This window comes from Micromonospora sp. NPDC049836 (genome assembly GCF_044465125.1).
GTDB lineage: Bacteria > Actinomycetota > Actinomycetes > Mycobacteriales > Micromonosporaceae > Micromonospora.
This window is the reverse complement of the sequence record NZ_JBITLH010000002.1, coordinates 282,364-397,706: the sequence shown is the minus strand read 5'-3', so window position 1 is coordinate 397,706 and position 115,343 is coordinate 282,364. Positions and strand designations below refer to the sequence as shown.

35 protein-coding genes and 1 pseudogene (2 of these 36 only partly in view) are annotated in these 115,343 nt (G+C 75.5%); 15 read left to right on the top strand and 21 right to left on the bottom strand.

All coding sequences use genetic code 11. From position 1 onward, the window contains the following. From ACIBPB_RS05820 to ACIBPB_RS05765, 12 genes are all read right to left on the bottom strand, one after another. Window positions 1-1,072 carry the 5' portion of a hypothetical protein gene (locus ACIBPB_RS05820; RefSeq protein ID WP_396838406.1) on the bottom strand. The gene continues 1,487 nt to the left of window position 1, outside the view, so the window shows 1,072 of its 2,559 coding nt (coding positions 1-1,072); it begins with the start codon at window positions 1,070-1,072; the stop codon falls past the left edge of the window. A 4-nt stretch (window positions 1,073-1,076) separates the two neighbouring features. Then, complete coding sequence (locus ACIBPB_RS05815; protein ID WP_156313290.1) at window positions 1,077-1,235, bottom strand: DUF6760 family protein; 159 nt, start codon at window positions 1,233-1,235, stop codon at window positions 1,077-1,079. Further along, on the bottom strand, window positions 1,232-1,681 hold the full coding sequence (locus ACIBPB_RS05810; RefSeq protein ID WP_357313293.1) for a hypothetical protein: 450 nt from the start codon (window positions 1,679-1,681) through the stop codon (window positions 1,232-1,234). The genes ACIBPB_RS05815 and ACIBPB_RS05810 overlap by 4 nt, the downstream gene beginning before the upstream one ends. Window positions 1,682-1,685: 4 nt before the next feature. Further along, window positions 1,686-2,129: a phage tail protein gene (locus ACIBPB_RS05805; RefSeq protein ID WP_046571933.1), complete on the bottom strand. Its 444-nt coding sequence runs from the start codon at window positions 2,127-2,129 to the stop codon at window positions 1,686-1,688. Between the two features lie 24 nt (window positions 2,130-2,153). Continuing rightward, complete coding sequence (locus tag ACIBPB_RS05800) at window positions 2,154-3,689, bottom strand: phage tail sheath subtilisin-like domain-containing protein (protein WP_357313298.1); 1,536 nt, start codon at window positions 3,687-3,689, stop codon at window positions 2,154-2,156. Window positions 3,690-3,823: 134 nt separating this feature from the next. Beyond that, entirely contained in the window at window positions 3,824-4,360 is a 537-nt protein-coding gene (locus tag ACIBPB_RS05795; RefSeq protein WP_357313301.1) for an SUKH-4 family immunity protein, read from the bottom strand. Next, window positions 4,361-8,227 (bottom strand): hypothetical protein, encoded by a 3,867-nt coding sequence (locus ACIBPB_RS05790; RefSeq protein WP_396838405.1) that lies wholly within the window; start codon window positions 8,225-8,227, stop codon window positions 4,361-4,363. Window positions 8,228-8,300: 73 nt separating this feature from the next. Beyond that, window positions 8,301-9,107, bottom strand: coding sequence for a DUF4157 domain-containing protein (locus tag ACIBPB_RS05785; RefSeq protein ID WP_396838404.1), 807 nt, complete (start codon window positions 9,105-9,107; stop codon window positions 8,301-8,303). Between the two features lie 117 nt (window positions 9,108-9,224). Then, window positions 9,225-11,246, bottom strand: coding sequence for an AAA family ATPase (locus ACIBPB_RS05780; protein ID WP_396838403.1), 2,022 nt, complete (start codon window positions 11,244-11,246; stop codon window positions 9,225-9,227). Window positions 11,247-11,248: 2 nt separating this feature from the next. Next, complete coding sequence (locus tag ACIBPB_RS05775; RefSeq protein WP_396838402.1) at window positions 11,249-11,875, bottom strand: DUF4255 domain-containing protein; 627 nt, start codon at window positions 11,873-11,875, stop codon at window positions 11,249-11,251. A 3-nt stretch (window positions 11,876-11,878) separates the two neighbouring features. Then, window positions 11,879-15,589, bottom strand: coding sequence for a VWA domain-containing protein (locus ACIBPB_RS05770; protein ID WP_396838401.1), 3,711 nt, complete (start codon window positions 15,587-15,589; stop codon window positions 11,879-11,881). A gap of 115 nt (window positions 15,590-15,704) precedes the next feature. Then, on the bottom strand, window positions 15,705-16,328 hold the full coding sequence (locus ACIBPB_RS05765) for a response regulator transcription factor (protein ID WP_046564307.1): 624 nt from the start codon (window positions 16,326-16,328) through the stop codon (window positions 15,705-15,707). A 159-nt stretch (window positions 16,329-16,487) separates the two neighbouring features. Here ACIBPB_RS05765 and ACIBPB_RS05760 point away from each other — a divergent pair, with 159 nt between their 5' ends. Then, window positions 16,488-17,822 carry a hypothetical protein gene (locus tag ACIBPB_RS05760; RefSeq protein ID WP_396838400.1) on the top strand — a complete coding sequence of 445 codons (1,335 nt, stop codon included), beginning with the start codon at window positions 16,488-16,490 and terminating at the stop codon, window positions 17,820-17,822. A gap of 118 nt (window positions 17,823-17,940) precedes the next feature. Further along, the gene (locus tag ACIBPB_RS05755) at window positions 17,941-19,599 is read left to right on the top strand and encodes an FAD-binding dehydrogenase (RefSeq protein WP_396838399.1); all 1,659 of its coding nucleotides are present in this window, start codon (window positions 17,941-17,943) and stop codon (window positions 19,597-19,599) included. Between the two features lie 170 nt (window positions 19,600-19,769). On the opposite strand, the gene ACIBPB_RS05750 is transcribed toward ACIBPB_RS05755, so the two are convergent. Together ACIBPB_RS05750 and ACIBPB_RS05745 are read right to left on the bottom strand one after the other, a co-directional pair. After that, window positions 19,770-22,514: an AAA family ATPase gene (locus ACIBPB_RS05750; RefSeq protein ID WP_396838398.1), complete on the bottom strand. Its 2,745-nt coding sequence runs from the start codon at window positions 22,512-22,514 to the stop codon at window positions 19,770-19,772. Window positions 22,515-22,912: 398 nt separating this feature from the next. Next, a complete protein-coding gene (locus ACIBPB_RS05745) occupies window positions 22,913-23,695 on the bottom strand; it encodes a thioesterase II family protein (protein WP_396838397.1) in 783 nt (260 codons plus the stop codon). A gap of 895 nt (window positions 23,696-24,590) precedes the next feature. On the opposite strand from ACIBPB_RS05745, the gene ACIBPB_RS05740 reads away from it, so the two are divergent. Beyond that, window positions 24,591-25,232 (top strand): hypothetical protein, encoded by a 642-nt coding sequence (locus tag ACIBPB_RS05740; protein WP_396838396.1) that lies wholly within the window; start codon window positions 24,591-24,593, stop codon window positions 25,230-25,232. Between the two features lie 8 nt (window positions 25,233-25,240). Here ACIBPB_RS05740 and ACIBPB_RS05735 read toward each other — a convergent pair whose 3' ends face one another. Continuing rightward, the gene (locus ACIBPB_RS05735; protein WP_396838395.1) at window positions 25,241-28,015 is read right to left on the bottom strand and encodes an AAA family ATPase; all 2,775 of its coding nucleotides are present in this window, start codon (window positions 28,013-28,015) and stop codon (window positions 25,241-25,243) included. Between the two features lie 208 nt (window positions 28,016-28,223). Between ACIBPB_RS05735 and ACIBPB_RS05730 the strand changes: the two genes are divergently transcribed. From ACIBPB_RS05730 to ACIBPB_RS05710, 5 genes are all read left to right on the top strand, one after another. Beyond that, on the top strand, window positions 28,224-29,033 hold the full coding sequence (locus ACIBPB_RS05730; protein WP_396838394.1) for an NAD-dependent epimerase/dehydratase family protein: 810 nt from the start codon (window positions 28,224-28,226) through the stop codon (window positions 29,031-29,033). A gap of 26 nt (window positions 29,034-29,059) precedes the next feature. Continuing rightward, window positions 29,060-30,265, top strand: a complete 1,206-nt coding sequence (locus tag ACIBPB_RS05725) for a nucleotide disphospho-sugar-binding domain-containing protein (RefSeq protein WP_396838393.1) — start codon at window positions 29,060-29,062, stop codon at window positions 30,263-30,265. Window positions 30,266-30,332: 67 nt separating this feature from the next. Beyond that, window positions 30,333-31,130, top strand: coding sequence for an SDR family oxidoreductase (locus tag ACIBPB_RS05720; RefSeq protein ID WP_396838392.1), 798 nt, complete (start codon window positions 30,333-30,335; stop codon window positions 31,128-31,130). A gap of 136 nt (window positions 31,131-31,266) precedes the next feature. After that, window positions 31,267-38,235 carry a SpvB/TcaC N-terminal domain-containing protein gene (locus tag ACIBPB_RS05715; RefSeq protein ID WP_396838391.1) on the top strand — a complete coding sequence of 2,323 codons (6,969 nt, stop codon included), beginning with the start codon at window positions 31,267-31,269 and terminating at the stop codon, window positions 38,233-38,235. A gap of 38 nt (window positions 38,236-38,273) precedes the next feature. Beyond that, on the top strand, window positions 38,274-43,085 hold the full coding sequence (locus tag ACIBPB_RS05710; RefSeq protein ID WP_396838390.1) for a neuraminidase-like domain-containing protein: 4,812 nt from the start codon (window positions 38,274-38,276) through the stop codon (window positions 43,083-43,085). 109 nt (window positions 43,086-43,194) lie between these two features. Here the strand turns inward: ACIBPB_RS05710 and ACIBPB_RS05705 are convergent, their stop codons facing one another. Further along, window positions 43,195-44,619 (bottom strand): acyl-CoA carboxylase subunit beta, encoded by a 1,425-nt coding sequence (locus ACIBPB_RS05705; protein WP_396838389.1) that lies wholly within the window; start codon window positions 44,617-44,619, stop codon window positions 43,195-43,197. Between the two features lie 392 nt (window positions 44,620-45,011). On the opposite strand from ACIBPB_RS05705, the gene ACIBPB_RS05700 reads away from it, so the two are divergent. From ACIBPB_RS05700 to ACIBPB_RS05675, 6 genes are all read left to right on the top strand, one after another. Then, window positions 45,012-45,296 carry a DUF5988 family protein gene (locus ACIBPB_RS05700; protein WP_396838388.1) on the top strand — a complete coding sequence of 95 codons (285 nt, stop codon included), beginning with the start codon at window positions 45,012-45,014 and terminating at the stop codon, window positions 45,294-45,296. 57 nt (window positions 45,297-45,353) lie between these two features. Beyond that, entirely contained in the window at window positions 45,354-46,745 is a 1,392-nt protein-coding gene (locus tag ACIBPB_RS05695) for an AMP-binding protein (protein WP_396838387.1), read from the top strand. 74 nt (window positions 46,746-46,819) lie between these two features. Continuing rightward, the gene (locus tag ACIBPB_RS05690) at window positions 46,820-47,671 is read left to right on the top strand and encodes a metallophosphoesterase family protein (RefSeq protein ID WP_396838386.1); all 852 of its coding nucleotides are present in this window, start codon (window positions 46,820-46,822) and stop codon (window positions 47,669-47,671) included. Next, window positions 47,668-48,387: a 4'-phosphopantetheinyl transferase gene (locus ACIBPB_RS05685; RefSeq protein ID WP_396838385.1), complete on the top strand. Its 720-nt coding sequence runs from the start codon at window positions 47,668-47,670 to the stop codon at window positions 48,385-48,387. The genes ACIBPB_RS05690 and ACIBPB_RS05685 overlap by 4 nt, the downstream gene beginning before the upstream one ends. A 111-nt stretch (window positions 48,388-48,498) precedes the next feature. Further along, the gene (locus ACIBPB_RS05680; RefSeq protein ID WP_396838384.1) at window positions 48,499-48,798 is read left to right on the top strand and encodes a hypothetical protein; all 300 of its coding nucleotides are present in this window, start codon (window positions 48,499-48,501) and stop codon (window positions 48,796-48,798) included. Next, a complete protein-coding gene (locus tag ACIBPB_RS05675; protein ID WP_396838383.1) occupies window positions 48,798-49,286 on the top strand; it encodes a hypothetical protein in 489 nt (162 codons plus the stop codon). Before ACIBPB_RS05680 ends, ACIBPB_RS05675 begins: the two co-directional genes overlap by 1 nt. 213 nt (window positions 49,287-49,499) lie before the next feature. On the opposite strand, the gene ACIBPB_RS05670 is transcribed toward ACIBPB_RS05675, so the two are convergent. The 4 genes and pseudogenes from ACIBPB_RS05670 to ACIBPB_RS05655 form a co-directional block, all read right to left on the bottom strand. Next, window positions 49,500-50,120, bottom strand: a complete 621-nt coding sequence (locus ACIBPB_RS05670) for a TetR/AcrR family transcriptional regulator (RefSeq protein ID WP_396838382.1) — start codon at window positions 50,118-50,120, stop codon at window positions 49,500-49,502. Between the two features lie 367 nt (window positions 50,121-50,487). Continuing rightward, window positions 50,488-62,073 (bottom strand): annotated as a pseudogene (locus ACIBPB_RS05665) (SDR family NAD(P)-dependent oxidoreductase); the annotation flags it as partial. Window positions 62,074-62,099: 26 nt separating this feature from the next. Next, window positions 62,100-84,134, bottom strand: a complete 22,035-nt coding sequence (locus tag ACIBPB_RS05660; protein WP_396838381.1) for an SDR family NAD(P)-dependent oxidoreductase — start codon at window positions 84,132-84,134, stop codon at window positions 62,100-62,102. A gap of 12 nt (window positions 84,135-84,146) precedes the next feature. Further along, a complete protein-coding gene (locus ACIBPB_RS05655) occupies window positions 84,147-113,498 on the bottom strand; it encodes an SDR family NAD(P)-dependent oxidoreductase (RefSeq protein ID WP_396838380.1) in 29,352 nt (9,783 codons plus the stop codon). Between the two features lie 197 nt (window positions 113,499-113,695). Here ACIBPB_RS05655 and ACIBPB_RS05650 point away from each other — a divergent pair, with 197 nt between their 5' ends. Next, complete coding sequence (locus ACIBPB_RS05650; RefSeq protein ID WP_396838379.1) at window positions 113,696-114,877, top strand: cytochrome P450; 1,182 nt, start codon at window positions 113,696-113,698, stop codon at window positions 114,875-114,877. 59 nt (window positions 114,878-114,936) lie between these two features. Here ACIBPB_RS05650 and ACIBPB_RS05645 read toward each other — a convergent pair whose 3' ends face one another. Beyond that, window positions 114,937-115,343: the end of an NAD(P)/FAD-dependent oxidoreductase gene (locus tag ACIBPB_RS05645; protein WP_396838378.1), read on the bottom strand. The gene runs 934 nt beyond the window's last position; only the last 407 of its 1,341 coding nucleotides appear in the window; the start codon falls outside the window, past its right edge; it ends in the stop codon at window positions 114,937-114,939.

Below are 115,343 nucleotides of genomic sequence, written 5' to 3'. Positions count from 1 at the left end.
GGGCCAGGGGGAGGGCGGTGTCGCTCGGCGGCACCCGGGCGGCCACCGCGGCGTCGACCGGGGCGGGCGGGCGGCGTGGGCCCGCCGCACCGTCGGGGGCGCGCTGTGCCGTCGGGACGTCCGTGGGCCCGGTCGCGGACGGTGTCGGGCCGGGCAGGGGAGACACGATCGGCTCGCCGAGACCGAGCCGGCGGTGCGGCCGCGCCGCCTCCCCCGGAAGGCGCTGCACGGGCAGGTCGACGGTGGCCGGTCCGGCGGTGGCCGGTGCCGTGACCCCGGCCGCCGGTCCGCCCACGTCGGCGCCGCCGGCCGGTCCCGGCAGGCCGGCCGGCGGGAGGTCCTGGCCCAGGGTGGGTGCCGCCGGCGGGCCGGCCGGTTCCGCCGGTCCGGCCGGCCCGGGGACCGGCTCGGCGGGCGGCTCCCCGGCGCCCACCGGGGCGTCGACGGTGGGCAGGTGCAGCTCCACGGCGGGCGGCGGAGCGGTCACCAGCCGGCTGACCGGCACGGGTTCCAACGCCACCGGCCGGGCCGGCGGCAGGGCACCCGCCGGTGCTGGCCCGTCCGGCCCGGCCAGGGCCGGTCCGGCACCGGTCCCCGCCGACGGCGGGCCGGGGGTCGGGAGGTCGCCGACCCGTCGTTGCACCGGCGTGGCGAGCCGGCCGCCCCGCGCCGGCGGGGTGGCGAGCGGCAGCGGCGTCGCGACGTCGGGGGACGGGAGTGCGGCCGGCTCCGGCTCGGGCCGGCCCGGCTCCGGGGCGGGCAGAGCGGCGTCGTGCAGCACCCCCGACGGCTCGGCCGCGCCGACGAGGTGACCGAGGGGGGCCAGGTAGGACGGATCTCGCCAGGCGGTCAGCGCGCCGGTGAACGTCTCCGGCAGGTTCAGCCGTGGCTCCGTCGGGGTGACCCGCTGGATCGGCGGCAGTGCCTGCCAGGCCGGCGGCTCACTGCGGCCGGCCGCGCCGGCCGGCTCCGGGGGCGCTGCGGCGCCGGGTCCCACCGGGGCCGGACCGGGGGTCGCGTCGGCGGCGGACCGCTGCACGGTCCGCTGCGATCGCCGGCGCCACGGCCACATCGGGTCACCGTCCCTGACTGATCCGGGTGTTGATGCTGGCGATCTCGGCCACGTACCGCAGCCGTTCGCCGTGTTCCAGGTCGAGGATCTCCTCGAGTGACCAGTGGAGGTGGTAGGCGACGTACGCGACCTCGGCGTAGATGCGGTCGGCCGCGTACGTCACGATTCCCCCAGGCGACCACCGGCGAGGTCGACCGCGAACCGGTGCCGGCACTCGGGACAGACCACGCTGGCCCGGGTGTGGCCCTCGCTGTTGATCCGCCGGTACATGTCCTGCAGGAACGCCAGGTCGGAGGCGAACAGGTCCTCCACCACGCCGGGATGCACGTCCACCACCGTGCCGATCCGGGTGATCACCCGGCTGAGCAGCACCACGGTCAGGTACGGCGGGTTCTCGCGTACCCGGTCGTCGCGCAGCGGCACCAGCTCGTCCCGGGCCGTGGCCAGCCGCATCACCCCGTCCCGGTGCACCGTGCCGGCCCCGTCGACGTATCCGCGGGGCAGCTCGAACGGGAACTCCGTACGCAGCGTCTCGCGCCGTGGGGCGACGGCCGGTGCCTCGGCCTGCTCCGGGCCGGGCGGCGGGACGAGGGACGAGGTGCGGCGCATCGGACTACTCGACCTCCATCGCCTCGTACGTCACCACGAGCTTCTCGGTGAGCACGCTGGTGTCGCCGGCCTTGAGCGAGCTGATCTCCAGGCTCTTCGCCCACGCGTTGGTGAGCTTGTACCGCTTGATCGGCATGCCCTCGTAGTCGAAGACGATGATCGCGCCACCCTTGCGGGCGTCGCCCATCTTGCCGAACCGGCAGTCCTTGATCCACTTCTCGAAGCTGTTGTCGGAGGTCAGACCCCGGGTGAGGGTGACCTCGCCGGCCTTCGGCGCGCCGGGCGCCTTGCGCACCACGAACTTGCCGTCGGCGGTGTTCGACTTGTACTCGATGACGTCCTGCTCCATCTTCAGGCCGGTCACCTCGGTGATCTGCCGGATGACGATGCTGTCCACCTCCAGGCCGAACGAGTGGCCGACGGCGGAGTCGAAATCGGGGAGCGGCACGACTGCCTCCTCACGCTACGGGGACTACTCGTTGACCAGGCTGGTGCCACCGGACATCTGGGCCAGCTGGAAGATCACGAACTCGGCGGGCTTGACCGGCGCCACGCCGATCTGGCACACCACCTGGCCGGCGTCGATGCTCTCGGCGGGATTGGTCTCCCGGTCGCACTTGACGAAGAACGCCTCGTCCGGGGTGAGCCCGAACAGCGCCCCCCGCCGCCACTCGTTGACCAGGAACGCGCTGATGGTGCGCCGGATGCGTGCCCAGAGCATGTCGTCGTTGGGCTCGAAGACCACCCACTGGGTGCCGTTGAGGATCGACTCCTCCAGGTAGTTGAAGAGCCGCCGGACGTTCAGGTAGCGCCAGGCCGGGTCGGAGGAGAGGGTGCGCGCGCCCCAGACCAGGATGCCCCGGCCCGGGAAGGCCCGGATGCAGTTGATCCCGAGCGGGTTGAGCAGCTCCTGCTCGGTGCGCGTCAGCTGGGTCTCCAGCGCCACCGCGCCCCGGATCACCTCGTTGGCGGGGGCCTTGTGCACGCCCCGCGTGCCGTCGTTGCGCGCCCAGACCCCGGCCAGGTGCCCCGACGGCGGCATGAACCGGTTGGTGCCGGTCACCGGGTCGAACACCTTGATCCACGGGTAGTAGAGGGTGGCGTACTTCGAGTCGTACCCGGCCTGGTCGGTGCGCCACTCCTTGACCTGCTGCGGCGACAGGCCGGGCGGCGGGTCCAGGACGGCCATCCGGTCACCCATCAGCTCGCAGTGGGCGATCATCGCGGACTGCACCGCCTTCACCGACTCGAGGTCGATCGCGCCGCGCTGGTAGGCACCCATCAGGTCGGGCACCGCGACCATGGTCACCTCGTCGACCGCCTCCAGGCCGCCGAAGCCGGTGCGCTCCGCCGCGTCGCCGACGTACTCGTCGGCGGAGACGTTCTCCGGCGCGCTCACGGTGGGCGGGGCGGCGCTCAGCGCGACCTCGCCGCCGCGCGGCCGGGCGAGCTGCCCGGTCGGCGCCGCCTCCTCGATGGTGATCAGCTTGGACCGTTCCCGGACCACGGCGACCACGTTCTCCTTGCCGCGCTTGGTGGTCACCGACTCGAACGTCTCGACGACCTGCCCGCCCCGCTTGACCACCAGGTTGAACCGGTCGTCGCCGGCACCCTCCGGTGGATCGGCGACCTCGACGGTCAGGTCCTCGGGGGTGCCCTCGGGCAGCGCGCGGGCGACCACCCGGTAGGTGCCCAGGATCGCGGTCGGCTCGGGTGCCGGCGGCAGTGCCTCGTCGCTGGCCCGGTCGCCGCCGACCCGCACGATGTACGCCGCGCCGCCGCCCTGCATGAAGTATCCGTAGACGGCGTGGCCCAGGTAGCAGTCCGGGGCGAACTCGCCGAAGATCTGCGAATACTGGCTCCAGTTGGTCACCAGCGTCGGGGTGTTGAACGGCCCCTGCGCGGCGAAGCCGACGAAGGCGGCGACCGCCGTGCCGACGCCCTCGATCGGGCGGGAGCCGGACTCCACCTCCTCGACGTACACGCCCGGCGCCAGGTAGTTGGGCATCACGCCTCCTCGTCCCTCAGGGTCGAGACGAGCGTCCCGCGTACCCGGGCCCGGTCACACGTCCGGGCGGACGCGTGATCGGGAAGGGTTGCCTGCCCGTAGGGGCAGCGCCGGTGCCGGGGTGGGCACCCGGGTCACTCGGCGTTGGCGGCCACGTCGGCGAGGAAGGCCGACCAGGCCGGCTCCGCCGCCGGCGCGGACGGCGGGTCCAGCTCGCGCAGCCAGCCGGGCAGCTTGTCCGGCAGCCGGTCGGCCAGCTCGCGGCGGCTGCGGCGACGGACCTCGCCGGCCACCGCGGCCAGCAGCCGGACGAACGCCTCGAGGCTGCTCGCCATGGGGCGGGAGCCGAAGGAGCGGTGCACCTGCCGCACCGCGCCGGTCCGCCCGTCCACGGCCAGCATGGCCTGGCCGGCGTTGCCCAGCAGGTAGAGGTCGTCGACGCCGTCGGGGACCGGCTCCTCGAGGGCCCGGTAGACCTGGCCGACCGTCCGGATCCGTTCCGGCAGGTCGAAGTCGATCTCCAGCACCTCCAGGAACGACTCGGGGATGCCCACCTCGCTGAGCGTCCGCCGGGTGTCCGGGTCGGTGATCCCGGCGGGTACCACGTCCTCCGGGACGGTCACGATCTCGTCGTCGGGGAACCAGCTCTCCAACTCGCGGCGCTTCAACACCTAGCCCTTCCTCACCTTCAGCTTCTCGTCGACCTCGTCGAGCGCCGCCTTGAGCCGGGTGTTGCGGCGTTCCAGGATGGTGCGCTGCTCGGCGGTCCCCCGGCCCCGGACGTCGTCCTCGTCGAGCACGTCCACCTCGATGCCCGCGTCGCGCAGGATCGCGACGCCGGCCTTGCCCGCGTTGTACGTGCCGGACACCTCGGTGACCCGTTCCGACCGGTTGCCGAAGACCGACATCCGCCCCCACAGCCGACCGAGCCGGTTGGTGCCCTTGAGCTGTCCCTGCTCCACGAAGAGCCGGATCAGCTCGCCGTGGTCGTCCATGTTCGACTTGGGCACCTCCTGGGCGCCCTTGTAGAGCGAGGCGAACTTCATCGCCACCCGCACCGAGGAGGCCGACCCGCGCAGCTCCCGGGTGAACCGGGCGATGTAGCTGGCGCAGTTGATGCAGCTGCTCTTGCTGACGTTCATCAGCATGCGGACGTGTTCGAAGAGCGGGATGTCGGTCCGCCGCCGGCGGGCCGCCAGGGCGGCGACGATCTCGTTGCGCCGCCGCTCCCAGCTGCCGTGGAAGTGGTTGGCCACCTGCTCCTCGGCGTGCGCGCCCTGCTGGCTGTCGGTGAGCGCCAGTTCCCGCTGGCTGGCGCCGCTGCTCAGGATCGCGGTGAGTTCGGCGGGGGAGTCGGCGCTGAAGCTGCCGCTGGCCGCGGTGGTGCTGGAGGCGAAGCTCGTCGCGGTCACCTGCTCCACCCGCAGTTCCTCCGGCGGCACCGGGACGTCCACCGACGCCTTCTTCTGCGACCGGGTGGTCGGGTTGACGCTGGCCTCGACGGTGAACTCGTGGTTGCCCAGCGGCACCACCTCGAGCCGCTTGACCCCTCGGCCCTGCCACCGGGTGTAGACCGCGTCGAGGGCGCCCGGGACCTGGCTGACCGGCACCTGGGTGATCGCCCGGTACCCGTCGTCGGCGGCCTGCCGCGCGACGCGTTCCTTCTCCCGCGCGGTGGTCGGCTCACCCCCGGCCGCCCGGCCACCCCGGCGGGCGCGCAGCTTCGCCCAGAGCTTCTTGCCCAGCCCGACGATCTTCCCGACCACCCAGTCGACGGCCTTCATCACCGGCCGGCTGAGCGCCTGGAAGAACTTCTTGACCTTCTCGGCGATCCCGCCGATGCCGAGGATCGCCGCGAGCGCCCCGATCAGCACCGGCACCGAGCGGGCCAGCGCCTTCTCGATCAGCGCCGGCACCCCGCCCGCGCCGCCACCGGCGATCGCGACGATCGCGTCGAGGACGGAGTTGACGAACTCGAGGATCTGCGCGCCCTGGTTGACGATGAACGAGACGAAGTCGATGATCATTTTGACCGCGCGGACGAACGCGGACGCCGGGTTGAGCAGCGAGATGATCCAGGTGATGCCGGCCATCAGGATGGTCGGGATCAAGTACTCGCTGATTTTCGAGAAGAGGTTGGCCTTGAGGTCGCCGACCTTCTCCTGGATCTCCTCCCACAGCCCGCCGAGGCCCTGCGCCTGCACCTTCTGCACCAGCGGCACGGACTGCTCGACGGCACCCATCGCCGGCTCGGGCACGCCCTTCTGCACGATCCGGCCGCGGATGGTGGCCCAGGTGAGGCCGAGCAGCGAGCCGATCATCATGACGATGCCGCGCAGGTCGAACTTCGCGGGCAGTTCCAGCCCGGCCCCGGACATCGCGCCGGTGAGCCAACCGACCAGGCCCTTCTTCAGGTGCTCGCCGATGTTGGCCAGGAACCCACGCAGGCCCGCACCGACGGCGCTGACCAGGTTGCCGAGGAACCCGATCGGATCCTTGATGATGGCCATGACCGCCTGGGCGGCCTTGGCCAGCACGCCCAGCAGCATGTCCTTGAGCTGGAGGATCGTCTTGATCACTCCGGCCACGGCGTCGACCGCCTTGGCGACCAGGCCCTTGTTCTTCTCCTTCTCGGCGGCGATCTCCTCGTCGACCGCGGAGAGCGCCTCGTTGTACTTCGTGGCGAGGGTCTGCACCAGCTCGGTGCCCTTGTTGTTCACCGATTCGGTGAGATCGTCGAACTTGCCAGCGAACTCCCCGGCCGCCTCCTGACCGATCGCCCGCAGGTCGGCCGGGAGCTTCTTCACCTCGGCCTGCAACTGCTGCCGGCCGGCCGCGATGCGCTGCTTGGCCCGGGTCAGCTCCGCCCCGATCAGGTCCGCGACGCCGGAGATCACCTGCTGCATCCGGTCGACGTAGCCCTTGCGGGCGGTGACGAAGATCTGGTTGGCCTCCTCGGGCAGGCCGGCGAACTTGTCCTTCAGCCACCGGCCCTTGCCCAGCAGGCCGGAGTACCGCTTGTCCTTGTACTCGTCCATCCGCCGCTGGTGCTCGGCGGTGAACGCGTCCCGCGCCGCCTTCTCGCCCGCGGTGAACTTCTCGTCGACCTTCTTGTCCAGGCCGGAGAGGATGTCCTCGACGTCTTTCTTCGTGGCGTCGAAGACCTTCTGCAGGGTGGCCGTCACCGCGGCCCGCCGGGCCTCGTCGGCGGACTTCGCCTGCTCCTTGCCCGCCCCGACGGACTGTCCCGCCTTCCCGCGCTGGGAGGCGAGCGCGGTCATCGCGGCCGCGCCGGCCGCGCCGGCCGCCGCCTTCGCCCCGTTCAGCGTCTGCGCCTCGGCGGCGCGTACCTGCCCCGGCGCGGTCGCGGCGTGCTGTTCGACCGCGCTCTTCTCCTTCAGCGCCCCGGTGAACTCCGGCTCGTTCGAGCGGGCCAGCTGCTCCTCCGTGACCTGGGCGTCGGCCATCTGCTGGTCGACCTGCTTCGGCCCGGCCGAGAAGTCCGTCGCCTCCGGCGGCGCCTTGTCCGGTACGGCCTTCGCCGGGTCCGGCGTGCCGGGCGTGCCGGGCGGCTTGTCGGCGGTCAGCGGGGTGACCGGCTTCTCGACCGCCTTCGAGGTGTCCGGGGGCGCCTTGGTGGTGGTCTCGATGGGACCGGCCGACGCCTTCTTGCCGTCGGTGACCTGGCCCTGCACCTGCCCCTTGACCGCCTCGGCCTTCCCCGACCCGCCGAACTTGTCGGCCTCGTCGAGGTTCTTCGGCGCCTGGGCCGCGATGGCCTCGTTGACCGCCCGGACGAAGGCCGCCTTGTCGAACTCGCCCGGCTTCGCGGCGTTCATCTTCTCCGCGTTGGCCGCCTTGCCCTGGGCCTCCCTGTCGTCCTGCGGGGGCTTCGCCGCGCCCTGCGCCTTCGCCGCCTCCGATCGGGCCGGCGGGTGGGCGGCGAGCAGCTTCTGCTTGCCCCGCACGTCGGCCTTCAGCGCCGCGAACTTCGGATCCGCCGCCGGCCCCGGCCGCTGCACCGCGCCGGCGTCCGTGGCCAGCCGCTGCACCGGCGCCGGGCCGGTTTCGGTGGCGACCCGCTGCGCCGGGGCCGTCGGTCCGCCGAGCGCCGGTCCGGCGGCCAGGGTCGGGTCGGTCTCGGTGGCCAGCCGCTGCACGGGGGCCGACGGGCCGTACAGGTCCGGTCCGGCGGGGACGGTGACCGGCGCGGAGGTGGGGCCGGCGCTGGTCGGCCCGCTCGCCGCGACGGTCGGGACGGCGGAGCGCTGCACGGACCCGGCGGCGGCGCGGCCGGCGCCGGACGCGGGCCGCTTCGCGGCGGGGGTACGCGGGGCGGCGGCGCGCCGCTGGGCGACCAGCGCCGCCACGGCCCGGTTGCCGGCCCCCGCCTGCAACCGCTGCACGGCGGCGCGGCTCAGTGGTCGCTCGGCCGGCTCGCGTACGCCGGTGGCGGCTTCGGCGTCGGCGGCCGCGCGTGGCGGGGCGGGCGCCGCGCGGTGCGGGGTCCCGCCCCGCTCCTCGGCCGGTGCCTTCACCTCACACCTCCCGGTCGGGGCGGGTCCACCAGTGGCCCAACGATTCGCCGACGCCCAGGTCGCTGGTCGGCCGCTACTGCTCGGCGGTCTCCTCTTCCTCCCCGCCGGCCTCCTGCCGCTGCACGTACGTCTGGGCCGACTCGTCCTCCTCGGACATCTCCTCGGCGCGCTGCACCGGCGGGTGGTCGGGCCCGTCGTGGTCGACCGCGCGCTGCACGGCCGGCGCCGGCGCGGCGGCGGCCGGGGCGGCCGTGGCCGGGCTGGCCGCCGCTGCCGGGGCGGCCGTGGGCGGAGCGGACATCAGCCGGTCGGCGGTGGCGACCGCCTCCCGCTCGAACCGGTCGGACGGGTCACTGACCTTCACCCCGCCGCCGGTGTCGGTGCCGTCCACCGGGCCGCTGCGCTGCTGCACCACGTGCGTCAGCTCGTGGGCGAGCACGTGCTGCCCGGCCGGGGAGGCCGGGTCGTAGCCGCCGCGCTGGAAGACGATGTTGGAGCCCACCGTGTAGGCCTGCGCGTTGACCGCGCGCGCCGAGTCGTGCGCGGCCTGGTCGGTGTGCACCCGGACGTCGCCGAAGTCCTGCCCGCCGAAGCGGGCCTCCATGTCCGCCCGGACCTCGGGGGCCAGCGGCGTGCCGCCGCCGGAGGTGACCACGTCGTGCACGGGTGAGCGCGGCGCGGCCGGCTCCAGCAGCTCACCGACGGCCTGGTTGCCGACGGCCCGCTGCAGGCCGAGCAGGCCGGGTGCGCCGAGCACGTCGGGGCGGCCGGCCGCGGCGGCCGCGTACATCAGGGACTCGCTGTCCCGCTCGGGACCGGTCGGCCGGTCACCGGCCGGGCGTACCGCCCCCTCGGAGTCGAACTCACGGTGTCCGCGCATGGTCTACCCCCTCGGGCCGGGCCTGCTTCGACCGTGCACCCCGCTCGCCCGACCGGCCAGCGCCGGCCGACCCGCCGTGAGGGCAACGCCGGTTGCCCGAAAGGGCACCGGGACGGCTCAGCCCACGGCGAGCGGGAGCCACCGGCCGAACTCGCTCTCCAGGGTCAGCCGGCCGAGCTTGCGGTACTCCCGCCCGACCGCGCCGATCAGCTCCGCCATCCCGACCGGCCGCCCGGCCCCGGCGGCCAGATAACCGGCGGTCACCGCCGCCGACCGGATGTGCCCGCCGGCCAGCTCGAACGCGCCGGCCAGGAAGTCCAGGTCCAGGTCGGGGGCGCGCGGCGCCCGCTCGCCCAGGCAGCGGTCCCAGAGCGCCCGCCGGGCCGCCTCGTCGGGCACCGGGAAGTCCACCACCACGTCCAGCCGCCGGGTGAACGCCTCGTCGAGGTTGGCCCGCAGGTTGGTGGCGAGCACCGCCAACCCGTCGAAGGTCTCCATCCGCTGCAACAGGTACGCGCTCTCGATGTTGGCGTACCGGTCGTGCGCGTCGCGCACCTCGGAGCGCTTGCCGAAGATCGCGTCGGCCTCGTCGAAGAGCAGCACGCCGTTCACCCCGGCCGCCTCGGCGAAGATCCGCTCCAGGTTCTTCTCGGTCTCCCCGACGTACTTGTCCACCACGGTGGCCAGGTTCACCGTGTACAGGTCCAGCCCCAGGCTGGCGGCCACCACCTCGGCCGACATGGTCTTGCCGGTGCCGGAATCCCCGGCGAACAGCGCGGTCACCCCGTGCCCGCGCCCGCCGCCGGGGCGCATCCGCCACTCGCGCAGCACCCGGTCCCGGTGCCGGGCCCGCCCCGCCAGCTCACGCAGCAGCGACAGCGTCGGGGCCGGCAGCACCAGGTCCGCCCAACCGACCTCCGGGACGATCCGCCGGGCCAGCCGTTCCAGACCGGCCGCGTTCTGGGTACGCGCCCCGGCGCGCAGGTGCGCCTCGCCGACCGGTTCGCCGGCCGCCGTGGCGAGCTGCACCGCCACCGTGGCGGCCCGCCGGATCGCCGGGGCGCCCAGCACGAACTGCGCGGTGGCGCCGGCCGGGTCCAGCCCGTCGGCCAGCCCGTCGGGCAGGGCGGCCCGCCACACCGCGGCCCGCTCGTCGGCGGTCAACGGCGCCACCTCCACCTGCAACGGCGCCAGCGCCGTCCAGGCCGGGTCCCACGGCTGCGCCCCGTACGCCAGCACCGGCGCGCCGGCCGCGGTCAGCCGGGACCAGACCGCCCACGGCTCGTCGCCCTGCACCGGCCCCACCACCAGACCCGCCCCGGTGAGCACGGCCTCCCGGACCAGGGCGGTGGCCAGCTCCGCCGGCTGCGGGTCGGCGGCCAACCGGGGCAGGTCCACGACGATCGCCCGATGCCCGGCACCGTCGAGGGCGGCCACCGCCAGCGCGGTCGCGCTGCCGCCCGGCCGCTCCCGCAGGTACGCCAGGCGGGCCCCGGCCCGGTCCAGCGCCCGGCCGAGCGGCGCCGCGCCGGGCGGGAGCGGACCGGCCGGGGTGGCCGGTTCGGCCAGGCCGACCAGCAGGGGCTCGGGGGCGTCCGCGCCGAGCAGCCAGCCGCCCACCCGGTCCGGCACCCACAGCCCGCGGCTGAGCACCGGCCGGTCGGGGGAGTCCACCCGCAGCAGCGCCAGGTCGACCAGCGGCGCGCCGGCGGCGAGCCGGAGCCGGGCCGGCGCGGCCGACTCGGGCAGCCCGCACAGCCGCAGCGCCAGCCCGACCGAGGGGCGGCGGCGGGTCACGTCGTCGTTGAGGTAGCCGTAGAACTGCTCGAACCGGCTGTCCACGTCGGGCGCGAGCGCCACCAGCAGCAGCGCCTCGTCCAGCGGGGTGAGCCCGGCCGCGGCGGCCAGCGCGGCCAGCCGGTCGTCCCCCGGCGCCGCCGTCCGGTCGCCGGCCGGCCACGGCTCGAACGGGTCGCGGGCCGCGGCCAGCGCCGCGTCCACCGCCTCGTCGGAGAGGTAGAGCCCACGGAACGGGTCGTCCGGCTGCGGATCGCTCTCCCGGCGGCGGGCCACCGCGGCGCGTACCGCCCGCTCCAGGTGTTGCAGCCGGCGCAGCAGCGCCGCCGCGTGGCCGGCCACGGTCAGCCGCCGGCGCGGGCCGGGCGGTGCCGCACCCGGTCGCCGGTGCCGTCGATGGTCCGGTCCGCGACGTCGGCCACCACGCCCTCGCGGGCCGGCGGCCCGACCGGCACCTCCCGGCCGCTGTCCACGGGCGTGCTGACCACCAGGTCCAGGGAGGGTTTCAGCTCGCCGCCCAGCGCCGTCCAGACGTCGGCGAAGGCACGGTCCTCCGGCGGCGGCAGCGCGACCGTCATCGGCACCGGCATCCCGGTCGTGGCCACCGAGCCGGTCAGCACGGTCGGCGGTACGGCGTCGAAGCGCAGGAAGCACAGCAGCAGCGCGGAGAGCAGCCGGTGCTCGTCCTCCGGTCGCTGCGTCCAGGCGGTGACCAGGTAGGAGAGTTTGATGTACCGGGGCGGGGCGATCCGCCGGACCACCTGGCCGCGCTCGTCGTACTCGTTGATCAGGCCGCGCGAGCGGCGGCGCAGGTCCTCGCGGATGTCGTAGAGGTAGAGGTTGACGGTGGGCGCGTTGCGCCGGGCCGCCCACTCCTTCGTCGGCGCCTCCAGCACGATGTCCACGCTGGAGCTCGGCAGCGCCTCCTCGCGGACCAGCCGGCGCAGCGCGTCGTCGATCTCGTGGATCACCGGTCACCCCCGGCCGCTGAAGACCGGCGGGCCGAGGTCGCGCGGCACCACCAGGAAGGGCTCGGGCGCGCGTACCGGGGCGAAGGGCCGGCCCGCGACCCGGCCGGCGGTCAGGTCCCGCAGGCCGAGGGTGTCCTTGCGCAACACCAGCACCGGGGTACGGAAGCTGCCGTCCGCGCCGACGGTCACCGTGTCCGGGGTGGTGGTGATGCCCGGCGTCCAGCTCAGCCGCACCCGTGCGCCGGGCGGGAAGTCGGCGCCGATCGCGGTGGTGACGAAGCCGGGCGGGCCGATCGCCGGGTCGAGCCGGACCCGGGGCGCCAGCACCCGGACCGGCGCCTGCGCGACCCGGCTGGCCGGCACCTGCCGGACGGTGGCGGTGAGCCGCCCGGTGACCGTGGCGGTGACCGCCGCCCGGGCCGGCAGCAGCACGGTGACCACCTGCTGGGCGCCGGGACCGAGCGTGCCGAGCCGGCAGAGCCGGAGGCCGGCGTCGCACCGCGGGTCGGCGGTGGTCAGGGGCAGCAGCGGGGCCGGCGGGGCGACGTCCAGCCAGACGTTGTCGGCCGGCAGCCGGGTGGCGTTGCGCACCGTGAAGGTGACCGGCAGCGGGTCGCCGCCGAGGTAGCCGGGCAGGCCGCCGACGGAGACCGCGAGGCTCAGGTCGGGCACCGGCAGCCGCTGGAAGGCCGGTTGGCTGCCCACCGCGCGGATCACCGGGGTGGCCGGGCCGCCGCGCCCGGGCAGCACCACGATGTCGGTCGGCTCGGCGGCCCGCAGACCGGGCGACTCGGGGCGGCTCAGCGCCACCGCGATCCGCCGCCCGTCCGGTGACCAGGCCGGGTCCGCCACCGTACGGCCGGCCCGGTCCGCGGCGGCGAGCGGATGCCGCGCGTCGGCGCCCTCCGGCGTCACCACGCACAGGTCGAAGGCGCTGTCGGCGAAGGCGACCGCGGCGCCGTCGGGCGACCAGGCCGGAGCCCGGTCCGCCGAGCGGCTCGGGCAGGCCGGACCCACCCGCGCGCTGAGGTCCCGCTGGTCGGTGACGGTCAGCGTGCCGCCGGGACCGGCGTCGAGGCCGGCCAGCCAGATCCGGCTGCCCTGGGTCGCCGGCTCGGCGACCACGACCAGCGCCGTGTCGGACCCGGTCCGGCCGGCGCCGTCGGTCGCCGTGCAGGTCACCACGGTCTGCCCGACCGGGAACAGGGATCCGGAGGCCGGCACGCAGCGCACCGGCAACGGCCGGCCGGTGGCGTCCACGGCCGAGGCCTGGTAGCTCACCCGGGCGCCGTCCGGTCCGGCCGGCGCCACCCGTACGTCGTCGACGCGGACCAGCGGCAGGCCGGGTGGGACCACCCGCACCACCAGCTCCTGCACCGCGTCCGCGCCGGCCTCCGGCGGGTCGAGGTCGAAGCGCACGGTGCAGCGCAGCACGGTGCCGGGGACCGCGCCCGGTGCGAGCGTGACGGTCTCCCGGAAGACCGCCGGCTGCCCGGCGGGGACCCGCGCGGGATCCGGGTCGAACCCGACGGAGAGCCCGTCCGCGCAGGTGGCGGCCGGCCGGACGGTGACCGTGAGCTCGCGGATGGCGCGCTGCACCGCGTCGATCATCCCGCCCGGGTCGCTGTCGTCGGTGAGCCGGCCGCCGGTGGCCGCGGTGATCCGCCCGGCCGCCCCGTCGTAGTTCAGGCCGCGCTCGAAGTCGGCCCCGACGATCGGTACGCCGATCAGCGCGATGCCGGCGGCCTGCAACTCCCGGGTCAGGTCGGCCTCGGCGATGCTGCCCTCCTCGGGCGGCGGCACGGTCTTGTCCACGCTGTCGGTGTCGCTGATCAGGACCACCACCCGGCTGCTGTCCGGGCGGAAGCCGATCCGGTCGTTGCGGGCCAGCTGCCGCAGCGCGTAGAACCAGTTCTCCACGCCGTACGGGCTCTGCGCGGTGAGCCCGTCGACGGCCCGGCGCACGGCCGCGTCGTCGGCGGTCACCGGCTGGCGGGGGAAGTACATCAGCGGGTCGTGGCCGCCCTCGCCGTCGACCCCGCTGAACGTGGCGAGCCCGAACCGGGCCTCCGGCTGGCTGCTCCGGACGTTCTCGATCACCTCGGGCAGCCGGGCCCGGAGCTGCTGGATGACGCTCGAGCCACCCTCGCCGGGCTGGGCCATCGAGGCGGTGTCGTCGACCAGGAAGACGATGTCCGGCCGGGGCGGGATCTCCGGGGTACGCACCGACTGGGTCACCGTGAAGGTGCTCCCCGGCAGCGCCGGCCGGTCCACGACCGGGGTCTCCAGGTCGCTGTCGCGCGTCGTGGCGTACCGGGCGAAGGCGAGCTGCCGGCCGTCCGGCGACCAGGCCGGCTCGGCGTCGCTGCCGCGCAGGTAGCCGGGCATCGGCACCTCGGCGAGCAGGCGCGCGTCGGCGACCGCGACGACCAGGATCCGGGACGGCTCGTCGCTGTCGGCCGGTTGGCGGCTGAAAGCTATCGCGTCGCCCGCCGGGGACCAGGCCGGATCGGTGTCGCGGTCGCCGTCGGCGGTGCCCGGCGGGGCGAGCACCTGCGGGTCGGCGCCGGTGGCGTCGGCCACCACGATGCGGGCGCCGCCGTCGGCCCGGTCGGCGCTGTAGGCCAGCCGGGTGCCGTCCGGGCTGAACGCCGGCCCGGTCTCGTTCCGCCCGGGCCGGGCGGTGTGGTCCCGGCGGTCGCCGCCGGTGGCGTCGGCGCTCCACACGTCGGTGCTGTCGGCCTCGTCGGTGCCGGTCCAGAGCAGGTCGGCGCCGCGCCAGGCCGGGTCGTGCTGCGGCAGCGGTCCGGTGGCGACCGGGGTGACCCGGCCGTCCCGGAGCAGGTACACGTCGCCGGCCGGGTCGTCGCGGGTGGTGGTGAAGGCGAGCCGGGCGCCGTCGCCGGACCAGGCCGGCTCGGCGGCGTCGCCGGGGCCGGGCACCGCGCGGCTCACCGGCCCGCCGGTGGGTGCCACCGTGGCCACGGTACGGACGTCGGGGGTGCCGGCCGGGGCGAACCGGTTGGTGGTGAGGGCGATCCGCCGGCCGTCCGGTGACCAGGCGGGTTGCCCGTCGGCGGCCGGCCCGTCGGTGATCCGGACCGGGGCGCCGCCGGCGGCGGGGACCACCCAGATGTCGCCGGCGAGGTCGGCGCGGGTGCTGGCGAACGCGATCCGGCCGCCGTCGGGGGACCAGGTCGGCCAGCTGTCCTCGGCCGGGTGGTCGGTGAGCCGGCGCAGCCCGGTGCCGTCGACACCGATCACCCAGATGTCGGCGTTGCCGGCCCGGTCGCTGGTGAAGGCGACCCGTCGGCCGTCGGGGGAGAGCACCGGCTGCCCGACCGTGCCCGCCCCGCCGACCAGCCGGGCCGGTGCCGCACCCGGCCGGCGCAGGTAGAGCGCACCGTTCCGGTCGGCGCTCCCGTCGGCCGCCCGCCGGCCCACCCAGACCAGCCGGCCGGCCCGGGCGTCGGCGTCCTGCTCGGCGTCGCCCCGCTCGGCGCCGGTGAGCAGCGGCCGGGCCGGGCCGGTGCCGCCGCCGGCGACCAGCAGGGTCGGGCGTTCGGGGCTGGTGTAGCCCAGGCGGTATCCGGCGTCGGCGGCCGGCGGCGGGGCCGGCGCGGGCGGCCCCGGCGGCTCCGGCGCCGCGGCCACGGCCGGCCCGGCCAGCAGGCCGAGCACCACGACTACCCAGCGGCGGCTGCCCCAGCGCACGACACCTCCCGTGGTCACACGTGTCGCCACCACCGTGGCGGGCGGGCGGCGGTGGGGTGGTGCCGGTCGGTGCCGGCCTGGGGGCAGCGCGGGCTGCCCGAACGGGCAGCCCGGCTCAGATCAGGCCGTTGCGCAGCGCGTACGCCACCGCGTGGCAGCGGTTGCGCAGGTGCAGCCGGTTCGTCACGTCGTGCAGGATGTTCTTGATGGTCCGTTGCGAGTAGGACAGCCGGCTGGCGATCTCGGCGGTGTCGAACCCGTCGGCGACCAGCCGCAACACCTCCACCTCCCGCTCGGCCAGCCCGGAGAAGGTCAACCCGCGCGGCCCCAGCACCTCCCGCTGCAACGCCCCGACCTGCTGCAACAACCGGCCGAGCAGGTCCGGCGGCACGGCGCCCTCGCCGGCCGCGGCGGACCGGATCACCGCGACCAGCCGGTCCGCGCTCGCCTCCGACCGGCGCACGATCCCGGCCACCCCGTGCTCCACCGCGGCGACCAGACCGGCGTCGTCGGCCTGCGTCACCACCAGCACCAGGGCCGACCGGGACCGGCTGCGCAGCGCGCGCAGGGTGCGCAGGGTCGGCTCATCGATGCTGTCGCTGACGATCACCGCGACGGCCGCCTGGTCCGCTTCGGACTCGTCGAGCAGCAGCACCTCCGGGCGGGGCCGGAGCTGGCTGACCACGCCGGCCCGGGAGATCACATCGGTGGAGTAGAGGTGGATCGGTAGACGGCGCATCGGCTCCCCCAGCAGCGCTCGGTCGGACGGATGTCGCGCCGAGTATCGCCGCCGGCACCAATCGTGCAGTCAACGTGGGCTCAACGGCCCTCCCGGGTTGCCCGAAGGTCTTCCTCTACGCCTGATTGAACCGGGCCGGACGCTCCTAGAGTCGCGGCCATGACCACGGACGCCAACCTGGACGCCGACCTCGTCGAGGTCAGCCCGGGCAGCGCGGCGAGCTGCCGGCTCGACATCCGCAACGCCGGGCCGATCGTGGAGTCGTACGTGATCGAGGTGCTCGGCGAGCCGGCCGGCTGGACCACGGTCGAGCCGTCGACCGTCGCGGTCTACCCCGGCGCCACCGAGTCGGTCGCCGTCCGGTTCCACCCACCCCGTGCCCCGCAGGTGGTGGCGGGCGAGCGTCCGTTCGCCGTGCGGGTGAGCCCGACCGAGACCCCGGACGCGCAGGTCGTCCCGGAGGGCGTCGTGCGGGTCCTGCCCTTCGCCGAACTCGCGCCGGAGATCCTGCCCCGCACCTCCCGGGGCCGGCGCGGCGGCCGGCACGAGCTCTCCGTGGCCAACCTGGGCAACGTGCCGCTCGGGCTGGCGCTCACCGGCAGCGACCCGGACAACCGGCTCGCCGTCGCGATCCGTCCGGCGCAGCTCACCGTGGCCCCCGGCGAGGCCGCCTTCGTGCAGGTGCGCGCCCGCACCCGCCGGCTGCTCTGGCGCGGCCACCCGGTCACCCTCCCGTTCCAGGTCGGGGTCGCCTCCGACGAGACGCCGCCGGCCACGCTGGACGCCGCGACCGTGCAGGAGCCGGTCCTGCCCCGGGGCCTGCCCCGGGTGCTGGCGGCGTTGCTGGTGCTGGCCCTGCTCGGCGCGGGCCTCTGGTACGCGCTGTTGCGCCCGACCGTCAAGTCGCTGGCCGAGGAGGCCGCCCAGGAGCAGGTCGCCCCGGTGGCGCAGCAGGCCAGTGCCGCCGACAACCGCGCCCAGCAGGCGGACAGCAAGGCTCAGCAGGCGGTCGACGCGGTGGCTCCGGGGGCGCGCCCGTCGCTGCCCGCGCCGAGCAATCCGGCCCGGCCGCCCTCGCCGAGCCCCAGCGCCCGCGCCGGCGTGCCGGCCATCCCGGACGGCGGTGAGTCGTTCAGCCGGCGACTCGCGGTCACGACCGGCACCGGCAGCTCCCGCACCGACCGCTACACGGTGGCGTCCCGGCGGGTGTTCGTGCTCACCGACATCTTCCTGCAGAACCCGCAGGGCGACGAGGGACGCCTCGATCTCGTGGTGGACGGCACGACCGTGCTGACCGTGGCCCTGAACAACTTCCGCGACCTGGACTACCACATGGTCTCGCCGATCGAGGTGCCCGCGGGCCGGGTGATCAGCCTGCGGGCGACCTGCCGGCGCGCCGGCACGGCCCTGGACGGCGCCGGGGGCGGCGGCGGCCAGTGCCGCGACTTCGCCCTGCTCAACGGCTACACCCGCAGCGCCGCCCCGGCGACCTGACCGGGCGCCCCGGCGGCCGGGCGAGGGCCTCCCCGTCCGGCGCGACCCGAACGTCACGAGGGCGGATCCCGCGTACCCCGGCCGGGGGTTTCCGGGCCCCGGTAACTACCGTCGGGGCGTGGACACCGATGTGATCGTGGTGGGGGCGGGCCTCGCGGGCCTGGTCGCCGCCGCCGAGGCCGCCGACGCCGGCCGCCGGGTGCTGCTGCTGGACCAGGAGCCCGAGCAGAACCTCGGCGGCCAGGCGTGGTGGTCGTTCGGCGGGCTCTTCCTGGTCGACTCGCCCGAGCAGCGGCGGATGGGCATCCGGGACTCGGTCGAGCTGGCCTGGCAGGACTGGACCGGCAGCGCCGCGTTCGACCGCCCGGAGGACCACTGGCCGCGCCGGTGGGCCGAGGCGTACGTGCACTTCGCGGCCGGGGAGAAGCGGTCCTGGCTGCGCGCGCAGGGCCTCCGCGTCTTCCCCGTGGTCAGCTGGGCCGAGCGGGGCGGCGGGGCGGCGCACGGGCACGGCAACTCGGTGCCCCGGTTCCACGTGACGTGGGGGACCGGGCCGGGTGTGGTCGAGCCGTTCGCCCGCCGGGTGCGCGCCGCCGTCGAGCAGGGCCGGATCCGGCTGCTCTTCCGGCACCGGGTCGACGAGCTGGTCACCAGCGGCGGCGTGGTAACCGGCGTGCGGGGCGCGCTGCTCGCGCCCGACGACGCGCCCCGGGGCCGGCCCACCTCGCGCACCGTGGTGGGCGACTTCGGGTACGCCGCCCAGGCGGTGATCATCACCTCGGGCGGGATCGGCGGCGACCACGACCTGGTCCGGCGGGCCTGGCCGGCCCGGCTGGGCACCCCGCCGGAGCGGATGGTCACCGGGGTGCCGGCGTACGTCGACGGCCGGATGCTGGCCATCACCGAGGCCGCCGGCGGTCGGGTCATCAATCCCGACCGGATGTGGCATTACACCGAAGGGCTGCGCAACTGGGACCCGGTCTGGCCCGGCCACGGCATCCGGATCCTCCCCGGCCCGTCCTCGCTGTGGCTCGACGCGACGGGCCGGCGGCTGCCGGCGCCACTCTTCCCCGGCTTCGACACCCTCGCCACGCTGCGCCACCTGCGGGCCACCGGGCATGACTACAGCTGGTTCCTGCTCACCCAGAAGATCCTGGAGAAGGAGTTCGCGCTCTCCGGCTCCGAGCAGAACCCCGACCTGACCGACCGCAGCGTCCGGCAGGTGCTGCAGCGGGTCCGCCCCGGCGCGCCGGGGCCGGTGGAGGCGTTCAAGCGGCACGGCGCCGACTTCGTGGTCGCCGACCGCCTGCCGGAGCTGGTCGACGGGATGAACAAGCTGGCCGCCGCGACGGGCGGCCCGCAGCTCGACGCCGCCGCGCTGTGCCGGCTCGTGGAGGCCCGGGACCGGGAACTCGCCAATCCGTTCGGCAAGGACGCGCAGCTGCAGGCCATCCGCGGCGCCCGGCGCTACCGGGGGGACCGGCTGATCCGGGTGGCCACCCCGCACCGGTTGCTCGACCCGGCGGCCGGCCCGCTGATCGCCGTCCAACTGCACGTGCTCACCCGCAAGACCCTCGGCGGGCTGCACACCGACCTGTCCGGCCGGGTGCTGGGCGCGGACGGCGAACCGCTCGGCGGGGTGTACGCCGCCGGCGAGGTCGCCGGGTTCGGCGGCGGCGGGATGCACGGGTACAACGCGCTGGAGGGCACCTTCCTCGGTGGGTGCCTCTTCTCCGGGCGTACCGCCGGGCGGGCCGCCGCAGCCGAGGTCGCCTGAGCCTGCCGCGGACCGGCCCTCCGGGCGTACCGCCGGGCGGGCCGCCGCGGCCGACGTCGCCTGAGCCCGCCGCGGACCTACCTCCGGGCAGGACCGACCGACCGTGACCGACGAACCATGACCGACCGACCACGACCGACGGACCGCCCCACCCGGGCCGGCGGCTCCGGTCAGGACGGGCCCGAGGAGGCCGCGCCGAGCCGGTACGGCAGGTCGGCCCGGCGGCGGACCCGCAGCTTGCGGTAGACCCGGGTGAGGTGCTGTTCGACGGTGCTGATGGTGACGGAGAGCTGGTCGGCGATCTCCCGGTTGGTGAGGCCCTGGGCGGCGAGGGTGGCGACCCGGCGTTCCGCCTCGCTGAGCGCGGCGACCTGCTCGGCGTCGACCCGCAGCGCGGCGCCGCCGCCGTCGTCGTGGGTCCGCCGCCCGGAGCCGGGGAAGCCGCCCTGCTCGGCGACCTGACGCGCCCGGCGGGTGGACATCCGGCCCTGGATGGTGTTGCCGACCGCCTGGTGCGCCGCCGCCTCGTCGTTGAGCGCCCGCACCAGGGCGAGCCGGTCCCCGGCCGCCTCCAGGATGTCCACCGCCTCGCGTAGCAGCGGCAGCCGCTCGGGCAGCGGGCTGACGGCCGCCGCGACCAGCAGGGTGAGCCCGCGGCTGCGGCTGCGCCGGTCGCCGACCATCCGCATCTGCTCCTCGGCGAGCCGGGCGGCCTCCGTGGCCCGGCCCAACGCCAGGTAGACCCGGGCCGCCTCGGTGCGCCAGGGGACCAGCGCGGGCAGGTCGACCTCCCAGGCCCGCATCAGCTCGCCGCAGGTGTGGAAGTCGACCAGCGCGGCCTCCGGGCGTTGGGTGGCGGCGTAGTAGCGGCCCCGGGCGTGCAGGAAGTGCAGGCCGAACGGAGTCTGGAAGGTCGCCGGTGGAACCGGCTGGTTGACCAGTTGAGCGGCCTCGTCCAGGCGGCCGGTGGAGACCAGGGTCAACACCCGGGTGGCGACCGGGCCGCCGATCGCCACCCCCCAGCCGTCCCGGCCGACCAGCGTCAGCGCCCGCTCGGACTCGGCGGCGGCGACCCGCAGGTCGCCCTCCCGGCGGGCCGCCTCGCCGTGCAGCGCCGCCAGGATCGCCTGCCAGGTCGGCGGGAGCGCCGCGCCCCGTCCACCGACCAGCCGGGCGGCCCACCGTGCCGCCCGGTCGGCCCGGTCGTCGCAGATCAGCGCGATGAGCGCCGCGGTCAGGTCCACCGGGTTGAGCTGGTCGTGCCGGCGTTCCAGCAGCTGTTCGAGTTGCCGGTGCCGGCCGCTCACCCCGTCGACGGCGGCGAAGAGCAACTCGGCCGCCCCGCCGTCCGGAGTGGCCTGCGGCGGCGATCCGCAGGCGTCGCCGAGCAGTCGACGCAGCCGCCGCCCGACCGCCGGGTACGCGTACGCGAGCAGGTTGCGGGCGCGCGACAGCAGGCGGGTGGTGCGCGGGTCGTCGGCGGTGAACCGGGCGTGCCGAAGCACCTCCATGGCCTCGTCCACCCGACCGTGCCAGAGCAGCTGTTGGGCGGTGGTCACCCCGGCTTTCGCCTCGAACCCGACCTCCGGGGCCACCGCGACCAGCGCGGCCAGGTGCCGGGCGGCCAGTGACGGGTCGAGCTGCCATTCGACGCTGCTCAGCATCACCTTGAGCGTGGTCCGGTCGGCCGCCTCGGTGGCGCCGGTGTGGGCCAGCTCCAGCAGGTCGAGCGCGCGGTGCAGCTCGCCGTCCGCCACCGCCTGCCGGGCGGCCCGCCGGAGCACCGGCACCGCCCAGCTCTCCGGCGGTGTGCCGGCGGCGACGAGCTGCCGGGCCACCTCGGCCGGGTCGGCGCCCTCCCGGTGCAGCAGCTCGGCGGCGCGCCGGTGCTGTTCCGGCCCCTCCTCGGCGATGAGGTGACGCAGCACCGCCTCGCGGGCGGCCGGGTGGCGGAAGCGGCCCTCCCGCAGCAGCCCGGACGCGGTGAGCAGGTCCAGCGCGGAGCGTGCCGCCGCGGCGTCGACGTCCGCGAGCCAGCCCAGGGTGGTCGGCCGGCTCGCGTCACCCAGCACGGCGAGCGCTCGCGCCACCCGCAGCGTGGCCGGCGTGCCCCGGTAGAGGCAGTCGAGCAGGGCCTCGGTGAAGGCGTCCCCGATGACGACCGACCCGGGTCGGCCGTCCCGGCTGTTGCGGGTGTCCTCCACGAGCGCCTTGACCAGCAGGGGATTGCCTCCGCTCACCGCGTGGTGCGCGGTGGCCAGGGCCGCGTCGAGCAGCCCGTCGGTGTGCTGGGCCAGCAGCATGGCGACCCCGTCGGCGGAGAGCAGTTCCAGCGGCAACAGCAGCCGGCGGGGCGCGTCGATCAGCGCCGCGTACGCGGCGTCGGCGCCGGGCGAGGCGGCGAGGAAGAGCAGGATCGGCTTGTCGGTGATCCGCCGGCCCAGCTCGACCAGGCAGTGCACGGAGGCGAGGTCGGCCTGGTCGACGTCGTCGACGGCGATCACCAGCGGGTTGGCGCGCGCGGCGCGCAGCACCTCGGCGCAGACCCGGTCGACCAGCGACGGGTCGGCCCGGTCCGGCGACCCGTCGATGGTGCCGAGCGCGACGGTGCCAAGAGCGACGGTGCCGAGCGCGATGGTGCCGTCGAGGAAGCGGGCGGCGGAGGCGAGCGCCGGCTCCTCGGCGCCACCGGCGAGCAGTTGCCGGATGACGCCGTAGGGCAGCCCGGCCTCGCGCCGTGACCCGGTGGCGAGCAGCAGGGTGGCGCCGGCGTCCCGGGACTCGGCGGCCAACGCGGACAGCAGCGCCGTCTTGCCGGTGGCGGCCGCGCCCACCGCCACCACCTGCCGGCCCTGGCCGGACAGCGTGTCCCGCAGCGCCGTCCGCAGCCGCGACAGCACCGCATCCCGTTCCACCAGCCCCACGGCAGCCCCCCAGGTTGCGCTCAGGCGGGGGGAACGGTTCCGCCGACACGGGTGCTCCGCCGCCGAGAGGCGGCCCCCGGAAGGCGTTATTCACCTCCCCACTGCGGCGCAATTCCGGACGTTATGAAGCGGTCCGCAGGTCGGTGAATGCAACCGAACTGCGGGCGGCAAAACAATTCCTCCCCAGGACGATCATTCTGCCACCGTGCCAGTGGGTGGGCAACCGACGTCGGATTGTTGTCGATGCACGGAATGCGGTCGACAAATGAACGAGGTGACCTTTCCGTCGACAGCGGACACGTCGCATTTCTCGGTCTTGGGTGTGGTGCCCGGTCGGGATCGATCCCGCTCACCGGGTGCGGCGTGCGCGACACCGCGCCGGGTCGGGATCAGTCCCGCTCGCCGGGGGCGGCGTGCGCGACACCGCGCCGGGCCGTGGCCGCGGCCAGGGACCGGCGCAGCGCCCCCAGCAGCACCGGGGCCGACTCCCGCAGGAAGAAGTGCCCGCCGGGGACCGGCTGCAGCTCGAACCCGCCCGTCGTGTGCCCGGCCCACGGCGCGGCCTCGGCGGGCGTCATCAACGGATCCCGGTCGCCGACGAACGCCGCGATCGGCGTCGGCAGTGGCGCGTCCGGGACGTGCCGGTAGCTGTGGCACACCCGCAGGTCGTCACGGAGCAGGTCGATCGCGGCGTCGCGCCATTCCGGGTAGTCGAGCAGCATTTCCGACATGCCGCCGATGCGGACCAGCAGCGCGGCGAGATCGTCGGCCGCCATCCCGGGCACGTCGGTCAGCAGTCCCGGGCGTTCCGGGGCCGGATAGGCGCCGACCGCGAGCAGCGTCGGCAGCGCGGCCCCCCGGTCGCGCAGCCGGCGGGCCACGGCGTACGCCAGCAGCGCGCCCATGCTGTGCCCGTAGAAGGCGAACGGCGGGCGGAAGTGGTCCCCGAGTTCCCGCACCAGGTCATCGGCCAGCCCGGACATGTCGGTGGCCCGGGGCTCGGACAGCCGGCCCTCCCGGCCCGGCAACTGCACGGGCAGCACCTCCGCCCGCGGCCCGAGCCCGCGCTGCCAGGTGCCGAACGCGGCCGCCGAGCCGCCGGCATGGTGGAAGCAGAACAGCCGCAGCCCGTCGGTGGCGGCCGGGGCGCGCAGCAGGTACGGGGTCAGCATGCTCGCTCCGTTCCGCCCCGGGGGCGCGGACGCGCCCCGCCCGAGGCCCACGACGTATCGAGGTCGGTCACCGGACCGCCTCCTTCCCTGTCGATCGGGGTCGACCCGGCGATGGTGGCCCGGCCCGCCAAAGCCGCCCCAAACGGGGCCGGCGGGATCCAGTCTGGACGGTCGGCGCGAGTACCGCGCTGGGTGTCCGGCCGGCTACTTTCCGGTAGTCAGTGCTGGTTGACGAGCCCACAAATTCGCCATAGGCTGACCGCATGGCGGCAATTCGTACGTTCGGCCCTTAGTACGTCGGCCAAACTATGAATTCACGGTCTTCGTCCGCAGTAGACCCCGAGGCGCGGCAAATGGGGCGGCCTCGCCCTCGGGACCACCATCGCGGTGGTGGAATGGTCGGCTGACGGCGCGCTTGCCCGTACCGACCTGGCGGGGAAGGCTCCGACCGCGATTCGCGCGGTCGGTAGGAATTCCCCGCCCGCTGACCCCGCCGGCCCTCCCACGCACACGCGGCGGGAGGTCCTGCACGCCCCGGACCGGCGCGCCGGTCACCACGATCGCCGCGGACCGGTCGACGCTGCCCGGCCGGCGGGCGGGTGGCCGCGCGGGAACAGGGGAGGACTGGCATGGCCGACATCCGCGCCCGGCGGGACGGACGCAGCGCGTGGGCGGGCCCGCAGCCGGCGTCCGGGCCCCGTGCCGGCCGGCGGCGGGCCCGGGCCGCGACCGGCCGGGTCGGAGATCCGTGCGGGTACCACGACACCGGTGTCCGGACGGACCACCGCCGGGCCGGACGCCACCGGGACTCCGCACCGGCCCGACCGGGGACGATGCCACCGGCCCCGGCCGGGGCGACCGGTGTGGACGGCGGACACCGCCCAGGGCGCAGGTCGTGAGGCCGGACCCGGTCGAACTGGACGAGGTGATGGACCGGCTCGCCGCCGCCCGGCTGTGGGCGGTGCGCCGGGTGCCCTCGGCGGCCACCGCCGTCCTGGCCGTGATCACCTCGGTGCGCCCGGCGCGCGACGTCGGCCCCGGCATCGCCGTCCCCGACCGGCGCCTGGCGGCCTTCCCGGCCGATCCCCGCTGGGTGGCGTACGTGGATCCGGTGACCGCCCTGCTGACTCCAGTCGACGAGCTCGGCTGGCGACTGCTGCACCAGGTGGGGCACCTGGTGCGTGGGCACGCCAGGCGGTCGCCGCTGCGGCCCGGCGCGGCGATCGGAGCCGACCCCCGGCTGGGGCGCCGCTGGCGGGTCGCCGCGGACGCGGAGGTCAACGAGGAACTGGCCGGGCACGGGCTGCGGCCGCCGCCCGGTCAGCCGACGGCCGCGGCGCTGGGACTGCCGCCCGGCCGTACCGCGCAGGAATACCTGGCCCTGCTGGCCCGCGACGGCCGGGATCCGGCCGTGGCCGGCGACTGCGGCAGCGCCGCCGACGGCGTCCGGCGCCCCTGGGACGACACCGCGGTCGCCGGCCTCGACGCGCTCACCCGGGCGGCGCTGCGCCGGGCCGGACCGCGCCGGCCCGGCTGACCAGCCCGTCAGCCCCGGCGACCGCCCTCGGTCTGCAACTCCCACGGCAGGTCGGTGCGGCGCCGGACGTTGAGTTTGCGGTAGACCCGGGTCAGGTGCTGCTCGACCGTGCTGATCGTGACGAAGAGCTGGTCGGCGATCTCCCGGTTGGTGTGCCCGGACGCCGCCAGGCCGGCCACCCGCCGCTCCGCGTCGCTCAGGTCGGTCACCCGTTCCTCGGGCACGACGGGCAGCGCCTCCTCCGTGACGTCCACCCGCACCGTCGCCGGCAGCAGCCGCCGTACGCTGGTCTCCGCCCCGCACTCGCGCGCCCACAGCTGCGCCTGGCGCGCGGCCGCCTCGGCCTGCGGCCGGGCGCCGAGCAGCTCCTGGGTGCGGCTGATGTCGGCGAAGACCATGGCCAGGGTCAGCCGGTCGCTGGACGCCTCGAAGTGGGTCAGCGCCTCGTGCAGCAGGGCCAGCCGTTCGGCCGGCGCGACGGCGGCGGCCATCACCCGCAGGGTCAGCCCGCGCGTCCGGTGCTGCCCGGGCGCGAGCAGGTCCAGCTGCTCGCGCAGCAGCTCCCGGGCCGGCTCGGGCCGGCCGAGCGCCAGCAGGGCCAGGGCGGCGTCGCTGCGCCACGGCAGCATCGCCGGCTCGTCCCGGCCCCACCGGCGCAACATCTCCCCGCACCGCTCGAAGTCCGCCAGGGCGGCCGAGGCGTCCCGGGCGGCCAGGTGGTAACGCCCCCGGGCGTGCAGGTACGTCAGGCCGAACGAGGTCTGGAACAGCCCCGGGGGCATCGCCACCCCGAGGCACGCGGCGGCCTCGTCCAGGTTGCCCAGCCCCACCGCGGTCAGGATCAGCGTGGCGATCGGGATCGCCAGGGCCACCCCCCAGCTGGCCGCCGGCAGCAGCTTCAGCGCGTCGTTGGCCTGCTGCTGCGCCTCCCGCAGGTTGCCCTGCCGGCCGAGGATGCCGGCCCGCATCGCGGTCAGCAGGGCCTGCCACGTCGGTGCCCGCCGGTTGTCGACGGCCCGCAGCAGCCGGCCGCACCACGAGTCGGCCTTCTCCAGCTCGTCGGCGTACATCAGGGTGGCCAGCGAGGTCACGATCGTGCCGAGGGTCAGCTCGTCCGGGTCGCACTTGGCCAGCAGCTGCTCGGACCGGGCCACGCCGTCGCCGTGCGGCGCGGCGTCGGCCAGCGCGTCCACCCGGTGCAGGGTCGGGTCGGCGAGCACCCGCGCCGGGCGTACCAGGGCGGAGCGGGGCTGATGATTCTCCAGCAGGCGGCCCAGCTCGGGGAAGGCGTGGCCGAGCCAGGGGCGGAGCGCCGCGATGGTGACCGCCGCCTCGCCGCTGGGCGGGCCGGGCCGCTCCACCAGCCGGGTCAGCGCCGCGCGCGCGGTGTCCAGCTGACCCGACCAGAGCAGGAACTCGATGACGATGGCCTCGTGCCGGCCGCTGATCAGCCCCTGCCGCAGCGCGTCGACCAGGTCCGGCAGGTGCCGGCTGGCGGTGCCCGGGTCGATCCGCCACTCCACGGCGGCCAGCGTGGTGCGGATGGCGGCCCGCTGCCGTGCGTCGGAGCACTGGGCGTCGGCCAGGCGCAGGCAGCTCAGCGCCAGGTCCAGCTCGCCGCGGGCGAGGGCCTGCTCGGCGGCGTCGGTGAGCACCCCGATCGTCCACTCCGCGCTCGGATGGCCGGCGCTGACCAGGTGCCGGGCGGTCTCCAGCGGCGGATCGCCCTGCCGGTGCCGCAGGACGGCGGCGCGGGCGTGCAGGTTCACCAGGTCCTCGGGGTCGAGGGTCTCCAGGACCGCGGCCCGGGCGCGGGGATGCCGGAAACTGTCGAAGCCGAGCAGGCCGGCCGCGCGCAGCGCGATCATCGCCTCGTCGACCAGCACGGAGTGCACGTCGAGCAGGTCGGCGACCAGCGCCGCGTCGTTCTCGTCGCCGAGCAGCGCCACGCCCTGGGCCACCCGCCGGACGATCCCGTCGGTGCGGTGCAGGCAGGAGAGCACCGCGCGGGTGAACCCGTCACCCACCAGCAGCCCGGCCGCCGGTGCGCCGGCGGGGCGCCGGTTGTCCAGCAGCAGTCCGCGGGCCAGCAGCGGATTGCCGCCGGTGAGCGCGTGCGCCTCGGTGGCCACGCCGGGCCGCTCCCGCATCCCCGGCACCTCGGCGAGCAGGGCCGCCAGACCCGACCGGGACAGCGGGACGAGCCGGATCCGCCGGCAGTGCGGCATCCGCAGCAGCTCACCGCGGAGCGCCGAGCGCCCCGGGTCGGCGTCGGCGGAGAGGGTGAACACCAGCATCACCCGGCCGGTGCTGGCCCGGCGGGCCAGGAACAGCAGGGTGGTCAGCGAGGAGACGTCGGCGTACTGGAGGTCGTCGACCACGATGACGATCGGCCGGGCCTGGGCCAGGGTGGCCAGCTCGCTCCACAGGCCGTGTAGGACCGCCGGGCGGACCTGGTGCGCGTCGTCGGCGCCGTGCATGTGCAGCGTGGCGGTCAGCACCGCGTTCTCGGTGAGCTGGCGCAGCGGCGCCGAGTGCGGCTCGGCCTGCCGCATGAGCTGGGCGACCACCCCGAGCGGGCGGTCCCGGTGGCCGCGGGTGGCGGTGGCCGAGAGCAGCACCGCGCCCCGCTCGCTCGCCGCCCGGGCGAAGGCCTGGACCAGGTCGGTCTTGCCGACCGCCGTGGGGCCGCTGACCAGGACGACCCGACCGTCGCCGCCGGTGGTGCTGGACAACTCGCCGATCAACGAGTTCAGCTCGTCGGTCCGCTCGATCAAGGTCATCCTCGAACGCCCCCGGTCGACCCGTTGTTGTTCCTCCGTTGCGGCTCGCAAAGAGTGACCGCGCGACAGTGCCGAGTGAAGTCTGCCCGCCGCGTGTTTCCACCGCAATACCCGTCGATGGCTGTCACCGTACGTCGGTTCGGCAAGCCGGCGGCCCGCGCACCGCCCGCCGGACGGGCCCGTCGGCGGCGGGTGTTGGGTCGGCTTTGTGGATCCTTCAGGTCCCGATGGTCCGCTCGGCGACGACACCGCGGCGATCGGCGAGGGGCGGACGGGCATGGAGGTGGTGGGGCGGGGTTTCCTCGGCCGCGGCCTGGCCCGCCTGGCCGACGCGCACCCGGACGTGACCGTCCTGGCCGCCGGGGTCTCCAGCACCCGCACCGCCACCGCCGAGGAATACCACCGTGACCGGTGCCGGGTCGCCGAGGTGGCCGCGCGGTGCCGGCGCGACGGCCGGCTGCTGGTCTACCTCTCCTCGGCCGCGGCCGACGTGTACGGCGCGCCCGGCTGTCCGGGCCGGGAGGACGAGCCGGTCACCCCGCGCTCGGCGTACGGGCGGCACAAGCTCGGCCTGGAACTGCTGGTGCGCGACTCGGGGGTGCGTCACCTCACGCTGCGCCTCGGTTACGTGGTCGGCCCGGGCCAGCCGGACCACCAGCTGCTGCCCTTCCTGACCCGGGCGGTCCTCGCCGGGCAGGTCGACGTCTTCCGTGGCGCGCACCGGGACCTGATCGCGTTGGACGACGTGGTGCACATCCTCGACCGCCTGCTCGCCGCCGGGGTGGCCGGCCAGGTGGTCAATGTGGCCTCCGGCCGGGCGGTGCCGGTGGAGGACATCGTCGACCACCTGGAGCGGCGGCTCGGCGTGCACGCCCGGCGGCGCCTGGTCGGCGGCCACCAGCGGTACCGGGTCTCCCTGGCGAAGCTGCGCCGGCTGCTGCCCGACCTGCCCGAGTTCGGGCCGCTCTACTACCGGGACGTCATCGACCGGCACCTCGCCCTGAGCCGGTCGGCCTGACCGGCCGCCCCACCGAGGAGGTACCCGTGCGAGTCCTGTTCATCCCGATGGCCTGGTCCAGCCACTACTACCCGATGGTGCCGCTGGCCTGGGCGTTCCGCGCCGCCGGGCACGACGTGCGGGTGGCCGGGCAGCCGCCGGTGGTGGAGCCGGTGCTGCGCTCCGGGCTGGTGGTGGCGCCGGTCGGCGCCGGCTACGACCTGATGGCCGGCGTGGCCGGCCTCAACGACCGGATCCGGCAGGCCCGGGGCCGGATGCCGGCCAGCGTCGAGGGCATGCGCGCGCTGCCCCCGGAGGTGCTGCGCGACTTCCGCAACCTCCAGTACGTCCCGCACGTGGCGGCCGCCACCGCGATGGCCGACGAGCTGGTCGAGCTGGTCGACCGCTGGCGCCCCGAGCTGGTGGTCACCGACCCGGTGACGCTGGTCGGGCCGGTGGTCGCGGCGGCCGCCGGCTGCCCGCTGGTGCACCACCTGTGGGGCCCGTACATGCCGGGGCTGGACCACTTCCCGGGGCTGGGCACCGACCCCGGCGAGTGGCCCGCCGAGCTGCGCGCGCTCTACGCCCGCCTGGGCGTGCCCGAGCGGCCCCGGTACGCGGCGGCCACCGTCGACCCCTGCCCGGCCAGCCTGCAGAGCGTCGACCTGCCGGACCGGATCCCGGTGCGCTACGTGCCGTACAACGGCTCGGGCGCGGTGCCGGCCGGGCTGGTCGAGCCGGCCGGCCGTCCCCGGGTCTGCGTGTCCTGGAGCATGTCGAACACCCGGGCGGTCGGCGCCGACGGCTTCCAGGTCCCGGAGATCATCGCCGCGCTGCGCCGGCTGGACGTGGAGATCGTGGTCACCGTCAAGGAGTCCGACCGGGCGGCGCTCGGCGAGCCGGGCGCCGGGGTGCGGCTGCTGACCGAGACGCCGCTGCACCTCATCCTGCCCGGCTGCGCCGCGGCCGTGCACCACGCCGGCGCCGGCACCATGCTCACCGCCGCGGCCTGCGCCGTACCGCAGGTGATGGTGACGCCGGTGCCGGATCAGACGTTCAACGCCGAGCGGCTCGCCGCCACCGGCGCCGGCGTCGCCCTGAAGGCCGACGCGACCACGGTGGACGACATCGCCGCCGCGGTCTCCACGGTGCTCGCCGACCCGGGCTGGGCGGGCGCGGCCGCCCGGCTGCGGGCCGAGATCGCCGCCCAGCCGAGTCCGGCCGAGGCGGTGTCCACGCTGACCCGGCTGTGAGCCGGCGGCGCACGCAGATGGGGAGCTGGTTCGTGGCCGTGCGCCCGGACCGAAGGAAGGGGTCGACGTGACGGAACGACAGGTCTTCGCGCCGGATGCGCTGGCCGGGCAGGTCGCGGTGGTGACCGGCGGCGGCACCGGCATCGGGTACGGCATCAGCCGGGCCCTGCTGCGGCACGGCGCCACCGTGGCGATCGCGTCGCGCAACGCCGAGCGGCTCGCCGCCGCGGCCGAGACGCTGAAGGTGGACACCGGTGGCACCTGCGTGGCGGTGCCCTGCGACGTACGCGAGGAGGGGGCCGTGCGGGCCCTGGCCCGCAGCGTCCGCGAGCAGCTCGGCCCGGTGTCCCTGGTGGTGAACAACGCGGCCGGCAACTTCCGGATGGCGGCGGAGAAGGTCAGCGCGCGGGGTTTCCGGACCGTGGTGGACATCGACCTGTTCGGCACCTTCCACGTCAGCCAGGCGTTCGTCCGGGACATGATCACCGGCGGCGGTGGCGCCATCATCTCGATCCTCATGCCGGATCCGGAGCGGGGCTTCCCGCTCTACTCGCCGGCCGGCGCGGCGAAGTCGGCGATCCTTTCGCTGACCCGCTCCTGGGCGCGGGAGTGGGGGCCGCACGGCATCCGGGTCAACGCGATCGGCCCCGGCCCCATCCCGACCGAGGGAGTGGCGGTGAACATGATGGGCATGTCGTCGCAGGAGAGCGCGGACGTCTTCGGCAACATGCGCGACACCCTGCCGCTGCGCCGACTGGGCACAGCCGACGACGTGGCCGCCGCGGTGGTCTTCCTGGCCTCGCCGGCCGGCTCCTGGATCACCGGCAACCTGCTCAACGTGGACGGTGGCGTCTCGCTGCCCTGACGGCGCCGGTCGGTTCCCGGATAGCCGGACGGGCAGCTACCCGACAGATCCGCGCCGCCGCCGGCTCGACAATGTCGCGAGGATCGATGTGGCGCCGGCCGGGCGGACGTCGAGCCAACCGAGGGGGCGCGGCGGCATGGGTGACGGCGGCGGCACGGATCCGGTCGCGGGTGGTGCGGCGATCTCGCTGCCGACGGGAGGCGGCGCGGTCAAGGGGATGGGCGAGGCGTTCTCGGCCGACCTCTTCACCGGCACCGGCAACCTCTCCGTCCCGTTCGCCATCCCACCCGGCCGGCGTGGCGTGCAGCCCACGCTCGCGCTCGGCTACAGCACCGGGCACGGCAACGGACCGTTCGGGTTGGGCTGGGCGTTGAGCCTGCCCGGGGTGACCCGCAAGACGTCGCGCGGGGTGCCGAGGTATCAGGGCGAGGACACCTTCCTGCTGTCCGGGGCCGAGGACCTGGTGCCGGTGGCCGGGGCCGACCCGGGCCGGACCCGCTACCGCCCCCGGACCGAGGGGCTGTTCGCCCGGATCGAGCACGTCCGCGACGGCACCGGCGACTACTGGGCGGTACGCGACCGCGGCGGGCTGCTGACCCACTACGGGACGCCGCACCGGGCCGCCGGCGAGCCCGACCCGGCGACCGTACGCGACCCGGACCGCGCCGACCGGATCTTCGGGTGGCGGGTGACCGGGACCGTGGACCCGCTGGGCAACCAGGTCCGCTACACCTATCTGCGGGACCGGGGGGAGACCGACGGGCACCGCTGGGACCAGCCGCTGCTGTCCCGCATCGAGTACGCCGACTACGGCGACCCGGCCCAGCCGTCGTTCCTCGTCGCCGTGCAGTTCGAGTACGAGCCGAGGCCGGACCCGTTCTCGGACCACCGGGCCGGCTTCGAGATCCGGACGTCGTTGCGCTGCCGGGCCGTACGGGTGGTCACCCGGGCGGCCGACGGGCAGCAGCGGGTGGCCCGCGAGTACCGGTTGGCGTACGCGCAGGCCCGGTTCACCGGCGTGTCCCTGCTCACCGGCGTCGAGGTGGTCGGGATCGACGAGTCCGGCCCGACGCGGCGCGAGGAGGCGCTGCCGTCCCTGGCGTTCGGCTACTCCGGGTTCGACCCGGCCGGCCGCCGCTTCACCCCGATCAGCGGGCCGGGGCTGCCGACGAGCCCGCTGAACGACCCGGAGCTGGCCCTCGTCGACCTGCGCGGCAACGGGCTGCCCGACCTGGTCGAGCTCGGCGCCGGCTGGCGATCGTGGCGTAACCGCGGCGACGGGCGGTTCGACCTGCCCCGACCGATCGACGAGGCGCCGCCGGTCGCGCTGAGCCAGGCCGGCGTCCGGTTCCTCGACGCGGACGGCGACGGGCGGCCCGACCTGCTCGTCACCGCCGGCGCGCGCAGCGGCTACTTCCCGCTGAGCTTCGGCGTGGACCGCGCCGGTCCCGGCTGGAGCCGATCCTCGTTCCGGCCGTACCGCCAGGCGCCGAGCGTGGACCTCGCCGACCCGGCCGTCCGGCTGGTCGACCTCGACGGCGACGGGCTCACCGACGTGCTGCGTTCGGGCACCAGGCTGGAGTGCTGGTTCAACGACGCCGACCCGCGGCGGGCCTGGCAGCGTACCGCCGTCGCGGCCGGGCCGGCGGTCGACCTGTCCGACCCGCAGGTCCGCCTCGCCGACATGACCGGCGACGGCCTGCAGGACATCGTGCTGGTCCGGGACGGCAACGTGACGTACTGGCCCAACCTCGGCCACGGGCGCTGGGGGCCGGCCGTCCAGATGCGGCACGCGCCCCGCCTGCCTTCCGGGTACGACCCGCGGCGGTTGCTGCTCGGCGACGTGGACGGCGACGGCGTGGCCGATCTCGTCTACCTCGACCACGGCCGGGTCCTGCTCTGGGGCAACCAGGCCGGCAACGGCTGGACCGAGCAGCCGGTCACCGTCACCGGCACGCCGGACCTGGTCGACTCGGACGCCGTCCAGCTCGCCGACCTGCTCGGCACCGGGATGGCCGGGCTGCTGTGGAGCCGGGCCGCGGCCGGAACCCACCGGGTGACCCCCCGGTTCCTGGACCTGACCGGCGGGGTGAAGCCGTACCTGCTGTGCACCGTCGACAACCAGCTGGGCGCGCGGACCACCGTGGACTACCGGCCGTCGACCGTCGACTACCGCCGGGACGAGGCCGACCCGGCCACCCGGTGGCGCACCCCGCTGCCGTACCCGGTGCAGGTGGTGGCCCGCGTCCGGTCCACCGACCAGATCTCCGGCGGCCAGGTCACCCGCGAGTACCGCTACCACCACGGCTACTGGGACGGGGCGGAGCGGGAGTTCCGCGGCTTCGCCATGGTCGAGCAGCGGGACGCCGAGACGGTCGACCCGGCGGACACCTACGACACCCCACCGACGCTGACGAAGACCTGGTTCCACGTCGGGCCCGTCGCCGCCGCCGACGCCGCCGACTGGGCGGAGCTGGAGCTGAGCCACGAATACTGGCCGGGCGACCCGGCGCGGCTCACCCGCCCCACCGCGATGGCCGCGTGGCTGGCCGGGCTGGCCCGGCCGGACCGCCGCGACGCGCTGCGGGCGCTGCGCGGCCAGGTGCTGCGCACCGAGCTCTACGCGCTGGACGGCGGCGCGCGGCAGCACCGGCCGTACACCGTGACCGAGGCGCTGTCCGGGCTGCGCGAGGAGCCGGCCGCCGGCCCGCGGCGGGTCTTCTTCCCGTACCCGGTGGCGCGGCGGGTAACCCAGTGGGAGCGCGGCGACGACCCGATGACCCGGGTCACCGTCAGCACCGAGCCGGACCGGTACGGCAACCCCACCGGCCAGCTGGACGTCGCCGTGCCACGCGGGCGGGACCCGTGGTCCACCGCCCCGGTGGCCGCCGAGCCCTACCTCGCCACCTACACCACCACCCGGTACGCCCAGCGCGACGACGCCGGGCGGTACCTCGTCGACCGGGTCTGCGAGACGCGTTGCGTCGAGGTGCGCGACGACGGCCGGCAGAGCGTGGCCGCGCTGCGGGACGCGGTCCTCGCGGGCACCGCGCCGCTGCGGGTGGTCGGCCACGCCCGCAGCTACTACGACGGCGACCCGTACACCGGTCTGCCTCTGGGCCAGCTGGGGGAGCACGCCCTGGTGGTGCGCGCCGAGTCGCTGGCGTTCACCGACGATTTCCTCGCCGACCTGGGCGGCCGGCCGCCCTTCCTGGATCCGGCGGGCGGCGACCCGTGGCCGGCCGAGTACCCGCCGGAGTTCCGCGCGATGACCGCGCCGCTGGCCGGCTACCGGTACGACGGCGGCGGCTACTACCTGACCCGGGCGTGCCACCGCTACGGCGCCCGCGGCCTGCTGCTCGCCTCGCGGGACGCGTTCGGCGCGGAGAGCCGGTTCGGGTACGACGAGCACGACCTGCTGCCCGTTCAGGCGGTGGACCCCGCCGGCCTGACCACCACGGCGGCCTACGACCTGCGGGTCCTGCTTCCCCGCGAGGTGGTCGACGCCAACGGCAACCGGACCAGCGTGTCCTTCTCGCCGATCGGGCTGGTGACCGCGCGCTACGATCGCGGCGCACCGGGCGAGGGCGACGCGGTCGAGCCCACCGTCCGGCTGGAGTACGACCTGCGGGCCTTCGCCGAGCGCGGGCAGCCGGCGTCGGTGCGGACCGTGCACCGGGCCTACCACGACACCCAGACGGACGTGCCGCTGCCGCGCCGCGACGAGGCGATCGTGTCGGTCGAGTACTCGGACGGGTTCGGCCGGCTCGTGCAGACCCGCACCCTCGCCGAGGACACCCTGGCCGGCGATCCGCAGTTCGGCGGCGCCGTGGTCCCCACCGACCAGTCGCTCCCGGTGGGGCCGGTGGTGACCCGTACCCGGCCGGCCGACGCGCCGGACAACGTGACGGTGAGCGGCTGGACGGTCTACAACAACAAGGGCCAGCCGGTGCACGCCTACGAGCCGTTCTTCGCCACCGGCTGGGGGTTCGCCGCGCCCGGGGAGGCGCAGCTGGGGCAGCGGGTCAGCACCTGCTACGACCCGCGCGGCCAGGTGGTCCGGACCGTCCAGCCGGACGGCAGCGAACAGCGCGTGGTGTTCGGCGTGCCGGTCGACCTGACCGACCCGGACGTGGTCACCCCGACCCCGTGGGAGAGCTGGACCTACGACGCCAACGACAACGCCGGTCGCAGCCACGGCAGCGCGGCCGAGGCGTACCGCTCGCACTGGAACACCCCGGCCAGCGCGGAGCTGGACGCGCTCGGGCGGACCGTGCGGGGCGTCACCCGCAACGGCGCCGACCCGGCCGACTGGTTCGTCACCCGGTCCAGCTTCGACATCCAGGGCAACCTGCTCACCGTCACCGACCCGCTGGACCGGGTCGCGTTCCGCTTCCGGGTCGACCTGGCCGGCCGCCGCTGGCGGATGGAGAGCGTCGACGCCGGCGTGCGGGACACCGTCCCGGACGCGTCCGACGTCGCGATCGAGAGCCGCGATGGCCGGGGAGCGCTGCACCTGGCGGCGTTCGACCCGCTCCGCCGTCCGGTGCGGGTCTGGGCCCGCGACGGCGCGGACGACCCGGTCACCCTGCGGCAGCGCGTCGAGTACGGCGACGCCGGCCGGGCCGACCAGCCGGCCGCCGAACGGGACGCGGCCCGGGCGCGCAACCTGCTCGGGCGGGCGGTCCGGCAGTACGACGAGGCCGGCCTGGTCACCGTCGAATCGGTGGACTTCAAGGGCAACGTCCGGGAGTCGACCCGCCGGATGATCGCGGACGGGCCGATCCTGGCCGGGTACGCGCAGGCCGCCGCGCACGGCTGGCAGGTGTCGGCCTTCCGGGTCGACTGGACGCCGCCGCCGGGACGCACCCGCGACGAGCACGAGGCCGACCTGCTCGAACCCACCGCGTACCGGACGAGCACCGCGTTCGACGCCCTCAACCGGATCATGCGGCACACCCTCCCGGCGGACGTGGACGGCCGGCGGCGCGAGCTTCGGCCGTCGTACAACCGCGCCGGTGAGCTGGACCGGATGCTGCTCGACGACACCGTCCACCTGGCCCGGATCCACTACGACGCGAGGGGCCAGCGCACCCTCGTCGAGTACGGCAACGGGGTGGTCACCCGGCAGGCGTACGACTCCCGCACGTCCCGGCTGGCCCGGCTGTACAGCGCGCGGGACGGCCAGGTGCTCCAGGACCACGGCTACGAGTACGACCTGGTGGGCAACGTGCTCACCATCCGCGACCGGACGCCGGGCGGTGGGCTGCCGTTGCGCCCGGACGCGCTGGACCGGCAGTTCGGCTACGACCCGGCGTACCGGCTGTGCCGGGCGACCGGCCGGGAGTCGGACGTCACCACCGACGTCCTGCCCTGGACGGACCTGCCGCGCGGCACCGACGTGACCCGGACCCGGCCGTACCTGGAGACGTACGGGTACGACGCGGCGGGCTCGCTGGTCCGGCTCGCGCACTCCTCGACCGGTGGCTTCACCCGCGAGCACACGGTGGAGCCGGGGAGCAACCGGCTGCGGCGGGTGACCACCGGCGGCACCCCGTACGACTACCGGTACGACGCGAACGGCAATCTGTGCGCCGAGACGACCTCGCGGCACTTCACCTGGAACCACGCCGACCAGCTCGTGTCCTTCGCCGTCCAACCGGCCGGCGCCGAGCCGTCGGTGCACGCGCAGTACCTCTACGACGCCGGCGGGCAGCGGGTGAAGAAGCTGGTCCGGCGGCAGGGCGGCGCGGTCGAGGTGACCCACTACCTGGGCGAGGTGTTCGAGCACCACCGCTGGGCCGGCGCCACGGCCGGCGGCGCGTCCGGGGCGAACAACACCATCCACGTGCTGGACAACCGGCGGCGGGTCGCCCTGGTCCGGGTCGGTCCGGCGCACCCCGCCGACACCGGCCCGGCGATCCAGGTCCACCTCGCCGACCACGTCGGCAGCGCCACCGTGGTGCTGGACGGTGCCGGGCTGCTGACGAACCGGGAGGAGTTCACCCCGTACGGCGAGACCTCCTTCGGCAGCTTCACCCGCAAGCGCTACCGCTACGCCGGCAAGGAACGGGACGAGGAGAGCGGACTCAACTACCACGCGGCGCGCTACCTGCACCCGGGTCTCGGCCGGTGGCTCTCCTGCGACCCACAGGGACCGCGGGTGCAGCCCAATCTCTACCGGTTCGCGGCCGGCTCGCCGCTGCGCTTCCAGGATCCGAGCGGCGCCGGTGACCAGCAGGTGGAGGCGATCGCCACCTTCCTGCAGCAGCTCGCGGACGACTTCCTGGAACCGGCGCAGGTGCGGCTGTCCGGCGAAGGCAGCAGCCCGTTCGGCACCCGGATGCACGACATGTTGCAGGGAATCCTGGAGAGCGCGCGGTTCAACGCCCCGAACGTGGCCGCCAACCGCATCGTCACCGAGGTGATCGTCGACCCGTCCGGCAACATCTGGGACTTCGCCGGCAAGCCCGGCGGCGCCCCGAAGGGTTCGGTCACCATCGACGTCGCGATCCTGGAGAAGGGCGTGTCCAGCGCCGACCAACTGGTCGGCCGCAAGGCGAAGGACGTGCTGGCCGCGGGCATCGACTACAAGACCGGCGACGCGCGGCTGGCGCAGCACCAGCGCGAGTTCTTCGAGTCCATCAAGAAGCCGCTGTTCAAGCTCAGCGCGGGCGGGGACCTGGCCGGCGACATGACCGCCCGCTCCACCCTGCGCAAGCCGCGCGGCAGCGCCGGCCGGTCGAGCCAGCGCGGCTCGGTGGACGTCGAACTGTTGAACAGCATGGCCGCGATCGGGCTGGTGATCGGCTTCCAGCTCCTGGTCACCGGCGAGATGCCGACGGCGAAGGACGTGGTGCGGATCGGTGTCGAAACCACGTACCCGATCGTCGGGATCATGGAGGCGAAGGACCACAACGGCACGGTGATCCCGATCATGTGCTACTTCGCGCCGGAGGCGTGCGGTATCGCCGTGGCCGGCGTCGCGATCGGCTACATCGGGGTGAAGAGCGTCGAAGTGGCCGCGGAGAAGGGCAACGAGGTGCTGGGCAAGACCTACTCGGGTCTGACCCGGATCTACGGCTACGGCTCACTCGGGTTCTGACGGACCAACCGCTAAGGAGCGCAACAGTGGCGCAGTCGATGCTTTTGACGATCCAGAGCCCGGTCGGCGGCGAGGAGGTGGGACTGGTCGTCCCGGTCACCGGCATCGCGACGGCGCGCGGCGTCGGGTTCCCCCGGCTCAGTGTGCTGGGGGTGCGGGTCGAGTTCGGCGCCGGCGGCCCGGTGGTCGAGGCGCAGCTCAGCTCCGACGGGGCGTGGAGCTGCTCCGGCCACCTGCCGGACGCCGTCCAGGGCGGGCAGACGGTCCGCATCACCGCGACCGCGTACGGGGAGCAGATCCTGCACCCGCACCATCCGGCGCCGCACCCCGCACCGCCCCCGCTACCGCCGCACCACGGCGGCGACCCCGACCCGGATCCCGACCCGGATCCCGATCCGGACCCGGAGCCGGATCCCGAGCCGGAGGGGGTGCCGTTCGAGCAGGCCGTGTCGGTCGACGTGACGGTGCGGATGCCGTTCGTGCCCGGGCCCGTCGACCGGGTCTTCGAACCGACCAGCTACCTGGACGAGCTGCTGAGCCTCGCCGCCCGGTACGTCAGCGTCGACGGTGCCCCGCCCGGGCCGGCGCCGGCCGCGCTGGCCGCCCGGCTGGGCCAGCCGCTGGACCGGTTGACCCGGCCCGAGAACTACGAGCGGGCGGCGGAACCCGTTGCGGGGGCGCGGATCGCGGTCGAGGCGCTGCGCGCGACGATGGGCACCCCGGCCCCGGCGGCCCTGGACCAACAGGCCCGGGCGCTGGCGTACGAGGCCCTGCTGAACGAGCTGGGCACCACCTCCGAGGAGCTGCGGCTGGCCCGCCGGGAGCCGGCCGAGTTCCGGCAGGCCCTCGCCGCGCGGCTCGGGTTCCACCTCGGCGACGGCCGGCCGGACAGCCTCGACGAGCTGACCGTCGCGCCGGACCAGGTCACCGATGCCCAGTTGGAGGCGCTCTTCGGCTACCGGTCCACCGCGCCGGGCGACCCGCTGCGCCCACCGCTCGCGGTGGCCGGCGTGCTGCTGTGGCGGCAGGCGGCGCTGCGCTCCCGGTGGCGGGCCGCCGACGAGGCGGAGCGGGACGGGCCGGACACGGCGCTGCCGGTGATCGACCCGGACCTGGTCGACGGGGCGCAGCTGCGCAGCCCGTCGGCCACGGACCCGGCCCGTGCCGTGTGGACGGAACGGACCGAATGGGTGGCCACCACCCAGGCCGCGGTCGAGACCCGGCTCTCCGGCACCGGCCGGTCGCTGGCCGGGTTCGACGGCGCGGTCGCCGCGTACGTCGGCGGCATCGACCTGCCGGCGCTGGCCGCCCGGGACGCCGAGGGCGACGACATCACCGCCGACCTGCGGCCGGTCGCGCTCGCGCCGGACGCGTTCCGCTACCTGGCCCGCGTCCGCGCGCTGCTGGCCGCCGACGAGACGCTGGACCAGGAGTGGTCCGACGTCGCCGCGATCCTGGTGCAGGCGCAGAAGGGTCAGCGGCACCCGCAGTGGCGGGCCGAGGAGCAGAGCCGCGGCGTCATCCTGCAACCGGCGACGTTCGTCGGGGACGTCGCCGCGGCCGACAGCCCGCCGGACGGGGCGCTGCGCTGGCGGGTCGACCTGGCGGTGCGCGCCGACTGGCGGCGTACCCTGGCCGCCCGGTCCCGCCAGGCGGACGCGTTGGACGCGGCCTTCCGCGCGCTGGTCGACGCGGTCGAACGGCGGGCGCTGCCGGCGCTGCGCGACGAGCTGATCGCCGAGGTCGGCCGCCGGCGGCCCACGCCCGAGTCGCCGGAGCAGGCCGCCGAGCGGCTCTCCCGCGAGCTCTGCCTCGACCTGCGCGCCTCGGCCGGGCGGACCAGCCGGGTCGGCCAGGCCGTGGACTCGGTGCAGACCCTGTTGGTGTCCGCGCGCACCGGCCGGTTGACGCCGGACGGGACCGGGCCCGCGCTGACCATCGCCGACGAGCAGTCCTTCGACCTCGAATGGCAGTGGCTGGTCAGCTACCGGCGCTGGCGGTCGGCGATGCGCGCGTTCGCGTACCCGGAGAACCAGCTCCAGCCCGACCTGTTCCAGACCGACGTGGTGACCGCCGAGATCCAGCTCGCGCCGACGAAGGCGTACCGGGATCTGCTCGCCGGCCTGGCCGCGGCCCGCCGGCTCACCCCGGACGGCGCCCGCGCGCTGGCGCAGACCTTCCTCACCGCGGTCCGCGCCGAGGTGGGCGCCGGCCTGCCCGGCCTGGAGCTGACGGACCGGCGCACCGCGGCCGGTCTCGCCGCGCACCGCGCGCTCTGCGCCACCCTGGTGGCGTCGGCCAGCACGCCGGCCCAGCCGATCACCCGGGAGTCGCAGATCCCGCAGCACCTCCGGGAGATCTTCTGGCTGGTCCCGGTCGCGCTGGGACGCAAGCTCCAGGAGGCGCAGGAGTACGCCACCGCGCTGGACTGGTACCAGACGGTGTTCGCTTACCACCTGCCGGCCGCCCAGCGACCCATCTACCACGGACTCGTGCTGGAGGCCGGCATCCGGTCGAACTTCGACCGCTTCCCCGGCTGGCTGGCCCAGATCAAGGAACTGAACCCGCACTTCACCGCCCGCAAGCGCAAGGGCGCCTACACCCGGTTCACCGTGCTGTCCGTCGTGGAGTGCATGCTCGGCTTCGCCGACTCGGAGTTCGCCCGCGGCGGCACCGACTCCAACGCCCGGGCCCGGACGCTGTACGAGGCGGTGGTGGACCTCCTCCGGCTGCCCGAGGCGGCCCTGGAGACCGGCCCGGAGGTGCCGTTCCCGGCGAACCCGGTCTGGACGTCGCTGCGGGCCCGGGCGGCCGCGGGGCTGGACAAGATCCACGCTGGGCTGAACATCGTCGGGTTCGCGGACCCGGCCGCGCTGGCCGACGGAACGTCCTTCCTGCCCAGCCCGTACCGCTACCCGGTGCTGGTGGACCGGGCGAAGAACCTGGTCTCGATCGCCCAGCAGGTCGAGTCCAGCTACCTCGCCGCGCTGCAGAGCGTGGACGCGGAGAACTACGGGCTGCTGCAGGCCGGCCACGACCTGAAGGTGGCCGAGGCCGCACTCGGCATCTCCGACCTCAAGGTCGCCGGCGCCGACGCCGGGGTGCGGCTGGCCACGTTGCAGCGGGACAAGTCGCAGGACCTGGCCACCGCGCTGGGCAAGCGGCTGGCGGCCGGGCTCAACTCGTGGGAGCGGGCCCAGCTGGACCGGCTGAGGGAGGCGCGGTCGTTGCAGGAGCAGGCGCGGATCAGCTCCTTCTTCGGCAGCGTCGTGTCGGCGGCGACGAGCGTCGCGTCCGGGGGCGGCTTCTCGCCGTTCGGCATGCTGACCGACTACCTGTCCGGCAACGCCGACCTGGCCGCGATGGACGCCCGGATCGCCGAGGTGCGGGCCGGCTTCGAGCGGCGTGCCGAGGACTGGCAGGTGCAGCGCGGCCAGGCCACCAGGGACGTGGCGATCGGCGGCCAGCAGGTGCTGCTCGCCGAGAACCAGCGGGCGCTGGCGCTGGGGGAGCGGGCCCTGGCCGGGCTCCAGCAGGACCACGCCGAGGCGGTCGCGGAGTTCCTGGCCACCAAGTTCACCAACGCCGAACTGCACGCGTGGATGAGCGGCGTGCTGGGCCGGGTCTACGCGTACTTCCTTCAGCAGGCCACCGCGCTGGCCCAGCTCGCCCAGGCGCAGCTCTCCTTCGAGCGGCAGGAGCCGGCGCTCGGCTTCGTCGCGGCGGACTACTGGCAGGACGCCGGGGCGGCCGGCGACGACACCGGGCCGGGCGTGGACCGGCGCGGCCTGACCGGCTCGGCCCGGCTGTTGCAGGACATCGTCCGGCTGGACCAGTACGCCTTCCAGACCAACCGGCGCAAGCTGCACCTGAGCCAGACCCTGTCGCTGTCCCAGATCGCCGGGTACGAGCTGCAGGAGTTCCGCCGGACCGGGGTGCTGACCTTCGCCACCCCGGAGGAACTGTTCGACCGGGAGTTCCCCGGCCACTACCTGCGCCTGGTCAACCGGGTCAAGGTGTCGCTGATCGCGCTGGTGCCGCCGGCCCGGGGGATCCGCGCGGTGCTGTCCGCCTCCGGCGTCTCCCGGACCGTGGTGGCCCGGCACAGCTTCGACACGGTCACCCTGCGGCGGGACACCGAGTCGATCGCGGTCACCGCGCCGATCAACGCCACCGGGCTCTTCGACCTCGAGCCGGAGACCGGGATGCTGCTGCCGTTCGAGGGCATGGGCGTGGACACGGTGTGGCGGCTCGAGCTGCCCAGGGCGGCGAACCCGTTCGACTACCGCACCATCGCCGACGTGCTGCTCACCATCGAGTACACCGCGCTGGACAGCGAGGAGTACCGGCAGGAGGTGATCCGGCGGCTCGACCGGCGGTTCGTCGGGGACCGGTCGTTCAGCGTCCGCAACCAGTTCCCGGACGCCTGGTACGAGCTGAACAACCCGGACAGCGTCGCGGACCCGGCCGCGCGGATGCGGGTGGTGCTGCCGCTGACCGCGGACGACTTCCCGCCGCACCTGGCCAACCTGGCCACCAGCCAGCTGACGCTCTTCGCGGTCCGCGCACCGGCATTCACCGAGGAACTCACGGTGACCTCGCTGGCGCGCACCACGGGCGGGGTGCGGGTGGCCGCGACCGGCCCGGTGGCCACCACCGGCGGCACGGTGGGGACCCGGCGCCCGGGCGGCGCCGCCTGGCAGGTGCTCACCGGCGGCGACCCGAGCGGCGACTGGGAGATCCAGCTGCCCGACGACGCGGCGGTCCGGTCCTGGTTCACCGACGGGCTCGTCGAGGACCTGGTGCTCGTGCTGACCGTGACCGGGCAGACACCCGCCTGGCCGTCCTGACCGGCCGCCGCGCGGGCCGCTCCGGCGCGGGCGCCCGCGCCGTCGACGGCGGGACGGCCGGTGACGCCGGCGCCGGCCCGGTCCCGCCGGGGAGGCGCGGCGTGCCGGCTCAGAGCGGGATGTTGCCGTGGTGGCCGCGACCGGCGGGCGCGGCGGCGATCGCCTCCGCCACCCGGCGCCGGGTGTCCGCCGGGTCGATGATCTCGTCGACCACGCCGAGCGACAGCCCTCGGTCCAGCCCGCCCGCCGCCACCTCGTGCGCGGCGATCAGCTGGGTCAGCAGGGCCGGCCGCTCCTCGTCGGAGGCCGCGGCGAGCGCCTTGCGGTGCAGGACCTCCACCGCCGCCTGCGCGCCCATCACCGCGACCTCCGCGTCGGGCCAGGCCAGCACCGCGCTGGCACCCAGCGAGCGGGAGTTCATCGCGATGTACGCCCCGCCGTACGACTTGCGGGTGATCAGCGTGACCCGGGGCACCACGGACTCGCCGAAGGCGTGCAGCAGCTTCGCCCCACGCCGGACCACCCCGCCGCTCTCCTGGCCGACTCCGGGCAGGTAGCCGGGCACGTCGACGAGCACCAGCAGCGGCACCCCGAACGAGTCGCACATCCGCACGAACCGGGACGCCTTCTCCGCCGACAGCGAGTCCAGGCAGCCACCCTTGTAGAGCGGGTTGTTGGCGATGACGCCGATGGTGCGCCCGCCCAGCCGGCCCAGCCCGGTCACGATGTTGCGCGCCCAGCGGGGCTGCAACTCCTCGAAGTCCCGGTCCACGATGACGCGGACCAGCGGACGCACGTCGTACGCCCGCCGGGAGGTCTCCGGCAGCAGCGCCCGCAGGTCGCGCGGCTCGGCGATGGCACCCCGGTCGAAGACGCCGGGACGGGCGAACAGCGCGGTGAACCGGCGGGCCCGCTGGTAGGCGTCGGCCTCGGAGTCGGCGACCACATGGACCACCCCGGAGGAGCGGCTGTGCGTGCCCGCCCCGCCGAGGGTCTCCATGTCCACCTGCTCGCCGGTGACCCGGCGGACCACGTCCGGCCCGGTCACGAAGAGCCGGCCGTGGGCCGCGGAGAGGATGATCAGGTCGGTCAGCGCCGGCCCGTACGCCGCCGCGCCGGCGGCCGGGCCGAGGACGACGGAGAGCTGCGGCACCCGGCCGGAGGCGCGGATCATCGCGGCGAACATCTGCCCGACACCGTCCATGGACTCGATGCCGTCGGCGAGCTTCGCGCCGCCGGAGTGCCACAACCCGACGACCGGGCAGCGCCGGTGCAGGGCCAGGTCGATGGCCTCGATGATGTTGCGGGCCCCGCGCGCCCCGAGCGCGCCGCCCATCCGGGTGGCGTCCGTGCAGTACGCCACCGCGTGCGCGCCCGCGATCCGGCCGGTCGCCACCGCCACCCCCGCGTCGTCGGCCGGCCGGAACACCGCCATGGTGTCCGGGTCGAACAGGTGGCCGAGGCGGACCAGCGGGTGCCGTGGATCGGTGGGCGCCTCGACCTCGACGGCGGGGGACACGACGGTGACGGTCATGCTCTCTCCTCAGCTCCAGCGCGGCGGGCGCGGCGGCCGGCGCCGGAACCGTCGTCGAACAGACGCTGCGCCCGCGCCAGCATGGGACCGCGAACTAAAGCCGGAGCAATGCGCGGCCATCGACCGACCAGCATTTTCGGTAGGGGTCCGGATAAGGGTTGGCGGGCCGGTGTGATGTGGATAACTTGGCCCTGGTCGGGGCCGGCGTCGCCGCGCTTCCGCCCACTCAGGACACCCCGCTGACCACGCGTTATCCGCGGCTCGACCACCGTCGTTCGAGGTTCGTCCCCATTCGGGGGAAACACGTTCACGTCGCCGGCCCACCGATTCGGCGAATTGCGCCGTACGCCCACGGAAGCGGTGCGGCGAAATCGAGGTGAAAGGTTCTCGTGATGACTGAACTGTCGCAGCCGACCAGCACCTGTCCCGCCCCGTACGACGACCGCGACCCGCTCGGCCTGGCGGCGGAGGCGGCGCGGCTCATCGACGTCGTCCTGGAGGGCGGGCCACGGCACCTGCCCGCCGAGTGGCGGCTGCAACGGCTCGCCGCCGGCGACCAGAAGGTCAAGCTCCCGCACAACGGCGGCTACGAGCACTTCGAGCGCGACCCGGCCGCCCCGGCCGACGGCGAGCCGGTGGTGTTCCGCTGGACCCGCCGCACCCGGGTCGCCGAGTAGCGTGTCCGGCGTGCCGCACCGACCCGCCACGCCCGCCGTCCAGAAAGCCTGATCCGCATGCTGCTCGCCGCCCTGCACGCCGGCGCCGACCACCCGGCCGCGCTGCGCCTGCGCGGCCGGGACCTGTCCCGGCAGGAGCTGCTCGGCTGGGCCGGGTCGGTGGCCCGGGACATCCGCGGCGCGCCCGCCGTCGCGGTCCGGGCGGAGCCGACCGTGACCACCGCCGTCGCGGTCGTCGCCGGGCTGCTGGCCGGCGTACCGGTCGTCCCGGTGCCGCCCGACGCGGGCCCGGCCGAGCGGGGACACATCCTGCGCGACTCGGGCGCCGCGCTGCTGCTCACCGCGACCCGGGAACCGGCCGCCGACGGGGAACCGCCCGGGCTGCCCGTGGAGCGGACCGGGCGCGCCGACGTCGACTGGGCGCCGCCCGCACCGGAGCAGCCCGCCCTGATCCTCTACACCAGCGGCACCACCGGCGCGCCCAAGGGCGCGGTCATCCCGCACGCGGCCGTCGCGGCCGGCCTCGACGCCCTCGCCGAGGCCTGGCGGTGGACCCCCGACGACGTGCTGGTCCACGGGCTGCCCCTGTTCCACGTGCACGGCCTGGTGCTGGGCCTGCTCGGCCCGCTACGGATCGGCTGCCGGCTGGTGCACACCGGCCGGCCCACCCCGCAGGCGTACGCGGCCGCCGGCGGCTCGCTCTACTTCGGCGTACCGACGGTCTGGTCCCGGATCGCCGCCGACCCCGCCGCCGCCCGGGCGCTGCGCCCGGCCCGGCTGCTGGTCTCCGGCAGCGCGGCCCTGCCGGTGCCGGTCTTCCACCGCCTCGCCGCCTGGTGCGGCCAGCCGCCGCTGGAGCGGTACGGGATGACCGAGACGCTGATCACCGTCAGCGGACGCGCCGACGGTGACCGCCGCGCCGGCCACGTCGGGCTGCCGCTGGCCGGCGTGCGGACCCGCCTGGTCGACGACGCGGGCGCGGCGGTGCCGGCCGACGGCAGCAGCATCGGCCGGCTCCAGGTCCGCGGGCCGACCCTGTTCAGCGGGTACCTGCACCGGGAGCCGGTGCCGATGCCGGACGGGTGGTTCGACACCGGCGACATCGCGGTGATCGGGCCGGACGGCTGGCACCGGATCGTCGGGCGCGCCTCGATCGACCTGATCAAGACCGGCGGCTACCGGGTCGGTGCCGGGGAGGTCGAGGACGCGCTGCTGGCCCACCCGGCGGTCACCGAGGCCGCCGTGGTCGGCGCCCCGCACCCCGACCTGGGCGAGGAGATCACCGCGTACGTGGTGGCCGACGGGGCCGAGCCGCAGCAGCTCATCGACTTCGTCGCCGGACACCTGTCCGTGCACAAGCGACCCCGCCGGGTGCACCTGGTCGACCGCCTGCCGCGCAACGCGCTCGGCAAGGTGCAGAAGACGCTGCTGCGCGACCCCACCGGTTAGGGGCGGCTAGGGGTTGGCGGGCCGGACCGCCGTGGTTAGCGTCGGGACCCACGACAGCAGCGGAGGTGAACGAGGTGGGGCAGACCCGCACCGGCAACCTGCTCGCGGTCAGCGACCTGCACGTGGCGTACCAGGAGAACCGGGACGTGGTGGCCGGCCTGCGCCCGGAGACGGACGACGACTGCCTGATCGTCGCCGGCGACGTCGGCGAGCTCTTCGCCGACATCGAGTGGGCGCTCACCCTGCTCAGCAGCCGGTTCGCCACGGTGGTCTGGGCGCCCGGCAACCACGAGCTGTGGACGCCCCGGGAGGATCCGGTGCAGCTGCGCGGCGAGGCGCGCTACCGGGAGCTGGTGCGGCTCTGCCGCGAGCTGGGCATCCGCACCCCGGAGGACGACTACCTGGTCTGGACCGGCGCGGGCGGCCCGGTGGCCCTGGTGCCGCTCTTCCTGCTCTACGACTACTCGTTCCGCGCCCCCGGCACCACCACCAAGGCCGAGTCGCTGGAGCGGGCGTACGCCGCCGGGGTGGTCTGCACCGACGAGATGCTGCTGCACCCCGACCCGTACCCGAGCCGGGAGGCCTGGTGCTGGGCCCGGGTGGCCGAGACCGGGCGCCGGCTGGCGGCGCTCGACCCCGCCGTACCGACCGTGCTGATCAACCACTACCCGCTGGTCCGGGAGCCGACCCGGATCCTGCGCTATCCCGAGTTCGCGCAGTGGTGCGGCACCGAGCTGACCGCCGACTGGCACCTGCGTCACCGTGCCGCCGCCGTGGTCTACGGCCACCTGCACATCCCGCGCACCACCGTGCACGACGGGGTGCGCTTCGAGGAGGTCTCGCTGGGCTACCCGCGGGAGTGGCGGCGGCGCGCCACCCCACCCCGTCCGGTGCGCCGGGTGCTCCTTCCGGAGCCGGTGCGGTGATCGAGGAGCTGCTGCCCGCCGGGGTGGCCGCGGCCGAGGCGTACGACGACCCGCCGGAGGCCCGGCTCCTGCCGGCCGAGGAGGCGCTGGTGGGCGGCGCGGTGGAGAAGCGGCGCCGGGAGTTCACCACCGGCCGGCACCTGGCCCGCCGGGCCCTCGCCGAGCTGGGCGTGCCGCCCGTCGCGCTGCTGGCCGGGCCGCGCCGCGAGCCGCGCTGGCCGGACGGCACGGTCGGCAGCATCACCCACTGCGCCGGCTACCGGGCGGCCGTCGCCGCCCGGGCCGGCACCCTGCTCAGCACCGGGATCGACGCGGAGCCGAACGAACCGCTCCCCGCCGGCGTCCTCGACTCGATCGCCCTGCCGGCGGAGCGCTCGCGCGTCGCCGAGCTGTTGCGGCACGATCCCGCGGTGCGCTGGGACCGGCTGCTCTTCAGCATCAAGGAGTCGGTCTACAAGGCCTGGTACCCGCTCACCGGGCGCTGGCTGGACTTCGAGGAGGCCGACGTGACGGTCGACCCGGCGGCCGGTACGTTCCGGGCCCGGCTGCTGGTGCCGCCGCCGGCGCTGCCCGACGGCCGCCCGCTCGGCGGCTTCACCGGCCGGTGGCTGGCCCGGCGCGGCCTCGTGCTCGCCGCCATCGCGGTCCCGGTCGCCGGGCCGCCCGCCGCGCGCCGGCCGGCCGACCCGGCGGGCGCCCGCCCGGCGTCCGGTTGATCGGGTACGACCACAACGCGCGCTTCAAGCTGCCTTTGGTCCGGTACCGGACGATGACCCCCTACGCCGCCCGGTCGAACCCGTCGCCCGGCACGGATTGGAGGCCCCACGATGAGCGTGGACGGTAAGTGGAACCTGGTGATCGAGTCGCCGATGGGTCGCCAGCAGGTGTCCGTCGATCTCGTGGAGAACGCCGGCACGGTGACCGGCACGATGGTCAACACCGGCCAGAACCTGTCGACCGAGATCTTCGACGGCACGGTCGACGGCGACGCGCTGCAGTTCAAGGCCAAGCTGCCGCACCTGAAGATGACGGTCACCTTCGACCTGACCGTGCACGGCACCGGACTGTCGGGCAAGGTCAAGGCGGGCAAGTTCGGCGGCTTCAAGGTGTCCGGCGAGCGCGCCTAGTGAACGGCCGGAGCCGGGTCCGGTCGGCGCTGCGCGCCTGGTGGCGCGAGTGCTGGGCGATCCTGCCGCACTTCGCCGTGACGATGAGCGGCTGGGTGCCGCCCACACCACCCGGCGGCCCGGTGGCAGGCGGGCCCGGCGGCTGGGCCGCCCCGGCCGGCGGCCCCCCGCCCGGCTGGACCCCGGCCGCCCCGGATCCGGCCGCCCCGGACCGGGCCGGGTGGGACCCGGTCGGGCCGGATCCGGTCGGTCGGGACCTGACCGGCCAGGGTTCGGCGGCGCATGATCAGGCCGGTCGGCACGCGTCCCCGGCCGTTCCGGCACCGCACCGACACCCCGGCGGGGGCGGGTCCGCCGCTCATCCCGACGTCCGGCCGGCGCCCCCGCTGAGCCGGCGGGAACGGCGCGCCTGGGCGGCCCTGACCGGCTCGCTGCGGCTCACCTCCGACGAGGACAACGGCCGCGCGGACCCGCCCGTGCGGCACTGAGCCGCCGACTCGGCACGATGACCGCGGGCCCCGGGGTGGTGACATCCCGGGGCCCGCGGTGCTGCCCGCCCGGGGCGGTGCGCGGTCGGCGGCACTCCCAGCCGCGGCCCGACGCTGCGGTGCGCGGTCGGCGGCACAGCCGGGCGTGGCCCGACGCGGGGGGGCGCGGTCGGCGGCACCCCCGGCCGCCCGGACGCTGCGGGGCGCGGTGGCTCAGGAGGGATCGGCCGGCTTGCCGACCACGCCGTGCAGGAACACGTCGACCAACGTCTCGATCGGCGTCTCCGCGCCGCCGGGTGTTCCCCGCCGGCCGAACAGCAGGCCGAGGAAGATGACGGCCAGGTGCTCGACGGGCAGCCGCAGCGTGTCCCGATCGGGTTCCAGGAGCCGGACCACCGCTTGCTGGGTGCGTTCCACCGCGTTCGCCCGGCTGTCGGTCGCCCCGCCGTCACCCGGCCTGGCGCGCTCGCGCCGGCGGCCGGCGGCGTGCAGCGCGGCGGTCACCGCGCCCATCCGCTCCAGATAGGCGTGCAGGGTCGCGGCGGCCTCGGTCAGCCGGGCGGCCAACGGCTGATCCAGCGGTACGCAGTCGAGCTCGGCCAGCACGTGATCGTTGCGCAGGGCCGCCGCCAGGCAGGCGTCCAACAGCTCGTCCTTGTCGGCGAAGGCGCGAAAGATCGTCGCCTCGCCGATCCCGGCCGCCTTGGCGATCTGCAGGGTGCTCACGGCGGCACCGTGCTCGACCAGGAGCGGCAGGGCGGCGGCCACGATCATCTCGCGCCGGTCTTCCGGACTCATCCCCGGCGCCCGGCGCCGGCTCGTTGTCTCCGTCATGCGACCAGGCTACGGAGTGAGTACTCACTCCGTCAATGGATATCCGGCCGGCACGACGGCCGGTACCGCCGCCGCGCCGGACTGCCGCTGCTCAGCCCACCTTCCGGCCCAGTTCCTGGTCGATGAAGTCGAAGATCTCGGTCGTCGACGCGGTGTGGATCCGGTCGTCCAGGTCGCCGCCCTCGGCGGGCTCCCAGCGCTTGCCCAGCAGGGCCAGCCGGCGCTGGAGGCGGTTCCTCACCTCCTGGAAGGTGTCCTCGTCGAGGGTGGCCTCGGCCAGCACCCGGTCCAGCCGGGAAAGCTCGTCGAGCACGTCCCCGGTGCGGCCCGCCCCGCTCACCGGGATCCGGGTCAGCAGGTAGCCGGCCAGGGCGTCCGCGGTGGGATGGTCGAAGACCAGGGTGGCCGGCAGCCGCAGCCCGGTGGCGGCGTTGAGCCGGTTGCGCAGCTCCACGGCGGTGAGCGAGTCGAACCCGAGGTCCTTGAACGTGCGCTGCGGTTCGACCGCCTGCGGATCGGCGTGCCCCAGCACGGTCGCGATCTGCTCGCGCACCAGCCCGAGCAGATAGGGCAGGCGTTCGGCCTCGTCGAGGGCGCCGAGCCGCTCGGCCAGCGCCACCTGCGGCGCGGCTCCGGCCGCCGGCCGGCGGGACTCGGGCAGCAGGCCCCGCAGGATCGCCGGCACCGGCCCGGCGCGCAACGCGGCCAGGTCGAGCGTCACCGGCACCAGCGCCGGTTCGCCGGTGGCCAGCGCGGTGTCGAGCAGGGTGTGGGCGTGGTCGGTGGGCATGGGTAGCAGGCCGGTGCGGGTGATGCGGGCCTGGTCGGTGGTGTTGAGGTGGCCGGTCATGCCGGTGGTTTGGGCCCAGTAGCCCCAGGCGAGGGCGGTGGCGGGGAGGCCGAGTGTGTGGCGGTGGTGGGCGAGGGCGTCGAGGTAGGTGTTGGCGGCGGCGTAGTGGGCTTGTCCGGGGCTGCCGAGGGTGCCGGCGGCGGAGGAGTAGAGGACGAATGCGGTGAGGGGGAGGTGGTGGGTGGCGTGGTGCAGGTGCCAGGCGGCGTCGACCTTGGGCCGCAGCACGGTGTGGATCTGGTGGGGGGTGAGGGTGTGCAGGGTGGCGTCGTCGAGGGTGCCGGCGGTGTGGAAGACGGCGGTGAGGGGGTGTGCGTCCGGCACACCGCCGATGAGGGCGGTGACGGCGTCGGGGTCGGCGGTGTCGCAGGCGACGATGGTGACGGTGGCGCCGAGGTCCTGGAGTCGGGTGGTCAGGTCGGGGGCGTCGGGGGCGTCGGGGCCGCGGCGGCTGGCGAGTAGCAGGTGTCGGGCCTGGCCGGTGGTGGTGAGGTGTTCGGCGAGCAGCGCGCCGAGGGTGCCGGTGCCGCCGGTGATCAGCACCGTCCCCTCCGGATCCAGGGCGGCGGGCGCCGGGACGCGGTCCCCGGCGACGCCACCCTGGCCCGCATCCCGCGCGGCCTCGACAGCCCGGTACCGGGCCAGCCGGGGGGCCAGCAGGGCGCCCTCGCGTACCGCCAGTTGCGGCTCGCCGGTCGCCACCGCGGCCCGCAGCGCCGCCACGCTGCCCGGGTGGTCGTCGGTGTCGACCAGGACGAACCGGTCCGGGTGTTCGACCTGGGCGCCGCGGACCAGCCCCCAGAGCGCCGCCCCGGCCAGATCCGCCACCGGGTCGCCGGGACGCGCGGCCACGGCGTGCCGGGTCAGCACGACCAGTTGGCTCTCCACGGTGCGCTCGTCGGCCAGCCACGCCTGGAACGCGGCCACGGTCCGCTCGACCGCCTCGTGCACCGCCAGCGGATCACCGGTGGCGTCCGGCCCGGTGGCCCGGACCAGGACGGTCTCCGCCACGGGCTCGGCGGCGGCCAGCACCGCCACCAGGTCGTCCAGCCCGACCGCCGGCGGTACGGCCGACGGCAGCGCGCCGGTGGTGACCGCCGGCGACCAGGCCACCCGGTGCAGCACGTTCCGGCCGCCGGCCTGGCGCAACTGCTCGGCCGGCAGCGGGCGGACGGTCAGCCCGGCCGCCGTCACCACCGGCGCGCCGGCGGGATCGGTGGCGGTCAGCCGGACGGTGTCCGGGCCGGTCGCGGCGAGCCGCACCCGCAGCTCCCGGGATCGGGTGGCGTGCAGCGTGACGCCGGTCCACGCGAACGGCAGCCGGACGCCGTCGGCGTCCCCGGCCAGGGCCAGCGGGTGCAGGGCGGCGTCGAGCAGCGCCGGGTGGATGGCGTACCCGTCGACGTCCACCTCGTCGGGGAGGCGGATCTCGGCGTGCACGTCGTCGCCGTCCCGCCAGACCGCCCGGACGCCCTGGAACGCCGGCCCGTACCCGAGACCGGCCGTGGCCAGGTCGGGATAGGCGGTCGTCACGTCGGCGGGGGTGGCCGTGGCGGGCGGCCAGCCGGCCGGTTCGGGGTCCGGCCCGGCCGCGGTGGGGGTGGCGGCGAGGGTGCCGGCGGCATGCCGGGTCCACTCCTGGCCGTCGCCACGGGAGCGGATGGTGAGGGCCCGCCGCCCGGTGTCGTCCGGCGCGCCCACCTCGACCTGGAGCTGCACGTCGCTGTCCGGGTCGAGGATCAGCGGGGTCTCGATGGTGAGGTCGTCGAGGTGGGGGTGTGCGGTGTGGTGGCCGGCGTGCAGGGCGAGGTCGACGTAGGCGGTGCCGGGCAGGAGCACGGTGCCGGTGACGGCGTGGTCGGCGAGCCAGGGTTGCCGGTCGAGGGTGAGCCGTCCGGTGAAGAGCATGCCCTCCTGGTCGGGCAGCTCGATGGCGGCGGCGAGGAGCGGATGGTCGGCCGCGCCCTGGCCCAGGTCGGCCGGTTCACCGGCCGTGGGTCGGCTGGTGAGCCAGTAGCGCTGGCGCTGGAACGGGTACGGCGGCAGATCGACCGGCGCGGTCACCGCGGGCAGCAGCGGTCGCCAGTTCACCGGCAGGCCGTGCGTGTGCGCGGTGGCCAGAGCGGTGACGAGTTGATCGGTGCTGTCCCGGCGCATGCTGGCCAGCGCGACGATCTCGTGCTGGTCGGCGGTCTCCTCGATCGGTTGGATGAGCACCGGATGCGGGCTGACCTCGACGAAGGTGGTGTAGCCGTCGCGCAGGAGTGCTTCGGTGGCGGTCTGGAACTGGACGGGGTGGCGGAGGTTGTCGTACCAGTAGTCGGCGGTGAGCGTGTCGGTGTCGGTGCGGTCGCCGGTGTAGGTCGAGTAGAACGCCACCTCGGTGGCGGTGGGTTGAACGCCGTCGAGAGCGCGGTGGATCTCGTCGCGCAACGCTTCGACGTGGGGGGTGTGGGAGGCGTAGCCGACCGGCAGGACGCGGGCCGGGATGTCGCGGTCTTTGCAGTGGGCCACGACGGCGGCGACGGCGTCGGGGTCGCCGGCGATGACGGTGGCGTTCGGCCCGTTGACGGTGGCGATGTGTGCTCGGTTGTTCGAGCCGCGTAGGAGTTCGGTGACATGGTCGGCGGGTAGGGCGAGGGAGGCCATGTCGCCGTGCCCGATCAGCCCGCGCAGGGCCTGAGCGCGCAGCGCCACGATCTTCGCGGCGTCGTCCAATGACAGCGCGCCGGCGGCGTAGGCGGCGGCGATCTCGCCCTGGGAGTGGCCGATGACGGCGTCGGGGGTGATGCCGTGGTGCCGCCACACGGCGGCCAGCCCGGTCATCACCGCGAACAACACCGGCTGGACGACGTCCACTCGGGTGAGCCAGTCGGGGTTGTCGTCGTGCAGGACGGTGTGCAGGTCCCAGTCCACGTAGGGCTGTAGCGCGGTCGCGCAGGCGTCGAGGTGGGCGGCGAAGACGGGACTGTGTTGGGCGAGTTCGCGGCCCATGCCGAGCCACTGCCCGCCCTGGCCGGGGAACACGAACGCCACCCGGCCGCCGTGCGACGCGGTGTGCTGGAGCAGCGCGGGATGCGGCCGGTCCTCGGCCAGGGCGCGCAGCGCCTCGACCGGGTCCGGGCCGGGCAGCACGGCGGCCCGCTGCGCGAACACCGCCCGGCCACCGGCCAGCGCGGCGCCGACCGTCGCCCGGTCCACCTCGGGCCGCTGTGCGACGTACCCGAGCAGCCGCGCGGCCTGGTCCCGCAGCCCGGCGGGGGTCTTCGCGGAGAGCAACCACGGCAGCGGCACGGACGCCGCCGCTGCCGGCGCCGCCTCCGGTTCGGGGGCCTGCTCCAGGATGATGTGCGCGTTCGTGCCGCTGATCCCGAACGAGGAGACCGCCGCGCGGCGCGGGCGGCCCTGCGCCGGCCACGGCCGGGTCTCGGTGAGCAGGGCCACCGCGCCGGCGTCCCAGTCGACGTGACCGCTCGGCCGGTCGACGTGCAGGGTGCGGGGCAGCACCGCGTGGCGCAGCGCCTGGACCAGCTTGATGATGCCGGCCACGCCGGCGGCGGCCTGGGTGTGGCCGATGTTCGACTTGATCGAGCCGAGCCAGAGCGGTTCGTCCCCGGCGCGCTGCTGCCCGTACGTGGCCAGCAGGGCCTGCGCCTCGATCGGGTCGCCCAGGGTGGTGCCGGTGCCGTGCGCCTCCACGGCGTCCACGTCGGCCGGAGCGAGGCCGGCGGCGGTGAGCGCCTGGCGGATCACCCGCTGCTGGGAGGGGCCGTTCGGCGCGGTCAGCCCGTTGCTCGCCCCGTCCTGGTTGACCGCCGACCCGCGGATCACCGCGAGGATCCGCCGGCCGTTGCGCCGGGCGTCGCTCAGCCGCTCCAGCAGGATCAGCCCGGCGCCCTCGCCCCAGCCGGTGCCGTCCGCCGCGTCGGCGAAGGACTTGCACCGCCCGTCCGGTGACAGGCCCCGCTGCCGGCTGAACTCGAGGAAGATCTCCGGGGTGGCCATGATGGTCGCCCCGCCGGCCAGCGCCAGGGTGCACTCGCCGCTGCGCAGGGCCTGCACCGCCAGGTGGGTGGCGACCAGGGACGACGAGCAGGCGGTGTCCACGGTGACCGCCGGTCCCTCCAGTCCCAGCGCGTACGCCACCCGGCCGGAGGCGACGCTGGTGGTGTTGCCGGTCATCAGGTAGCCGGCCACCTCCGAGGTGCCGTGCTGGGTGGTGGGCGCGTAGTGCTGGGCCACGACGCCGGTGAACACGCCGGTCGGGGTGGCCCGCAGGGCCGCCGGGTCGATGCCCGCGTGCTCCAGCGTCTCCCAGGCCGTCTCCAGCAGCAGCCGCTGCTGCGGGTCCATCGCCGCCGCCTCCCGCGGGTTGATCCCGAAGAAGTCCGCGTCGAACAGGTCGGCGTCGTGCACGAAACCGCCGTGCCGGGTGTACGTGGTGCCGATCCGGTCCCGGTCCGGGCTGTACAGCCCGTCGACCGGCCAGCCGCGGTTGGTGGGGAAGGTGGACATGGCGTCCACCCCGTCGGCGACCAGCCGCCACAGCGCGTCGGCCGAGTCGGCCCCGCCGGGGAACCGGCAGGCCATCCCGACCACGGCGATCGGCTCGTCGGTCGCGGCGGTCACCGGGGCCGCCGCCGCGGCGGCCGACCCGGTGCCCGGGTCGATCAGCTCGTGCAGGTGCCCGGCGAGCGCCTCGGCGGTCGGGTGGTCGAAGACCAGCGTGGCCGGCAGCCGCAGCCCGGTGGCGGCGTTGAGCCGGTTGCGCAGCTCCACCGCGGTCAGCGAGTCCAGCCCGAGGTCCTTGAACGGCCGCCGCGGGTCGACCGCACCCGGGTCCGGGTGCCCCAGCACCGCGGCGATCTCGGTGCGGACCACCCCGAGCAGGTACGGGCGGCGCTCGTCGGCGGCGAGACGGGCCAGCCGCCCGGCCAGCCCGTCGGACCCGCCGGTGCCGGCGGCGGCCCGCCGGGCCGTGGCCCGGACCAGGTCCCGCAGCATCGCCGGGAGCGGGCCGGCGGCGGCCCGGGCGCGCAGCGCGGCGAGGTCCAGCGCGGCCGGCACCAGCGCCGGCCGGCCGCCGGCCACCGCCGCGTCGAGCAGGTCGAACGCGGCCGGCGCGGAGAGCGGGCGCAGCCCGCTCCGGGCGATCCGGGCCTGGTCGGCGGCGTCGAGCTGGCCGGTGATGCCGCTGGTGTCGGCCCACAGCCCCCAGGCCAGCGCGGTGCCCGGCAGGCCGGCGGCCCGCCGGCGCTGGGCCAGCGCGTCGAGGAACGCGTTGGCCGCCGCGTAGTTGCCCTGGCCCGGCCCGCCCAGGGTGCCGGCGATGGACGAGTAGAGCACGAACGCGGCCAGATCCAGGTGCCGGGTGGCCCGGTGCAGGTGCCAGGCGGCGTCCACCTTGGGCCGGAACACCGCCCGCAGCTGCTCGGGACGCAGGGTGTGCAGCGCGGCGTCGTCGGTCACGCCGGCGGTGTGGTAGACGGCGGTGAGCGGGTGCTCGGCGGGCACCCCGGCGAGCAGCGCGGCGACCGCCGCCGGGTCGGCGGTGTCGCAGGCCGCCACGGTGACCGTCGCGCCGAGTGCTTCCAGCTCGGCGACCAGCTCCGCCGCCCCGACCGCCGTGGCGCCGCGCCGGCTGGCCAGCAGCAGGCGCCGGGCCCGACCGGTACGCACCAGGTGAGCGGCGAGCAGCCGGCCGAGCGTACCCGTGCCGCCGGTGACCAGCGTGGTGCCGTTCGGGTCGGGCGGCGCCGGCAGGGTGACCACCACCTTGCCGACGTTGCGCGCCTGCGCCAGGTGGCGGAACGCGGCCGGCGCCTCCGGCACCTCCCAGGCGGCGAACGGCAGCGGGCGCAGCGCGCCTCGCTCGAAGAGGTCCGCCAGCTCGGCCAGCATCTCCTGGATCCGGTCCGGGCCGGCCTCCATCATGTCGAACGCCCGGTACGCCACCCCTGGATGCGCGGCGGCGACCTCGTCCGGCTGCCGGATGTCGGTCTTGCCCATCTCGATGAACCGGCCGCCGCGCGGCAGCAGCCGCAGCGACGCGTCGACGAACTCGCGGGCCAGCGCGTCCAGCACCACGTCCACGCCGCGCCCGCCGGTGGCGGCCAGGAACGCCGGCTCGAAGTCGAGGGTACGGGAGGAGGCGAGGTGGTCCTCGGCGACGCCGAGCGCCCGCACCGCCGGCCACTTGCCGGGGCTGGCCGTCGCGTACACCTCGACACCCCAGTGCCGGGCCAGCTGCACCGCCGCCATCCCGACACCACCGGCGGCGGCGTGCACCAGCAGCGTCTCGCCGGGGCGCAGCGCGGCCAGGTCGACCAGCCCGTAGTACGCGGTCAGGAAGGTGACCGGCACGGTGGCCGCCTCGGCGAAGCTCCACCCCGCCGGCATCCGGGTCAGCAGCCGTCGGTCGGTCACCGCGTACGGGCCCATCCCGCCGGTGACCAGGCCCATCACCCGGTCGCCGGGGGCCAGGCCGGTGACGTCGCCGGCCACCTCGACGACCACGCCGGCCGCCTCGGTGCCGATCAGCGCGCTGCCCGGGTACATGTCGAGCGCCAGCAGCACGTCGCGGAAGTTGAGGCCGGCGGCCCGGACGGCCAGCCGGACCTGTCCCGGCGCGAGCGGCTGCTCGTCGGCGTCGCAGGGCACCAGCGCCAGGCTCTCCAGGGTGCCCGGCACCGGCACGTCGACCCGCCAGCCGGTCGCCCCGGCCGGCGGGGTGAGCCGGCCGCCGTCGGGCAGCCGCCCGAGCCGCGGCGCGTACGCCTCGCCGTCGCGGAGCGCGAGCTGCGGTTCGTCAGTGGCCAGTACCGCCGGCAGCGCCCGCCAGGACGACGCCCGGCCGTCCAGGTCGGCGATCAGCACCCGGCCGGGATACTCCGACTGGGCGGTGCGGACCAACCCCCAGCCGGCGGCGCCGGCCAGGTCGTCGACGGTCTCCCCGGGCCCGGCCGCGACCGCGCCGCGGGTCAGCACGAGCAGCCGGACGTCCGGGTACCGCTCGTCGGCCAACCCCGACCGGAGCAGGTCGAGGACCTGCTGGACCGACTCGTACGCGCCCGCCGGGACGTCCGGCCCGGTGGCGGTCGGGGCGGCGAACGCCAGCACGTCCGGCGGCGGTGTGCCGGCCGCGAGCGCCTCGTCCAGCGCGGCCAGGCTGTCGTAGCGCAGGTCGGTGCCGCCGTCGGGGACCGTCGCCGGGCCGACCAGCGCGATCCGGGTCGGCGCCGGGTCGGCCGGTGGCGCGACCGGCGCCCAGCCCACGGCGAGCAGGTCGCGGGGACTGCCGCGCCGCTCACCCGGCCGGGGGGCGGCCCGCATGGCCAGCGCCTCGACGGTGACCACGGGCTGCCCGGCCGGGTCGGCCACGGTGATGGTGGCCGCCCCAGCGGCGGCGGGAGCGACCCGGACCCGCACCTGCCGGGCGCCGGTCGCGGCCAGGTTCACCCCGGACCAGGCGAACGGGAGCCGCACCGCGGGCGGCGCGCCGGCCGGGGCGTCCCGCAGCGCGGCCAGCGCGATCGGGTGCAGGGCGGCGTCGAGCAGGGCGGGGTGTACGCCGTACCCGTCGGTGGCGGTGTCCTCGGCGAGCGCGACCTCGGCGTAGACGACGTCGCCGTCCCGCCACGCGGCGCGTACCCCCTGGAACGCCGGGCCGTAGCCGACCCCGGCGTCGACGAGTTCGGCATAGAGGGTGTCCACCTCGACGGGCGCCGCCCCGGGGGGCGGCCACGCCGCCGGCAGCGGCTCGGCCGCGACCGCGGTACGGCTGAGCGTGCCGGTGGCGTGCCGCGTCCAGGCCCCGTCCTGCTCCTCGGCCGCCGGCCGGGAGTGGATGCTGACCGGCCGGCGGTCGCCGTCGGGCGCCCCGACCTCGATCTGGAGGTCGACGGCGCCGGGCCCGGCGAGGGCGAGCGGCGCTTCGAGCGTGAGGTCGTCGAGGTACGGGTGTCCGGTGTGGTGGCCGGCGTGCAGGGCCAGGTCGACGAAGGCGGTGCCGGGCAGCAGGGGGGTGCCGGCGATGACGTGGTCGGCCAGCCAGGGGTGGGTGGTGGTGGAGATCCGGCCGGTGAACAGGTGGGTGTCGGCGTCGGCGAGGCTGAGCGTGGCGCCGAGCAGCGGGTGACCGGCGCTGCCGAGTCCGAGGTCGCTGGCGTCGGTGAGGGTGGCCGGCGGGCTGAGCCAGTACCGCTCGTGCTGGAAGGCGTAGGTGGGCAGCGCGATCGTGGCTTCCTGCTCACCGGCGAGCAGCGGTGCCCAGTCGATGTCGACGCCGCTGGTGTGTGCGGTGGCGAGGGCGGTGAGCAGGGCGGTGGTGCCGTCCTGTCTGCGCTGTTGGGTGGGGATGGCGGTGGCGTCGGTGACGGTTTCCCGGGTGAGGGTGCTCAGGGTGGCGTCGGGTCCGACTTCGAGGTAGTGGGTGACGCCGAGGGTGTGCAACGTTTCGGTGCCGGCGGCGTAGGCCACGGTGTCGCGGATGTGGCGTGCCCAGTAGTCGGGGTCGGCGAGTTGCTCGTCGGTGGCGATTTGTCCGGTCAGGTTGGACACGATCGGCAGGATGGCGGGCCGGTAGGTGACGCTTGCGGCGGCCTCGCGGAAGTCGTCGAGGATCGTCTCGGTGTGCGCGGAGTGGAAGGCGTGCGCGACGTGCAGCTTGCGGGCCCGGATGCCCTCGTCGGCCAGTCGGGCGGCGATCGCGTCGATGGTGTCGGTGTCGCCGGCGAGGACGAGTGAGGTGGGGCTGTTGTGCCCGGCCAGGCTCACCTGAGGGTGGGCGTCCAGCAGCGGCTGCACCCGGTCGAGGGGTGCGGTGATGGCGAGCATGGCACCGGTGGGCATGGTGTTCATGAGCCGGGCCCGGGTGGTGACCAGCTTGGCGGCGTCGGGCAGGTCCAGCACCCCGGCGATGTGCGCGGCGCTCAGTTCCCCGATGGAGTGCCCGATCAGGTAGTCGGGTCGGATCCCGAAGCTGTCGAGCAGTCGCACCATGGCGACCTCGGCGGCGAACAGGGCGGGTTGGGTGTAGAGGGTCTGTCCGAGTAGGTCGGTGTGCGGCCCGGACATGACCTCGCGTAGCGGCCGGTCGAGGTGGGGGTCGAGGGCGGCGCACATCTCGTCGAGGGCGGTCGCGTACACGGGGAAGTGGTGGTAGAGGTCGGCGGTCATGCCGGGGTGTTGGGCGCCCTGGCCGGTGAACAGGAACGCGAGTTTCCCGTCCCGCACCGCCCCTTGGATCAGGCCGGAGTGGGTGGCTCCGGAGGCGAGGGCGTGCAGGGCGGCGATCAGGTCCGCGGTGGTGTGCGGTTCACCGTCCGGGTCGTCCAGCGGCGGGATGATCGCCGCGCGGTGGTCGAAGGTGGTCCGGGTGGTGGCCAGCGCGTGCGCGACGCGGGCGGGGTCGAGGTCGGGGTGCTCGTCGAGGTGGGCGGCGAGCCGGGTCGCCTGCTCGCGTAGCGCCGCCGGGGTCTTCGCCGACAGCAGCCAGGGCGGGGCGACGTCCGGGCCGGCGACGTCGGGCGCGCCCTCGTCGCGGACCGTGCCCGACCCGGCCGCCACCGAACCAGCAGCACCGGCCGCCACCGAACCAGCCGCACCGGCCGCCGTCGTTGCGGCGGCTGCCGCACCAGCCGCGCCGGCGAGCGTGCTGGCGGCTGGGGCGCCGGCGGCGGTGGCGGCTGTCGACGTCGGCGGGCCGGCGTCCTGGCCGGCGGGATCGGGGGCTTGTTCGATGATGACGTGGGCGTTGGTGCCGCTGATGCCGAAGGAGGAGACGGCGGCGCGGCGGGGTCGGTCGTGGTCGGGCCAGGGGGTGGTGTGGGTCAGTAGGGAGACCGCGCCGGAGGTCCAGTCGACGTGGGTGGAGGGTGCGTCGACGTGCAGGGTTTTGGGCAGGGTGCCGTGGCGGATGGCTTGGACCATTTTGATGATGCCGGCGATGCCGGCGGCGGCCTGGGTGTGGCCGATGTTGGATTTGATTGAGCCGAGCCAGAGGGGCTGTGAGCGGTCCTGGCCGTAGGTGGCGAGGAGGGCCTGGGCTTCGATGGGGTCGCCGAGGGTGGTGCCGGTGCCGTGGGCTTCGACGGCGTCGACGTCGGCGGGGTTCAGTCGGGCGTTGGCGAGGGCTTGGCGGATGACGCGTTGTTGGGAGGGTCCGTTGGGGGCGGTGAGGCCGTTGCTGGCGCCGTCCTGGTTGACCGCGGAGCCGCGGATCACGGCGAGGACGGGGTGGCCGTTGCGTTGGGCGTCGGAGAGCCGCTCCAGCAGGATCAGACCGACACCCTCGGCGAAGTTCGTCCCGTCCGCCGCGTCGGCGAACGCCTTGCACCGCCCGTCCGGCGCGAGCCCGCGCTGCCGGCTGAACTCGATGAAGGCGCGCGGCGTCGGCAGGATGGTCGCGCCGCCGGCCAGCGCCATGCTGACCTCGCCCTGGCGCAGCGCGTGGCAGGCCAGGTGGGTCGCCACCAGCGACGACGAGCAGGCCGTGTCCAGCGTGACCGCCGGCCCCTCCAGCCCGAGGGTGTACGCGATCCGGCCCGACGCCACGCTCGTGGTGGTGCCGGTCAGCAGGTAGCCCTCGTACGATCGGGCCTGCTCGTGGGTGCGCGGGCCGTAGTCCTGCGCGATCACGCCGGTGAAGACCCCGACGGTGGTCCCGGCCAGCCGGGTCGGGTCGAGCCCGGCCGCCTCGAACGCCTCCCAGCTCGTCTCCAGCAGCAACCGGTGCTGCGGATCCATGGTGAGCGCCTCGCGCGGGTTGATCCCGAAGAAGTCCGCGTCGAACCCGCCCGGGTCGGACAGGAACGCCGACTCCCGGACGTAGATCCGGCCGGCCTGGTCCGGGTCGGGGTCGTAGAAGTCGTCGACGTGCCAGCCCCGGTCCGTCGGGAAGGGACCGACCGCGTCGCCGCCCGCGACGAGCAGCCGCCACAGGTCGTCCGGGGTACGCACCCCACCCGGGTAGCGGCAGGCCATCCCGACGACGGCGATGGGCTCCTGCCGGCGTGACTCGATCGCCTGCAGCCGCTGCCGCGTGCTGTGCAGGTCCGCGGTCACCCGCTTCAGGTAGTCGCGGAGCTTTTCCTCGTTGGACATGTGGGGCCCCTCGCGGCGGTCGGTGGTCACAGTTCGTTGTCGATGAAGGCGAAGAGGTCGTCGTCGCTGGCCGCGGCGAGCTGCTCGGCAACCACCTCGGGGGCATCGGCGCGCGGCGCGTCGGCCTCCTCGAGCCGGGCCAGCAGGTGCTGCAGCCGGGCGGCCAGCCGGCCCCGCGACTCCCCGTCGCCGGAGATGTCGTCGAGCCGGCGCTCGGCCTGCTCCAGCTCCGCCAGCAGCGCGTCGACCGGCGACGCCTCGGCGGGCGCGAGCTGCTGGCGTAGGTACTCGGCCAGCACCTCGGTGGTGGGGTAGTCGAAGACCACCGTGGCGGGCAGCCGCAGCCCGGTCGAGCCGTTGAGCCGGTTGCGCAGCTCCACCGCGGTGAGCGAGTCGAAGCCCAGTTCCTTGAACGCCCGGCCCTCGTCGATCCCGTCCGGGGAGGCGTGCCCCAGCACCGTGGCCACCTGCGCGCGGACCAGCCCGCGTAGCTGCTCGTGCTGGTCCTCCCGGGACAGTCCGGCCAGCCGCCGGCCCCAGCCGTCGACTCCGCCGTCGGCGGACGCCTCGGCCCCGGTGACGGCGCGCCGCGTGGCCGGGCGGACCAGGCCGCGCAGGACCGCCGGCAGCGCCTCCGGGTCGGTGCCCAGCGCGCGTACGTCCAGCCGGGTCGGCACGACGTGCGGCAGGGCCAGCGCCCGGGCCGCGTCGAACAGCGCCAGCCCCAGGTCGGTGGGGATCGGACTGACCCCCGAGCGGGCCATCCGCACCAGGTCCGCCTGGCCGAGGTGGCCGGTCATGGTGCTGGTCTGCGCCCAGAGGCCCCAGCCCAGGGCGGTGGCGGGGCGGCCCTGCCCGTGCCGGCGTACGGCGAGCGCGTCGAGGAACGCGTTGGCCGCCGCGTAGCTGCCCTGCCCGGGGGTGCCGAGGGTGCCGGCGGCCGAGGAGAAGAGCACGAACTCGGCCAGGTCGAGCCCGCTGGTCAGCTCGTGCAGGTGCCAGGCCGCGTCCACCTTCGGGCGCAGCACGGCGTCGACCCGTTCCGGGGTGAGTGCGGCGAGCAGGCCGTCGTCGATCACGCCCGCGGCGTGCACCACCATGGTCAGCGGATGCTCGGCGGGCACCTCGTCCAGCAGCGCCGCCAGCGCGTCCCGGTCGGCGGCGTCGCAGGCCGCCACGGTCACCCGGGCGCCCAGCGAGGTCAACTCCTCGCGCAGCTCCGCCGCGCCCGGCGCGGCCGCCCCGGTGCGGCTGGTCAGCAGCAGGTTCGTCAGCCCGTGCGTGGTGACCAGGTGCCGGGCCAGGTGCCCGCCGAGGACGCCGGTGCCGCCCGTGATCAGCACGGTGCCCGCCGGGTCCGGCTGCGGCGGCATGCTCAGCACGACCTTGCCGACGTGCTGGGCGGTGCTCAGGTAGCGCAGCGCCTCCGGCGCCCGGCGGATGTCCCAGACGGTGACCGGCGGCGGCCGCAGCGCACCGCTGTCGAAGAGCGCGGCGAGCGTGGCCAGCATCTCCTGCACCCGGTCCGGGCCGGGGTCCATGATGTCGAACGCCTGGTAGAACACGCCGGGGTGGGCGGCCGCGACGTCGTCGGCGGAGCGGATGTCGGTCTTGCCCATCTCGATGAACCGGCCGCCGGTGCCGAGCAACCGCAGCGACGCGTCGATGAACTCGTGGGCGAGGGCGTTGAGCACCACGTCCACCCCGCGACCGCCGGTCGCGGCGCGGATCTGCTCCTCGAAGTCGAGGGTGCGGCTGGAGGCGATGTGCCGCTCGTCGAGGCCCTGCTCGCGCAGCGCGTCCCACTTCGGCGGGCTGGCGGTGCCGTAGACCTCGACACCCCAGTGCCGGGCCAGTTGCAGGGCGGCCATGCCGACGCCACCGGAGGCGGCGTGCAGCAGCAGGGTCTCGCCCGGCTGGATCCGGGCCAGGTCGGCGAGCCCGTGGTACGCGGTCAGGAACACCACCGGCACCGCGGCCGCCTCGACGAACGACCACCCGGCCGGCATCCGCGTGATCAACCGGTGATCGGCCAGCGCCAGCGGACCGATGCCACTGATCATCAGACCCATCACCCGGTCGCCGACGGCCACCGTGGTGACGTCCGGCGCCACCTCGACCACCACCCCGGACGCCTCGCCCATCACCGGGCGGGTGTCGGTGGTGACCATGCCCAGCGCGAGCAGCGCGTCCCGGAAGTTCAGGCCGGCGGCCCGCACGGCGACGCGTACCTGCCCGGCGGCCAGCGGCTGCCCGGCCTCGTCGTGCGGCACCACGGCGAGGCTGTCCAGCGTGCCGGAGCCGGTCAGGACCAGCCGCCACAGCTCGTCCCCGTCGGGCAGGGCGAGCATGCCCTCGGTGCCGGCGTGCGCCAGCCGTGGCGCGTGGACGGCGCCCCGGCGGATGGCGAGCTGCGGCTCCCCGGTGGCCAGCGCGGCGGCCAGCGCGGGCGCGGACGCCGCGTGCCCGTCCAGGTCGACCAGGACCAACCGGTCCGGGTGCTCCGCCTGGGCGGTCTTCAGCAGGCCCCAGACCGCCGCCGCGGCCAGGGCCGCCGCGGTGTCGCCGGGCCGGGCCGCCACCGCGTCCCGGGTCAGCACCACCAGCCGCGACCCGGCCAGCTCCGGCGCGGACAGCCACGCCCGCACCAGGTCCAGCGCCCGGTGCGTCGCAGCCCGGGCCAGCTCGGCGCCGGGCGCGCCGTCGGCGTCCGCGACCACCAGGACCGCTTCGGGTACGTCGGCGCCGCCGTCCAGCGCCGTGGTCAGCGCCGCCAGATCCGGGTACGCCTCGACCGGCGCCCCGAGCCCGGGCGGCACCGCCCCGAGGGCCGCCCAGCGCGGCGCGGAGACCTCGGGCAGGTCGGTGACCGGCACCCAGTCGAGCCGGAACAGGCTGTCCCGGACCGCCCGGTCGCCGCCGAGCTGCCCGGCGGGCAGCGGCCGTACGGTCAGGGCGTCGACCGTGACGACGGGGTTGCCGGCCGGGTCGGTGGCGGACAGCCGGAGGGTGTCGTCGCCGGCCGGTTCGAGCCGTACCCGCAGCTGCCGGGCGCCCACGGCGTGCAGGGCGACCCCGGCCCAGGCGAACGGCAGCCGGATGCCGTCGGCGCCGCCGGCGAGGGCCATCGGGTGCAGGGCGGCGTCGAGCAGCGCCGGGTGGATGCCGTGACCGCCGGTGGGCACCTCGTCGGGCAGGTGGATCTCCGCGTACAGGGTGTCGCCGTCCCGCCAGACCGCCCGGACGCCCTGGAAGGCGGGGCCGTAGTGCAGGCCGGTGGCGATGAGGCTGTCGTAGAGGGCGTCGGTGGCGACCTGGCTCGCGCCCGGCGGCGGCCAGGCGGCGGGGTCGCCGTCGGCCGGGGCGGGCCCGGCGGTGCTGAGGGTGCCGGTGGCGTGCCGGGTCCAGGAGTCGTCCTGGGCCGGCCGGGTGTGCACGGCGATGCTTCGTCGCCCGTCCTGGTCGGGCCCGACCTCGACGTGCAGGTGCAGGTCGCTGTCGGGGTCGAGGGTGAGCGGCGCCTCGATGGTGAGGTCGTCGAGGTGGGGGTGTCCGGTGTGGTGGCCGGCGTGCAGGGCGAGGTCGACGTAGGCGGTGCCGGGCAGCAGGACGGTGCCGGTGACGGCGTGGTCGGCGAGCCAGGGTTGGGTGGTGGGGGTGAGCCGGCCGGTGAACAGGTGGCCCTGCTGGTCGGGCAGGTCGATGGCGGCGGCCAGCAGCGGATGCTCGGTCCGGGTCTGGCCGAGGTCACTGGCCTGGCTGATGGTCGGCGGCGCCTGGAGCCAGTAGCTGTGCCGCTGGAACGCGTAGGTGGGCAGCTCGGCCGGCGGGACCGCGGCGGTCAGCAGCGGTCGCCAGTCGACGGGTAGGCCGTGGGTGTGCGCGGTGGCCAGGGCGGTGGCGAGCTGGTCGGTGCTGTCCCGGCGCATGCTGGCCACGGCGACGATGTGCCGCTGGTCGGCGGTGTCCTCGATCGGCTGGATGAGCACCGGGTGCGGGCTGACCTCGATGAAGGTGGTGTGGCCGTCGCGGAGCAGCGCTTCGGTGGCGGTCTGGAACTGCACGGGGTGGCGGAGGTTGTCGTACCAGTAGTCGGCGGTGAGGGTCTGGGTCTCGATCCGGTCGCCGGTGTAGGTGGAGTAGAACGCGACGTCGGTTGCGGTCGGGGTGATGCCGTCGAGGGCGGTGTGGATCTGGTCGTGGAGGGCTTCGACGTGGGGGGTGTGGGAGGCGTAGCCGACCGGGAGCACCCGGGCGGGGATGTCGCGGTCCTTGCAGTGGGCGACGACGGCGGCGACGGCGTCGGGGTCGCCGGCGATGACGGTGGCGTTGGGCCCGTTGACGGTGGCGATGTAGGCCCGGGGGGTGCCGGTGTCGGTGGTGGGCTGCTCGGCGTCGCTTGAGGTTGGCTCGGCGGCGTGCAGCGTGTGGAGGAGTTCGGTGACCTGGTCGGCGGGTAGGGCGAGGGAGGCCATGTCGCCGTGCCCGATCAGCCCGCGCAGGGCCTGGGCCCGTAGCGCGACGATCTTCGCGGCGTCGTCCAATGACAGGGCGCCGGCGGCGTAGGCGGCGGCGATCTCGCCCTGGGAGTGGCCGATGACGGCGTCGGGGGTGATGCCGTGGTGCCGCCACACTGCGGCCAGCCCGGTCATCACGGCGAACAGCACCGGCTGGACGACGTCGACGCGGGTGAGCCAGTCGGGGTTGTCGGCGTGCAGGACGGTGTGCAGGTCCCAGTCGACGTAGGGGCGTAGCGCGGTCGCGCAGGCGTCGAGGTGGGCGGCGAAGACGGGACTGTGTTGGGTGAGTTCGCGGCCCATGCCGAGCCACTGTCCGCCCTGGCCGGGGAAGACGAACACGGTCCGGCCGCCGTGGGCGGCGGTGTGCTGGAGCAGGGCGGGGTGCGGGCGGTCCTCGGCCAGGGCCCGCAGCGCGTCGATCGGGTCGGCACCGGGCAGCACCGCCGCCCGCTGGGCGAACGCGGCCCGCCCGGTGACCAGCGCCGCCGCGACCGCCGCCGGCTCGACCTCCGGGTGGCCCTGCGCGTACGCCATCAGGCGGGCCGCCTGATCGCGCAGCGCGGCCGGGGTCTTCGCGGAGAGCAACCACGGCAGCGGCACGGCCGGCGAGGTGCGGTCAGGGCCGGTGGCCACGGCGGTCGTGGTGTCCCCGTCCGCCGCCAGCGGGTCGGGGCCCGCCTCGGCCGGCGGCCGGTCACCCGCCGGGGCCTGCTCGATGATCACGTGGGCGTTGGTGCCGCTGATCCCGAACGACGACACGCCGGCCCGGCGCGGGTGACCGGTGTCCGGCCAGGGTTGGGCGTCGGTGAGCAGGGCGACCGCGCCGGCCGTCCAGTCGATCCGGCTGCTCGGCCGCTCGGCGTGCAGGGTCTTCGGCAGTACGCCGTGGCGGATGGCCTGGACCATCTTGATGATGCCGGCGACGCCGGCGGCGGCCTGGGTGTGCCCGATGTTGGACTTGATCGAGCCGAGCCACAGTGGCTCTGCGCGGTCCTGTCCGTAGGTGGCGAGCAGGGCCTGGGCCTCGATGGGGTCGCCGAGGCTGGTGCCGGTGCCGTGGGCTTCGACGGCGTCGACGTCGGTGGGAGTCAGTCGGGCGTTGGTGAGGGCTTGGTGGATGACGCGTTGCTGGGCGGGGCCGTTGGGGGCGGTGAGGCCGTTGCTGGCGCCGTCCTGGTTGACCGCCGAGCCGCGGATGACGGCGAGGATGTGGTGGCCGTTGCGGCGGGCGTCGGCGAGGCGTTCCAGCAGGATGAGCCCGGCGCCCTCGCCCCAGCCGGTGCCGTCCGCGCCCTCGGCGAAGGACTTGCAGCGGCCGTCGGCCGACAGGCCCCGCTGCCGAGCGAACTCGACGAACGTGCCCGGGGTGGCCATCACCGTGACCCCGCCGGCCAGCGCGAGGGTGCACTCCCCGTTGCGCAGCGACTGGATCGCGAGGTGGGTGGCGACCAGCGACGACGAGCAGGCCGTGTCCAGGGTGACCGCCGGCCCCTGCAACCCGAGCGTGTACGCCAGGCGGCCGGAGGCCACGCTGCCGGCGCTGCCGTTACCCAGATAGCCCTCGAATCCCTCCGGCACCTGCTGGAACCGGGTCGCGTAGTCGTTGTACATGACGCCGGTGAACACGCCGGTCGCGGTGGCGCGTAGCCGGTCGGGGTCGATGCCGGCGCGTTCGAGGGCTTCCCAGGCGGTTTCGAGCAGGAGTCGTTGTTGGGGGTCGGTGGCGGCGGCTTCGCGGGGGCTGATGCCGAAGAAGTCGTTGTCGAACTCGTCGGCATGGTGCAGGAACCCGCCGTGCCGGGCGTACGTGGTGCCGGCGTGGTCCGGGTCGGGGTGGTAGAGGCGGTCGAGGGGCCAGCCCCGGTTGGTGGGGAAGTCGCTGATCGCGTCCGTGCCGTCGGAGACCAGCCGCCACAGCTCGTCCGGGCTGGTCACGCCGCCGGGATAGCGGCAGGCCATCCCGATGATGGCGATCGGCTCGTCGGCGGCGCCGCCCGCCGCGGCGGTACGCGCCACCGTCCGGTCCTCGGTGGGCCGGAGCTGCCGGTGCAGGTGCTCGGCGAGGGCGTCGGCGGTGGGGTGGTCGAAGACCAGGGTGGCGGGCAGCCGCAGACCGGTGGCGGTGGCGAGCCGGTTACGCAGCTCCACGGCGGTGAGCGAGTCGAAGCCGAGGTCCTTGAAGGCCCGTCGCGGGTCGACCTGGTCACCGCCGCGGTGCCCCAGCACCCCGGCGATCTCGTCCCGGACCAGGTTGAGCAGCAGGCGTTCCCGCTCGGCGTCGGTGAGCGTGGTGAGCCGTTCCGCCAGCCCTCGGCCGCCGGCCGAGGCGTCCGCCGCCGTACGCCGGGCGACCTCGGGGTTGAGCCGGCGCAGCGCTGCCGGGGTGAGTCTGGCGGGGATGAGGGTGGGGTGGGTGGTGTGGAGGGCGGTGTCGAGGAGTCGTAGGGCGTCGGGGGTGGGGAGGGGGTGGATGCCGGCGTGGGTGAGGCGTTGTTGGTTGGTGGTGTCGAGGGTGGCGGTGATGGTGCTGGTGTGGGCCCAGAGTCCCCAGGCGAGGCTGGTGGCGGGGAGGCCGAGTGTGTGGCGGTGGTGGGCGAGGGCGTCGAGGTAGGTGTTGGCGGCGGCGTAGTTGGCTTGTCCGGGGCTGCCGAGGGTGCCGGCGGCGGAGGAGTAGAGGACGAATGCGGCCAGGGGGAGGTGGCGGGTGGCGCGGTGGAGGTGCCAGGCGGCGTCGACCTTGGGCCGCAGCACGCTGTGTACCTGGTCTGCGGTCATGGTGTGCAGGGTGGCGTCGTCGGTGGTGCCGGCGGTGTGGAAGACGGCGGTGAGGGGGTGTGCGTCCGGCACACCGCCGATGAGGGCGGTGACGGCGTCGGGGTCGGCGGTGTCGCAGGCGACCACGGTGACGGTGGCGCCCAGTTCGGTGAGCCGGTCGATCAACGGCGCGGCGTCGGGTGCGTCGGGGCCGCGGCGGCTGGCGAGTAGGAGGTGTCGGGTTTGGCCGGTGGTGGTGAGGTGTTCGGCGAGGAGCGCGCCGAGGGTGCCGGTGCCGCCGGTGATGAGCACCGTCCCCTCCGGGTCCAGCTCCGGTGCGGCGTCCGCCGGCGTGCCGAGCACGCGGGAGATCCGGGGCGCCAGCAGCGCACCGTCCCGGACGGCCAGCTGCGGCAGGCCCGTGGCGACCGCGGCCGCGACCAGGTCCTCCCCGGCGGTGTCGGCGTCGACCAGCACGATCCGGTCGGGGTTCTCCGACTGGGCGGAGCGGACCAGACCCCAGAGCGCGGCGCTGGGCAGGTCGATGTCCTCGCCGGCTCGGGTCGCCACCGCGCCCCGGGTCAGCACGACCAGGCGGCCGGTGGCGTACCGGTCGTCGGCGAGCCACCCGCGCAGCGCGGTGACCGCCTGCTCGGTGAGGTCGTGGGTGGCCGCGACGACGTCCTCGTCGCCGGCCGGCTCGACTCGGACCACCACCAGTTCCGCGCCGTCCGGGCCGGCCTCGGCCGTGAGGTCGGCCAGGTCCACGGTGGCCGGCAGCGGGCCGCCGGCGCGACCACCCGGTACGGCCACCCAGGCGACCCGGTGCAGGTCCCGGCTGCCGCCGGCGTCCCCGATCGCCGCCGGGCGGACGGTCAGCGCCGCGACGGTGACCACCTCGACGCCGGCCGGGTCGGTGGCGACGAGCCGGACGGTGTCCGTACCGGCGGCGCTGATCCGGACCCGCAGCGTGCTGGCGCCCGTGGCGTGCAGGGTGACCCCGGCCCAGGCGAACGGCAGGCGGACGCCGTCCCCGAGCGGCAGGAGGGCGAGCGGGTGCAGGGCCGCGTCGAACAGGGCCGGGTGGATGCCGTACCCCCGGCTGCTCAACTGCTCGGGCAGCACCACCTCGGCGTGGACGGTGTCGCCGTCCCGCCAGGCGGCGCGTACGCCCTGGAAGGCGGGCCCGTAGTCGACGCCGGCGTCGGCGAACGCGGCGTAGAGGGCGTCGACGTCGACGGGTTCCCCGGCCGGCGGCCGGGCGGCGGCCGGCAAGTCAGCGGCCGGGACGGTCCGGGAGAGGGCACCGGTGGCGTGCACGGTCCACTCGCTGTCGGGGTCGTCCTGGTCGCGGGAGCTGATGGTCAGCGGTGCCTGTCCCGATCCGTCCGAGGGGCCGACCTCGACGCGTAGGTGCCGGCCGGTGGTGGGGTCGAGGGTGAGGGGGGTTTCGATGGTGAGGTCGTGCAGGTGGGGGTGTGTGGTGTGGTGGCCGGCGTGTAGGGCGAGGTCGAGGTAGGCGGTGCCGGGGAGCAGGGTGGTGCCGGCGATGGTGTGGTCGGCAAGCCAGGGGTGGGTGGTGGTGGAGATCCGTCCGGTGAAGAGGTGCCCCTGGTCGTGAGGGAGTTCGATGGCGGCCGCCAGCAGGGGGTGTCCGGCGTTGGTGAGGCCGAGGTCGTGGGCGTCGCTGATGGTGGGGTCGGCGTGTAGCCAGTAGCGCTGGTGTTGCCAGGGGTAGGTGGGCAGCGGCACCGGCGGGGTCGGCCCGGCGGGGAGCAGTGGTGTCCAGTTGACGTCGATGCCGGTGGTGTGTGCGGTGGCCAGTGCGGTGAGCAGGGCGGTGGTGCCGTCCTGTCTGCGCTGTTGGGTGGGGATGGCGGTGGCGTCGGTGAGGGTTTCGCGGGTGAGGGTGCTCAGCGTGGCGTCGGGTCCGACCTCGAGGTAGTGGGTGACGCCGAGTTCGTGCAGGGTTTCGGTGCCGGCGGTGTAGTTGACGGTGTCGCGGATGTGGCGTGCCCAGTAGTCGGGGTCGGCGAGTTGCCGGTTGGTGGCGAGTTGTCCGGTCAGGTTGGACACGATGGGCAGGGCCGCCGGGTGGTAGGTGATCTGGGTGGCGGCCTCGCGGAAGTCGTCGAGGATCGCCTCGGTGTGCGCGGAGTGGAAGGCATGGGCGACGTGCAGTTTCCGGGCGCGGATGCCGTCGTCGGCCAGTTGGGCGGCGATGGTGTCGATGGTGTCGGTGTTGCCGGCCAGGACGAGTGAGGTGGGGCTGTTGTGCCCGGCGAGGCTCACCTGCGGGTGCGCGTCGAGGATCGGCTGTATCCGGTGCAGGGGTGCGGTGATGGCGAGCATGGCGCCGGTGGGCATGGTGTTCATGAGCCGGGCGCGGGTGGTGACCAGCTTGGCGGCGTCGGTGAGGTCCAGCACTCCGGCGATGTGGGCGGCGCTCAGTTCGCCGATGGAGTGCCCGATCAGGTAGTCGGGTCGGATCCCGAAGCTGTCGAGCAGCCGCACCATGGCGGTCTCCGCGGCGAACAGGGCTGGCTGGGTGTAGAGGGTCTGTCCGAGCAGGTCGGTGTGTGCGCCGGACATGACCTCGCGTAGTGGGTGGTCGAGGTGGACGTCGAGGGCCGTGCACACCTCGTCCAGCGCGGCCGCGTAGACCGGGAAGCGGGTGTAGAGGTCGGCGGTCATGCCGGGGTGTTGGGCGCCCTGCCCGGTGAACAGGAACGCCACCTTCCCGACCGTGCTCACCGCCCCCCGGACCAGGCCGGGGTGCGCCGCGCCGGCCGCAAGCGCCCGCAGCGCCGCGCTCAGCTCGCCGTCCGCCGCGCTCAGCTTGCCGTCCGCCGCGTTGAGCGCCGGCACGACCGCGGCCCGGTGGGCGAGGGCCGCCCGTCCCGTCGCCAGGGTGCGGGCCACCGCCGCCCGGTCCAGCGCCGGGTCCGCGTCGACCAGTTCGGCCAGCCGCGCCGCCTGCTCGCGCAGGGCCGCCGGGCTCTTCGCCGAGAGCAGCCACGGCAGCGGCGCGACCGGCTCGGCCGCCGGCCCGACCGGCCGCTCCGGCGCCTCCTCCAGGATCACGTGGGCGTTGGTGCCGCTGATGCCGAACGACGACACGCCGGCCCGGCGCGGCCGGTCCGGGCGTACCGGCCAGGGCCGCGCCTCGGCCAGCAGGGCGACCGCGCCCGCGTCCCAGTCGACGTGCCGGCTCGGCGTCTGCGCGTGCAGCGTCGGCGGCAGCGTGCCGTGCCGCAGCGCCTGGACCATCTTGATGATGCCGGCGACGCCGGCGGCGGCCTGGGTGTGCCCCAGGTTCGACTTGATCGACCCGAGCCACAGCGGCTCGTCGCGGTCCTGGCCGTAGGTGGCGAGCAGGGCCTGGGCCTCGATCGGGTCGCCGAGGGTGGTGCCGGTGCCGTGCGCTTCGACGGCGTCGACGTCGGCGGGGCTCAGCCGGGCGCTGGCCAGGGCCTGGCGGATGACCCGCTGTTGGGAGGGGCCGTTGGGGGCGGTGAGGCCGTTGCTGGCGCCGTCCTGGTTGACCGCCGAGCCGCGGATCACCGCGAGCACCGGGTGGCCGTTGCGGCGGGCGTCGGAGAGTCGCTCGAGCACCAGCAGGCCGGTGCCCTCGCTCCAGCCGGTGCCGTCGGCGGTGTCCGCGAACGACTTGCACCGCCCGTCGGGGGCGAGTCCGCGTTGCCGGGCGAACTCGACGAACGTGGTGGGCGTGGCCATCACGGTGGCCCCACCGGCCAGCGCCAGGGCGCACTCGCCGTGGCGCAGCGCCTGCATGGCCAGGTGGGTGGCGACCAGCGACGACGAGCAGGCGGTGTCCACGGTCACCGCCGGCCCCTCCAGCCCGAGGGTGTACGCCAGCCGCCCGGAGGCGATGCTGGGCGCGCTGCCGTTGCTGAGCTGGCCCTCGTAGCCGTCCGGGATGTGGTGCTGCAGCCGGGTGGCGTAGTCGTTGTACATGATGCCGGTGAACACGCCGGTGTCGCTCTGCCGCAGGCTCTGCGGGTTGATCCCGGCCGACTCCAGCGCCTCCCAGGCGGCCTCCAGCAGCAGCCGCTGCTGCGGGTCGGTCGCCGTGGCCTCGCGCGGGCTGACGTCGAAGAAGTCGGCGTCGAAGGCGTCGGCGTCGTGCAGGAAGCCGCCGTGGCGGGTGTACGTGGTGCCGGGGTGGTCGGGGTCGGGGTGGTGCAGCCGGTCGAGCTGCCAGCCCCGGTTGGTGGGGAACTCGCTGATCGCGTCGACGCCCTCGGCGACGAGCTGCCACAACTGCTCGGGCGAGGCGACCCCACCCGGGTAGCGGCAGGCCATCCCGACGATGGCGATGGGTTCGTCCACCGCGGCCGTGCTGACGACGGTCCGCCCGGCGGTGGGCGCGGCGGTGGGGTCGAGCTGGGTGAGCAGGTGGGTGGCGAGGGCTTCGGCGGTGGGGTGGTCGAAGATCAGCGTGGCGGGCAGCCGCAGGCCGGTGGCGGCGGTGAGCCGGTTGCGCAGGTCCACGGCGGTCAGCGAGTCGAACCCGAGGTCCTTGAACGCCCGCTGCGGCGCCACGCTCTCCGCGCCGGCGTGGCCCAGCACACCGGCGATCTCCGCCCGTACCAGGTCCAGCGTCAGCCGCAGCTGCTCCGGCGCCCCGAGCGTGGCCAGCCGGCCGGCCAGGTCCTGCGACGCGGCGGCGGTCGCGGCGTGGCGCCGGCTGCGGGCCGGCGACAGCCCGCGCAGCCCGCTCAGGCTGAGGTCCGCCGCGACCACGGCGGGTCGCCGCTGGTCGAGCGCCAGGTCGAGCAGGGTGAACGCCGCGTCGGTGGCCAGCGGGCGCAGGCCGGCCCGGCCGATCCGGGTCTGGTCGCCCCGGCCCAGCCCGGCGGTCATCCCGCTTTCCCGCGCCCACAGTCCCCAGGCCAGTGCGGTGGCCGGCAGTCCCTGCGCGGTGCGGTGGGCGGCCAGCGCGTCGAGGAAGGCGTTCGCGGCGGCGTAGTTGCCCTGCCCTGGGCTGCCGAGCGTGCCGGCGACCGAGGAGTAGAGCACGAACGCGGCCAGCGGCAGGTCGCGGGTGGCCCGGTGCAGGTGCCAGGCGCCGTCCACCTTGGGCCGGAGCACGGCGTGCAGCCGGTCCGGGGCGAGGGTGTGCAGGGTCGCGTCGTCGACCACGCCGGCGGTGTGGAAGACGGCGGTGAGGGGGTGCCCGGCGGGGATCCCGGCGAGCAGGGCGGTCACCGCCGCCGGGTCGGTGACGTCGCAGGCCGCCACGGTCACCTCGGCGCCGGCCTCGGCCAGCCGGTCGAGCAGGTCGCCGGCGCCGTCGCCGCCGCGCCGGCTGACCAGCAGCAGCCGCCGGGTGTGGCCGGCGCGTACCAGGTGTTCGGCCAGCAGCCCGCCCAGCGTGCCGGTGCCGCCGGTGATGAGCACCGTGCCGTCCGGGTCGAACGGCGGTGCTGCCGGCTCGGCCGGCGCCGCGAGCCGGGTCAGGTGCGGGGCCAGCAGTTCGCCGTCGCGGACGGCGAGCTGCGGTTGACCGGCGGCGGCCGCCGCGGCGAGCCGCTCGTCGCGGACCTCGTCGGTGTCGACGAGCAGGAACCGGTCCGGGTGCTCGGCCTGGGCGCTGCGGACCAGGCCCCACAGCGCCGCGCCGGCCAGGTCGGTCACCTCGTCGCCGGCCCGTGCCGCCACCGCGCCGCTGGTGACCACCACCAGGCGGGCCGCGGCGGACCGGTCGTCGGCGAGCCACCGCTGCAGCAGCCCCAGAACCTCCTCGACCCGCTGGTGGGTCGCGGACACCGGCTCGTCGCCGTCGCCGGTGGCGCGCAGCAGCACCGTCTCCGGCGCGGGCCGCTCGTCGTCGTCCAGCAGCGCGGCCAGCTCGGCGGGGGAGAGCAGGTCGCCGGTGGGCGCGGAAACCCCCGGCGGTACGGGGCTCCAGGCCACCTCGAGCAGCTGGCCGGCCCGGGCGCCGGTGACCTGTTCGGGTGCCGCCCGGACGGTCAGCGCGGCGACCGTCACCACCGCGGCGCCGGCCGGGTCGGTGGCGGTGAGCCGGACCGTGTCCGCGTCGACCCGGTGGAAGTCCACCCGCAGTGTCCGGGCGCCGGTGGCGTGCAGCCCGACGCCGGCCCAGGCGAACGGCAGCCGCACCTGGTCGTCGCCGGTGAGAGCGATCGGGTGCAGCGCGGCGTCGAGCAGGGCGGGGTGCACGCCGTACCCGGCGGGGTCCACCTCGTCGGGGAGGGCGACCTCCGCGTACAGGTGGTCGCCGGCCCGCCAGGCGGCGCGCAGGCCGCGGAAGCTCGGCCCGTACCCGACCCCGGCGTCGTGCAGGCCGGGGTAGAAGTCGCTCAGCTCGACCGGGGTGGCGCCGGCCGGCGGCCACTGCGTCGCACCCGCGGTGGCCGCCGGCCCGATCGGGTTGAGGGTGCCGGTGGCGTGCCGGGTCCATGCGTCGTCCGAGCCGGCGGGCCGGGAGTGCACGGTGACGGATCGGGCCGTGCCGGCCGGCGCCACCTCCACCTGCAGGTCGAGCGCGCCCTGTCCGGGCAGGACGAGCGGCGCCTCGATGGTGAGGTCCGCCAGGTGCGGGTGTCCGGTGTGGTGGCCGGCGTGCAGGGCGAGGTCGACGAAGGCGGTGCCGGGCAGCAGGGGGGTGCCGGCGATGACGTGGTCGGCCAGCCACGGGTGGGTGGTGGTGGAGATCCGGCCGGTGAACAGGTGGGTGTCCTGGTGGGCCAGGGCGAGCGTCGCCCCCAGCAGCGGGTGTCCGGCGCCGGCCAGGCCGAGGTCGCCCGGCTCGGTCGCCGTCGTCCCGTGGTGCAGCCAGTAGCGCTGGTGCTGGAACGGGTACGTGGGCAGCGGCACCGGCGGGACCGGCCCGGCGGGGAGCAGCGGCGTCCAGTCGACGTCGACGCCGGTGGTGTGTGCGGTGGCGAGGGCGGTGAGCAGGGTTGCCGTTCCGTCGTGCCCGCGGTGTTGGGTGGCGATGGCGGTGCCGTCGGTGAGGGTCTCCTGGGTGAGGGTGCTCAGCGTGGCGTCGGGTCCGACCTCGATGAAGTGGGTGACGCCGAGTTCGTGCAGGGTTTCGGTGCCGGCGGCGTAGGACACCGTTTCGCGGATGTGTCGGGTCCAGTAGTCGGGGTCGGACAGTTGCTCGTCGGTGGCGATTTGTCCGGTCAGGTTCGACACGATCGGCAGGATGGCGGGCCGGTAGGTGACGCTTGCGGCGGCCTCGCGGAAGTCGTCGAGGATCGTCTCGGTGTGCGCGGAGTGGAAGGCGTGCGCGACGTGCAGTTTCCGGGCCCGCACGCCGTCGTCGGCCAGTTGGGCGGCGATGGCGTCGATGGTGTCGGTGTCGCCGGCGAGCACCAGTGAGGTGGGGCTGTTGTGTCCGGCCAGAGCCACGTCGGGATGGGCGTTCAGGATCGGCCGGATGCGGTCCAGGGGTGCGGTGACGGCGAGCATGGCGCCGGTGGGCATGGTGTTCATGAGCCGGGCCCGGGTGGTGACCAGCTTGGCGGCGTCGGGCAGGTCCAGGACGCCGGCGATGTGCGCGGCGCTCAGTTCCCCGATGGAGTGCCCGATCAGGTAGTCGGGTCGCACCCCGAAGCTGTCCAGCAGCCGCACCATGGCGGTCTCGGCGGCGAACAGGGCCGGCTGGGTGTAGAGGGTCTGCCCGAGCAGGTCGGTGTGCGCCCCGGACATGACCTCGCGTAGCGGGTGGTCCAGGTGGGGGTCGAGGGCCGCGCACACCTCATCCAGCGCGGTCGCGTAGACGGGGAAGCGGGCGGACAGGTCGGCGGTCATGCCGGGGTGCTGGGCGCCCTGGCCGGTGAACAGGAACGCCAGTTTCCCGTCCCGCACCGACCCCTGCACCAGGCCGGGGTGCGCCGCACCGGCCGCGAGGGCGTGCAGCGCGGCGATCAGGTCCGCCGTGGTGTGCGGTTCACCGTCCGGGTCGTCCACCGGCGGGATGATCGCCGCCCGGTGGTCGAACGCGGTCCGGGTGGTCGCCAGCGCGTGCGCGACCCGGGCCGGCGCCAGGTCCGGCCGCTCGTCCAGCACCTCCACCAGCCGGGCCGCCTGGTCGCGCAGCGCCCCGGGGGTACGCGCCGCCAGCAGCCACGGCATCGGCGCGGGCGCCTCCACCGGCGCCGCCGCTGGCGCGTCCGGTGCCTCCTCGATGATCAGGTGCGCGTTGGTGCCGCTGATGCCGAACGACGACACGCCCGCCCGGCGTGGCCGTTCCGCCCGGCGCGGCCACGGCCGTGGCTCGGTCAGCAGGGCCACCGAGCCGAGTTCCCAGTCGACCCGGCTGCTCGGCGTCGCGGCGTGCAGGCTGGGCGGCAGCAGGTCGTGTTCCAGGGCGAGGACCAGCTTGATGATGCCGGCGACGCCCGCCGCCGCCTGGGTGTGCCCGATGTTCGACTTGATCGACCCCAGCCACAACGGCTCGGCCCGGTCCCGCCCGTACGTGGCGAGCAGCGCGTGCGCCTCGATCGGGTCGCCGAGCACCGTGCCCGTACCGTGCGCCTCCACCGCGTCCACCTCGGCCGGTGAGAGCCGGGCCGCGGCCAGGGCCTGCTGGATGACCCGCTGCTGCGCGGGCCCGTTCGGCGCGGTCAGCCCGTTGCTCGCGCCGTCCTGGTTCACCGCCGAGCCGCGGATCACCGCGAGCACCCGGTGCCCGTTGCGGCGGGCGTCGGAGAGCTTCTCCAGCACCACCAGCCCGGCGCCCTCGCCCCAGCCGGTGCCGTCCGCCTCGGCCGAGAACGACTTGCACCGCCCGTCCACGGCCAGGCCCCGCTGCCGGGCGAACTCCACGAAGATCTTCGGGGTGGCCATGATGGTCGCCCCGCCGACCAGGGCCAGCGAGCACTCGCCGCCGTGCAGGGCGCGGATCGCCAGGTGCGCCGCTACCAGCGACGAGGAACAGGCCGTGTCGATGGTGATCGCCGGCCCCTGCAACCCCAGCGCGTACGCGATCCGGCCGGACGCCACGCTGGTGGTGTTGCCGGTCAGCAGGTAGCCGGCCAGGTCGGCCGGGGGCGCCAGGGTGGCCGGGGCGTACTCCTGGGCGACCACGCCGGTGAACACGCCGGTCACGCTGCCCCGCACCGACGCCGGGTCGATGCCGGCGTGCTCGAGCGCCTCCCACGCGGTCTCCAGCAGCAGCCGCTGCTGCGGGTCGGTGGCCAGCGCCTCGCGCGGGCTGATCTGGAAGAAGTCGGCGTCGAACCGGTCGGCGCCGGCCAGGAACCCGCCGTGCCGGGTGTACGTGGTGCCCGGCTGGTCCGGGTCGGGCGAGTAGAGGGTGTCCAGCTGCCAGCCCCGGTCGGTGGGGAAGTCGCCCATCGCGTCGGTGCCGTCGGCGAGCAGCCGCCACAGCTGCTCCGGGCTGTCCGCGCCGGGGAACCGGCAGGCCATGCCGACGATGGCGATCGGCTCGTCGGCGCCGGCCGGGCCGGTGAGCGTCGCGACCGGGCCGGCCGGTTCGGCCCCGGCCAGCAGGGCGGCCAGGTGCTGGGCGAGCGCGGCCGGCGTCGGGTGGTCGAAGGCGAGGGTGGTGGGCAGCCGCAGCCCGGTCAGGGCGGCCAGCCGGTTGCGCAGTTCCACCGCGGTCAGCGACTCGAAGCCGAGGTCCTTGAACGGCTGCGCCGCGCCGATCTCCGCCGGGTCGCTGTGCCCGAGCACCACGGCGATCTCGGCGCGTACCACCTCGAGCAGCGCCTGCCGGCGGCCCGCCGGGTCCAGACCGGCCAGCCGCTCGCCCAGGTCGCTGCCGGCCGCCGCCGGCCCGGCCGGGGCGTCGGCGGTCGGGACCAGCGGGCGCAGCAGATCCGGCAGGTCGCCGCGGCCGGCCCGCTCGCGCAGCGCCGGCAGGTTCCACAGCGTCGCCACGACCTGCGGCAGCCCGCTGTCCAGTGCCGCGTCGAGCAGGGCGAGACCCTGCTCGTCGGTCAGCGGCAGCAGCCCCGACGCGGCGATCCGGGCGTGCTCGTCCGCCCCGAGGTGCCCGGTCATGCCGCTGGCCCGGGCCCAGAAACCCCAGGCCACGCTGGTGCCGGGCAGGCCGAGGGCGCGCCGACGGCGGGCCAGCGCGTCGAGGAAGGTGTTCGCGGCCGCGTAGTTGGCCTGCCCGGCGCCGCCGAGGGTGCCGGCGATCGACGAGTAGACCACGAAGGCGTCCAGTTCCAGCCCGGCGGTCGCCTCGTGCAGGTGCCAGGCCGCGTCGACCTTGGGGCGCAGCACGTCGTCTACCTGCTCGGCGGTCAGCGTGTGCAGCGCCGCGTCGCGCAGCACCCCGGCGGTGTGGAAGACCGCGGTGAGCCGCCGGCCCCGGGACGCCTCGGCGACCAGCGCCCGCACCGCCTCGCCGTCCGCGGTGTCGCAGCCGAGCACGCGTACCTCGGCCGCGCCGGCCGCGATGAGCCGGCCGACCAGTTCCTCCGCGCCGGGCGCCTCGGCGCCGCGTCGGCTGGCCAGCACCAGGTGCCGGGCCCGGCCGGTGGCCACCAGGTGCTCGGCGAGCAGCCCGCCGAGGGTGCCGGTGCCGCCGGTGATCAGCACCGTGCCGTCCGGGTCGAGCCCGGCCGGCGCGCCGGCCGAGGTGACCCGTTCGATCCGGGGCCGCAGCAGCCGGCCCTCGCGGAGCACCGCCTGCGCCGTGCCGGACTCCACGGCGATGCTGAGCAGCTCCCCGCTCGCCGGCGTGCCGTCGGTGTCGACCAGCGCGAACCGGTCCGGGTGTTCGGTCTGCGCGGAGCGCAGCGCACCCCAGACGGCCGCGCCGGCCAGGTCGGCCACGTCCTCGCCGTCGTGCGCGGCGACCGCGCCGCGGGTCAGCACCACCAGGCGGGTGTCGGCCAGGTCGGCGTTGCGGCACCAGGCGCCGACGACCCGGATCACCTCGGCCACCACCGCGTGCGTGGCGGCCACCACGTCGCCGTCCGCGCCGGGCGACCAGACCACCACGTCCGGCGCGTTCCACGGGGCGGCCAGCACCTCCTCGACCGCGCCGGTAGAGAAGACCTCCATGTCGTACGCGGCGGCGTGGTCGACCGGTTCCGCCGCCACCCAGACGAGCTGGTGCACCGGCGGCGCGCCCAGCGCGGCGGTGTTCAGCGGGCGGGTGTGCACGGCCGCCACGGTCAGCACCGGGCTGCCGTCGGCAGCGGTGAGCTGCAACGCGGTGCGGCTGCCCTCGGTGCGGGTGGTGCTGCGCAGGCCGCCGCCGGCGGTGCCGTGCAGGGTCACCCCGGTGAAGCTGAACGGGATGTCGATGCTGGTGCCGGCGGCCGGGGCGCTCGTCGTGGCCGCCGAGTGGATCGCGCTGTCCAGCACCGCCGGGTGGATGGCGTACCCGGTCGGGTCGAGGTCGGCGTGCCGGGTCAGCTCGGCGTACACGGTGCCGGTCCCGCCCTGCCAGGCCCGACCGATGTTGCGGAACGCCGGACCGTAGTCCAGCCCGGTGTCGCGCAGCGCCAGGTAGAACGGCGCGGTGTCGTACGCCTCGGCGCCGGCCGGCGGCCAGCCCGACGGCGGCGGCACGGGCGCCACGGCGGCGGTGCCGAGGGTGCCGGTGGCGTGCGCGGTCCACGGCCCGTCCGGCTCGTTCTCCGGCCGGGTGCTGATGGTGATCGTCCGCCGGCCGGACCGGTCCGCCGGCTGCACGTGGATCTGCAGGTGGACCGGCACCTCCGGGTCGAGGACGACCGGCGTCTGGATGGTCAGCTCCTCGACGTGCCGGTGTTCGGTCTGCGCGGCGGTGTGCAGGGCCAGTTCGAGCAGCGCGGCGCCCGGCAGGATCGGCCGCCCGTTGATGGTGTGCTGGGTGACCCAGCGGTGCTCCTCGACGGTGATCCGGCCGCTGGCCAGGTACGTCCCGTCCGGCGTGGTGACCGCCGCGCTGACCAGCGGGTGACTCGTGGAGGCCAGGCCGTGCAGGCTCGGCGCGCTGCCGCGCGGCGACCCGGTCAGCCAGTAGCGCTGGTGTTGGAAGGGATAGGTCGGCAGGGGCAGGTGTCGGGCCGGGACGGGGAGGTGCCAGTTGATGGTGAGGCCGTGGGTGTGGGCGGTGGCGAGGGCGTGCAGGAACTGGCGGTGGCTGTCGTGGTTTCGCCTCAGGGTGGCGAGGGCGTGGGGCTCGTCGACGCCGTCCCAGGCGTCGAAGGTTTGTTGCAGGGTGGGGGTGAGGATCGGGTGGGGGGTGGCTTCGATGTAGGTGTGGTGTCCGTCGGTGAGCAGGGCTTGGGTGGCGGTGTGCAGTTGGACGGGTTGGCGGAGGTTGTCGTACCAGTAGTCGGCGGTGAGGTGGCTAGTGTCGATCTCGGTGCCGGTGACGGTGGAGTAGAAGGCGGTCGTCGAGGTTTGGGGTGCGATGGCGCCGAGGGCGGTGAGGAGGGTGTCGTGGAGGGGTTCGATGTGGGGGGTGTGGGAGGCGTAGTTGACGGCGATGAGGCGGGCGCGGATGTCGCGGGCTTGCAGGTCGGTGACGAGGGTGTGGATCTGGTTGGGGTTGCCGGCGATGACGGTGGTGGTGGGGCTGTTGTGGGCGGCGATGTGCAGGTCGGTGTGGTTGTGGAGGAGGGGGGTGACTTGGTCGGGGGGTAGGGGGATGGAGGCCATGGTGCCGGTGCCGTGCAGGGTGGTGATGGCGGTGGCGCGGGCGGTGGTGATGGTGATGGCGTCGGTCAGGCTCAGTGCGCCGGCGTGGTAGGCGGCGGCGATTTCGCCTTGGGAGTGGCCGAGGACGGCGTCGGGGGTGATGCCGTGGTGGTGCCAGAGGGTGGCGAGGCCGGTCATGACGGCGAAGAGGGTGATCTGGGTGATGTCGTCGCGGTCGAGTTCCCGGCCGTGGCGCAGGGTGTCTTCGATGGACCAGTCGAGGCCGAGGTTGGCGAGTTCGGTGTCGCAGGCGTGGATGTGGTTGGCGAAGACGGGGTGGGTGAGCAGTTCCTTCGCCATGGCGGGGTGTTGGGAGCCTTGGCCGGCGAAGACGAGGGCGATGCGGCCGGGGTCGGTGGCGTGGCCGGTGATCAGGTCGGGGTGGGGTTGGTCGTCGGCGAGGTGGTGGAGCGCGTCGAGGGCGTGGGTGTGGTTGGTGGTGATGATGACGGCGCGGTGGTCGAGGTGGGCGCGTTGGTGGGCCAGCGCCCCGGCGAGGTCGGCGAGCGCGAGGTCGGGGTGGGCGGTCAGGTGCGCGGCGAGGGCGGCCGCCTGAGCCCGTAGCGCGGCTGCGGTCTTGGCCGACAGCAGCAGCGGCACGGGCACACCGCCTTCGGCAGCGACCTCCTGCTCGGCTCCGGTCTCGCTCACGGTTGCGGCCCGGGCTCTGTTCGTGCCTGCCGCTGCGCTCGTGGCCTCAACCTCGGCCCCGGCCCGGGGCGTGGTGGCGTCGGTGGGTGCTTCTTCGAGGATGAGGTGGGCGTTGGTGCCGGAGAGGCCGAAGGAGGAGATGCCGGCGCGGCGGGGTCGGTCGGGGTGTTGTGGCCAGGGTTGGGCTTCGGTGAGTAGGGCGACGGCGGTGGGGTCCCAGGTGACGTGGCTGCTGGGGGTGTCGATGTGCAGGGTTTTGGGGAGTAGGTCGTGGTGTAGGGCTTGGATCATTTTGATGATGGCGGCGACGCCGGCGGCGGCTTGGGTGTGGCCGAGGTTGGATTTGATGGAGCCGAGCCAGAGGGGTTGGTGGTGGCGGTGGCGGCCGTAGGTGGCGTGGAGGGCTTGGGCTTCGATGGGGTCGCCGAGGGTGGTGCCGGTGCCGTGGGCTTCGACGGCGTCGATGTCGGTGGGGGTGAGGCCGGCGTTGGTGAGGGCGTGGCGGATGACGCGTTGTTGGGCGGGTCCGTTGGGGGCGGTGAGTTGGCTGCTGGCGCCGTCCTGGTTGATGGCGGATCCGGCGATGACGGCGTGGATGGGCAGGTGGTGTTGTTGGGCGTGGGACAGGCGGGTGAGCAGGAGCAGGCCGACGCCTTCGCCCCAGACGGTGCCGTCGGCCGAGTCCGCGAACGCCCGGCACCGGCCACTCGGGGAGAGCGCCCGCTGCCGACTGAACTGGGTGAACGCCTTCGGCGTGGCCATCACCGTGGCACCGCCGGCCAGGGCCATCTCGCACTCGCCCTTGCGCAGCGACTGCGCCGCCAGGTGCACGGAGACCAGCGAGGATGAGCAGGCGGTGTCCACGGTGATCGCCGGCCCTTCGAGGCCGAACGTGTAGGCCACCCGGCCGGAGGCGATGCTCGGCGCGCTGCCGCTGCCGATCAGCCCTTCGAAGCCGGCCGGCGGCGCGTGCTCCAGCCGGGAGGCGTAGTCGTCGTACATGACGCCGACGAAGACGCCGGTGCTGCTGCCGCGTACCGCCGTGGGGTCGAGGCCGGCCCGCTCGAACGCCTCCCAGGCGGTCTCGAGCAGCAGCCGCTGCTGCGGGTCGGCCGCGAGCGCCTCGCGCGGGTTGAGCCCGAACGGCGCCGGGTCGAAGAGGGTGGCGTCGTGCAGGAAACCGCCCTCGCGCACGTAGGTGTGGCCGGCCGCGTCCGGGTCCGGGTCGTACAACGCCGCCACGTCCCAGCCCCGATCCGTCGGGAACTCCGAGATCGCGTCCCGCCCCTCGGCCAGCAGCCGCCACAACTCCTCCGGCGACCGCACCCCACCGGGCAACCGGCACGCCATGCCGACCACCGCGATCGGCTCCCGCGCCACCGCCTCCACATCGACCAGACGCTGCCGCGTCTGCTGCAGCTCGGCGGTGGCCCGCTTCAGGTATTCGCGCAGCTTGGCTTCGTTGCTCATGGTGTCAAACCCCTAAAGCCCGTTGTCGATGAGGCTGAAGATCTCGTCGTCGGTCGCCGCGTCCAGATCGGTGCCGGCGGGCCCGCCGTTGGTCGCCTGCTGCGGCGTGCCGGTGAGCCGGCCGAGCAGGTCCTGGAGCCGGGCCACCACGTCGCGGTGGTGGTCGGTGTCGGTGGGCAGCTCGTCGGCGGCGGTGGCCAGCCGGTCGAGTTCGGTCAGCAGCGGCGCGAACACCGCGGCCGGGTCCGGCGCCAGTTCCGCCTTGAGGTGGTCGACCAGCGCGATCGGCGTCGGATGGTCGAAGACCAGGGTGGTGGGCAGGTGCAGCCCGGTGGCGGCGCTGAGCCGGTTACGCAGCTCGACCGCGGTCAGCGAGTCGAATCCCATCTCGATGAAGCCGCGCCGCAGCTGCACCGTCGCCGGGGTGGCGTGCCCGAGCACGCCGGCCACCTGCTGGCGTACCAGGTCGAGCAGGAAGCGGTCGCGCTGCGGGCCGGGCAGCGCGGCCAGCTGGCCGGCCCCGGCGGGCGCCGGCGCGCCGGCGGCCGGACGCCGCGCGGGCGTGCGGACCAGCCCGCGGAGCACCGCCGGCACGTCCGGGCCGCGCAGCGCGCCCAGGTCCAACCCGACGGGTACGACCAGCGCCTGCTGCCGCGCCAGCGCCGCGTCCAGCGCCGCCAGCGCGGCGGCGGTGTCCAGCGGGCGGATGCCGGCGCGGGCCATCCGGGCCCGGTCGCCGTCGCCCAGCCCGCCGGTCATGCCGCTGGACTCCGCCCAGAGCCCCCAGGCGAGAGAGGTGCCGGGCAGGCCCCGGGCCCGCCGGTGCCCGGCCAGCGCGTCGAGGAACGTGTTGGCGGCGGCGTAGTTGGCCTGGCCGGCGCCGCCGAGGATGCCGGCGGCCGAGGAGTAGAGCACGAACGCGGCCAGCGGCAGCTCCCGGGTGGCCTGGTGCAGCTGCCACGCCGCGTCCACCTTCGGGGTGAGCACGGCGTGCAGCCGGTCCGGGGTGAGCGTGTCCAGCGTGGCGTCGTCGACCACCCCGGCGGTGTGGAAGACCGCGGTCAACGGGTGCCCGGGGTCGATCCCGGCGACCAGCGCGCGGACCGCCACCGGGTCGCCGAGGTCGCAGGCGGCCACCTCGACCTCCGCGCCCAGGGCGGCCAGCTGGGCGACGAGCTCCGGAACGCCGGGGGCGTCCGGCCCGCGCCGGCTGACCAGCAGCAGCCGCCGGACCCCGTACCGGTCGACCAGGTGGCCGGCGAGCAGCGCACCGAGGGTGCCGGTGCCGCCGGTGACCAGGACCGTGCCGGCCGGATCGAGGGTGACCGGCGGGGCGTCGGCGGCCGGGCCGCGGACCAGCCGCGGCACCCGGGCCACGCCGCCCCGGACCGCGAGCTGCGGCTCGCCCGCCGCGGCCGCGGCGTCGACCAGCGCCGGCAGGGCGGCGAGGGTGTCCGCGTCGTCGTCCTGGTCGAGCAGGAGCAGCCGGTCGGGGTGCTCGCTCTGCGCCGCCCGGACCAGGCCCCACAGCGCCGCGCCGGGCAGATCGGGTACGTCGTCGCCGTCCCCGACGGCGACCGCCCCACGGGTGAGCACCACCAGCCGGCCGCTGCCGTCGCCGAGCCAGCCGCGGACGGCCGCGAGCACCTGTTCGGCCGTCCGGTGCGTCCCGGCGGGCACGTCCCCGTCGATCGGGTCGGGCCGCAGCAGGACGGTGCCGGCCGGCGCGGTCCCGTCGGCGAGCGCCGCGAGCAGGGCGGCCGGGCCGAACGTCGGGTACGTGCCGGCCGCCGGGGCCGGGTCGGTGGCCAGCGGCACCCAGTCCAGCAGGTATCCCGGCGCCGGTTGCCCGGCGGTGCCGGCGAGGTCGGCGGGGAGCGGCCGGACGGCCAGCGAGGTGACGGTGAGCACCGGCCCACCGGCGGCGTCGACGGCGTCGAGGCTGATGCTCTCCGGGCCGGTGCGGCGCAGCCGGATCCGCAGCGACTCGCCGGCCGGGGCGTGCAGCCCGGCACCGGCCCAGGCGAACGGCAGCCAGGCGCGGACGCCGTCCACCGGGTCGAGGAAGGCCATGGTGTGCAGCGCCGCGTCGAGCAGCGCCGGGTGGACGCCGTACCCGCCGGTGTCGGTGCCCTCCGGCAGGCTCAGCTCGGCGTGGATGGTGTCGCCGGCACGCCAGGCCCGCTGCACGCCCTGGAACACCGGCCCGTAGTGCAGGCCGGAGGACGCCAGGTCGGCGTAGAGACCGTCCACGTCGACCTCGACGGCGCCGGCCGGCGGCCAGGCCGCTTCGGGGGCGGCCGGGCTGGGCGCGACGGCGCTCAGCGTGCCGGCGGCGTGCCGGGTCCAGTCGTCGTCGGTGCGGGCCGGGCGGGAGCGTACGGTCACCGGTCGCAGCCCGGCGTCGTTCACGGCGCCGACCTCGACCTGGAGCCGCACCGGGACGCCGGCGTCGAGCGCCAGCGGCGCCTCGATGGTCAACTCGTGCAGGTACGGGTGTCCGGTGTGCGCCCCCGCGTGCAGGGCGATGTCCACGAACGCGGTGCCGGGCAGCAGGTGTGCGGTGCCGACGGTGTGGTCCCCGAGCCACGGGTGCGACCCGGCGGAGAGCTGCGCGGTGAAGAGGTGGCCCTGCTCGTGGGGGAGTTCGATGGCGGCGCCCAGGAGCGGGTGCCCGGCACTGCTGAGGCCGAGGTCCTCGGCCTCACCGACGGTGGCGTCGGCGTGCAGCCAGTACCGCTGCTCCTGGAACGCGTAGGTGGGCAGCGGTTCCGCCGGGGCGGGGGCGGCGGGGAGCAGCGGTGCCCAGTCGACGCCGACGCCGCTGGTGTGTGCGGTGGCGAGTGCGGTGAGCAGAGCGGCCGTTCCGTCGTGTCCGCGCCGCTGGGTGGCGATGGCGGTGGCGTCGGTGACGGTTTCCTGGGTGAGGGTGCTCAGGGTGGCGTCGGGTCCGACCTCGAGGTAGTGGGTGACGCCGAGGGTGTGCAACGTTTCGGTGCCGGCGGCGTAGGACACCGTTTCGCGGATGTGCCGGGTCCAGTAGTCGGGGTCGGACAGTTGTTCGTCGGTGGCGACTTGTCCGGTCAGGTTCGACACGATGGGCAGGGTCGCGGGCCGGTAGGTGACGCTTGCGGCGGCCTCGCGGAAGTCGTCGAGGATCGTCTCGGTGTGTGCGGAGTGGAAGGCGTGCGCGACGTGCAGTTTGCGGGCGCGCACGCCGTCTTCGGCCAGTTGGGCGGCGATGGTGTCGATGGTGTCGGTGTCGCCGGCCAGGACGAGTGAGGTGGGGCTGTTGTGTCCGGCGAGGCTCACCTGCGGGTGGGCGTCGAGGAGTGGTTGCACCCGGTCGAGGGGTGCGGTGATGGCGAGCATGGCGCCGGTGGGCATGGTGTTCATGAGCCGGGCTCGGGTGGTGACCAGCTTGGCGGCGTCGGGCAGGTCCAGGACGCCGGCGATGTGCGCGGCGCTCAGTTCCCCGATGGAGTGCCCGATCAGGTAGTCGGGTCGCACCCTGAAGCTGTCCAGCAGCCGCACCATGGCGACCTCGGCGGCGAACAGGGCCGGCTGGGTGTAGAGGGTCTGCCCGAGCAGGTCGGTGTGTGCGCCGGACATGACCTCCCGCAGCGGGTGGTCCAGGTGGGGATCGAGGGCCGCACACACCTCGTCCAAAGCAGCTGCGTAGACGGGGAAGCGGGCGGACAGGTCGGCGGTCATGCCGGGGTGTTGGGCGCCCTGCCCGGTGAACAGGAACGCCACCTTCCCCGCGCCGGCCGGCGGCTCCTCGCCGCGCGCCCGGACGAGACCGGGGTGGGAGCCGCCGGTGGCCAGCGCGCGCAACGCGGCGATCAGGTCCGCCGCGGTGTGCGGCTCGTCGCCCGGCGTACCGGCCGGCGGCACGATCGCCGCGCGGTGGGCGAAGGTGGCCCGGGTGGTGGCGAGGGCGTGCGCCACGGCGGCCGGCTCCAGCTCCGGGTGCTCGTCCAGGTGCGAGGCCAGCCGGGCCGCCTGGGCGCGCAGCGCGGCCGGCGTCTTCGCCGACAGCAGCCACGGCAGCAGACCCGACGCCGGTTCGCCGGCCGCCGGTCGGGCCGCCCCGGCGGGTGCCTCCTCCAGGATGAGGTGGGCGTTGGTGCCGCTGATGCCGAACGACGACACCCCGGCCCGGCGCGGCCGGTCCGGGCGTACCGGCCAGGGCTGCGCCTGGGCCAGCAGGGCGACCTCGCCCGCCTCCCAGTCGACGTGGCTGCTCGGCGAGTCGGCGTGCAGGCTCGGCGGGAGCAACCGGTGCTGGAGCGCCAGCACCATCTTGATGATGCCGGCCACCCCGGCGGCGGCCTGGGTGTGCCCGATGTTCGACTTGATCGACCCGAGCCAGAGCGGTTCGTCGCGCTCCTGCCCGTACGTGGCCAGCAGCGCCTGGGCCTCGATCGGGTCGCCCAGGGTGGTACCCGTGCCGTGCGCCTCCACGGCATCCACCTCGGTCGGGGCCAGTCCGGCGTTGGCCAGGGCCTGGCGGATGACCCGCTGCTGGGACGGGCCGTTGGGGGCGGTGAGGCCGTTGCTGGCGCCGTCCTGGTTGACCGCCGAGCCGCGGATCACCGCGAGCACCGGGTGGCCGTTGCGGCGGGCGTCCGAGAGCCGCTCCAGCAGCAGCAGGCCGGCGCCCTCGGACAGGGCCGTGCCGTCGGCGCTGTCGGCGAAGGGCTTGCAGTGCCCGTCCGGGGCGAGCCCGCGCTGCCGGCTGAACTCCAGCAGCGAGTGCGGGGTCGCCATCACGCTGACACCGCCGGCCAGCGCGAGCGTGCACTCGCCGTTGCGCAGCGCCTGGATGGCCAGGTGGGTGGCGACCAGCGACGACGAGCAGGCGGTGTCCACCGTGATCGCCGGCCCTTCCAGGCCCAGCGTGTACGCCAGCCGCCCGGAGGCGACACTGGGCGCGCTGCCGTTGCCCAGGTAGCCCTCGTAGCCGTCCGGGGTGTGCTGCTGCAGCCGGCTGGCGTAGTCGTTGTACATGACCCCGGTGAAGACACCGGTCGGCGTGGTCTTCAGCGACGTCGGATCGATGCCGGCGCGCTCCAGCGCCTCCCAGGCGGTCTCCAGCAGCAGCCGCTGCTGCGGGTCGGTGGCCAGCGCCTCCCGAGGGCTGATCCCGAAGAACTCGGCGTCGAAGCGGTCCGCGTCGTGCAGGAACCCGGCGATCCGGGTGTAGACGGTGCCCGCGTGGTCCGGGTCGGGGTCGTACAGGCCGTCCAGGTCCCAGCCGCGGTTGGTGGGGAAGGCGGACATCGCGTCCCCGCGCTCCACCAACAGTCGCCACAGCTCCTGCGGGTCGCGTACCTCGCCGGGGAACCGGCAGGCCATCCCGACGATGGCGACCGGCTCGTCGACCGGCCGCGCCGCCGGCAGCGGGGCGTGGTCGGCCGCCGCCTGATCCGGCAGCAGCCGGACCAGCAGCTCACCCGCCAGGGCGTACGCGGTCGGGTGGTCGAAGATCAGGGTGGCCGGCAGCCGCAGCCCGGTGGCGGCGTTGAGCCGGTTGCGCAGCTCGACCGCGGTCAGCGAGTCGAAGCCCAGCTCCTTGAACGCCCGCTGCGGGTCGATCGTCTCCGGGACGCTGTGCCCGAGCACCGCCGCGATCTGGCTGCGGACCACCCCGAGCAGCAGCTCCCGGCGCCCGGCGTCGTCCAGCCCCGCCAGCCGCCCGGCCAACCCGGAGTCGCCGGCCGCGCCGGCCGCGGCCCGCGGCGCGACCGGCCGCACCAGCCCGCGCAGCAGCGCCGGGACCGGCCCGCCGCGCAGGCCGACAAGGTCCAGCCGCATCGGTACGGCGGTCGGCTCGCCGCCGGCCAGCGCGGTGTCGAGCAGGGTGTGGGCGTGGTCGGTGGGCATGGGTAGCAGGCCGGCGCGGGTGATGCGGGCCTGGTCGGTGTGGTCGAGGTGGCCGGTCATGCCGGTGGTTTGGGCCCAGTAGCCCCAGGCGAGGCTGGTGGCGGGGAGGTCTTGGTGGTGGCGGTGGTGGGCGAGGGCGTCGAGGTAGGTGTTGGCGGCGGCGTAGTGGGCTTGTCCGGGGCTGCCGAGGGTGCCGGCGGCGGAGGAGTAGAGGACGAATGCGGTGAGGGGGAGGTGGTGGGTGGCGTGGTGCAGGTGCCAGGCGGCGTCGACCTTGGGCCGGAGGACGGTGTGCACCTGGTCTGGGGTGAGGGTGTGTAGGGCGGCGTCGTCGAGGGTGCCGGCGGTGTGGAAGACGGCGGTGAGCGGGTGTGCGTCGGGGATACCGGCGATGAGGGCGTGCACCTGGTCGGGGTCGGCGGTGTCGCAGGCGACGATGGTGACGGTGGCGCCGAGTTGGGTGAGCCGGTCGACCAGGTCCGCGGCGTCGGGTGCGTCGGGGCCGCGGCGGCTGGCGAGTAGGAGGTGTCGGGCTTGGCCGGTGGTGGTGAGGTGTTCGGCGAGGAGGGCGCCGAGGGTGCCGGTGCCGCCGGTGATCAGCACCGTCCCGTCCGGATCCAGGGCGGCGGCCGGCCCCTCCGGCGTACCCACCTTGACCAGGCGCGGCACGAACAGCCGGCCGTCGCGGACGGCGAGCTGCGGCTCCCCGGCCGCCAGCGCCGCCCCCAGCGCGGCGGCACGCTCCGCGTCGACCAGCACGAACCGGTCCGGGTGCTCGACCTGGGCGCTGCGGACCAGCCCCCAGAGCGCCGACGCGGCCAGGTCGGTGACGTCCTCGTCCGGGCCGGTCGCGACCGCGCCCGAGGTCAGCACCACCAGCCGCGCGGCGCCGTGCCGCTCGTCGGCCAGCCACGCCTGGAGCGCGGCGGTGGTCCGGGCGACCAGGTCGTGCGTCGCCGCCGGACCGCCGTCGGTACCGCCGGCGGGGGCCACGATCACCAGCTCCGGGGTGGCGTCCGAGGCGAGCACGTCGGCGAGCCCGGCCAGATCGAGCACCGGCGGCACCCCCGTCGAGCCGGCCGGCGCGTCCAGCGGGGTCCAGCGGACCCGGTACAGCGGGTCGCCGCCACGCGGGCCGGCGGTGAGCCGGTTCCCGGCCAGCGGCCGGACGGTCAACGCGCCGATGGTCACCACCGGCTGGCCGGTCGGGTCGCTGGCGTGCACGGCCACGCTGTCCGGGCCGGTACGGCTCAGCCGCACCCGCAGCCGGGTCGCCCCGACGGCGTGCAGGCTGATCCCGCTCCACGCGAAGGGCAGCCGTACGCCCTCGTCGCCGCCGGTGAGCGCCATCGGGTGCAGGGCGGCGTCGAGGAGGGCGGGGTGGATGCCGTAGCCGGTGGTGTCCTGGTCGTCGGGGAGGTGGATTTCGGCGTAGCGGGTGTCGCCGTCGCGCCAGGCGGCGTGCACGCCCTGGAAGGTGGGTCCGTACTGCAGGCCCGTGCCGGCCAGGGTGGCGTAGAAGTCGGTGAGGTCGACGGGCGTCGCGCCGGCCGGCGGCCACTCCGTGCCGATGCCCGGGTCGCCGGCCGGGGCGGTGCCGGTGAGGGTGCCGGTGGCGTGCCGGGTCCAGGTGCCGCCCTGGTGGCTGTGCACGCTGACCGGGCGTCCCTCGCCCTGCTCGGGGCCCACCTCCACCCGCAGCTGCACGTCGCTGCCCGGGTCGAGGATCAGCGGGGTCTCGATGGTGAGGTCGTCGACGTGCGGGTACCCGGTGTGCTGGCCGGCGTGCAGGGCGAGGTCCACGAAGGCGGTGCCGGGCAGCAGCACGGTGCCGGTGACGGCGTGGTCGGCGAGCCAGGGTTGCCGGTCGAGGGTGAGCCGGCCGGTGAACAGGTGACCCTGCTGGTCGGGCAGCTCGATGGCGGCGGCCAGCAGCGGGTGCTCGGCCGGGGCCTGGCCGAGGTCGCTGGCCTGGCTGATGGTCGCCGGGGCGTGCAGCCAGTAGCGCTGGTGCTGGAAGGGGTAGGTGGGCAGGCCGACGGGTGCCGTCACGGCGGGCAGCAGCGGTCGCCAGTCCACCGGGAGGCCGTGGGTGTGCGCGGTGGCCAGGGCGGTGGCGAGCTGGTCGGTGGTGTCCCGGCGCATGCTGGCCACGGCGACGATGTGCCGCTGGTCGGCGGTGTCCTCGATGGGCTGGATCAGCACCGGGTGCGGGCTGACCTCGATGAAGGTGCTGTGGCCGTCGCGGAGCAGCGCCTCGGTGGCGGTCTGGAACTGCACGGGGTGGCGGAGGTTGTCGTACCAGTAGTCGGCGGTGAGGGTCTGGGTCTCGATCCGGTCGCCGGTGTAGGTCGAGTAGAACGCCACATCGGTGGCGGTGGGTTGGACGCCGTCGAGTGCGGTGTGGATGTCGTCGCGCAGCGCTTCGACGTGGGGGGTGTGGGAGGCGTAGCCGACCGGCAGGACGCGGGCGGGGATGTCGCGGTCCTTGCAGTGGGCGACGGCTGCGGCGACGGCGTCGGGGTCGCCGGCGATGACGGTGGCGTTCGGCCCGTTGACGGTCGCGATGTAGGCCCGGGGGGTGTCGGTGGTGGGCTGCTCGGCGTCGCTCGAGGTCGGCTCGGCGGCGTGCAGTGTGTGGAGGAGTTCGGTGACCTGGTCGGCGGGTAGGGCGAGGGAGGCCATGTCACCATGCCCGATCAGCGCCCGAAGTGCCTGGGCGCGCAGTGCGACGACCTTGGCGGCGTCGTCCAACGACAGGGCGCCGGCGGCATACGCGGCGGCGATCTCACCCTGGGAGTGGCCGATGACCGCGTCCGGGGCGATGCCGTGGTGCCGCCACACGGCGGCCAGCCCGGTCATCACGGCGAACAGCACCGGCTGGACGACGTCGACGCGGGTGAGCCAGTCCGGGTCGTCGTCGTGCAGGACGGTGTGCAGGTCCCAGTCCACGTAGGGGCGCAGCGCGGTCGCGCAGGCGTCGAGGTGCGCGGCGAAGACGTCGCTCTGCTGGGCGAGTTCGCGGCCCATGCCGAGCCACTGTCCACCCTGGCCGGGGAACACGAACACGGTCCGGCCGCCGTGGGCGGCGGTGTGCTGGAGCAGGGCGGGATGCGGCCGGTCCTCGGCGAGGGCTCGCAGCGCCTCGACCGGGTCCGGGCCGGGCAGCACGGCGGCCCGGTGCGCGAACACCGCCCGGGACGTGGCCAGCGCCGCCGCCAGCGTCCCCGAGGACAGGTCGGGCCGCGCGTCGACCAGCTCGGCCAGGCGGGCCGCCTGCGCGCGCAACGCGGCCGGCGCCTTCGCCGACAGCAGCCACGGCAGCGCCACCACCGGTTCACCGGCCGGCCCGGCCGGGGCCTCCGGCGCCTGCTCGAGGATGACGTGCGCGTTCGTGCCGCTGACCCCGAACGAGGAGACGCCCGCGCGTCGCGGCCGGCCGTGCTCCGGCCAGGGCCGCGCCTCGGTCAGCAGGGCCACCGCGCCGGCGGTCCAGTCCACGTGCGGGCTGGGCGCGTCCACGTGCAACGTCCGGGGCAGCGTGCCGTGCCGCAACGCCTGGACCATCTTGATGATGCCGGCCACGCCGGCGGCGGCCTGGGTGTGCCCGATGTTCGACTTGATCGACCCGAGCCACAACGGCTCCTCACGGTCCCGCCCGTACGTGGCCAGCAGCGCCTGCGCCTCGATCGGGTCACCGAGCACGGTGCCGGTGCCGTGCGCCTCCACGGCGTCCACGTCGGCCGGGTGCAGGCCGGCCGCGGCGAGGGCCTGGTGGATGAGGCGTTCCTGGGCCGGCCCGTTCGGCGCGGTGAGGCCGTTGCTGGCGCCGTCCTGGTTCACCGCGGAGCCGCGGATCACCGCGAGCACCGGGTGGCCGTGCCGCCGCGCGTCGGAGAGGCGTTCCAGCACCAGCAGGCCGACGCCCTCGCCCCAGCCGGTGCCGTCGGCGGTGGCCGCGAAGGACTTGCAGCGACCGTTCGGCGCCAGCCCGCGCTGCCGGCTGAACTCGATGAACGTGGTCGGGGTGGCCATCACCGTGACGCCGCCGGCCAGCGCCAGGGTGCACTCGCCCTTGCGCAGCGCCTGCATCGCCAGGTGGGTGGCGACCAGCGACGACGAGCAGGCGGTGTCGACGGTCAGCGCCGGCCCCTCCAACCCCAGGGTGTACGCGAGCCGCCCGGACGCCACGCTGCCGGCGCTGCCGTTGCCGAGGTAGCCCTCGTAGCCGGCGGGCACCTGGTGCTGCAGGCGGCTGGCGTAGTCGTTGTACATCACGCCGGTGAAGACACCGGTGAGGCTGGAGCGCAGGCCCTGCGGGTTGATGCCGGCCCGCTCCAGGGCCTCCCAGGCGGTCTCCAGCAGCAGCCGCTGCTGCGGGTCGGTGGCGGCCGCCTCGCGCGGGCTGATCCCGAAGAAGTCGGCGTCGAACTCGTCCGCGTCGTGCAGGAAACCGCCGTGCCGGGTGTACGCGGTGCCCGGGTGGTCCGGGTCCGGGTGGTACAGGCCGGCGAGGTCCCAGCCCCGGCCGGTGGGGAAGTCCCCGATCGCGTCGACGCCCTCGGCGACCAGCCGCCACAGCGCCTCCGGCGAGTCGACCCCGCCCGGGTAGCGGCATGCCATCCCGACGATGGCGATCGGCTCGTCCCGCGGCCCCTCGGCCACCGGGGCCGGCCGGGTGGCGGTCACCGCGTCGTCCGGCACGAGCCGGCCGCGCACGTAGGTGGCGAGCGCCTGCGCGGTCGGGTGGTCGAAGACCAGGGTGGCCGGCAGCCGCAGCCCGGTCACCGCGTTCAGCCGGTTACGCAGCTCCACGGCGGTGAGCGAGTCGAAGCCCAGGTCCTTGAAGGCCCGCTGGGGCTCGATCAGCTCCGGGCTGCCGTGCCCGAGCACGCCCGCCACCTGGGTGCGGACCAGGTCCAGCAGCAGCCGCTGCCGTTCGCCGTCGCCGAGCCCGGCGAGCCGGCCGGCGAGGCCGCTGTCCACGGCCGAGTCGGCCGCGGTGCGCCGGGCCGCGACGGTGCGGACCAGCCCGCGCAGCACGGCCGGTACGGTCTCCGCCCGGCGCAGCCCGGCGAGGTCGAGCAGCACCGGCACCGGCGCCGGGTCGTTCCCGGCGAGCGCGGCGTCCAGCATCCGCAGGGCGGGCGCGGTGTCCAGCGGCAGCACCCCGTCCCGGACCATCCGGGCCCGCTCGCCCGCGTCCAGGTGCCCGGTCATGCCGCTGGCCTCGGCCCAGAAGCCCCAGGCGATCGAGGTGCCGGCCAGCCCGTACGCGACCCGGTGCTGGGCGAGAGCGTCGAGGAAGGTGTTGCCGGCGGCGTAGTTGGCCTGCCCGGCGCTGCCGAGCACGCCCGCCGCGGAGGAGTAGAGCACGAAGGCGGCCAGGTCGAGGTCGAGGGTGGCCTGGTGCAGGTGCCAGGCGGCGTCGACCTTGGGGCGTAGCACGGTGTGGATCTGGTCGGCGGTGAGGGTGTGTACGGCGGCGTCGTCCAGCACACCGGCGGTGTGGAACACGGCGGTGAGGGGGTGCGCGGTGGGGATGGCGGCGACCAGTTCCGCGACGGCGTCGGGGTCTGCGGTGTCGCAGGCGGTGATGGTGGTGGTGGCGCCGAGGTCGGTGAGCCGGTTGATCAGGTCGGTGGTGCCGGGTGCGTCGGTGCCGCGGCGGCTGACCAGGAGTAGGTGTCGGGCGCGGCCGGTGCTGGCGAGGTGGGTGGCGAGCAGCGCGCCGAGGGTGCCGGTGCCGCCGGTGATCAGCACCGTGCCGTCCGGGTCGAGCGGCCGCCGCGCATCCGGGTCCGGCTGCCCGGCCCGGGCCAGCCGGGGCGCCAGCACCCGGCCGGCGCGTACCGCGAGCTGCGGCTCACCGGTCGCGACCGCCGCGCCGAGCGCGGCCACGCTGTCCGGGGTGCCGTCGGAGTCCACCAGGGTGAACCGGTCCGGGTGCTCGGACTGGGCGCAGCGCAGCAGTCCCCACAGCGCCGCCGCCGGAAGGTCGGTGACGTTCTCCGCCGGGTCGGTGCCGACCGCGTCACCGGTCAGCACGACCAGGCGGCTCGCGGCGCACCGCTCGTCGGCGAGCCAGTCCTGGACGAGGCGGGCGACCTGCTCGGTCTGCCGGTGGGTGGCGGCCACCACGTCGCCGCCGGCGGCGGGCACGGCGAGCACGACCAGCGGCGGCACGGGCACGTCACCGGCCAGCAGGCCGGCCAGCCCGGCGGCGTCGACCGGGTCAGGCAGTTCCGTCGGACCGCCGACCGGCACCGGCGTCCAGTCGAGCCGGTACAGCGGGTCGCCGCCGGTGGCTGCCGGAAGCTGACCGGCCGGCAGCGGCCGTACGGTGAGGGCGCCGATGGTGGCGACGGGCGCGCCGGTCGGGTCGGCGGCGGTGACCGTGACGGTGTCCGTGCCGTCGACGGTGAGGCGCACCCGCAGGGCCCGGGCCCCGGTGGCGTGCAGGCCCACCGCCGACCAGGCGAACGGGAGCCGGACGGTCTCCGCCCCGGCGGCCAGGGTGATCACGTGGAGGGCGGCGTCGAGCAGGGCGGGGTGGACGCCGTATCCGGCCTGGTCCACCTCGTCGGGCAGCCGCACCTCGGCCCAGAGGTCCTGCTCGCCGCGCCAGGCGCGGTGCAGGCCCTGGAAGGCCGGCCCGTAACCGAGGCCGGTGGCGGCCAGGTCGGGGTAGAACCCGTCGAGGTCGACCGGGGTGGCGCCGGCGGGCGGCCAGGCGGTCAGGTCGTCGGCCGGCGGCGGCGCCGTGGCGGCCAGCGTGCCGGTGGCGTGCCGCAGCCACTCGCCGTCCTGCCCGTCCCGGGAGCGGATGGTGACCGGCCGGTGGTCGGTGCCGTCGGGGGCGCCGACCTCGACCTGGACCTGGACCGGCCCGGTGCCGGCCAGGGTCAGCGGCGCCTCGATGGTCAGCTCGTCCAGGTACGGGTGTCCGGCGCGGTGGCCGGCGTGCAGGGCCAACTCGACGAACGCGGTGCCGGGCAGCAGGACGGTGCCGGTCACGGTGTGGTCGGCGATCCACGGCTGGCTGGTGGCGGTGAGCCGGCCGGTGAACAGGTGACCCTGCTGGTCGGGCAGGTCGATGGCGGCGGCCAGCAACGGGTGGTCCGCGCCGCCGAGGCCGAGGTCCGCCGGCTCACTCAGCGTGCCCGGCGTGGCCAGCCAGTAGCGCTGGTGCTGGAACGCGTACGTGGGCAGCGGCGCCGGCGGGGTCGCCGCGGGCAGCAGCGGCGTCCAGTCGACGGGCAGGCCGTGGGTGTGCGCGGTGGCCAGGGCGGTGACGAGTTGGTCGGTGGTGTCGCGGCGCATGCTGGCCAGCGCGACGATGTGCCGCTGGTCGGCGGTGTCCTCGATCGGCTGGATCAGCACCGGGTGCGGGCTGACCTCGATGAAGGTGGTGTGGCCGTCGCGCAGCAGCGCCTCGGTGGCGGTCTGGAACTGGACGGGGTGGCGGAGGTTGTCGTACCAGTAGTCGGCGGTCAGCTCTGTCGGGTCGATCCGGTCGCCGGTGAATGTCGAGTAGAACGCGACGTCGGTGGCGGTCGGGGTGACGCCTGCCAAGGCGGTGTGGATGTCCTCGCGGAGGGCTTCGACGTGGGGGGTGTGGGAGGCGTAGCCGACGGGCAGCACTCGGGCGGGGATGTCGCGGTCCTTGCAGTGGGCGACGGCTGCCGCGATGGCGTCGGGGTCGCCGGCGATGACGGTGGCGTTCGGCCCGTTGACCGTGGCGATGTACGCCCGGTCGTCGGTGCCGTTCAGGAGTTCGGTGACCTGGTCGGCGGGTAGGGCGAGGGAGGCCATGTCGCCGTGCCCGATCAGCGCTCGCAGGGCCTGGGCGCGTAGTGCGACGATCTTGGCGGCGTCGTCCAATGACAGGGCGCCGGCGGTGTAGGCGGCGGCGATCTCGCCTTGGGAGTGGCCGATGACGGCGTCGGGGGTGATGCCGTGGTGTCGCCACGCGGCGGCCAGCCCGGTCATCACGGCGAACAGGACCGGCTGGACGACGTCGACGCGGGTGAGCCAGTCGGGGTTGTCGTCGTGCAGGACGGTGTGCAGGTCCCAGTCCACGTGGGGCCGTAGCGCGGTCGCGCAGGCGTCGAGGTGCGCGGCGAAGACGGGACTGTGCTGGGCGAGTTCGCGGCCCATGCCGAGCCACTGTCCGCCCTGGCCGGGGAACACGAACGCCACCCGACCGCCGTGGGCGGCGCTGTGCTGGAGCAGGGCCGGGTGCGGCCGGTCCTCGGCCAGGGCCCGCAGCGCGTCGATCGGGTCGGCGCCGGGCAGCACCGCCGCCCGCTGTCCGAACGCGGTGCGGGTGGTGAGCAGGGCGGCGGCGACCGCGTTCGGGTCCAGGTCGGGGTGCTGGTCGAGGTGGCCGGCCAGGTTGCCGGCCTGGGCGCGCAGCGCGGCGGGCGTCTTCGCCGACAGCACCCACGGCAGCGCGACCGCCGAGCTCCCGGCCGTCGAGGCCGCCAAGCCCGCCGGCTCCCCGTCGGCCGTCGAGGCCGCCATGCCCGCCGGCACCTCGTCCGCCGCGGGCTTCCCGGACACCGGGAGCGGCACGGCCGCCGGGGTCTGCTCGATGATGAGGTGGGCGTTGGTGCCGCTGAGACCGAAGGAGGAGACCCCGGCCCGGCGGGGCCGGCCGTGCTCCGGCCACGGGGTGTTCTCGGTGAGCAGCGCCACGTCCCCGATCGACCAGTCCACATGCGAGCTGGGCGCGTCGGTGTGCAGGGTCTTCGGCAGCATGCCGTGGCGGATGGCCTGGACCATCTTGATGATGCCGGCGACGCCGGCGGCGGCCTGGGTGTGGCCGATGTTGGACTTGATCGAGCCGAGCCAGAGCGGCTGGTCGCGGTCCTGGCCGTAGGTGGCGAGCAGGGCCTGGGCCTCGATGGGGTCGCCGAGGGTGGTGCCGGTGCCGTGGGCTTCGACGGCGTCGACGTCGGCGGGGGTGAGCCCGGCGTTGGCCAGCGCCTGTTGGATGACCCGCTGCTGGGACGGTCCGTTGGGGGCGGTGAGTCCGTTGCTGGCGCCGTCCTGGTTGACCGCCGAGCCGCGGATCACCGCGAGCACCGGATGGCCGTTGCGGCGGGCGTCCGACAACCGCTCCAGCACCACCAGGCCGGCGCCCTCGCCCCAGCCGGTGCCGTCGGCGGCCTCGGCGAACGGCTTGCACCGCCCGTCCGGGGCAAGCCCGCGCTGCCGGCTGAACTCCACGAAGATGCCCGGGGTGGCCATGATGGTGGCCCCGCCGGCCAGCGCCAGGCTGCACTCGCCGTTGCGCAGCGCCTGCACGGCCAGGTGGGTGGCGACCAGCGACGACGAGCACGCGGTGTCCACCGTGATCGCCGGCCCGACCAGGCCCAGCGCGTACGCGATCCGGCCGGAGGCGACGCTGGTGGCGTTGCCGGCGAGCAGGAAGCCCTCCAGTTCCCGCGGCTTCTGCCCGGCGCGGGGCGCGTACTCCTGGGAGATGACGCCGGTGAAGACGCCGGTCGGGGTGGTCTTCAGGGTGGTCGGGTCGATGCCGGCCCGTTCGAGGGCCTCCCACGCGGTCTCCAGCAGCAGCCGCTGCTGCGGGTCGGTGGCCAGCGCCTCGCGCGGGCTGATCCCGAAGAAGTCGGCGTCGAACGCGTCCGCGTCGTGAACGAAGCCGCCCTCCCGGGCGTAGGTGCGGCCCGGCTGGTCCGGCCGGGGGTCGTAGAGCCCGTCGACGTCCCAGCCCCGCCCGGTCGGGAAGCCGCTGACCGTGTCCACCCCGTCGACCAGCAGCCGCCAGAGCTGCTCCGGGCTGTCCGCCTCGCCCGGGTACCGGCACGCCATGCCGACGATCGCGACCGGCTCGTCGGCGGCCGCGCTCCGCGTGGCCGGGGCCGCCGCCTCGGCCGCCCCGGTGCCGGCGACCTCGGCGCCGATCCGCTCGGCCAGCGCGGCCGGCGTCGGGTGGTCGAAGATGATCGTGGTGGGCAGCCGCAGCTCGGTCGCCGCGTTGAGCCGGTTGCGCAGCTCGACCGCGGTCAACGAGTCGAAGCCCAGGTCCTTGAACGCCCGGTCCGGGCCGATGCCGTCGACGCCGGCGTGCCCGAGCACCAGGGCGACCTGCGCGCGTACCAGGTCGAGCAGCAGCCGGGCCCGGTCGGCCTCGCCGAGAGCGGCGAGCTGCCGGCCCAGCGACGAGGTGGCCGGCCCGGTGGACCCGCCGGCCGAGCGCCGCCGCGGCGTCCGCACCAGGCCGCGCAGGATCGCCGGTACGCCGACCTCGGCGGCCTGGGTGCGCAGCCGGGCCAGGTCCAGCGTGGTCGGCACCAGCACCGGCCGGTCCTGGCCGAGCGCGGCGTCGAGCAGGGCGAGCGCGTGTTCGCTGGCCAGCGGCACCAGCCCGGTCCGGGCGATCCGCGCCTGGTCGGTGCGGTCGAGGTGGCCGGTGATGCCGCTGGTCTGCGCCCAGAAGCCCCAGGCCAGGGCGGTCGCCGGCAGGCCGTGCGCACGCCGGTGCTGGGCCAGCGCGTCGAGGTAGGTGTTGGCGGCGGCGTAGTTGCCCTGCCCGCCGGTGCCGAGCGTGCCGGCCACCGAGGAATAGAGCACGAACGCGGCCAGCGGCAGGTGGGCGGTGGCCGCGTGCAGGTGCCAGGCGGCGTCCACCTTGGGGCGCAGCACGGTGTGGATCTGGTCGGCGGTGAGGGTGTGTACGGCGGCGTCGTCGACCACGCCGGCGGTGTGGAAGACGGCGGTGAGGGGGTGCTCGTTGGGAATGGCGGCGATGAGGTCGGTGACGGCGTCGGGGTCGGCGGTGTCGCAGGCGGTGACGGTGGTGGTGGCGCCGAGGTCGGTGAGGCGGTTGATCAGGTCGGTGGTGCCGGGTGCGTCGGTGCCGCGGCGGCTGACCAGGAGCAGGTGTCGGGCGCGGCCGGTGCTGGCGAGGTGGGTGGCGAGCAGCGCGCCGAGGGTGCCGGTGCCGCCGGTGATCAGCACCGTGCCGTCCGGGGCCAGTCCGGCCGGGACCTCGGCCGGCGTACCGGCGCGGGCCAGCCGCGGCGCGAGGGCCGCGCCGTCGCGGAGGGCGAGCTGCGGCTCCCCGCCGGCCACGGCGGCGGGCAGCAGGTCGAGGCTGGCCGGTGCGCCGTCGTGGTCGACGATCACGATCCGGTCCGGGTGCTCGGACTGCGCCGACCGGAGCAGACCCCAGAGCGGGGCGACCGCCAGATCCTGGACATCCTCGTCGGGGCGGGTGCCGACCGCGCGTCGGGTGAGCACCACCAGCCGGGACTGCCCGGTCCGCCCGTCGGCGAGCCAGGCCGCGAGCAGCGCGGCGCCGCGCTCCACCACGGCGTGCGCGCCCGGCACGCCGGGCTCCGGCGCGGTCGGCGCCACCACCAGCACCTCGGGCACGGCGGCGTCGGTCCCGAGCAGCTCGACGGCCTCGTCGAGGGCGACGACCGGCCACGGTTCGGCGGTCGCCGCGCCGGTCGGCACCGGCACCCAGTCGACCTGGTACAGCGCGTCGTCCGCACGGGCCGGGGCCGGCGTGCCCCGCTCGACCGCGGTGAGGGTGAGCGCGTCGACCGTCACCACCGGCTCGCCGGCCGGGTCGGTCGCGTCGAGGCGGTACGTCCCCGCGTCGAGCCGGGTCAGCCGGACCCGCAGCTCGGCGGCCCCGCCGGCGGGCAGGGCGACACCGTGCCAGATCGACGCGGCCCGGGCGGTCGGCGCGGGGTCGGCGAGGGCTACCACGTGCAGCGTCGCGTCCAGCAGCGCGGGGTGGATGCCGTACCCGGCGGTGTCCACGTCGTCGGCGAGCCGGACCTCGGCGTACAGGTCCTCCCCGCGACGCCAGGCGGCGGTGAGGGCCTGGTACGCGGGCCCGCAGGCGAGCCCGGTGTCGGCGAGGTCGGTGTAGCAGGTCGCGGTGTCCAGCGGCACCGCGGCGGGCGGCGGCCACTCGGCCGGGCCCGGTTCCGGCTTCCCGGCGGGGGCGGCGGCGAGGAACCCGGCGGCCAGCTCGGTCCACCGGTCGGTGGCCCAGCCGTCGTCGGCGCCGTCGGCAGGCCGGGAGTGCACGGCCACCGGCCGGCGACCGTCCGGCCCGGCCGGCCCGACCTCCACCTGGAGGTGGACGGCGGCACCGGCGGCCAGCGTCAGCGGCGCCCGCACCTCGAGTCCCGCCAGGAACGGCAGGTCGACCTGCTCGCCGGCCTGCAGGACCAGCTCGACCAGGGCCGCCGCGGGCAGCAGCACCCGACCGTCGACCGTCTGGTCGGCCAGCCACGGGTGGGTGCCGGCGGCGAGGCGGCCGGTGAACAGGTAGCTGTCGTGGTGCGCCAGCCGGGTGGCGGCGGCGAGCATCGGGTGGGCGCTGGCGTGCAGGCCGACGGCGCTCACGTCGGCGCCACCGGTGGCGTGCAGCCAGAACCGCTGGTGCTGGAAGGGGTAGGTGGGCAGCGGCACCGGCGCGGGCGCGGGCACCGGGTGCAGCGGCGACCAGTCCACGGACAGGCCGCCGGCGTGCAGCGCGGCCAGGGCGGCGAGCAGCGTGTCGGTGGGCGGCTGGCCGCGCCGCTGGGTGGCGGTGGCGCGGGCGTGCCCGGGCAGCGTCTCGTGGGTCAGCGTGGTGAGCGTGCCGTCGGGGCCGAGTTCGACGAAGTGGGTGACGCCCAGCTCGTGCAGCTGCCGGGTGCCGTCGGCATACCGGACGGCGTGCCGGATGTGCCGGGCCCAGTAGTCGGGGTCGGCCAGCTCCGCGTCGGTGGCGAGCCCGCCGGTGAGGTTGGACACGATCGGGATGCGGGCCGGGTGGAAGGTGACGGCCGCGGCGGCCTGCCGGAACTCGTCCAGGATGCCGTCGGTGTGCGCCGAGTGGAACGCGTGCGCCACGTGCAGCCGCCGCCCGTCGTGGCCCTGCTCGCGCAGGGCCGCGGCGAGCGCGTCGACGTCCTCGGGGTCACCGGCGAGCACCAGCGAGCCGGGGCTGTTGTGCGCGGCCAGGCTGACCCGCGGGTACCCGGCGAGCAGCGGGGTGACCTCGTCGAGGGTGGCCGCGACGCTGAGCATCGCGCCGGGCGGCATGGCGTGCATCAGCGCGGCCCGGGTGGTGATCAGGGCGGCCGCGTCCGCCAGGGTGAGCACCCCGGCGAGGTGCGCGGCGGTCAGCTCGCCGATCGAGTGGCCGATCAGGTGGTCGGGGGTGACACCGAAGCTGCCCAGCAGCCGGAACATGGCGGTCTCGAAGGCGAACAGCGCCGGCTGGGTGTAGCGGGTCTGCCCGAGCAGGTCGGTGTGCCGGCCGAACATCACCTCGCGCAGCGGGTGCTCCAGGTACGGGTCGACGGCGGCGCACACCTCGTCGAGGGCGGCGGCGAAGACCTCGAACCGCTCGGCCAGTTCCGCGCCCATCCCGGCGTACTGGGCGCCCTGTCCGGTGAGCAGGAACGCCACCGGGCCGGCCGGCACGGCCGTGTCCCGTACCACCGTGGGGTGCGGTTCCCCGGCGGCCAGCGCCCGCAGGCCGGGCAGGAGGTCCCCGCCGGCCAGCACGACCGCCCGGTGCTCGAACGTCGCCCGGGTGGTGGCCAGCGCGTACCCGACGGCGGCCGGGGCACGTCCCGGCTCCTGCTCGACGTGCGCCACCAGTTGCGCGGCCTGGGCGCGCAGCGCGGCTGGGGTTTTCGCGGACAGCAGCCAGGGCAGGGCGACGGGTGCGGTCGGTGGTTCGGTGGTGGCCGCCGCCGCCGGCGTGGTGGTGGGGGCTTGTTCGATGATGAGGTGGGCGTTGGTGCCGCTGATGCCGAAGGAGGAGATGCCGGCGCGGCGGGGCCGGTCGTGCTCGGGCCAGGGGGTGTTCTCGGTGAGCAGGGCGACGGCGCCGGTGTCCCAGTCGACGTGGGAGCTGGGCGCGTCGACGTGCAGGGTCCTGGGCAGCGTGCCGTGGCGGATGGCCTGGACCATTTTGATGATGCCGGCGACGCCGGCGGCGGCCTGGGTGTGCCCGATGTTGGACTTGATCGAGCCGAGCCAGAGCGGCTCGTCGTCGGCGCGGTGCTGGCCGTAGGTGGCGAGCAACGCCTGGGCCTCGATGGGGTCGCCGAGGGTGGTGCCGGTGCCGTGCGCCTCGACGGCGTCGACGTCGGCGGGGGTGAGCCCGGCGTTGGCCAGCGCCTGCTGGATGACCCGCTGCTGGGACGGTCCGTTGGGGGCGGTGAGTCCGTTGCTGGCGCCGTCCTGGTTGACCGCGGAGCCGCTGATCACCGCGAGCACCTGGTGGCCGTTGCGCCGGGCGTCACTGAGCCGCTCCAGCACCAGCAGGCCGGAACCCTCACCCCAGCCGGTGCCGTCCGCGCCGTCGGCGAACGACCGGCAGCGCCCGTCGGGGGAGAGCCCGCGCTGCCGGCTGAACTCCAGGAAGATGCTCGGCGAGGCCATCACCGTCACGCCACCGGCCAGCGCCAGCGTGCACTCGCCGTGACGCAGCGCCTGCACCGCCAGATGGGTAGCGACCAGCGACGACGAGCAGCCGGTGTCGATGGTGATGGCCGGCCCCTCCAGTCCGAGGGTGTACGCCAGCCGCCCGGACGCCACGCTGGTGGTGTTGCCGGCCAGCAGGAACCCCTCGACCTCGTGGTGGCGCTGCCCGGCGCGGGGTGCGTACTCCTGGGAGATGACGCCGGTGAAGACGCCGGTCGGGGTGGTCTTCAGGGTGGTCGGGTCGATGCCGGCCCGTTCGAGGGCCTCCCACGCGGTCTCCAGCAGCAGCCGCTGCTGCGGATCGGTGGCCAGCGCCTCGCGCGGGCTGATCCCGAAGAACTGCGCGTCGAAGGCGTCCGCGTCGTGCAGGAAGCCGCCGCGCCGGGCGTACGTGCGGCCGGGCTCGTCGGGGCTCGGGTGGTAGAGCGCCTCCAGGTCCCAGCCCCGGTTGGCCGGGAAGTCGCTGGTCGCGTCGGCGCCGTCGAGCACCAGCCGCCACAGGTCCTCCGGGGTCCGGGCGTCGCCCGGGTAGCGGCAGGCCATCCCGACGATGGCGATCGGGTCGTCGGCGGCCGCAGCCCGGGGCCGGGGCGCTGGCCCGGCGCTCTCCGGGGTGCCGAGCAGTTCGGTCCGCAGCCGGTCCACGACGGACTGCGGGTTCGGGTGGTCGAAGACGACGGTGGCCGGCAGCCGCAGCCCGGTGGCCGCGTTGAGCCGGTTGCGCAGCTCGACCGCGGTCAGCGAGTCGAAGCCCAGGTCCTTGAACGTCCGGTGCGGTTCGACCGCCTCCGGGCTGCGGTGCCCGAGCACCACGGCCACCTGCGCCCGGACCAGGTCGAGCAGCATCCGGTCCCGGTCGGCGCCGGCCAGGCCGGCGACCTGCTGCGCCAGGTCCGAGCCGGCGACCACGGCCGCGGCCGCCGCCCGACGGGTCGGCGTGCGGACCAGCCCGCGCAGCACGGCGGGTACGCCGGCGCCGCCGGGGTTGCCGCGCAGCACCGCCAGGTCCAGGGCCAGCGGTACGAGGGTGGGCCGGCCACCGGCGACCGCGACGTCGAGCAGGGCCAGCGCGTCGTCGGTGGGCAGCGGACGCAGTCCGGCGCGCGCGATCCGGGCCTGGTCGGCGTCATCGAGGTGCCCGGTCATGCCGCTGGCCTGCGCCCAGTAGCCCCAGGCGAGGCTGGTGGCGGGGAGGCCGTGTGCGTGCCGGTGCTGGGCGAGCGCGTCGAGGAAGGTGTTGGCGGCGGCGTAGTTGCCCTGCCCCGGGCTGCCGAGGATGCCGGCGGCCGAGGAATAGAGCACGAACGCCGCCAGCGGCAGGTCCCGGGTGGCCTGGTGCAGGTGCCAGGCGGCGTCCACCTTCGGCCGCAGCACCGCGTGCACCTGCTCCGCCGTCATGGTGTGCAGGGTGGCGTCGTGCAGCACGCCGGCGGTGTGGAAGACCGCGGTGAGCGGGTGCGTCGCGGGGACGCCGGCGACGAGGGCGCGTACCGCCTCCGGGTCGGCGGTGTCGCAGGCGACGACGCGTACCGTCGCGCCCAGCGCCTCCAGCCGGGCGGTCAGCGCCGGCGCCTCCGGGGCGGCCGGGCCGCGGCGGCCGGCCAGCAGCAGGTGCCGGGCCTGGCCGGTGCGGACCAGGTGCTCGGCGAGCAACGCGCCGAGCGTGCCGGTGCCACCGGTGACCAGGACGGTGCCCGCCGGGTCCAGCGGCGGCGCGGTGGGCTCGGCCGGCGGCCGGAACCGGGTGAGCCGGGGCGCGAGCAGGGCGCCGGCGCGGAGCGCGAGCTGCGGTTCGCCGGTGGCGACCGCCGCGGCGACGAGCCCCGGGTCGGCCTCGTCCGCGTCGATGACGGCCACCCGGTCCGGGTGCTCGGACTGGGCCGAGCGGACCAGTCCCCACAGCGCGGCGGCGGGCAGGTCGGTGACGTCGTCGTCGGGGCGGGCGGTGACCGCGCCCCGGGTCAGCACCACCAGCCGGCTGGCGTGCAGCCGCTCGTCGGTGAGCCAGCCCCGCAGCGCGGTGGCCACCCGTTCGGTCAGCTCGTGGGTCGTGGCGACCACGTCGCCGTCCGGCGCGGCCGCCGCGACGACCACCACCTCGGGCGGCGACGCCTCCCCGGCGAGCAGCGCGTCGAGGCCGGCCAGGTCGGTGACCGGCCAGGGCTCCCGGGCCGGCCCGGCGTTGACCGGCCGCCACTCCACCTGGTGCAGCGAGTCCCGGACCGGGCTGGCGCCGCCGGCGCCGGCCGTGACGGGGGCCAGGGTCAGCTCGTCGACGGTCACCACGGGCGCGCCGGCCGGGTCGGCGGCCGTCAGCGTGACGGTGTCCGGACCGGTGCGGGCGATCCGTACGCGCAGGGCACGGGCGTCCACCGCGTGCAGGGTGACCCCGGTCCAGGCGCGGGGGAGCTGCGGCAGGGCGGGGTCGCCGTCGACGGCCAGGGCGTGCAGGGCGGCGTCGAGGAGCGCGGGGTGGATGCCGTAGCCGCCGGCGTCGACCTCCTCGGGCAGGTGCAGCTCGGCGTACGTGATGTCGCCGGCCCGCCAGACCGCGCGGACCGCCCGGAACGCCGGGCCGTACTCCCGGCCGCTCCGGGCGAGGTCCGGGTAGAGCCGGTCGGCGTCGAGCGGGTCGGCGTCGGCGGGCGGCCAGCCGGCCAGTTCGGCGTCCGGGCCGGTGTCCGGCGCGGTGCCGGCGCTGAGCCGGCCGGTGGCGTGGTGGGTCCACTCGGTGCCGGGGCTGATGCCGGTACGGGAGTGGATGGTGATCGGCCGCCGGCCGCTCTCGTCGCCCTCGCCGACCTCGATCTGGATGTGCACGGCGCCGTGCTCGGGGAAGGTGAGCGGGGTCTCGACGGTCAGCTCGTCGAGGCGGGCGTACCCGACGTGGCTGCCGGCGTGCAGGCTCAGCTCGACGAAGGTCGCGGCCGGTACGACGGTGCCCGCCGCGACCACGCTCTCGGCCAGCCACGGGTGGGTGTGCAGGGAGAGCCAGCCGGTGAGCAGGTAGCCCTCGCCGTCGGCCAGTTCGACGGTCGCGCCGAGCAGCGGGTGGTCGGCGCCGCTGAGACCCAGCTCGGCCGGCTCCCCGCTCCGGCCGCCGGCCGGCAGCCAGAACCGCTGGTGCTCGAAGGGGTAGGTGGGCAGCTCGACCGGCGGCGCCGCCGGCAGCAGCGGCGTCCAGTCGACGGGCAGGCCGTGGGTGTGCGCGGTGGCGAGGGCGGTGGTGAGTTGGTCGGTGGTGTCGCGGCGCAGGGTGGGCAGGGCGACGATGTCGTGTTGGTCGGCGGTGTCCTCGATCGGTTGGATGAGCACCGGGTGTGGGCTGACCTCGACGAACGTGCCGTACCCGTCGCGCAGGAGGGCTTCGGTGGCGGTCTGGAACTGCACGGGGTGGCGGAGGTTGTCGTACCAGTAGCCGGCGGTCAGCTCTGTCGGGTCGATCCGGTCGCCGGTGTAGGTCGAGTAGAACGCCACATCGGTGGCGGTGGGTTGGACGCCGTCGAGGGCGGTGTGGATGTCGTCGCGCAACGCTTCGACGTGGGGGGTGTGGGAGGCGTAGCCGACGGGCAGGACGCGGGCGGGGATGTCCCGGTCCTTGCAGTGGGCCACGACGGCAGCGATGGCGTCGGGGTCGCCGGCGATGACGGTGGCGTTGGGGCCGTTGACGGTGGCGATGTACGCCCGGAGGGTGGCGGCGCCGTTGGTGTTGGCGCTCGTGCCGTTGGGGCCGGCGTTGCCTTCGTCGGCGTGGCTGGCGTTGGGCGGGGTCGCAGTGTCGGTGGTCAGCGTGGCGAGGAGGTCGGTGACCTGGTCGGCGGGTAGGGCGAGGGAGGCCATGTCGCCGTGCCCGATCAGCGCCCGCAGGGCCTGGGCGCGTAGTGCGACGATCTTCGCGGCGTCGTCCAATGACAGGGCGCCGGCGGTGTAGGCGGCGGCGATTTCGCCTTGGGAGTGGCCGATGACTGCGTCGGGGGTGATGCCGTGGTGCCGCCACACGGCGGCCAGCCCGGTCATCACGGCGAACAGGACGGGTTGGACGACGTCGACGCGGGTGAGCCAGTCGGGGTCGTCGTCGTGCAGGACGGTGTGCAGATCCCAGTCCACATAGGGCCGCAACGCTGTCGCGCAGGCGTCGAGGTGCGCGGCGAAGACGTCGCTCTGCTCGGCCAGTTCGCGGCCCATGCCGAGCCACTGTCCGCCCTGGCCGGGGAACACGAACACGGTCCGGCCGGAGTGGGTCGCGGTGTGCTGGAGCAGCGCGGGATGCGGGCGGTCCTCGGCCAGCGCGCGCAGCGCGTCGACCGGCTCGTCGTCGGGCAGCACGGCGGCCCGGTGGTGGAAGATGGCGCGGCTGCCGATCAGGGTCGCCGCGACCCGGTCATGGTCGAGGTCGGGGCGCTCCTGCGCGTACCCGGCGAGGTTGGCGGCCTGCGCGCGCAGCGCGGCCGCGGTCTTCGCCGACAGCAGCCACGGCAGCGGCACCCCGGGCTGCGGGGCGGCGGCGGCCTGCTCGGCCGGGTCGGCCGGCTCGTCCAGCGCGGTGTCCTCGCCGACCTGCTCGGCCACCGGGTGCTGCTCGATGATCAGGTGCGCGTTGGTGCCGCTGATGCCGAACGAGGAGACCCCGGCCCGGCGCGGCCGGTCCCGCTCGGGCCACGGCGTCGGCTCGGTGAGCAGGGCCACCGCGCCGGCCGTCCAGTCCACGTGCGAGCTGGGCGCGTCGACGTGCAGGGTGCGCGGCAGCAGGCCGTGCCGCATCGCCTGGACCATCTTGATCACCCCGGCGACACCGGCGGCGGCCTGGGTGTGGCCGAGGTTCGACTTGACCGACCCCAGCCAGAGCGGCCGGTCCGCCGGCCGGTCCTGCCCGTACGTGGCGAGCAGCGCCTGTGCCTCGATCGGGTCGCCCAGCCGGGTGCCGGTGCCGTGCGCCTCGACCGCGTCCACGTCCGCCGGGCCGAGGCCGGACGCGGCGAGCGCCTGCCGGATGAGCCGCTCCTGGGACGGCCCGTTCGGGGCGGTGAGGCCGTTGCTGGCGCCGTCCTGGTTGACCGCCGAGCCGCGGATCACGGCGAGCACCTGGTGGCCGTTGCGCTGCGCGTCGGAGAGCCGCTCCAGCAGGATCAGGCCGACGCCCTCACCCCACGCCGTGCCGTCGGCGGCCTCGGCGAACGGCTTGCACCGGGCGTCCGGGGCCAGCCCGCGCTGGCGGCTGAACTCGATGAACATGCCGGGCGTGGCCATCACGGTGACGCCGCCGGCCAGCGCCATGCTGCACTCGCCCTGGCGCAGCGCCTGGGCGGCCAGGTGGATCGCGACCAGCGAGGAGGAGCAGGCGGTGTCCACGGTCACCGCCGGGCCCTCGAAGCCCATCGTGTACGCCAGCCGGCCCGAGGCCACGCTGGTGGTGCTGCCGGTGAGCAGGAAGCCCTCGTAGCCCTCCGGCGCCTGGTGCAGCCGCGGCCCGTAGTCGAGGAAGGTCGCGCCGACGAAGACGCCCGCGCGGGAGCCGCGCAGCCCGGTCGGGTCGATGCCGGCCCGCTCCAGGGTCTCCCAGGCGGTCTCCAGCAGCAGCCGCTGCTGCGGGTCCATCGCCGCGGCCTCGCGGGGGCTGATCCCGAAGAAGCCCGGGTCGAAGTCGCCGGCGCCGTAGAGGAAGCCGCCCTCGCGGACGTAGCTGCTGCCGCCGCGCTCGGCGCTCGGGTCGTAGAGCGCGTCCAGGTTCCAGCCCCGGTCCGTCGGGAAGCCGGAGATCGCGTCGACCTCCTCGGTGAGCAGCCGCCACAGCTCGGTCGGTGACTCGGCCCCGCCCGGGTAGCGGCACGCCATGGAGACGATGGCGATCGGCTCGTCGCTCACCGCGGCCGGCAGGTCGCCGGCGCCCGCCCGCACCCCGCCGACCAGCCGGGTACGCAGGTGCGCCGCGAGCGCCTCCGGGGTGGGGTGGTCGTAGAGCAGCCCGACCGGCAGGCTCAGCCCGGTGGCGGCGGCCAGCCGGTCCCGCAGCTCCACCGAGAGCAGCGAGTCGAAACCCAGCTCCTTGAAGGTGCGGCCGTCCGTGACGGTCTGCGCGGTGACGTGCCCGAGGACGATCGCCACGTGGGTGCGGACCAGGTCGAGCAGCACCCGCTGCTGGTCGGCCTCGGCGAGGCCGGCGAGCCGGTCGGCGAGCGGGTTGCCCGGCGCGCCTCCGGTGGGCGCGGCCGGGGCGGCCGGTTCCGCCGGCACCGGGACGGCCGCGCCCACCGGCGGCGCGCTCCGGGTCGGGGTGGCCACCCCGTCCAGCCAGTACCGGCGGCGCTGGAAGGCGTAGGTGGGCAGCGGCACCCGGCGCGGCGCCGGGCCGCCCGGCCAGGCCAGCACGGCGGGCCAGTCGACCGGTACGCCCCGCACGTACGCGCCGGCCAGGGCCAGCAGGACCGAACGGGTCTCCGGCAGCCGGGGCCGGAGCAGGGCCAGGAAGGTGCCGCCGCCCTCGGGCAGGCACTCCCGGCCCAGGCCGGAGAGCACCCCGTCGGGACCCACCTCGACGAAGGTCCGCACGCCCTGCTCGTGCAGGGTGCGTACGCCGTCGACGAAGCGGACCGCGTGCCGGACGTGCCGCACCCAGTAGCCGGGGTCGGTGAGTTCCGCCGGGTCGGCGACCGCACCGGTCAGGTTGGACACGATCGGGATGGCCGGCGGGGCGAAGTCGAGCCGTTCCGCCACGGCCCGGAAGTCCTCGAGCATGGCGTCCATGTGCGGCGAGTGGAACGCGTGGCTGACCCGCAGCCGCTTGGTCCGCCGGCCACGCTCGCGCCACTGCTCGGCGAGGGCGAGGACGGCGTCCTTGTCGCCGGCCACCACGGTCGAGGTCGGACCGTTGAGAGCGGCCACGTCGACCCGCCCGCCGGCGGGCAGGCTGGCCCGGACCTCGTCCTCGGTGCCCTGCACCGCCACCATGGCGCCGCGCTCGGTGAGCGCCTGCATGAGGCGGCCGCGGGCGGCGACCAGCGCGCAGGCGTCCGGCAGCGACAGCACGCCGGCCACGTGCGCGGCGGCCAGCTCGCCGACGGAGTGGCCGAGCAGCAGGTCCGGGGTGAGCCCGGCCTGCTCGACCAGCCGGTACAGCGCCACCTCGACGGCGAAGAGGGCGGGCTGGGTGAAGCCGGTCCGGTCCAGCAGCGCGGCGTCGGCGGAGCCCTCCGGCGCGGCGAGCAGCTCGCCGAGCGGCCGGGGCAGGTGCGGGTCGAGTGCGGCGAGGACCTCGTCCAGGGCCCGGGCGAACGCCGGTACGGCGGCCCGCAGCTCCTGGCCCATCCGGACCCGCTGGCTGCCCTGTCCCGAGAAGAGGAAGGCGACCCGGCCCGGGTCGGTGGCGGTGCCCCGCACCACGGTCGCCGCGGGTTCGCCGTCGGCCAGCGCGGCCAGCCCGGCGCGCAGCGTGTCCGGGTCACCGTCGTCGGCCACCAGCACCGCCCGGTGCGGGAACGCGGCCCGGGTGGTGACCAGCGAGTACCCGATGTCGCGCGGCGCGTCGGCGGGGCCGTCCGCCAGCCGGTCGAGCAGCCGGCGGGCCTGCCCGCCCAGCGCGGCGTCGTCCCGGGCGGAGAGCACCCAGGCGGTCGGTCCGGCCGGGGTGGGCGCCGGCTCGGCGGTACGCCCACGCCGTCCCCGCCGCCCGCCCGCACCCCGCCGCGGCCGGTCGGTCCCGGCGTCGGCCGCGGGCGGCTCGGTCAGCACCAGGTGGCAGTTGGTGCCGCCCATGCCGAAGGAGCTGACCCCGGCGACCAGCGGCGCGGCCGGCTGCGGCCAGTCGCCCAGCTCGGTCTGCACCCGCAGGCGCAGCTCGGCCAGGGGAATGTCCGGGTTCGGGGTGGTGTAGTTGAGGCTCGGCGGCAGCTGCCGGTGCCGGATGCTCAGCGCCGCCTTGATCAGGCCGACCACCCCGGCCGCGCCCTCCAGGTGGCCGACGTTGGTCTTGGCCGAGCCGACGGCCAGCGGCGCCCCGGTACGCGCCGAGCCGAGCGCGCCGCCCAGCGCCGCCGCCTCGATCGGGTCGCCGACCCGGGTGCCGGTGCCGTGCAGCTCGACATACTGGACGGTGGCCGGGTCGACGCCGGCGTTCGCGTACGCCTCGGTCAGCATCCGCTGCTGGGCGGCGACGCTGGGCACGGTGAGCCCCTCGGTGGCGCCGTCGTTGTTGACCGCGCTGCCGCGGATCACGCAGTAGATCGGGTCGCCGTCGGCCAGCGCGTCGGCCAGCCGCTTCAGCACGACCACCGCGCCGCCCTCGCCGCGCACGTAGCCGTTGGCGCGGGCGTCGAAGGTGAAGCACCGGCCGTCGGGGGAGAGGCCGCCGAACCGGGCCGACCGGATGGTGCTCTCCGGCACGATCATCAGGTTCGCGCCGCCGGCCAGGGCCAGCGAGGACTCGCCGCTGCGCAGGCTGGCGCAGGCCATGTGCACGGCGACCAGCGAGGACGACTGGGCCGCGTCGATGGTCAGGCTCGGCCCGTGCAGCCCCAGCGTGTACGACACCCGGTTGGCGATGATGCTGCGGTGCGTGCCGGTGACGCTGTGCTGGCCCATCACCTCGGTGCCCTGCCGGGACAGCAGGGTGGCGTAGTCGTCCCAGATCGCGCCGACGAAGACGCCGGTGCGGCTGCCACGCAGGGTGCCGGGCACCACCCCGGTGTCCTCCAGCGCCTCCCAGGCCAGCTCCAGCACGAGCCGCTGCTGCGGGTCCATGGCGCTGGCCTCGCGGGGCGAGATGCCGAAGAAGTCGGCGTCGAACTCGTCCACCCGGTCCAGGAAGCCGCCGTGCCGGATCGCGCCCGGGTCGTCCCAGCGGTCCGCCGGCGTCTCGCCGATGGCGCTGCGCCCGTCGCGCAGCAGCCGCCAGAAGGCCGACGGGTCGGGGGCCTGGGGCAGCCGGCAGGACATGCCGATCACGGCGATCGCCGCGCCGGCCGCGTCGGCGGGCTGCGGGACGACCGGGTCGTGGTCATGCTTCATGCGGATCACTGCCCCTCACTCGGCCTCGTACGGACGCCGTCGGCGCACCCGGGGGTGGCACCGGCGCCCGGCGCGCTGGACAGCGTGCCCACGGCCCCCAACGGCGGCCTTGTCGGTCGTTAAAGCCGTTCCTGACCGGCGCACCCCGGGCCGGGCTGCTTTGCCTCCCCTTTAGTCGGCGCGCCGACGATGGCGGGATGACGCCGTCACCCGAGCTGAAGTCGAAACCCCCGAGCCTGACCGACGCCCCGGTCCTGGGGCGCACCGCGCCGGTGCGGCAGATCGCCCTCCCGCACGGCGCACTCGCCTGGCTGATCACCAACGGCGACGAGGTCCGGCAGGCCCTCGCCCACCCGCACCTGATCAAGGACGGTCCGCTGGAGGGCGGCTATCCCGGCCTGCCGCCGGAGCTGGCCCTGGCGATGAGCAGCGACGTCCTGCACAGCAACCCGCCGGACCACGGCCGGCTGCGCAAGCTGGTCAGCGCCGCCTTCACCCGCCGCCGCACCGACGCGCTGGCGCCGCGGATCCAGGAGCTGACCGACGGGCTGCTGGACGCGTTCGCCGACCGGGACGAGGTCGACCTGGTACCCGCGTTGACCTTCCCGCTGCCGTTCCAGGTGATCGCCGAGCTGCTCGGCGTGCCGGCCGCCGATTCGGAGATCTTCCAGGGCTGGGCCAACACCATCACCCAGGGCACCCTGGCCCGGCCCGAGGAGTTCATCGGCGCGGCCACCAAGCTGGTCGAGTACGCCCGCACGCTGATCGAGCGCAAGCGCCGGGAGCCGGCCGACGATCTGCTCTCCGGCCTGGTCGGGGTCAGCGACGGCGGGGACCGGCTCAGCGAGGACGAGCTGACCTCGATGGTGTTCCTGATGCTGATCGCCGGGCACGCCACCACCACCAACCTGATCGGCAACGGGGTGCACGACCTGCTCACCCACCCCGAGTCGCTGGCCGCGGTGCGGGCCGACCCGGAGCGGCTGCCCACCGCGATCGAGGAGTTCCTCCGCTACGAGGCGCCGCTGCGGATGGCCACCCCGCGCCGCGCCGCCGAGGACGTGTCGATCGGCGGGGCCACCATCCCGCGCGGGGACATGGTGTTCATCTCGCTGGTCGCGGCCAACCACGACCCGGCGCTCTTCGCCGAGCCGGAGCGGTTCGACATCGGCCGGGAGAAGAACGGCCACCTCTCCTTCGGGCACGGGCTGCACCACTGCATGGGCGCCCCGCTGGCCCGGCTGGAGGCGCGGATCGCCATCGGCACGCTGCTGGCCCGGTTCCCGAAGCTGCGGCTGGCCGTGCCGGCCGAGCAGCTGACCCGGCAGACCAGCATCCTGATGAACGGCTGGGAGTCGCTGCCGGTCGCGTTGCGCTGACCTGGCCGCACCCACGCCGAAGCCCGGCCCGGATCTCCGGGGCCGGGCTTCGGCGTCGCTCAGGCAGTCGGGACGGGAGCCCGCAGCGTGCCCAGGTACGGGTGCCAGAGGTGGTCGGGGTTGTTCTCCACCGCGGCCACCGCCTCCCGCATCGCCACCAGCGCCTTCGGCTCCTCGTCGTCGTAGACGTCGCCCTGGAGCATCTTCAGCACGTCGATGCGGTAGCGCGGGTCCTGGACGAAGGCGGTGAAGAGCACGTTGAGCCGGTAGTAGATGGAGATGAACTCGTACCAGTAGCGCACGCCCCGGCGCAGCTTCTCCTCGTACCCGGCGAACCGGGTCTTGGCGTAGTCGCCGGCCCGGTGGGCGGCGATGATGTCCTTGGCCGCGATCCGGGCGCTGTTCAGCGCCACGCTCACCCCGCTGGAGAAGATCGGGTCGACGAACCGGGCCGCGTCGCCGATCA

What these genes read in the sequence shown, in the direction of transcription:
- ACIBPB_RS05810 (WP_357313293.1), bottom strand. Translation starts at nt 1,681, where the DNA reads ATGCGCCGCACCTCGTCCCTCGTCCCGCCGCCCGGCCCGGAGCAGGCC.
- ACIBPB_RS05800 (WP_357313298.1), bottom strand. Translation starts at nt 3,689, where the DNA reads ATGCCCAACTACCTGGCGCCGGGCGTGTACGTCGAGGAGGTGGAGTCC.
- ACIBPB_RS05785 (WP_396838404.1), bottom strand. Translation starts at nt 9,107, where the DNA reads ATGCGCGGACACCGTGAGTTCGACTCCGAGGGGGCGGTACGCCCGGCC.
- ACIBPB_RS05765 (WP_046564307.1), bottom strand. Translation starts at nt 16,328, where the DNA reads ATGCGCCGTCTACCGATCCACCTCTACTCCACCGATGTGATCTCCCGG.
- ACIBPB_RS05760 (WP_396838400.1), top strand. Translation starts at nt 16,488, where the DNA reads ATGACCACGGACGCCAACCTGGACGCCGACCTCGTCGAGGTCAGCCCG.
- ACIBPB_RS05745 (WP_396838397.1), bottom strand. Translation starts at nt 23,695, where the DNA reads ATGCTGACCCCGTACCTGCTGCGCGCCCCGGCCGCCACCGACGGGCTG.
- ACIBPB_RS05735 (WP_396838395.1), bottom strand. Translation starts at nt 28,015, where the DNA reads ATGACCTTGATCGAGCGGACCGACGAGCTGAACTCGTTGATCGGCGAG.
- ACIBPB_RS05715 (WP_396838391.1), top strand. Translation starts at nt 31,267, where the DNA reads ATGGGTGACGGCGGCGGCACGGATCCGGTCGCGGGTGGTGCGGCGATC.
- ACIBPB_RS05710 (WP_396838390.1), top strand. Translation starts at nt 38,274, where the DNA reads ATGCTTTTGACGATCCAGAGCCCGGTCGGCGGCGAGGAGGTGGGACTG.
- ACIBPB_RS05705 (WP_396838389.1), bottom strand. Translation starts at nt 44,619, where the DNA reads ATGACCGTCACCGTCGTGTCCCCCGCCGTCGAGGTCGAGGCGCCCACC.
- ACIBPB_RS05700 (WP_396838388.1), top strand. Translation starts at nt 45,012, where the DNA reads ATGACTGAACTGTCGCAGCCGACCAGCACCTGTCCCGCCCCGTACGAC.
- ACIBPB_RS05695 (WP_396838387.1), top strand. Translation starts at nt 45,354, where the DNA reads ATGCTGCTCGCCGCCCTGCACGCCGGCGCCGACCACCCGGCCGCGCTG.
- ACIBPB_RS05680 (WP_396838384.1), top strand. Translation starts at nt 48,499, where the DNA reads ATGAGCGTGGACGGTAAGTGGAACCTGGTGATCGAGTCGCCGATGGGT.
- ACIBPB_RS05670 (WP_396838382.1), bottom strand. Translation starts at nt 50,120, where the DNA reads ATGACGGAGACAACGAGCCGGCGCCGGGCGCCGGGGATGAGTCCGGAA.
- ACIBPB_RS05660 (WP_396838381.1), bottom strand. Translation starts at nt 84,134, where the DNA reads ATGAGCAACGAAGCCAAGCTGCGCGAATACCTGAAGCGGGCCACCGCC.
- ACIBPB_RS05655 (WP_396838380.1), bottom strand. Translation starts at nt 113,498, where the DNA reads ATGAAGCATGACCACGACCCGGTCGTCCCGCAGCCCGCCGACGCGGCC.
- ACIBPB_RS05650 (WP_396838379.1), top strand. Translation starts at nt 113,696, where the DNA reads ATGACGCCGTCACCCGAGCTGAAGTCGAAACCCCCGAGCCTGACCGAC.